We start from the raw sequence: 111,952 nt of genomic DNA on the forward strand, positions 1-111,952 counted from the left end.
AATCCCGACCACATCCCCGATGTCGAGCAGACGGGCGCCCAGGCGCTGGTCGCCGATGTCGAACAGCTCGACACGGATGCGCTGACCGAGATCATCCGCGGGCACGACGCGGTCGTCTGGTCGGCCGGGGCGGGCGGCGGTTCAGCCGACCGCACGTATGCGGTCGACCGTGACGCTGCGATCCGCACGATGGATGCCGCAGGCGCCGCCGGCGTGAGGCGATACGTCATGGTCTCGTGGATCGGCTCGAAGGCCGACCACGGCGTGCCGGAGGACGACGGCTTCTTCGCCTACGCGGACGCGAAGTGGGCAGCGGACGAGCACCTGCGCGGCACCGGGCTCGACGGCACGATCCTGGGGCCCGGCACCCTCACCTTCGAGGAGCCCTCGGGACTCATCGCACTCGAGCCGGAGGGACACGGCGAGGTCGCCCGTGCGGATGTCGCCGCCGTGATCGCCGAGACCATCGGCAATCCGTCGACATTCGGACGTACGATCCGCTTCGGCAACGGCACGGCCGACACGGCGGTGCCGATCGTCGACGCGCTCAGCGCCTGAGCCGATGCTGCGTCCGCGACGTGCGCTGGCGGTCGCAGCTGCGGCGATCGTCGGACTCTCGGCCGTGACCGTCTCAGTGACGGCGTCGGCCGAGTCGTCGGCGGTCGCCGCTACGGCGAGGTCGCCCCAGGCCTGGGCCGGCTCGGCTCACGCCGGCATCGGCGACCCTCGGGACCGGGCGGCGGAGATGGTCTCCGAGATGTCGACGGCCGAGCAGGCCGCGAGCATCGTGATGGGGCACATCCCGAGCACGGATGCTTCGGCCCTGCACGCGTATATGGCGCAGGGGCTCGGCGGGTTCATCCTCATGGGCGCCAACATCCCCGCCGACGAGGCCGCCCTGCCGGACGTCACGGCTGCCTTGACGGTCGACCCCGAGCTGCCCCCGCTCGTCGCGATCGATCAGGAGGGCGGAATCGTCTCCCGCCTCGCGAACGACACGTATCCCGCATCCACCACGCTCAAGGATCGCCCGGTCGCCGACACGTCGGCGGCGTTCGCGGCCCGCGCTGCTCTGGTGGCCAAAGCTGGGGTCACCGTGAACTTCGGAACCGTCGCCGACGTGACCTCTGATCCGGCATCGTTCATCCACGGCAGGGCGCTGGGGACCGATCCTCGGTCATCCGGCGATCGCGTCGCAGCGGCCACGGACGCGCAGGAGCAGGTCGTCGCGTCGACGCTCAAGCACTTCCCCGGCCACGGTGCAGCTCCTGGAGACTCCCACCACGCGATCCCGACGACCGCGGAGAGCCTCGCGGACTGGCGGGCGAGGGATGCCGTGCCCTTCGTCGAGGGCATCGACGCCGGGGCGTCGCTGCTGATGTTCGGTCATCTGGCCTACACGGCCGTCGATGCGGCACCTGCCTCCCTGTCACCCCGCTGGCATGAGATCGCCCGCGACGAGCTCGGCTTCGACGGCGTGATCGTCACGGACGACCTCGGGATGCTGCAGTCCTCCGGCATCCCCGAATACGCCGATCCGGTGGCGAATGCGGTCAGCGCAGTCATCGCCGGCAGTGACCTGGTGCTCATGATCGCAGGATCGACACCGGACACCGCCGGCGACATCGTCGCCGGGATCACGGCGGCTGTCGACGCAGGGGCCTTGCCGGCAGACCGGCTGGCCGATGCCGCGACGCGGGTGATGGCACTCCGCCTCGAGTCGGCATCCGCCGATGTCGGGTGGCTGCCCTGCCCGGACTGCGCACCGGTCGAGTGAGGCGTCAGGCGCGGACGGTCTCCGCGGCGACCGCTGTGGGTCGCGATTCGCCGAGCCACGCGTCCAGCAGCGCACCGCGCAGGTGTGCCCCGCGCTCCGCGAACCCGCGCTGCTGACGCACATACTCGGCCTTGCCGTCCGCGGTCTCGATCGGGACCGGCACGACGCCCCAGTCGGCGAGATCGTAGGGCGCTGCCTGCATGTCGAGCAGCCGGATGTCGCGGGCGAGTTCGAAAGCATCCAGCAGCAGCTCACCCGGGACCAGCGGTCCGAGTTTGACCGCCCACTTGTACAGATCCATGCCCGCATGCAGGCAGCCCGGCTGCTCGAAGAGCGACTGCTCGTCCCGCGTCAGTGCCGTACGGTTGCGGGGCACGGCGTCAGGGGTGAAGAACCGGAAGGCGTCGAAGTGGGTGCACCGCAGGTCGTGACTCTCGACCACCTCGTCGGTCCCAGCCTGTCCGAGGCGCAGCGGCACGGGGTGGCGGTGCTCGTCGGCGCGGTAGACCATCGCCCATTCGTGCAGCCCGAAGCAGCCGAACTGGCCCGGCCGGGAGGCGGTGCGGCGCAGCATCCGCTCGATCAGGCCGGCGAGGTCTGACTTCTCGCGCGTGAATGCCGCGGCGTCGGGCACTGCTCCGTCGGCGGTGGTGCCGGGGGAGTACCACCGCCAGCTTCGCCGCTCCGGCGCATCCGACAGCTCCACGCCCGCCCCGGGGTGCCAGCGGCGCAGCTGAGCGGGCTTGTAGCTGTAGTACGTGAACAGGAAGTCCCAGACCGGATGCTTCTCGCCGCGCGCGGCTCGATCCCGATGGGCGGCGGTGAGGGAATCCGCCCGCTCCTGGTGTGTTCGTTCGCGCTCCAGCCAGGTGGCCCGGGGCAGGGGGCTGTCCATGTCAGTGCAGGATGCCGGCTTCGCCGAGCAGGTCGCGGAGCCCAGCGCCGTCTTCCGCGCTCACCCACGGCGCGACGTCCTCGGAGTGCGGCTCATGACCGGCACGTCCACCGGCGAGGACGGCCTCGGCGGGGAGCAGGCGACGGATCGCCACACCGGCGACGGAGGTGGGGTGCTCGTCCATGAACTCGGAGTAGATCGCCTCGTCGTGCTGCCCGTCGTCACCGATGAGCAGCCACTTGACGTGCGGGAACTCGGTGGCCAGTCGACGGAGGTTGGTGAGCTTGTGCTCACGGCCGCTGCGGAACCAGCGGTCGTGAGTGGGACCCCAGTCGGTGAGCAGCATGGACCCGGCGGGGAAAAGGTGGCGTCCGAGGAAACGGCGCAGCGTCGGGGCGACGTTCCACGCACCAGTGGACAGGTAGATCATCGGGGCGCCAGGGTACTCGCGGAGCACCTGATCGAGGAGCACGGCCATTCCTGGCACCGGGATGCGCGCGTGCTCGTCGACCACGAACGAGTTCCACGCGGCGATGAACGGGCGGGGGAGAGCGGTCACCATCACGGTGTCGTCGACATCGGAGACCACGCCGAAGTGGGTGGAGCCCGAGACGATGAAGGCCGTGGCCTCGACGGGCTCCTGACCTTCGACCGAGAACGTGAAGGTCTGCCACCCGGGCTCCAGCTCGACGTGGATCACGGAGTCGATGACGCCACCCCGGTCGGCCACGACATGGTGCAGCGAGTCGCCGATCTGCACGGACACCTTGGCGAAGCTCACCGGGATGCCGACGAAGCTGCGCCATCCTCGGACGCTGGCAGGTTCGCCGTCCTTCGTACTGCGCGCCGGAGGGACGATCAGTACGCGTCCGACGACGCGGACCCAGCCGGGACCGCCGTATCCGGGGAAGGGCAGGATGGTCGCGGTACGACCGCGACGGCGCGCTCGTCCTTCACGCCACACGTGGAGGCGGTGTTCGAGACGCGCGAACCAGTGGATCCGGGGCGCCGGGGGTGACGAAGCCATTGCTTCAGTCTTTCACGTCGGTCGCGTCCTTCGCGTCCGAGATGTCGAGGTGACGGGCTTCGAGGCGGGAGATGACCTTCTTGCCGACGAAGACGGCGATCAGGAACAGCGCGATGATGCCGACGAAGATGTAGCCCGCATAGTGCACGCGGTCCGCGAGCTCGTCGAAGCTGCCGGCTGCGAGCGAGGTGATGCTCACGTAGGCGGTGGCCCAGAGCAGGCAGGCGGGTGCGGTCCAGGCGAGGAAGCGACGGTAGGAGTAGTGGCTCATGCCCACAGTGAGGGGGACGAGCGAGTGCAGCACCGGCAGGAAGCGGGAGAGGAAGATCGCTATACCGCCGCGACGGGCCAGATAGCGTTCGGCACGGACCCAGTTGTCCTCACCGACGCGGCGCCCCACCCACGACGTGCGGATGTGCGGACCGATCCAGCGCCCGAGCCAGAATCCGATGCTCTCGCCGATCAGCGCGCCGATCACGACGGTCACGACCATGGCCACGGCCTGCGGGATGCTGGTGATGCCGATCGAGGCGACGAGCACCACGGTGTCGCCGGGGAAGACGAGCCCGATCAGGACGCTGGTCTCGAGCATGACCGCGAGTCCTGCGATGAGCGTCCGGGCGACCGGATCGATGGACCGCATGAAGTCGATCAGCCACGGCACCAAGTCGTCCACCCCTTGAGAATACGGGAGACGGCGCGGCCTAGGCTGAGAACGTGCCCGAACGTCTGAGCGCCCGCGTCCTCTCGGGCGGCGTCGACCCCGAAGCGGTGTTCCTCGCGCTCGAACAAGAGTGCTCGGACGTGTTCTGGCTCGACGCGGGTGACGACGCGCAGCAGGGCTGGAGCTTCGTGGGTACAGGGGAGCCGTCGACCGTCCCCTCGGGCGTGCGACTCGACGCCGCCGTGGTGGCCGATCCCGCTCATCCTCCGCTTCGAGACGGCTGGGTCGGCTGGTACGACTACGAGACCGGGGCGCGCGCCGCGGGAGCACCGGTGTCGGATGCCGCGGATGCTCCGGGCGGCGCCTGGCTGCAGGTCACGCGATTCGCGGCCTTCGATCATGCGACAGGCACCGTGTGGGTGTCGGCCGCGGAGACGAAGCTCGACGGTTGGGCGTCGTTCGTGGTGCAGCACGGCGAGCACGCCGAGCCGGTGGGGGACGCCGGGGTGGCACCTGCTGTGGAGGCGAGGCATACGCCGGACGAGTACGCCGCGCTCATCGAACGCTGCCGAGACCTGATCCGCGCCGGGATCGCGTACCAGCTGTGCCTCACCACGCGCTTCACCGTCCTGGGTGCGCATGACGCGGTGTCGGCCTATCGGCGGCTGCGGTCGGCGACGCCCGCCCATCACGGGGGGTTTCTGCGGATCGGCGATCGCTCGCTGCTGAGCGCCAGCCCCGAGCAGTTCCTCCACGCCGAAGGCGGAATCATCCGCACCCGCCCGATCAAGGGCACAAGACCGCGCGGTCGGGATGCGGGTGACGACGCCGCGCTCGCCGCGGAGCTCGCCGCAGACGTCAAGGAGCGCGCCGAAAACGTCATGATCGTCGACCTCATGCGCAACGACCTCTCGAGAGTCTGCGACCCCGGAACCGTCCGCGTGGAGGCGCTGTGGGCGGTCGAGACATATCCGGCCGTGCATCAGCTCGTCAGCACCGTCAGCGGCACGGCGGCTGCCGGCATCACGGTCGGGGCGCTCCTGGACGCATCCTTCCCGGCCGGCAGCATGACCGGTGCCCCGAAGCTGTCGGCGATGACACGGCTGCACGAGCTGGAGGGCGGCCCGCGCGGCATCTATGCCGGCTGTTTCGGATACATCGATGCGGAAGGGGCGCTCGACCTGGCGATGGTGATCCGCAGCATCGTCGTCGAGCACGACCAGGCGATCGTCGGAGCCGGGGGCGGGATCACCTGGCGATCGGTCGCTGCAGCCGAGATCGCGGAGGTGGCGACGAAGGCGCGGGCGCCCCTGGCAGCGCTGGGCGCGGAAACGCCCGCGGCCTGGGCTTCCGATATCCTGAACTGATCCCTGTTTCCCTCCAGATTGGTCGTGCGTTCGTTGTCTGAGAACCTGTCCACCTCTCCCGTCGACGAGGAGTCCTCCTCGGCGCACGCTATCCAGGCCAAGTGGCAGAAGTACTGGGCGGAGAATGAGACGTTCCTCACCGGCGGCGACGACGACAAGCGGCCCCGCCGCTACGTGCTGGCGATGTTCCCTTACCCCTCGGGCGACCTGCACATGGGGCACGCGGAGAACTACCTCTACTCCGACATCGTGGCGCGTTTCTGGCGTCACCGCGGTCACAACGTCCTGAACCCGATCGGCTGGGACTCCTTCGGTCTGCCCGCCGAGAACGCGGCGATCCGTCAGGGCGCGGACCCGCGTGAGTGGACGTACCAGAACATCGCGCAGCAGAAGCAGGCCTTCCAGAACTACGGCGTCTCGTTCGACTGGTCGCGCGTGCTGCACACGTCCGACCCCGAGTACTACCGCTGGAATCAGTGGCTGTTCCTGAAGCTGCACGAGCGTGGTCTGGCGTATCGCAAGAAGAGCGCTGTCAACTGGTGCCCGAACGATCAGACGGTGCTCGCGAACGAGCAGGTCGTCGATGGACGGTGCGACCGTTGCGGTGCCGAGGTCGTGAAGAAGAAGCTCACCCAGTGGTACTTCAAGATCACCGACTACGCCGACCGCCTGCTCGACGACCTGAACCAGCTCGAGGGCTTCTGGCCGCACAAGGTGCTGCAGATGCAGCGCAACTGGATCGGCCGTTCGATCGGTGCCGACGTGGACTTCCGCATCGAGGGACGCGAGGAGCCGGTGACGGTGTTCTCGACGCGTCCCGACACGCTGCACGGCGCCACCTTCTTCGTCGTCGCACCGGATTCCGATCTGGCGGCCGAACTGGCGGCGGATGCTCCGACCGAGGTACGTGAGCGCTTCCTGTTGTACCTGGCGGACGTGCAGAAGACGACCGACGTCGACCGTCAGTCGACCGATCGCCCCAAGACCGGCGTGTTCCTGGAGCGGTATGCGGTCAACCCGGTGAACGGCGAGAAGTTGCCGGTCTGGGCGGCGGACTACGTGCTGGCCGACTACGGACACGGCGCGGTCATGGCCGTGCCCGCACACGACCAGCGCGACCTGGACTTCGCCCGCGCGTTCGACCTGCCCGTCAAGGTCGTCGTCGACACGACGGCGCCCATCACGGGTGCGATGCCCGTCATCGAGGTCGACGACGAAGGTGTGCCGATCGACACCGGCGCCGCGCTCGACGAGCAGAACCCCGCCTCGACCGGAGTCGCTCTGACCGGTGAGGGGCGGATGATCAACTCCGGTCCGCTGAACGGCCTGTCCAAGCGCAACGCGATCGCCCGCGCGATCGAGCAGCTGGAGGCATCCGGCACCGGTCGGGCGGCGAAGAACTACCGCCTCCGCGACTGGCTGATCTCGCGCCAGCGGTTCTGGGGCACGCCGATCCCGATGCTGCATGCCGAGGACGGGCGCATCATCCCGGTGCCGGAGGACCAACTGCCGGTGAAGCTGCCGAGCGTCGAGGGTCTCGACCTGAAGCCGAAGGGATCGTCGCCGCTGGGCGCGGCCGAGAGCTGGGTGCGCACCGTCGACGCCGCGACCGGTGACCCGGTGCTGCGCGACCCCGACACCATGGACACGTTCGTGGACAGCTCCTGGTACTTCCTGCGCTTCCTGTCGCCGAACAGCGACACCGTCGCGTTCGACCCGACGCTGGCCTCCCGCTGGGCGCCGGTCGACTCGTACATCGGTGGCGTCGAGCACGCCATCCTGCACCTGCTCTACGCGCGCTTCATCACGAAGGTCCTGTTCGACATGGGGCTGATCGACTTCACCGAGCCGTTCTCGAACCTGATCAACCAGGGCATGGTGCTGCTCGACGGCGCGAAGATGTCGAAGAGCAAGGGCAACCTCGTCCTCTTCGAGGAGGAGCTCGACGCCTACGGAGCCGATGCTCTGCGCGTCGGCCTCGCCTTCGCCGGACCCGTGGAGGACGACAAGGACTGGGCCGACGTCTCGACGACCGGTGCGCAGAAGTTCCTCGCCCGCGCGCTGCGCATCGCCCACGAGGTGTCCTCTCCCGTCGACGTCGTGTTCGCCGGAGGAGATGCGGCGCTGCGCCGTGCGACCCACAAGCTGCTGGCGGATGCCCCAGGGCTCGTCGAGCAGACGAAGTTCAATGTCCTGGTCGCGCGTCTGATGGAACTGGTCAACGTCACCCGCAAGACGATCGACGGTGCCGCCGGCCCGGCGGACCCCGCGGTGCGCGAGGCAGCCGAGACCGTCGCCGTGATGCTCGACCTCATCGCCCCGCACACTGCGGAGGAGATGTGGGAGATCCTCGGTCACGAGCCTTCGGTCGGACTCGTCACCTGGCGCTCCGCCGACCCGGCTCTGCTCGTCGAGGACACCGTGACCGCCGTCGTGCAGGTGGGCGGCAAGGTCCGCGCTCAGCTCGAGGTGCCCGCACGTATCGGCGAGGCGGAGCTCGAAGCGCTCGCCCGCGCCGATGAGCGGGTGATCCGCTCGATCGGCGACCGCGAGATCATCAAGGTCGTCGTGCGCGCTCCGAAGATCGTCAGCATCGTCGTCAAGGGCTGAGCGCACGGCCCAGCCTGCGTACCTGCTCTGCACATCCGGCCGTCCGCGGGTTTCCTCCCCGCAGGGCGGCCGGATGTCTGTCCGGCGTCCCGGTCCGCAGCTAGCGTGGCGGGATGCCCGACGCCCTGACCGAAGCGCCGAGGCCACGCCGCTTCCGGCTCGGCCTCGGCGCGGCGATCGTGCTCGCGCTGGTGGTGCTGTCGGCCGCCGTCGGGCTCGGGTTGCTGCGGGGGCAGGCTCCGCCGAGCGATTCCGTGCCGCTCCCGACGGCTGGTTCCGCATCCGCGGGCGCGGCGGGCGAGCTGTACGTGCATGTCCTCGGTGCGGTGGAGCACCCAGGGCTCTATGTCCTTGACCTCGACTCCCGGCTCGTCGACGCCGTGGCGGCGGCCGGTGGGACCACGGCGGATGCCGACCTGTCGGCCATCAACCTCGCCCGCGTCCTCGCCGACGGCGAACAGATCCTCGTACCCGTGGTCGGCGTCGCCGCTGAGGAGGGGGCGCCCCAGCCTGCGGACGATCTGATCGATCTGAACTCCGCCGATCAGGCGGCGCTGGAGACCCTGCCGCGGATCGGTCCGGCGCTGGCAGAGCGCATAATCGCGTGGCGGGAGGAGAACGGCCGGTTCCAGTCCGTCGACGATCTGCTCGGCGTGCCAGGGATCGGCGAGAAGATGCTCGCCGGGATCCGCGACGGCGTGAGGGTATGAGGCTGGCTCGGGCGAGGAGGAGACGGCGGATATTCTGACCTGCATGGAAGATTCCCCGGACATCCCGCCATCCACGCCCATGGACGCGTGGCTCGAGGCGCTCGGGCAGCCGCAGGGCTCTCCCGGAGGTGGAGCGGCATCAGGCGTGATGCTCGGCCTCGGAGCGTCGTTGCTGCGCATGGTCGCGGGGTATACGCCGGATGATTCCCGCGCGGCGGAGTGCGCCGCGCGCGTGGCGGCGTTGCGCGGGGAGGCACTGCAGGCTGTCGAAGCCGACGGCGTCGTGTCCGCGCGCTTCGGCGAGGCTCTGGCGCTGTCGAACGACGATGAGGACCGTGAGCCTCGGGTGAGGGACGCCGCGGTCGAGGCCGCCGAGTCCACGGCCGCTCTCGGCAGGATCGGTCTCGCCTTCATACCGGAGGCACGGCTCCTCGCAGAGGTCGGCAATCGTCACCTCGACATGGATCTGGCCGTCGGGCTGGAGGCGCTGGAGGCCGGGCTGTCGGGGGTGTCGTTGACTCTCAGGGCCAACCTGCAGATCGCACGCACCCATGAGGCGCCGTCGTCGCGGCTGGCGGATCTCATCGCGCTGGTCGGGGAGCTGGCTGGCGCCCGGCGAATCGTGGGGGAGATCATCGCAGAGCTCTCCTCGCACCTGGACTGACGTCGGGGTCATCGCGCGAACTGGTACACGCCCCACAGGATCAGTGCGGCTGCGGTGACCAGCACGACCCAGCCCGGCCAGCTCCGGCGTGGTGGTCGTCCAAGTGCGGCCGGAAGTCCGAGCTGCTTCCGGATCTCGTCAGCCTCGCCCTCGAGCTCCTCGGACCGTTCCTGCAGATGCAGAGGCGCTCCCTGCGGCCAACGAAGACGATCCCGAGAGAGGTCCTCGAGCTGTCGGTGAAGCTCGCCCAGCCGTTGCTCGAGGTCTGCTCGGTGCGCATTCGACGGCGGGTCACCGGCATCCTCGCGCTCGCCCTTGCTCACCCGAGACACGTTAGCGGGCTGGCGCGGAGGTGTGAAGGCACCGATGCTCGGGCCGGGAAGGATACGCGCATTCCCGCGTTCGAGCAAGCGTCTTCGACGGCTGCGGGCCGGGGACCTAGCTTCATCGCATGACCACTCCGCACAGCACCCCGGATGACTCCCGCCGCGCAGACGACGCCTCTCGGCCCGTCCCTGCTTCGGATCCTGCGTACGTGCCGGCATCGGCGGACACCGTGCGCACCGATCATGTGGTCGAGACCGCCCCGCCCCGTTCGGCCCCGGAGTCGGCCAGGGCCGCGGCCGAAGTGGACGCGCGTACCCTCCGCGACGACGTCCATCGGCGCGAGAAGGACGAGTTCGGCGGCATGAAGTTCGGCACCGCCTTCTTCGGGTGGCTGACCGCCATGGGCACGACCGTCCTCCTCACGGCTCTCGCCGCGGCGATCGGCGCGGCTATCGGGCTCAACTCCGGCACGTCGGTCGACGAGGCAGCGGACCAGGCTTTCGGCGCTGGGGGCATCGTCGCCATCATCGTGATCGGGCTGGTGCTGCTGGTCTCGTACTTCGCCGGTGGATACGTCGCCGGCCGCATGGCTCGTTTCAGCGGAGCAAAGCAGGGGATCGCCGTCTGGATCTGGGCGATCGCCGTCGCCATCATCCTCGCGATCGTCACCGCCATCGCCGGTTCCCAGTGGGACATCCTGGGAAACCTGCAGGGCTTCCCGCGCATCCCGGTCACTCCTGAGACTGCGACGGTCACCGGCATCCTGACGGCCGTCGGCGCGGCGATCGTGACCCTCGTCGGCGCGATCCTCGGTGGCCTCGCGGGAATGCGCTACCACCGCAAGGTCGACCGCGTCGGCCTCGGACAGTGAGTGCGCCGGACCGTCGCCAGTGAGCGGGCGCCTCGTCAGGATCGCGGTAGCGCTCAGCTCGCAGTGCGGATGCGTCGAAGAACCGCGGCCGCCGATTCCTCCGAGGTGAGGTTCGACGCGTCGATCCAGTGGCCCAATGCCTGAAGCTCTCAGGCATCGTCGACTCGAGGACGTCGTAGCCGTCGAATTCCCACCGGTCATCGGTGTCGCGCGTTGCGTTCGACCTTTTTCACAGGGCCAGACATTGAAATGAAACGCCCTCGGCTCTCAAGCCCGTGGCACTCTACGACGAGGCGGCGCAGCACTGGCCGATATGATTCGGCTCATGAGTGAGAACCTCGGAGCGACTGCTCCTGCGCCTGGTGGCCATCGCAAGCGCAACGTGATCGTCGGGGCAGTCTTGGCCGTGATCTTGGTCGCTGGAGGCATCGCGACGTCGGTAGCCGTCGCGGATGCTAACGCTCGCGCCGAGGAACAGGCGGCGGCTGACGCTGCCGCCGAAGCTGCGCGCCAAGAAGGCAAGGCGGAGCACGCGACAGCACTGCGTGAAGCTGAGACCGCGCTGCTCCAGGGCTGGAGGAGATACGACGAATCAGAAGTCTACGGCGACCCGGAAAAGCGTGAGGAGCTGAAGGCCGAGCTGGACGCCCTCGAGTTTGTGCTCGGCTCGATGGGGTACACGACACGTCAGTTGAAGGACGCGAAGACCTCGGTCGATGTGGCGATGCTGCTTGTCGGTTCGGAGGAGCAGCGCGAAGAGGAGCTGGCGTCTGCGGCTGACAAGGAGCTCGATGAGAAGTACCTCGCGCTGGCAAAGCCTGAGGGCACGAATGAGATGTATTCGTCTGCCAGAGGTCGTGATTACTGCGAGGAGCTGAAGTCGACGACCACTCCGGATGCCGTCATCGCGTCGCGGTGGAACTCAGCGAGTGCGATCGAGCAGATCAACGGTCCCGCCGTGCGCGTGTATTGCACAGAATTCGCTCCGCAGCTGGATATGGTCCTCAGCGGCTTCTTCGACGGCGACCATGTGGTCGGACAGACGGTCAAGGCGGGCACCTACCGCACGGTGGGCGCTGTCTCTGACTGCTACTGGGAGCGTAACGATGGCACCGGCGACATCCTCGACAATAACTTCGTGACCTCGGCGCACAAGGGCGTGACTGTGACGCTCAACGCTGGCGAGGGGTTCTCGTCCAGCCGCTGTGGGCTTTGGGTTCCCGCGAGATGAAGTCTTGACCGACCAGATGCAAGAGACGAGCGTCTTGCTGGAGTTTCTGCGAGAGGGGCGCCGCAGTTAGATCTGACTGCGAGCTAACGCGTCCGTCTAGTCCTGCACACCCAGCCGGCTTTCACTTGTTCTCCACGCGCGTCGGCATGCTGGTGCTTATCGATTCTCGCCAGTCAATACGGTGTGCTGATGTGCGTGTCTACCGGGGCGAACGATCTGGGCGGAACCGTGATCTTCCAGATCCGCGACGGCGTGCGCGCGTGAGGCGGGATCTGCGCCTTCTTCCCGTCGCCGGGGGAGTGTGGGCCGTTGCGCTCCTGTGCGTGTTCGTGCCGGCCGCGGCGGGGTGGTGTGCGCTCGCGGCGGCGGGTGGAGCGGCCTTCGTATGCGAGCTCGTGCTGCGACGCGCGGATCGGGCGGCCTCCCGTGCCGCACTCGTGCTCGTCGTGCTCTCAGCGATGGCCGCGGTATCGATCTCGGCCTTGGCCTCATTGTCCGCCCGCGAAAGCGTGGCCTCGTGGGATGGCCGCGTGGTCGAGGCTACGGGTGACGTCACCTCATCGGCGTCGGTCGGGCGCGACGGACGGCTGTGGATGGAGGTGCAGCTCACCGGGATCGGTTCGCCAGGGGATGTCGCTCCGGCATCGGCGCCCGTGCGGATCGGCATCGCCCCCGCAGACGGCTTCGATCTCGGCTCACACGTGAGGGTCACAGGCGAAGCCTCGGCGACGGATCCGGGGGAGAGGTCGGCACTGGTCGTGTACGCGAGTGCGGCGGCGGTCGAGGCTCCTGCGTCCGGGGTGTTCGCGGTGGCCGCCGATCTCCGCGCCGGGTTCGTGGAGCGGTCATCGATGCTTCCCGACCCCGGGGCGGGTCTGCTCCCCGGCCTTGCCGTCGGGGACACCCGAGCGGTGTCGATGGAACTCAACGACGACATGCGCACCAGTGGGCTCAGCCACCTCACCGCGGTATCAGGGGCGAACTGCGCGATCGTCGTCGGCGCGGTGTTCTGGCTCGCCGCGTGGTGCGGGGCGGGGCGTGCGGTCCGAGTGATCAGTGCCGCCGTCGGGCTGGCCGGGTTCGTCATCCTGGTCACCCCCGAGCCCAGCGTGATCCGAGCGGCCGTCATGGCCGGCGTCGCGATGATGTCCGTCCTGATCGGACGCCCGCGCGCGGGAGTGGGGATGCTCGCCCTCAGCGTCGTCGCGATCCTCATCGCGGACCCATGGCTCGCCTCGACTCCCGGGTTCGCGCTGTCTGCGGTGGCATCAGGGGCGCTGATCCTGCTCGCGCCACCGCTCGCGAAGGAACTCCGTCGATGGATGCCGGGACCGCTCGCACTGGCCATCGCCGTGCCTGCAGCGGCCCAGCTCGCGTGCGGCCCGATCATCGCGCTGTTCGCGGAGCAGCAATCGCTCGTGGGGCTCGTCGCGAACCTGCTCGCCGCGCCCGCGGCTCCACTCGCGACGGTCATCGGTTTGCTCGCCTGCCTCACCGCACCCGTGCCGGTCATGGCGGACCTTTTCACGGCATCAGCGTGGCTCCCTGCCGCCTGGATCTCCGAGACCGCGCATCTGACGGCCGCGCTCCCGTTCGCTCAGGTGCTCGTCGTTCCGGGTCTGCTGAGCGCCGCGGTGGTCGGGATCGTGAGCCTGGCCGCTGGCATCGTCCTCGCGGACGGTCTGCGAGCGATCCCTGCCGCTCGGGTCGCCTCCGGTGCGATCCTCACCGTCGTGCTGGCGCTCGGCTGCGCGCAGGTCGTACTGCGCGGTCCTCTGGCCGCCATGACCAACCCCGACGGCTGGGCCGTGGCGGCCTGCGATGTCGGCCAGGGCGATGCCTTCGTCATCCGTTCACAGGGGAGCATCGCGGTGATCGACACCGGACCGGACCCGGCACCACTCGCCGACTGCCTCCGAGGCCTCGGAGTGACTCGCATCGATCTGCTCGTCCTCACTCATTTCGACCTCGATCACGTCGGTGGCGTCGATGCCGTCCAGGGCATGGCCGACGTCGTTCTGCACGGACCGCCGGGCGATGTCGGAGATCAAGCGATCCTCCAACGCCTCGCGGACGGGGGAGCCACGGTGACCACGGCCTACGCGGGTCTGCGGGGTGAGCTCGGCGGAGCCTCCTGGCGGGTCCTCTGGCCCACCCGGGATCTGCGAGCGTTCCCGCCGGGCAACGACTCGAGCGTCGTGGTCGAGGTCGGCGGAGCCGAGGTGCCGCGCTCCCTGTTCCTGGGAGACCTGTCGGCGGAGGCGCAGCGAATGCTGGCGCGCACCGCTCCGCTCTCCGGTGGCTACGCCGTGGTCAAGGTGGCCCATCATGGCAGCGCCGATCAGGACGCGCAGCTGTACGCCGATCTGCGACCGACGGTGGCGCTGTTCAGCGCCGGGGCGGGAAATGACTACGGCCATCCGCGGATCGAGACACTCGACCTGCTCGGTGCGACCGGTGCGTCCGTGTTGCGCACCGATCAGCAGGGCCGGCTGCTGGTCGGGCTGCGGGAGGGCGACCTGCAGCTCTGGACCGAGAACCGGCCCCCGTGAGGCGGAGGTGGCGTCCGGGCGCACGACGAGGAGCGACGTCTGCCGCCCCCGGTAGGCTGAGTACATGGCCGCATCTCGTCCCCCCGCTCGTGGAGGTGCCAAGGCGGCGAAGATCCCGCAGGTGTCCTGGCGCGATCCGCGCCCTGCTCCGGTGGTCCTCGTTTTCGGGCCCGAAGAGGTCTGCGCCGAGCGAGCGATCGCCGGAGTCCGCGACTATCTGCGCGCCGAAGACCCGGCGCTCGAAGTCACCGACGTCCGCGCCGACGACTATGCGCCGGGCACGCTCCTCTCGCTCACCTCCCCGTCGCTCTTCGGCGAACCGCGTCTGGTGCGCGTCTCGGGAGTCGAGAAGTGCTCGGATGCCTTCCTGCAGGAGGCGGTGTCGTACCTCGAGCACCCTCAGGAGGGTGCGACGGTCATCCTCCGCCATACCGGTGCGAGTGTCCGAGGCAAGAAACTGCTCGACGCTCTGCGCGGAGGCGCCGGCGACGGCATCGAGATCCCGTGCGCCGCGATCAAGCGCGACAGCGATCGCGTCGACTTCGCGGCGGGGGAGTTCACGGCGGCGAAGAAGCGCATCGCCCCGCCCGCGCTCCGCGCTCTCGTCTCGGCATTCGCCGATGATCTGACCGAGCTCGCCGCCGCATGCCAGCAGCTCATCGGCGACGTCGAGGGAGACGTCACTGAAGACGTCGTCACCAAGTACTACGGCGGTCGAGTCGAGGTCTCGGCGTTCGTCGTCGCCGACACGGCGATCGCCGGTCGCTACGGTGAAGCGCTCGTCGCACTGCGGCACGCCCTCGCCTCCGGCGCGGACCCCGTGCCGATGGTCGCCGCCTTCGCGATGAAGCTGCGCACCATGGCCAGGGTCGCCGGCAACCGTGAGCCCAGCAGACAGCTCGCCCAGAGACTCGGCATGAAGGACTGGCAGGTCGATCGCGCTCGGCGCGACCTCGCCGGCTGGAACGAGCGCTCGCTCGGCATGGCGATCCAGGCGACGGCTCGAGCGGATGCGGAGGTCAAGGGCGCGGCCCGTGACCCGATCTTCGCGCTCGAGCGCATGCTGACCGTCATCGCCACCCGTCAGCCCTTCGGCGAGTAGCCCCGCCAGAGTCGGCCCGAGGCGTCGCGTCATCCCGATGGTCCGACGCACGTGCCCGATGCACGCGCGCGACGCACCATCGCGGCAGGTCGGGCCTCAGGCTCATGGCGCACGAAAGAGCCCGCCCCGCGAACGGGACGGGCTCTTCACACCTCAGGCGAGTCGGCTCAGAGAGCGGACACCTGCTTGGCGAGGGACGACTTGCGGTTCGCAGCCTGGTTCTGGTGGATGACACCCTTGCTGACGGCCTTGTCGAGCTTGCGGGAAGCGGCCTTCAGTGCAGCCTCGGCTGCAGCCTTGTCACCGGTGACGACAGCTGCGCGCGCAGCGCGGATGTGCGTCTTCAGCTCGCTCTTCACGGCCTTGTTGCGCTCGTGAGCCTTGTCGTTGGTCTTGTTGCGCTTGATCTGCGACTTGATGTTTGCCACGTGTGGACGCTTTCTGTACGGAGTTGTTAGGAATGCCGGCAGAAGAAGAGGGCTTCCACTCGGCGGTCGTGAGGGAAGAACCCACACGCAAGCCAAGAACCAACTCTACCAGCACTCGGGCCGATCACCCTAAACGTCGCGCTCGTGCGGCCCCGGGGTGCACAATCATCAGTATCCCGACATCATCGTCGCGACACCGACGTCAAGGAGCGACATGCGCCCTGCCCTCCCGTCTGCTCCGTCCGGGTCCACCGTGAGGCGAGTGGGTGCCCGGTGGATGACCGTGTTCACGCTGGCGTGGCTGGCGATCTGGACGGTGCAGCTCACACCGATCCAGCTGCTTCTCCCTCTTCAGCTCAACACCGCCGACGAGGACTGGATCTCGGGAGTCGTGTCTTCCGGGCTCGTGCTCGGGATCGGCGGACTCGCCGGAATCGCCGCAGGACCCGTTGCCGGTGCTCTCTCGGACCGCGCCGGCGTCGGACGTCACCGCCGCCGTCCGTGGGCGATCGGGGGAGCGCTGTTCACGGCCGCCTTCCTCGTGCTCACCGGGTTCAGCGAGGGTCCCTGGGCTGTCGGCGCCTCCTGGGTCGGGGTGATGATCGGAGCCGCCGTCTCGGCTGCCGCCTTCACCGCGCTGATCGCCGATCAGCTCCCGGTATCGCAGCGGGGCGCGGCATCGGCTGCCGTCGGCTCCGGTCAGGCCGTCGGGATCGTCCTCGGCGTCGGACTCGTGGTGCTCCTCGGCCTGGGCATCCGCGAGGGATACCTGCTGCTCGCCGCGGTCATCGCCGTCGTCGGAACAGCTGCGGCACTGGTCCTCCCCGACCCTGCGGCCTCCGAAGCGGCAACACCACAGAAAAGTCCGCGCGATCGTCACCTGCTCGCCTCGCTCCGCGACAGGGACTTCGCGTGGATGCTCTCCGGCCGCTTGGTGACCAACATCGGCAACGCTCTCGGCACCGCCCTCTTCCTCTTCTTCCTCTTGCATGGACTGCACCAGGAGCAGGTGGATGCCGAGGGCAACCTGCTGCTCCTGATCGTGGTCTATACGGTGTTCGTGGTCATCGCGTCCGTGGTCACCGGCATCCTCTCGGATCGCACCGGCAACCGGCGCACGCTGACCATCGCCGCCACCGTCGTCCAGGCGGCGTCGGGCGTCGTGATCGCCGTGGTGCCGACCTTCGAGGCGACGATGGTCGCCGCAGCGCTCATGGGACTCGGCTACGGCGCGTTCTCGACGGTCGGGCTCGCGTTCGCCGCCGACCTGCTGCCGGACGAGAAGGACCACGCCAGAGATCTCGGCATCGTCTCGGTGACCGCGGCTCTCGGTCAGCTCATCGGTCCCGTGCTCGGGGCGGGGCTGGTGGCTCTCGTAGGCGGGTTCTGGCTGGTTTTCGCTGCGGCCGCGGTGCTGTCACTCGTCGGGGGCGCGCTCACTGCTCTCGCGAAGCAACCCGCTCGAGCTCCGCTGCCGCGTCCATGACCGCCGCGTCCGTGACCGCCGCATCCGACCCGCTCTCGATCATCGCGACGGCGAGGCGCAGCACGGCGTTGAAGATCTGCGGCCGCATCGCGGTCACGAGGTGCGTCGTCCGCGGGACGATGATGAGCTCCGAATGCGGAGCCAGCCGCTGGAACAGCGCTTCGTTCACGCGCAGCTGATCCCACTGCCCGTTGACGAACCAGAGCGGGACCCTGATCCTCGCCACCGCGGTCGCGAGGTCGAGTGTCGAGAGGCTGCGGAGCGCCGTGTCCTGGGTGTCGAGCGCGTAGCCTCCGGCTGCGAAGTCGAAGCGCGTCTCTTCGGGGATGGTCGCCGCGAGGATCCGCTTCGTGATCCACATCCCTCGGTCAGGCAGACGATCGACCGCCCGGGCGATCGCCCGATAAGCCGAGAGACCGGCGCCGCGGGGGAGCGACGTGCAGGAGGCGGCGACGAGCCCGGCGACCTGAGGCGTGTCGGCACCGCCGACGTAGGCGAGTGAGAGAAGCCCGCCCATCGAATGGCCGACCAGCAGCACCGGGCCCCGCGTCGCCGCGTCGCGCACGGCGACGTCGATCGTGTGCAGGGCCTCGTGGAGGGTGAAGTCCTCGAACATCCGGCTGCCGTGCCCTGGGAGATCGACCGCGGTGGCCGCTATGCCCTGCTCCTCGAGGAAGGCGAGCTGCGACCTCCACATCGTCGCAGACGTGCGGATGCCGTGCACGAGGACGATCTGGACGCTCACGCGTTCAGCATAGAGAAAGCGGGGCCGGTGGATGAACCACCGACCCCGCCCGTGAAGCTCTGACGAGTCAGGCTTCGAGTGGATTACTTCTCGTATCCCACGTTCTCCACCGGCGTGATGCCGAAGAGGTCGAGTCCGGAGTACGGCTCGGGGGTGAGGTTGGCGAGACCCTCCTTGACGGTCCAGATCTCCGGGCCGTTGAGGACCGGGATGATGCCCCAGGTCTCGGCGAAGATCTGGGACTCCATCTCCATGGCCTTCTTGGTCTGCTCTTCCGGGTCGGAGATCGTCTCCAGCTCCTCGTGGATCATCTTGTCGATCTCCGGCGTGCCGGTGCCCGACAGGTTCAGGCCGCTGTCCGAGCAGTACAGCTGGCAGAACCAGGCAGCACCGAACGGGTCGGACGACGTGAAGGAGAGGAAGAAGATGTCACCGTTCTGCGTGGTGTAGTCCTCGGCGAAGTCGGCGGACGGACGGGTGTCGATCGTCACCTCGACGCCGACCTCCTTCAGCTGCGCCTGCACGGCGAGCGAACGAGCGCGAGCCGTCTCGGTGTCGGAGTGGTTCGGGAAGACGAGCGACAGGCGCTCACCGTCCTTCTCGCGGATGCCGTCGTCGCCGACGACCCAGCCGGCCTCATCGAGGAGCTTGTTGGCACCGTCGACGTCGCCGTCCTTGCGGCCGGCCTCTTCCAGAGCGTTGACGTAGTTCGGCTGGAACGAGAACAGCGTGAGAGACCCTGCGGGCTCCTCGGTGTAGTTCAGCCCGTTGAAGACGATCTCCTTGACCTGCTCGATGCTGATCGCCTCGAAGATCGCCTTGCGGACGTTGAGGTCGGCCAGCACGGGGTTGGCCGAGTTCAGCGTGAAGATCGCGTTTCCGGTCGCCTGGCCCTTGTAGGTCTCGACGCCCTCGAGGCCCTCGACCTGCGCGAGCAGCTCGGCGCTGCCCGTCTCGGCCATGTCGACCTCGCCGTTGCGCAGCGCGTTGACGGCGGCGGTCGGCTCCATCTGGATGAAGCTCACCTTGTCGAGCAGGGGAGCGTTGCCCCACCACTTCTCGTTCGGGACGAGAGTCACGACGCCACCGGTCTTGTCGTACTCGTCGACCGTGTAGGGACCGGCTGCCCACTCCGGGTGCCAGTCGCCGAGGAACGCGGTGTTGAAGAGCTCGGGCGTGTTGACGTCCGGGTGCAGCAGCTGCGAGTAGACCATCTCGGGCCAGGCGAACTCGCCCTTGAAGGTCACGATGACGTCGCGGTCGTTCTCGCCGGCCTCGACGGACTCGATCTCCTTCCAGCCGTCGGTGGCGTTGGGCTGGTACTCCTCGTTCTCGCCGCTGTTCGCTTCCCAGGTGGCCTTGAACGCGGTGACGTCGATGGGGGTTCCGTCGTTCCAGACGGCCTTCTCGTTGACCTTGAAGTGCAGGACGGTCTTGCCGTCCTCGATGCCGAACGAGTAGTCGTCGAGGTACGCGTCGTTCTTCTTGACGGTGCCGTCGGGATCCATGAGGAGGATCTGCGGGCGGAACCACGTCGCGATCTGGGTGACGCGCGCGTCACCGTCGCTGTGGAAGTAGTTCAGCTGCTCGGCGATGTTCGAGACGGGGATGCGGAGCTCGCCACCCTCTGCGAGGTTCTCGCGGGGCTGCGGGTTGTAGTCCGCACCCTCGACCGTCTGGGCTTCGCCTTCGCCGTTGTCGCCGCCGCCGTTGCCTGCCGGTGCGCACCCGCTCATGACGAGTGCGAAGGCGGCGCCGAGAGCAGCGATGCCCATCAGCTTCTGATGCCGTTTCATGGTACTCCTTAGTGCCTGTCGGCCTTACTTGGGATAGGGGCAGACTAACCCCGCTACTCGCGGGCGAAACCCCTGGGACACGGAACCGTTATCGGACCGTGCACAACGGTGCGGGTCAGCTCGCGGCGACTGCCTCGGCGTCGAATCCTTCGACGGGGAGGATGATCCGCTCGCGCGTGCGCTCGAGGTCGGGATCCGGGATCGGGATCGCTGACAGCAGCGCCTTGGTGTACGGATGCTGCGGATCGTCGAAGACCTGATCGACGTCACCGTGCTCCACGAAGGCGCCCTTGTACATCACGGCGACGCGGTCGGCGATGTGCCTGACGACCGCGAGATCGTGCGCCACGAAGAGGTACGAGAGGCCGAGCTTCGCCTTCAGCTCGTCGAGCAGGTTGATCACGCCGGCCTGGATCGAGACGTCGAGCGCCGAGACAGGCTCGTCCAGGACGACGATCTTCGGGTTCGTCGACAGCGCGCGGGCGATGCCGATGCGCTGTCGCTGGCCTCCCGAGAACGCCTGCGGGAAGCGGTCGCTGTGCGCAGGGTCGAGGCCCACGAGGCCCATGAGCTCTTCGACGCGGTCGAACACGTCATCCTTGCTCATCCCGATCGCGAACATCGGCTCCGCGATGATGTCCCAGACCGTCATACGCGGGTCGAGCGCGCCCATCGGATCCTGGAACACGATCTGCAGATCCCGCCGGAGCTTGCGTTCCTCGGCTCTGTTCTTGATGTCGGCGACGCTGGTACCGCCGATCCTGATGTCGCCGTTCTCCTGGGCCACGAGGTCCATGATCTGCAGCAGGGTGGTGGTCTTCCCGCTGCCGGACTCGCCGACGATCGCCAGGGTCTCGCCCTGGCGGATGTCGAAGCTGATGCCCTTGACCGCGTGAACCTCGCCGACCTTTCGCTTGAACAGCGCACCCTTCATCAGCGGGAAGGTCTTGTTGAGATTGACGGCCTCAAGGGTGATCGGTCGGTCCTCGCGCGGCACCTTGGCGAGTCCGCTCTCGGGGATCTCGGGGATCGGGAACACCGGCAGTCCGCCGATCCGCCCCTCGTCGTCGATGTCGTCCGCGCGGATGCACGCCACCGAGTGGTCGGTGTGGCCGCCGGTGGTGACGGGGAGCAGGTCGGGCTCGCGCTGCACGCATGCCTCGATCGCGATGGGGCACCGCGCAGCAAACGGGCAGGCGTCCGGGAGATTGATCAACAGCGGCGGATTGCCCTTGATCGGGATCAGCGGCACCTTCTCGGTCTTGTCGACCCGAGGGATGGCTCCGAGGAGTCCGATCGAGTACGGCATCCGGGTCCGGTAGAAGAGCTCGCGCACCGGCGCCTGCTCGACGGGCTTGCCGGCGTACATCACCAGCACGTCATCGGCGGTCTTCGCGACCACGCCCATGTCGTGCGTGATGATGATCATGGCGGCGCCGGTCTCCTCCTGGGCCTTCTCCATGAGCTCGAGGATCTGGGCCTGGATGGTGACGTCGAGTGCAGTCGTCGGCTCGTCGGCGATGATCAGCTTCGGGTTGTTGGCCATCGCGATCGCGATCACGACACGCTGACGCATCCCGCCGGAGAACTCGTGCGGGAAGGATTTCATGCGGCGTTCCGCTTCCGGGATGCCCACGAGGTTCAGAAGCTCGACGGAGCGATCCCACGCGTCCTTCTTCGACAGGCGACGGTGCACGGTGAGCGCCTCGATCAGCTGATCGCCGATCGTGAAGACAGGGGTGAGCGAGGTGAGCGGGTCCTGGAAGACCATCGCCATGCCGTTGCCGCGGATCACCGACAGCTGCTTGTCGGACTTGCCGAGCAGCTCCTGTCCGTCGTAGATGATGGAGCCGCTGATCTTGGCGTTGTCGTCGAGGAGTCCCATGATCGCCAGCGACGTCACGGACTTGCCCGAGCCGGATTCGCCGACGATGCCGAGGGTCCTGCCCTCTTCGAGGTCGAACGAGACACCTCGCACAGCGTCGACACGGCCCGCCTCGGACGGGAAGCTGACCCTGAGGTCACGGACGGACAGGACAGTACTCATGCGCGACCTCCAGCCGCCGAGGTCGGATCGAGGGCGTCGCGCAGACCGTCGGCGATGAGGGCCATCGAGACGGTGAGCAGCGTGAGCGCCGCCGCGGGGAAGTAGAACAGCCACGGCGCACTGACGAGCGTGCTCGAGCCGTACCCGATGAGTGCGCCGAGAGACACGTCGGGGAGCTTCACGCCGAACCCGAGGAATGACAGGGCCGTCTCGGTGAGGACGGCCGAGACCACTCCGAGTGTGAAGTTGATCACGAGCAGTGAGCCGATGTTCGGCAGCATGTGGCGGAGCACGATGCGCATGCCCGAGAGGCCCGCGTATCGGGCTGCGTGCACGTACTCGCGCTCGCGGATCGACAATGACAGGGTCCAGATGATCCGGGCGGGGAAGAACCAGCCGACGACGAAGATCATGACGAGCGAGATGACGAGCCAGTTGCCGCCGGCGTCGTTGGAGATCATCGCGAGGATCAGGAAGTTGGGGATCACCATCATGAAGTGGATGATCGCCAGCATGACCTTTTCGTAGCGACCGCCGAAGTAGGCGGCTGTCGCGCCGACGATCGCCGAGACGACCGTCGTTCCGATCGCGACGAGCGCCGCGATCATCATGGAGCGCTGGAGTCCGACGGCGACCTGGGCGAAGTTGTCGTTGCCCGACCCGTTCGTCCCGAACCAGTGCTCGGCCGACGGTCCCTTGCGCAGCGCCAGGAAGTCGAGGTCGGTATGCGAATACGGGGAGAGCAGCGGTCCGAGGATCGCGAAGAGCACCAGCAGCGCCAGGATGACGATGCCGATCAGTGCGCCGCGGTTGCGCAGGAAGCGACGCGTGTACAGCGTCAGCATCGAGGTGCGCTTGCGGTTCCTCGGCCTCTCGGGCTCGGCGATCTCGGGGGAGACCCCGATCGATTCCAGGGACATCAGCTCACCCGCACTCTCGGATCGAGGACCACGACGGCCACGTCGGCGAGGATCGCGCCGATCGCCGTCATCAGGGCGCCGAAGGCCGCGACTGCGACCACGCCGTGAATGTCGTTGTTGTTGAGGGTCTGGATGAAGTAGCGACCCATCCCGTTCCAGTTGAAGATCGTCTCAGTCAGCACTGCGCCGGTGAACACGGCGGGGATCGTGAACGCGACCTGAGTCGTGACCGGGATGAGCGACGTCCGCAGCGCGTGCTTGCGGATGGCCTGCTGCTTGGTCAGCCCCTTGGCCCGCGCGGTGCGGACGTAGTCGGCCTTGATGTTGTCGAGCAGCAGTGAGCGCTGCAGGAAGTGGATCGAGGCGTATCCGGTGAGCACGAGACCGAGGGTGGGCAACGTCAGATGCTGCAGCACATCTATGAGCACCGGGAAGAACCCCTCCACCCCCTGGCTCGAGGAACCCGTCACATAGAACACGGTCGTTCCGACCGCCGAGTTGAAGTTGATCGCGAGGAGCACCAGGGCGAAGCCCGCGACCACGGTCGGGATGTTCATCGTGATGATGCTCGAGCCCTGGCCGATGCGGTCTGCGAGCTTGTACTGGCGCGAGGCCGTGTAGACGCCCAGCGCGATGCCGAGGATGGTCGTGATGATGGTCGCGCCGAGGACCAGCTCCGCACTGATCCAGACCCGATAGGCGACCTGCTCGTTGACGGACTCCCCGGTCGGGCCGACGCCCCAGTCCCACCGGAAGAGGATGCTGGAGAACCAGGTCCACCAGCGCTCGATGAGCGGAACGGACTCGCTGAGATTGCGCGGAACGAGGAGCGCGTCGATCTGCTCCGGTGAGAGCGGTGGTCGGCGTCCGACGTAGTTGTTCTCAGGATCGAGATACAGCCACGCGAGGAAGTACGTGATGTTCGTCGCGAGGACGATCATCAGCACCCACCCCAGCAGGCGGCGCAACAGATACTTGATCAAGGTGTTGATTCTTTCTCTTCAACAGGCGCGCACGGGATCTGCCGACGCAACGCTGAGCCGGGAAGACAGTCAATCACCATCTGCCGATCTGCGCGACACGACGCCTGCACGTGGTCTGTGACGGAGTCTCATCGCTTGCGGGATCCGGTGTCACGGATAGCTCCCGGGCAACCCCGGCAGAATATCACCGGGTTCGGCGAATCGAGCATTAGGGGCGCCTCACCGTAGAATCGACAGGACATGTCACCACGCGCCCTCACTCCGCTTCAGCCTGCCGCGACGCCTTCGGCGCAGATCCGCAACTTCTGCATCATCGCGCATATCGACCACGGCAAGTCGACGCTCGCCGACCGCATGCTCCAGATCACCGGCGTGGTCTCGGATCGCGACATGCGCGCCCAGTACCTGGACCGCATGGACATCGAGCGCGAGCGTGGCATCACGATCAAGAGCCAGGCGGTGCGGATGCCGTGGGAGATCGACGGCGAGACCTTCGCGCTCAACATGATCGACACGCCGGGCCACGTCGACTTCACCTACGAGGTGTCGCGGTCCCTTGCCGCCTGTGAGGGCGCGATCCTGCTGGTCGACGCGGCTCAGGGCATCGAGGCCCAGACGCTGGCGAACCTCTACCTCGCTCTCGAGAACGACCTGCACATCATCCCGGTGCTCAACAAGATCGATCTGCCGGCCGCTGACCCCGACAAGTACGCGAAGGAGCTGGCGTCCCTGATCGGCGGCAAGCCGGAAGACGTCCTGCGCGTCTCGGGAAAGACCGGCGTGGGGGTCGAGGAGCTGCTCGACCGCCTGGTCAAGGAGATCCCGGCACCCGTCGGCGACGCCGACGCGCCTGCCCGAGCGATGATCTTCGACTCCGTCTACGACGCCTACCGCGGTGTCGTCACCTACGTCCGCATGATCGACGGCAGCCTGTCGCCCCGCGAGCGCATCCAGATGATGTCCACGGGCGCTACCCACGAGGCGCTCGAGGTCGGCGTGTCGAGTCCCGAGCCGGTGCCCACCAAGGGTCTGGGTGTCGGCGAGGTCGGCTACCTCATCACCGGCGTGAAGGACGTGCGTCTCTCCAAGGTCGGCGACACCGTCACGACGGCGCGCAGGCCCGCAACCGAGGCCCTCGCCGGCTACACCGATCCCAAGCCGATGGTGTTCTCGGGGGTCTACCCGATCGACGGCAGCGACTACGCGGAGCTGCGCGAGGCGCTCGACAAGCTCAAGCTCTCCGACGCCTCACTGCAGTACGAGCCGGAGACCTCGGTCGCCCTCGGCTTCGGGTTCCGCTGCGGATTCCTCGGTCTCCTGCACCTCGAGATCATCACCGAGCGCCTCGAGCGCGAGTTCGGCCTCGATCTCATCACCACGGCGCCCAGCGTCATCTACGAGGTGCTCACGAGCGACACGGGGGAGACGGTCACCGTCACGAACCCGAGCGAGTACCCGGACGGACGCATCGGATCTGTCTCCGAGCCGATGGTGAAGACGGCGATCCTGCTGCCGAAGGACTACGTGGGCACGGTCATGGAGCTCTGCCAGTCGCGTCGCGGAGCACTGCTGGGCATGGAGTACTTCTCCGAGGAGCGCGTGGAGCTCCGCTACATGATGCCGCTCGGTGAGATCGTCTTCGACTTCTTCGACCAGCTCAAGTCCAAGACCCAGGGCTATGCCTCGCTCGACTACGAGCCCGCCGGACAGCAGGAGGCGGACCTGGTCAAGGTCGACATCCTGTTGCAGGGCGACAAGGTCGACGCGTTCAGCTCGATCGTGCACCGCGACAAGGCCTACGCCTACGGCACGCTGATGACGGAGCGACTGCGCAAGCTGATCCCTCGCCAGAACTTCGAGGTGCCGATCCAGGCCGCCATCGGCGCCAGGATCATCGCCCGCGAGACGATCAGGGCGCTGCGCAAGGACGTGCTCGCCAAGTGCTACGGCGGTGACATCAGTCGCAAGCGCAAGCTCCTCGAGAAGCAGAAGGAGGGCAAGAAGCGCATGAAGATGGTCGGTCGCGTCGAGGTGCCGCAGGAGGCGTTCATCGCCGCCCTCTCCGGTGACGTCGAGGGCAAGGACAAGAAGTAGGACCCCGCGAGTCGGGGCTGTCCGGCGCGTGGGGGTGATCGTCCAGGTGACGGGAAGTAGGCTGGTTCTCATGCGGCGCGGGACTTTCCGAGACGACACGGTGGACTATGCGGCCGTGGGTGCTACCCACGCCCCCGATCTGATGCAGTACCCGCCGGAGCGCAGCATCCCGGCGGAGAATTCCTGGCGCATCGGCAGCGGCGCGGAGCGATTCCAGACCGCCGGCGATGCACTCCTGACCTGGACCGCCCAGCGGGCCGCTGGTCTCAGCATCGACGATGTGCGGCCGGCTCCCGGTCCCGCATATGCAGGCGTCAGCTTCGATGCCGAGGGCACGCCGATCGCTCCGAGCAAGAACGACGTCGAGCAGCGTTTCGATGCCGAGGGCACCCCTTTCGCAGGCCCTGGCATGACGCTGCGGCTGCACGGCAGGGTGAGCGGCATGCGAGCGGATGCCGAACTTCGTGTGATCTCCGTGACGGAGGAGAAGCGCCGAATCGGATTCGTCCTGGGTACCGTCGGCGGATCCGTGGTGCGCGGCGAGGAGTCCTTCGACATCGACTGGCGTGAGGACAACGACGAGGTGTGGTTCTCCGTCCGTGCCTTCGACGCCCCCAACTCCCTGCTCTATCGCCTCGTGCCCGCTCTTGTGAAGCGGCGGCGGCGCGAGCTGTTCGCCCGCTACCTGAGGGCGATCTCCCCGCTCTACGCGACCCCCGTCTGATGGCCGTACACCTCTGATGGCCGGTCCTCTCCCTCTCGGAGATCCGGCACCGGCCGACGGCAGTCTCCCGTCCGACCTCTCGGTCGATCCCGCCGTGCCGTTCTCGGCCTACCTCCACGTCCCGTTCTGCCGGGTGCGCTGCGGGTACTGCGACTTCAACACCTACACGTCGGGTGAGCTGCGCGGAGCGAAGCAGGAGGACTACGCCTCGACCCTGATCACGGAGATCGACCTCGCTGCACGCGTGCTCGCGGACGCCGGTCGCCTGCGTCCGATGGACACGGTCTTCTTCGGCGGAGGCACACCCACCCTGCTGCCGGCGGGCGACCTCGCACGGATGCTGGATGCCGCCACCGATGCATTCGGCCTGGCTGACGGTGCCGAGGTGACGGTCGAGGCGAACCCCGACACCGTGACGCCCGAGGTGGTGCGCACGCTCGCCGACGCCGGCGTCACGCGCCTCTCCATCGGGATGCAGTCGGCGGTGCCCCATGTGCTGGCAGCGCTCGACCGCACCCACCGCCCCGAGAACGTGACGACCGCCGTCGCAGCAGCCAAAGACGCCGGGCTCGCGGTCAGCGTCGACCTCATCTACGGAGCGCCCGGTGAGACGCTCGCCGATTGGGAGTCGTCGCTCGACGCGGCGCTGGCGCTCGAGTCCGATCACATCTCGGCGTATGCGCTGATCATCGAGGACGGCACCAAGCTCGCCAGGCAGATCCGGCGTGGCGAGGTGCCCATGCCGGACGACGACCTGCAGGCCGACATGTACGAGCTCGCGGACGCCCGTCTCGGGGCAGCCGGGTTCGAGTGGTACGAGATCAGCAACTGGGCCCGCTCCGAGGGGGAGCGCTCGCGCCACAATCTGGCCTACTGGCGCGGGCACGACTGGTGGGGATTCGGGCCGGGTGCACACAGCCACGTCGCGGGCCTGCGCTGGTGGAATGTCAAGCACCCGGCCGCGTACGCCCAGCGCCTGGCCGCAGGGGAGTCCCCGGCAGCGGGTACCGAACGGCCCGACCTGGAATCGGCGACGCTGGAGCGCGTGCTGCTGCTGAGCCGGATCAGGGAGGGCATCGCGGTGGCGGATCTCGCGCCCGCGAAGCGCACGAGAGTCGCCGGTCTCATCGCCGACGGGCTCGTCGACCCCGCCGCGGCCGTGCGCGGACGCGTGCAGCTCACACTGCGCGGGCGCCTTCTCGCCGACGCGGTCGTGCGCGAACTCACCGACTGAGCCGACTGCCATGGCCGCGGATCACCGATACGCGCGCATCGGCGGGTAGAATTGGCACTCGAAGCCAGTGAGTGCCAAGGGGAGGGAGTTGCGATGGTCAGTGAAAGAGGCCTCCAGGTTCTTCGCGCGATCGTGCAGGACTACGTCGAGACGCACGAACCCGTCGGCAGCCGATCCATCGTCGACCGCTACTCCTTCGGGGTGTCGGCCGCGACGATCCGCAACGACATGGCCCTGCTCGAAGACGAAGAGCTGATCACCGCACCGCACACGTCGTCGGGACGCGTCCCCACAGACAAGGGATACCGCGTCTTCGTCGACCACCTCGCTCAGCTGCGCCCCCTTTCGGTCGCGCAGCGCACGGCGATCGAGTCGTTCCTCACCGCACCGTCGGACCTGGACGACCTGATGGTCCGCACGGTCCGCGTGCTGACGCAGCTGACGGGTCAGGTCGCGCTCGCGCAGTACCCGTCCTTCGCGCGTGCCCACCTGACGCATCTCGAGCTCGTGGCGCTCGCCCCCAACCGCCTGCTCATCGTGCTCGTCACCGACGCGGGCGGGGTCTCGCAGCGCATCGCGCCGCTGCCGGTCGACGTCGACGAGGCGGACATGGGTCTGCTGCGGGCGCGGCTGTCGGCACTCATCACCGGTCGCGCGGTCAGCGACGCGGCCGAGCGACTGCAGGCGCTTCTCGCTGGGGACGCGCACGCCCAGGATGTGGTCCTTCGCGCTCTGGCGACCATCGTCATCGACGAGCTCGGCGCCTTCCGTCAGGAGCGCCTGGTGATGGCCGGAGCAGCGACTCTGGCTCGACGCGAGCAGGACTTCCGCGGCAGCATCCACCCGCTGCTCGAGGCGATCGAGGAGCAGGTGACGCTGCTGCGCCTGATGAGCGAGATGGAGGCGGACGCGCACGGTCTCGCCGCGAGCATCGGCACCGAGAACGCCTCGTTCGGGCTCGGCGAGGCATCGATCGTCGCCAGCAACTACGCCGCACCCAGCGGCACGGCGCGCGTCGGCGTCATGGGGCCGACGCGCATGGACTACCCGAGCAATCTCGCGGCCGCGCGGGCTGTGGCCCGCTACCTCTCGCGGATGCTCGACGAAGACGAGGCGTCCCGCTGACGCGGCCGCCCAGAGACAGCACACGCAGAAGGGCCATTGTGGCAGATCACTACGAGGTACTCGGCGTCTCCCGCGACGCCTCCACCGACGAGATCAAGAAGGCGTATCGCCGCCTCGCACGTCAGCTCCACCCGGATGTGAACCCGGGAGAGGATGCGGCCGAGCAGTTCAAGCTCGTCACCCACGCCTACGACGTCCTCAGCGACGACGACTCCCGTCGTCGCTACGACATGGGCGGCGGAGACGGCGCGGCCGGCAACTTCCAGGGCTTCGGCGGCTTCGGCGACATCTTCGAGACTTTCTTCGGCGCCGGTCAGGGAGGGGGTCGCGGCGCGCGTCCCCGGTCACGGCGGGAGCGCGGTCAGGATGCCCTGGTGCGGGTCACCCTCGACCTCGGCGACGTGGTCTTCGGTGCGCACCGCGACATCGAGGTCGACACCGCCGTCCTCTGCGAGACCTGCAATGGCTCGTGCTGTCAGGAAGGCACCTCGCCCGTCACCTGCGACATCTGCGGCGGCACGGGACACGTCCAGCGCCAGGTGCGCAGTCTGCTCGGCAACGTCGTCACCTCCCAGCCCTGCGGCACCTGCGAGGGATACGGCACGACGATCCCGTACCCCTGCGGCACCTGCGGAGGCCAGGGCCGAGTGCGGTCCCGCCGCACCGTCTCGCTCGACATCCCCGCCGGCGTCGAGACCGGTCTGCGTCTGCAGCTCCCCGGCTCCGGCGAGGTCGGCAAGGCGGGCGGTCCGAACGGTGACCTGTACGTCGAGGTGACCGTGAACCCGCATCCGTCCTTCAGCCGCGATGGCGACGACCTGCTCGCGACGCTCGAGGTCTCGATGCCCGATGCGATCCTCGGCACCGAGACGACGATCCAGGGGCTCGACGGCGAGGTCGACCTCGAGATCCGCTCCGGAGTGCAGTCGGGCGATGTCCTGACCATCAAGGGCCGAGGTATCACGCCGCTGCGGGGCACCCAGCGCGGAGACCTCCGCGTCGGCGTGCAGGTCGTGACCCCGACCAAGCTCGATTCCGCGCAGCGCGCCCTCATCGAGGACTTCGCCAAGAAGACCAAGGCTCCGGGTCCGCAGCTGGCGCAGTTCCAGCAGGGGCTGTTCTCGAAGCTGCGCGACCGCTTCCGCTCGCACTGATCGGGCACCGGCATGGCACTGCACTTCCTCGTCGAGACATCGTCGGATGCCGCGGTCGGCGACCTCGTCTCCCTCACCGGCGCCGAGGCCAAGCACGCGGCGGTCGTGCGCCGTCTTCGCGTCGGCGAGACCGTGACGGTCGGCGACGGCGCGGGCGTATGGCTCGCCGGCGTCGCCGAGGAGGTGTCGCCGTCCCGGGTCGACGTCCGCGTGTCCGAGCGGTCGACGCAGGAGGCCCCGAGTCCGCGGATCGTCCTCGTGCAGGCTCTGGCCAAGGGTGATCGTGACGAGCTCGCGGTGCAGGCCGCCTGTGAGCTCGGAGTGGACGAGATCGTGCCGTGGCAGGCGAGTCGCAGCATCTCCCGCTGGGACGGCCCGAAGGCGGTCAAGGGACGTGAGCGCTGGGCGACGATCGTCCGCGAGGCGGCCAAGCAGGCCCATCGGCGGTGGGTGCCGGAGGTCGCGGTGCCCGCGTCGACATCCGATCTCGCCGCCCGCGTCTCGACTCAGCGGGTCCTGCTGCTCGATCCCGGTGCGCCCGCCCGGCTCTCGGAGCTCGAACCGGACGGACGCGACGTCGTGCTGGTCGTCGGTCCGGAGGGCGGCATCTCGGACGACGAGATCGCGAAGCTGGTCGCCGCCGGCGCGGAGCGCGTGCTGCTCGGCGACACGGTCCTGCGCACCTCCACGGCAGGTCCCGCGGCGATCGCCGTGCTCTCGGTCGCGCTCGGCCGGTGGTGAGAAGGCTTCGGTCCGCGCCGCATGGCGGTCAGTAGACTGGAAGCATGTCCGAGCCCTCGATCTTCACGCGCATCCTGAACGGCGACATCCCGGGTGAGATCCTGCTGGACACCGGCCGGGTCTTCGCGATCCGCGACATCGACCCGCAGGCGCCGCTGCACGCGCTGGTGATCCCGAAGACCGAGGACTACCGCGACGTCACCGAACTCGCCGCCGGCGACCCCGGTCTGCTGGCCGAGATGGTCGCCGCCGCGAAGCAGCTCGCCTCCGAGCATGCGAACGGCGAGTACCGCCTCATCTTCAACAACGGCGCGAGCGCCGCCCAGTCCGTCTTCCACGTGCACGCCCATGTGCTCGGCAACATCGAGGAGAACAAGCTCGTTGGCTTCTGACGAAAACGACCCCGTGACCGCATCCGACACCGCCGTCGAGAAGATCTATGCCGACGGTGTCGCCATGGTGCAGCTGCTCGGCCCGCAGGACCGCCTGCTCCGGATGCTCGAGAAGGAGCACCGGGACGTGCAGGTGCTCGTGCGCGGCAACGAGATCACGCTGTCGGGCGCACCCGACGCCGTGGCGAAGGCGAAGTCCCTCGTGGACGAGCTGATGACGATGACGAAGGCCGGACACGACCTCGCACCGAGCGATGTCGCGAGCTCCGCCCGCATGCTCCGCACCGACGGCGGCCCGCGGCCGAGCGAGGTGCTCGGCGAGGCGATCCTCTCGACCAGGGGCAAGGTGATCCGTCCGAAGACCCTCGGTCAGAAGGAGTATGTCGACGCGATCGAGGAGAACACGATCGTCTTCGGGATCGGGCCCGCGGGAACCGGCAAGACCTACCTCGCGATGGCGAAGGCCGTCCAGGCGCTGCAGCGCAAGGAGGTCACGCGGATCATCCTGACGCGTCCGGCCGTCGAGGCAGGGGAGCGACTGGGCTTCCTGCCCGGCACCCTCACCGACAAGATCGACCCGTACCTGCGGCCGCTCTACGACGCTCTGAACGAGATGATGGACCCCGAGATCGTCCCGCGCCTGATGGCGACGGGAACCATCGAGGTCGCACCTCTCGCCTACATGCGCGGACGCACGCTCAACGACTCGTTCGTGGTGCTCGACGAGGCGCAGAACACCACGCCGGAGCAGATGAAGATGTTCCTCACCCGTCTCGGCTTCGGGTCGAAGATGGTCGTCACCGGTGACATCACGCAGGTGGACCTGCCCCAGGGATCGTCCGGGCTGCGCCTCGTGACCCGAGTGCTGGACGGCATCGACGACATCCACTTCGCCCGACTGACGAGCGACGATGTCGTGCGTCACTCGCTGGTCGGACAGATCGTCGACGCGTACAGCCAGTATGACGAGCGTCGCACGGCGCAGCGCTACGAGCGCGAGCAGGCGGCCGAGTTCGCCAACCGCGCCGACCGCCGAGGCGCACAGCGACCAGGACCCCGGGACCGGATGCCGAAACGCGGCCTCTCCTGATGAAACGAGCACAGTCATGATCGAGATCAACAACGAGTCGGCGATCGACGTCGACGAGCCCGTGCTGCAGCGGCTGACCGACTTCAACCTCGCCCAGATGCATGTCAGCCCCGATGCCGAGGTCGCGATCGTCCTCGTCGACGAGGCTGCGATGGAGGCGCTGCACGTGCAGTGGATGGACGAGCCGGGACCGACGGATGTGCTCAGCTTCCCGATGGACGAGCTGCGCCCCGGCACGGAGGACCGCCCGACCGCGCCCGGCCTGCTCGGCGACATCGTGCTCTGCCCGCAGGTCGCCGAGGCGCAGGCGCAGGCCGCCGGTCACACGCTGATGGACGAGCTGATCCTCCTCACCACCCACGGACTGCTGCACCTGCTCGGGTTCGATCACGCCGAGCCCGACGAGGAGCGCGAGATGTTCGGGCTGCAGAAGGAGCTCATCCAGGGCTTCGCCGCGGCTGAACGTCGACGATGACCGCGGCTTTCCTGCTCGCGGGCGCCGTCCTGCTCGTCGCCTTCGGCGGACTCATGGCCGCGATCGACGCGGCCTTCGGTGTCACGTCGCGCTCCGACATCGCGGAGATGGGCACGGAGGGACGCAACGCCGCGCAGCTGACCCGCATCGCCGCCGACACCGACGCCCACGTCAACGCGGTCGCGTTCATCCGAGTGCTGACCGAGACTGCGGCTGCTGTGCTCGTCACGGTCGCCTTCAGCATCCTGTTCGACAACATCTGGTGGGCGATGCTCGCCGCCGCCCTGCTCATGACCGGAATCAGCTTCGTGCTCGTCGGAGCGAGCCCTCGGTCGTTCGGACGCCACCACGCCGAGGGGATGCTCCGGGTCAACGCGCCGGTCGTCCGTGGCCTGCGCATCATCCTCGGCCCCCTCGCGCAGGGACTCGTGGTGCTCGGGAATCGTGTCACCCCTGGACGGGGGCGCAGCTCGTTCACCTCAGAGGAGCAGCTGCTGAGCATGGTCGACGAGGCCGCGTCGAACGACCTCATCGAGGCCGACGACCGCGATCTCATCCACTCGGTCTTCGACTTCACGGATCAGTTCGTGCGTGCCGTGATGGTGCCCCGCACCGAGATGGTCACGGTCGACGCCACAGCTACGACCAGCGAGGCGATGGCGCTGTTCCTCCAGCGCGGCGTCTCGCGCATGCCGGTCGTGGACGACGACGCCGACGATGTCGTCGGCGTCCTGTATCTCAAGGATCTGGTGCTCTTCGCGTTCCGTGACGAGAACGCCTGGCGGGCCGCATCCATCCGCCCCATCTCCCGACCCGCCACGTTCGTTCCTGAGTCGATGCGCGCCGAGACGCTGCTGCAGCAGATGAAGCGCGACGCCGTGCACGTGTGCCTGGTGATCGACGAGCACGGCGGCATCTCGGGTCTCGTGACCCTCGAGGACCTCATCGAGGAGCTCGTCGGGGAGATCTCCGACGAGTACGATCAGGTGTCGGCGGAAGTCGTCGAACTCGGCGACGGACGGTACCGGGTCAGCTCCCGCCTCTCGCTGGAGGACGTCGGGGACCTGTTCGGCCTCGAGCTCGAGGATGAGGACGTCGACTCGATCGGCGGCCTGCTCGGCAAGGCGCTGGGGCAGGTTCCGCAACCAGGGTCCACCGCGACGGTGGAGGGGCTCACGCTCACCGGCGGAGCTTCCAGAGGACGCGGACGCGGAATCGCGACCGTGTTCGTGGAACGGTCGGCACACGACGCGGGAGACTCCGCAGATGAGAGAGATGCACACGATGACTGAGCAGACGCGAAGCGGGTTCGTCACGTTCGTGGGGCGCCCCAACGTCGGCAAGTCCACCCTCACGAACGCCCTGGTCGGCGAGAAGATCGCGATCACGAGTGAGAAGCCGCAGACCACCCGGCGGGCGATCCGCGGGATCGTGAACCGTCCGGAGGGGCAGCTCGTGATCGTCGACACCCCGGGCATCCACAAGCCGCGCACGCTGCTCGGCGAGCGGCTGAACGATCTGGTCGAGCAGGTGCTCGGAGACGTCGACGTGATCGGCTTCTGCGTGCCGGCGACCGAGAAGGTCGGTCCCGGCGACCGTCGGATCGCCGCCTCGCTCGACGGGTACCGACGCGCGAAGAAGATCGCGATCGTGACGAAGACGGATGCCGCCGGACGTGACGACATCACCGAGCGGCTGATGGAGGTCGACGCGCTCCGGGAGGACTGGGCCGCCGTGATCCCGCTGTCGGCCCTGACCCGCGATCAGCTCGACGTGCTCGCGGACGAGGTGCTCTCCCTGATGCCCGAGGGCCCTGCGCTCTACGGTGAGGGCGTCACGACCGACGAGTCCGAGGAGGACCGCATCGCCGAGATGATCCGCGAGGCGGCGCTCGACGGCGTCCGTGACGAGCTCCCGCACTCGATCGCCGTCGTGATCGATGACATCGCACCGCGTGAAGGCAGCGACCTCACCGATGTCCACGCGTCGATCGTCGTCGAGCGCGACAGTCAGAAGGCCATCATCATCGGGCACAAGGGCAAGCGACTCGCCGATGTGGGACGCCGTGCGCGGGTGGGCATCGAGGCGCTGCTCGGCACGAGGGTCTTCCTCGGCCTGCACGTCAAGGTCGCGAAGGAATGGCAGCGCGACCCGAAGCAGCTCGGTCGCCTCGGGTTCTGAGATGGTTCACCGAGACGCGATGCGGATCGGGTCCTTCAGCGGTCGGCAGGGATGAGCGCCCGCGGACGCGACCGCGAGACCCAGAGGGACGAGGCATTCACTGCGCTCTTCGACGAGAACTGGGCAGCGGTCAGGCATCATGTCGAGGGGGTCGTCGAGGACGACGCCGAGGTGACGGAGATCGTCGCCGAGATCTTCCTGAGGGCGTGGTCACGACTGATCCCGAGCAGGCCGATGACGCGCGTGTGGCTGATCCGCACCGCCGATCGCATCCTCGCCTCCCGATCAGGGCGGACGACGATGCGCTGGCTTGCTCTGGACGCCCTTCACGAGGGCGTTGCGGGGGAGAACTCGGCCAGCGACCTCACGATGCGCGCGCGGGTGGTGCGCGCTCTGGGGGTCCTCAGCAGGACCGAGCGGCGTATCATCATGCTCACGTACTGGGATGGGCTCGCAGTGGGGGAGATCGCGGAGGTGCTGCGCAGCCCGCGCGTTCGGGTGCGGAAGGTGCTGGCGCGCGCGCGGCGCACGCTGCGCGAGGAACTGGGATTGCAGGGAACGGAGGGCGACGATGAGTGAGAACGGACTGCTCGATCGCCTGCTCGCCCAGGCGGATCCGGCGCAGACGCCTCAGGACGCGAAACCGGATGCGGCCGCGTTGCAGGTTCGCGAGCGCATCATCCGGAGCGCGCCCCGACCGCATCCGCGTCGACGGAGGATCGTGGGATGGGCCTCGGGGCTCGCGGTCGCCGCGGCTGCCGTGGTCGTCGCCGTCGCCGTCCTGCTCCCGCAGGGTATGGCAGTCGCCGAGTCACCTGCTCCGCTCGATTTCTCCGCTGAGCGCAGCACGACCGAGACGCTGCGTGCCGCGCAGACGGCCCTGGCCGAGACGAGTGGGCCCGCCGTGCCGGAGCGTCTCGTGCGATCGGCGACCTGGGGACTCGACATCAACGGAGGCACCGGCGAGACCGAGGTCGTGCCCCAGCTGAACACCCTGCGGTGGGAGCCCGACCTCTCGGGGCGGATGGTCTCGATCAGGGGAGTGCCGTACGACCCCACGGATGCGTCGGCCAACGTCGGGGCGGAGATCAGCAGCTCGGGGGAGGTGAGCGTCGACCTGGCGATCGAGCCGGGGGAGTTCGCCACTCCGGTTCCCGATGCCTTCGGCGATTCCCGTGCGGACGTCGAGGGTGCCCTGATGTCATTCGGGATGCCCGACGAGCCCACGGGATCGGAGGTCGTCCTGGCGACGACCGCGGTGCTCGAGCAGTGGACGCTCACGAACGCGCAGGAGTCCCAGATCATCGGCATCCTCGCGGAGGCGGATGGCGTGGAAGCGCTCGGCGCCACGACGGATCGCCTGGGCAGACCGGTCGCCGGGCTGCGTGTCGTCACGGGGGACGGTGCCGCCAGTGACATCGTGCTCCTCTCCCTCGAGACCGGTCGGATCGTCGGTGTGGAGCGGACCAACATCGTCGAGGACGAGCTGATCGCCGCAGGCGCGATCCTGTCCTACACGATGTGGGACGTGGACGAGCGCCTGGTGGAATGAGGCGGGTAGGGTCTCGATATGACTCTCGCCACACGTTGGATCGCGACCACCTGGGGCAGCCCGGACACCTGGGAGCTCGTCGAACACGACGTCCGTCCGCCGGTCGTCGGCGAGGTGACCGTCAGGGTGCGCGCGGCCGGAATCAATCCGGCGGATGCGAAGCACGTCGCCGCCGCGAGGCCCGGCGTCGATCTGCCGGTGGCGATCGGGTACGAGATCTCGGGCGAGATCACAGCCGTCGGGCCTGACACCCGGATCGGCTCGGGTGCGGTGGCGGTGGGCGACGAGGTGGTCGCCTTCCGCGTGTCCGGCGGCTATGCCACCGAACTGACGATCCCTGCCGAGAAGGCCTTCACGAAACCGACGACGCTCACGCATCCCGAGGCCGCGAACCTGCTGCTCGCAGGAACGACCGCGGCCGAGATGCTCTGGGTCACCGGGGCGGCACCCGGCGAGACGATCCTGCTCCACGGCGCATCCGGAGCGGTCGGGGTCAGTGTGCTGCAGCAGGCGGCGCTGCGCGGCATCCGCGTCGTCGGCACCGCGTCGGCATCGAGGTTCGACGTCGTCCGCCGCTTCGGCGGCATCCCGGTCGAGTACGGACCCGGTCTCGCCGATCGGGCGAGACACGCGGCCGGCACTCCCATCGCGGCCTCACTCGATGCGGTCGGCACCGATGAGGCAGTCGACGTGTCGCTCGAGCTCACCGCCGATCGGAAGAGGATCGTGACGATCGCCGCGATGCGACGTGCGGCGACGGACGGCTTCCTCGTGATCGCCGGCTCCATGCCGGCCAGTGCCCGGTTCCGCGACGAGGTCAGAGGCGAGCTGGTCGCTCTGGCACAGAACGGGGACCTCGAGGTCCCCGTCGCCCGCACCTTCTCCCTGGAGGACGCGTCGGCCGCCCTCGCCCTGCTCGCAGAGGGCCATCCCGGGGGCAAGCTCGCGCTGATCCCGACCGCCTAGTCGATCTCGCGCAGCGCCGAGGTCACGATCACGACCCCGTCGCCGTGCTCCTCGTCGACCGCGTCCTGCAGGGAGCCGTCGTCCCAGGCGACCTGCACCCAGACGTAGCCGCGCTCGGTCCACACGGTGAGGGCGTCCTGACCCAGCGCGGCGGAGACCTCGTCCTGCACGGAGGTGAGATCGGCCTCGGACGTCGCGCCGTCGACACCGCCGGTGGGATCTTCCGGACGGATGGGGTCGTAGAGGGCGAGCATGATCGGCGGGTCGGTGACGGTGAGGGTGGTGCCGTCGTAAGTGGCGTACACGGCGTAGGTGCCCCAGGTCGTGTCTCCGCTGGTCTCGCTGCCGTCGACGCCGTCCCAGCTCCAGCCCTCGAGGGGGATCCCCGTGCACTGCGGCGGGTACGACTCCGCGACGGCGCCGAGGCACAGCTGCGCGTCGCCGGCCGCGTCGAGCACCGTGCCGGTGCCGATGACGCGTCCCTCCGGTGGGCGTACGTCGCTCGCGTGCCACTCGGGGGCCCCTGTGCTCGTCGGTGCAGGGGAGGAGGCGGGGCGGGTGGAGCACGCGGAGAGCGCGACCACCCCCAGGACGGATGCGGCGGCGAGAAGCATGCGGCTGTGCGATGTGCTCATGTGGGGAAGTGTCGCAGACGCGACGATCGTCTCATCCGTCGCTGAGGTCATCCGATGATCCTGCTACCATGGCCGCATGCCTTTCGGCGGTCTGCTTCTTCTTAGCTGCCGCGACGAGTCCTAAAGCCAGGGCCTTCCTCGTCGCGGCGCTTGTGATGGCCCGTCCATATTTCTGACGAAGAGAAGAAGCCCCATCATGCAGAACACTCAGCGCCCGTCCGCGATGCCGATCCACAAGTACCGGCCGTACCACGAGCAGATCACCGTCGACCTGGCTGACCGCACCTGGCCGGATGCCCGGATCACCGAAGCGCCCCGTTGGTGCGCGGTCGATCTCCGCGACGGCAACCAAGCGCTCATCGACCCGATGTCCCCCGAGCGCAAGCGCGTGATGTTCGAGCTCCTCGTGAGCATGGGATACAAGGAGATCGAGGTCGGCTTCCCGTCGGCGAGCCAGACCGACTTCGACTTCGTGCGTCAGCTGATCGAGGAGAACCTGATCCCCGACGACGTCACCATTCAGGTGCTGACCCAGGCGCGCGAGCACCTGATCGCCCGCACCTACGAGTCGATCGCCGGGGCGAAGCAGGCCATCGTCCACTTGTACAACTCCACCAGCGTGCTGCAGCGCGAGGTCGTCTTCCGCACCGACGAGCAGGGCATCATCGACATCGCGCTCGAGGGCGCGCGTCTGTGCCGCCGGTACGAGAAGACGATCCCCGACACGAAGGTCTACTACGAGTACTCGCCCGAGAGCTACACCGGCACGGAGCTCGAGTTCGCCGTCGACGTGTGCAACCAGGTGATCGAGGTCTTCGAGCCCACCCCCGACCGCAAGGTCATCATCAACCTGCCGGCCACCGTCGAGATGGCCTCGCCCAACGTCTACGCCGACTCGATCGAGTGGATGAGCCGTCACCTCGCGCACCGCGAGAACGTCATCCTGTCGCTGCACCCGCACAACGACCGAGGCACCGCGATCGCGGCCGCCGAGCTCGGCTACATGGCAGGCGCCGACCGTATCGAGGGCTGCCTGTTCGGCAACGGCGAGCGCACCGGCAACGTCGACATCGTCGCTCTCGGCATCAACCTGTTCACCCAGGGCATCGACCCGCAGATCGACTTCAGCGACATCGATCAGGTCAAGCGCACGGTCGAGTACTGCAACCAGCTGCCGGTGCCGGAGCGCTCCCCGTGGGCGGGCGACCTGGTCTTCACCGCGTTCAGCGGATCGCACCAGGACGCGATCAAGAAGGGCTTCGAGGCGATGGCCGCCAGGGCCGAGGCCGAGGGCGTCACCGTCGACGAGATCGAATGGGCGGTGCCGTACCTGCCCGTGGACCCGAAGGACCTCGGTCGTTCGTACGAGGCCGTCATCCGGGTGAACTCGCAGTCCGGCAAGGGCGGAGTCGCGTACCTGCTGAAGGCGGATCACGCGATCGATCTGCCCCGCAAGCTCCAGATCGAGTTCTCGGGCGTGGTGCAGGCGAAGACCGATGCAGAGGGCGGCGAGGTGACGAGCGAGCAGATCTGGTCGATCTTCAACGACGAGTACCTGCCGGCCGCCGACGAGTCCGCCAAATGGGGACGCTTCGAGCTGCTCGCCACCCAGACCCGCAGCGACATGTCGGGCGACGTGGTGCTCGACGTCGTGCTGCGCGACGACGACCAGCAGGTCGCCGTCGCCGGCAACGGCAACGGGCCGGTCGCGGCGTTCGTCGAGGTGCTGCGCGGTCAGGGCTTCGACATCACCGTCTACGACTACGTCGAGCACGCTCTCAGCGCCGGTGGCGACGCGCAGGCAGCTGCCTACGTCGAACTGCAGGTGGGGGACCAGCGGCTGTGGGGCGTCGGCATCGACGGCGACATCTCGACGGCATCGCTCAAGGCGATCGTCTCGGGCGTGAACCGCTCGATCCGCACGCGCGAGCAGGAGCTGGCCGCGGTCTGAGTCGCTGCACCGAACGCCCCTCGGCCCGTCGCCGAGGGGCGTTCGACATCTTCAGATCAGACCCACTGGACGAGCTGCCAGACGATGCCGTTGGGATCGGCGAACTGGCAGTACCGCTCGCCCCACGGCTCGGTCTCGGGTTCCGTCACGACGCGCGCGCCGCTGAGCGAGATGCGCTCGTACTCGGCGTCGAGGTCGTCGACGACGAAGACCACGAGCAGGCCCTGACCCGCAGATCCCGCGATCTCGGCGGGGCGGAAGGTGCCGAGGCCCGTGGCGAGGAAGATGATGTGGGTCGCGGCAGTCGGATGCTCGAGCGAGACGAACCCGTCTGCGGCCATCGCCTCGCGGAAGCCGAAATGGCTCTTCGCGAACTCGGCAGAGGCGTGGACGTCGGGAACGTTGAGCGAGATGGCGGTCTGGATGATGTTCATGCGGCTCCTTCGACTAAACTATGTACAGCGTACAAGGTAACGCGATCGCACGAGAGGATATTCCGAGATGGCTCGAGATCTGCTCGACCTCCTGTGGAGGGACGACCCTCGTGCGACCGCGGTGGGACGCCGGGGCCCGCGCTCGCGCCACTCCACGGGCGAGGTGGTGGAGCAGGCGATCGCTCTCGCGGATGAGCGGGGGCTGGCCGCCGTGACGATCCGATCCCTCGCCGATTCCCTCGGGATGACGACGATGTCGGTGTACACGCATGTCAACAGCCGTGACGATCTGCTCGTGCTGATGGTCGACCTGGTCAACGCCCGCATGCCCGAGCCCGTCGATCGTTCCCACGGCTGGCGTGCCGCCGTCGTGGACCTCGCCGAGAGCAACCTCTCGCTGCTGCGGACGCATCCGTGGGTGCTCGACGTCGACGACCCGCGGACGGCGATCGGACCCGGCACGATCGCCAAGTACGATCGCGAGCTGCACACGTTCGACGGAACGGGTCTGGATGACGTCAACCGTGACGCCGCCCTGACCTTCGTGATCGGTTTCGCGAGGCAGGCGGCCGCGCGCCAGGTCGAGCACCGGCGGAGCGCGGAGTTCGGCGCCGATTGGGAGCAGGTCGCCGGCCGGCTCGCGGGGTACCTGGGGGACGCGCACCCGCTCGCGCAGACGGTCGGTCGGGCGGCGGGAGAGGCATCCGGCTCGCCCTACGACGCGGATGCCGCCTGGGAGTTCGGCCTCGCCAGGGTCGTCGCTGGCCTCGCCGATGAGATCGAGAACGGCCAGGAGCGTCCTGCGGGATGAGGCGCGTTCAGGGCTTGATGATGGGGATCACGCCCGTCTCGGCCGCCACCTTGCGGCGGTAGATCCGGCGCTGCTCGGGGAGCGAGACGTCGAAGGTGACGGCGAGGATGCGGATGACGGTCGTGACCGCGATGCCGGCGACCGCCGCGATCGTGATCGGCATGCCCAGGGCCACGGCGATCACGATGAACGTGCATCCCGCTCCCGCAGCCACCGCGTACAGCGAGCCGACGTGCATGATCGCGGTCGGGAGTCCCATCAGCATGTCGCGGAGCACGCTGCCTCCGACAGCCGCGCACACGCCGATGAAGACGGCAGGCACCTCGGGGATGCCGAAGGCGAGCGCCTTGCTCGTGCCGAACGCGCCGAACATGCCGATGACGACGGCGTCGAGCACGACGATCGCGGTGTTGAGGCGGGTGAAGAGGCCAGCGAGCAGCATGCCGAGCAGCGCCGCGCCGCCTGCCGTGACCAGGTACCACTGGTTCTGCAGCGTGGCCGGCGTCTGACCGAGCAGGATGTCGCGGATCAGACCGCCGCCCATCCCGATCATGATGCCGATGATCGAGACCCCGAGCCAGTCGAGTCGGCGCTGCCCTTGGAATCCGGACGCGAACATCGCGCCCTGGACACCGCCCAGGCCGACGCCGAGCAGATCCGCCCAGAGCGGAATGGTGAAGAGCGGTTCGGTCACGCCTCTATTCTCGCGCACGGAGGATAATCGAACGGTGCCCACCTACCGAGACGAAGCGGTGATCCTGCGCACCCACAAGCTGGGTGAGGCGGATCGCATCGTCACCATGCTGTCTCGGCGGCACGGCAAGATCCGCGCGGTCGCCAAGGGAGTGCGGCGGACGTCGTCGAAGTTCGGCTCCCGGCTCGAGCCGTTCATGGTCGCCGATGTGCAGCTGTATCAGGGTCGCTCGCTCGACATCGTGCAGCAGGCCGAGTCGCTCGGCTCCTACGGATCCGACATCGCCGCGCACTACGACAGGTTCACCGCAGCCAACGCGATGGTGGAGACGGCCGACCGGCTGAGCGATTCCGAGGCCACTCCCGAGCAGTACCTGCTGCTGGTCGGCGGTCTGCGCGCCCTGTCGCGGGGCGAGCACTCACCCCGCAGCATCCTCGACTCGTATCTGCTGCGCGTGATGGCGCTGTCGGGGTGGGCGCCCTCGCTCGGCGACTGCGCGCGCTGTGCGGCCCCGGGACCCCACGTGCATTTCGTCGGACAGCTCGGTGGAGCGGTCTGCTCGAACTGCGCGCCGGCGGGAAGCCCGCGAGTCGCCGAGAAGACCCTGTCGCTGCTGCGCTCGCTCATGTCGGGCGAGTGGGACGTGATCGACGCCGCGCCTCAGGCCGACACGGCGGCGGCGTCCGGCCTCGTGGCCGCCTATGCGCAGTGGCACCTGGAGCGCGGCATCCGCTCGCTCGCACACCTCGTGGCCGACATCCCTCGAGAAGGAGCACGGTGAGCCCCAAGCCCTACACGCACAAGGATGCCGTGGCCTACCGCCCGCTGGACTGGACGGGGGTCTATCCGCCGGCGTTCCCCGCGGTGCCCGAGCACGTCGCGATCGTCATGGACGGCAACGGCCGCTGGGCGAACCGCCGCGGTCTGAACCGCATCGAAGGGCACAAGGCGGGCGAGGAGGTGCTGCTCGACGTCGTGGCCGGGGCGATCCAGGCCGGCGTGAAGCACCTGTCGGTCTACGCGTTCTCGACCGAGAACTGGGCGCGGTCTCCGGAGGAGGTCCGCTTCCTCATGGGATACAACCGCGATGTGCTGCACCGCCGACGCGACCAGCTCAACGAGTGGGGCGTTCGGGTCCGATGGGCCGGCCGCAAGCCGCGGCTGTGGGGGAGCGTCATCAAGGAGCTGCAGTATGCCGAGCAGCTCACCCGCGGCAACGACGTGCTCACCCTGACCATGTGCGTGAACTACGGCGGCCGGATCGAGATCGTCGACGCGATGCGCGCGATCGCGACCGATGTCGCAGCGGGTCGGGTCAAGCCCAACGCGATCTCGGAGAAGTTGATCCGTCGCAACCTCTACGTGCCGGACATGCCTGACGTCGACCTGTTCCTGCGCAGTTCGGGGGAGCAGCGCACCTCGAACTTCCTGCTGTGGCAGGCGGCATACGCGGAGATGGTGTTCCTCGACACACTGTGGCCCGACTTCTCCCGCGAGGAGCTGTGGCGGGCGATCGGCGTCTACCTGTCGCGCGATCGCCGTTTCGGCGGGGCGGTCGACACCCCGGACGCCTCCGCCTGAGCCCGCAGCCACCTCTCCGTCTCTCGCGGGTGGCGCAGCCGCACGATCACGAGATGCGGGTGCTCGCTCGCGACCCCGGGCATCCGCTCCGACCACTTGTGCAGAGTTCTCGTCTGCCAGGCGATGATGTTCTCTTCGGGATCTCCCGAGAACATCCGCCAGATCGGCTTCTCGACGTTGTCGTTGTAGATGCGGGTGCGCAGGATGCTGCGACCGAGCGTGCGCCGCAGAAGTCGCGAGCGGACCACCCGGTAGGGGTAGTCGAGCCAGATCACGAGCTGCGCGCGCGGAGCGAGGATCTCGTCGGTGCCCTTGCTCGTGTACTGCCATTCGGTGACCCAACGGTCCTCCGCGGCGAAGGCGCGGACGTCGTCGAGGAACGCGGGACGAGGGATCCAGTTCTCGCCGTGGTACAGCGCGTCGATCTCGACGTGCCTGAGACCCCAGAGTTCGGCCACTCGCCGTGCGAGTGTGGTCTTTCCCGATCCGGTCACCCCGGCGATGAGGACGCGCTCCGGCTGGAACGGCAGCGGATCGGCGGCGGAGGGCATCCGAGAATCCTACTCACGGAATAGCTCATAGCCGCATGCGGTTGGATGGGAGTGTGACTGAAGCCATCTCGATCGACATCTGGTCCGACATCGCCTGCCCGTGGTGCTACATCGGCAAGCGCAACCTCGAGAAGGGGCTCGAAGCGGTCTCCGCCGACGAGGACGCCCCGCAGGTGAACATCACCTTCCACTCGTTCGAGCTCTCGCCCGACACTCCGGTCGACTTCGACGGCGATGAAGTCGACTTCCTCTCCGGACACAAGGGGATGCCGCGCGACCAGGTCGAGCAGATGCTCACGCACGTGACCGGTGTCGCCGAGAACGCCGGACTCGAGTACCGGTTCGACCTCCTGCAGCACACGAACACGGTCAAGGCTCACGAGCTCCTGCACTTCGCGAAGCAGCAGGGCGTGCAGCACGAGATGGAGGAGCGGCTCATGTCCGCCTACTTCACCGAGGGCAAGCACGTCGGACGCATCGACGACCTGGTGGAGCTGGCCGCCGAGGTCGGGCTCAACCCGGACGACACCCGTGACGCGCTCGTGTCCTCCCGCCACCTGGCCGATGTGCGCCAGGACCAGGCGCAGGCGCAGGCCTACGGCATCCAGGGCGTCCCTTTCTTCGTGATCGACGGGCAGTACGGCATCAGCGGAGCCCAGCCGCCCACAGCATTCGAGAACGTGCTCCGCGACCTCTGGTCGAAGCGCGGCGAGACCGGCGCCGAGGCGGCGCCGGAGGAAGCAACCGCCTAGCGGGTCAGCGCGGCTTCGATGGCCCCGACGATCTCGGGGTCGTTCGGCTTCTGCTTCGGGCGGAACCGGACGACCTCGCCGTCCGGCAGCACCAGGAACTTCTCGAAGTTCCACTCCACCTTGCCGGCCTTGCCGGCAGCATCCGGGGTCTCCCTCAGCGTCTTATAGAGGTCGGTGGCGTTGCGGCCGTTGACCTTGACCTTGTCGTTGATGGGGAAGGTGACGCCGTAGGTCGTGGAGCAGAACTCGAGGATCTGATCGACGGAACCCGGCTCCTGACCGAAGAACTGGTTGCACGGGAAGCCCACGACGCTGAAGCCGCGATCACCGTACAGACGCTGCAGCTCCTCGAGCTGCTCGTACTGCGGGGTCAGTCCGCACTTCGATGCGACGTTGACGACGAGCACCACATCTGCGCCCAGATCGTCGAGTGTCTTCTCGTTGCCTTCGGCGTCGGTGAAGGGGATGGAGCGGACGGAAGGATCGGTCATATGCACAGCTTAGGTCGATGCGCCGAGACCGGCTCCGTGTCTGGGAGAATGGAGGGGACATGACTCTCGCCACCGCCTCTGCACGCTCCCTCACCATCGGCCCGATCGCTCTCGACGTGCCGGTCGTCCTCGCACCCATGGCGGGCATCACCAACACCGCATTCCGCAGGCTTTGCCGCGAGTACGGCGCAGGACTCTACGTGAGCGAGATGATCACCTCTCGCGCGCTGGTCGAGCGCAACGAGACGACGATGCGGCTCATCCGCCACCACGAGTCGGAGACGCCTCGGTCCATCCAGCTCTACGGCGTCGACCCGTACACGATCTCCGAGGCCGTCCGCATCATCGTCGCCGAGGACCACGCCGATCACATCGACCTGAACTTCGGCTGCCCGGTGCCCAAGGTCACCCGCAAGGGCGGGGGAGCGGCCCTGCCGTGGAAGAGCTCGCTGTTCTCGCAGATCGTGACGCAGGCCGTCAAGGCCGCAGGCGACGTGCCGCTCACCGTGAAGATGCGCAAGGGCATCGACCCCGATCACCTCACATTCCTCGACGCGGGTCGCGCTGCCGAGGACGCCGGGGTCTCGGCGATCGCGCTGCACGCCCGCACGGCGAGCGAGTTCTACTCGGGCTTCGCCGACTGGGACGCCATCGGCGAGCTCAAGCAGGCGGTCACGAGCGTGCCCGTGCTCGGGAACGGCGACATCTGGTCCGCCGACGACGCCGTCCGCATGATGCAGCAGACCGACTGCGACGGCGTCGTGGTCGGGCGAGGCTGCCTCGGCCGTCCCTGGCTGTTCGGCGAGCTCGCCGCGGCGTTCGGTGCGGAAGCGCACCCTGTCGATGCGACGCTCGGTTTCGTCGCGAACGCCTTCCGCCGCCACGCAGAGCTCCTGGTCGAGTTCTTCGAGGACGAGGATCGCGGATGCCGCGACGTCCGCAAGCACGTCGCCTGGTACTTCAAGGGCTACCCCGTCGGCGGTGACATCCGCACGGGCCTCGCCACGGCATCCAGCCTCGCGGAGATCGACGACCTGCTCGGCCAGCTCGACCACAGCGCTCCGTACCCCGGTGCGGACGCCGAGGGCCAGCGCGGTCGCTCTGGCCGTCCGAAGCGTCCGGCGCTGCCGGACAAGTGGCTGGAGTCGCGCGAGCTCGCGGCGTCGGCATCCGAGATGATGCGAGGGGCGGAGATCGAGAACAGTGGCGGTTGATCCCCAGGTGCACTCGGCGCGCGGGCGCTCGGACGGATACCACCCGCGCGACGCCGAACGATTCTTCGCCGAGACCCATCGATCCGAACGCGACGACTTCGCTCGTGACCGCGCGCGCGTCCTCCACTCCGCCGCGCTGCGACGGCTGGCCGCCAAGACGCAGGTGCTCAGCCCGGCGAGCACGGCCGACTTCGCCCGCAACCGACTGACGCACTCGCTCGAGGTCGCTCAGGTCGGACGCGAGCTCGCCACGGCGCTCGGCGTCTCGGCCGACGTGGTCGACACAGCCTGCCTCAGCCACGACCTCGGCCACCCGCCGTTCGGGCACAACGGCGAGCGGGCGCTCAACGAGTGGGCGGAGCCCATCGGCGGGTTCGAGGGCAACGCGCAGTCGCTGCGCATTCTGACGCGTCTCGAAGCCAAGGCGATCGACGACGACGGGCAGTCGGTCGGGCTCAACCTGACCAGGGCGAGCCTGGACGCGACCTGCAAGTACCCCTGGACCGTCGACAGCCCGGTGCCCGATCCGGGAGGCCGCCTGAAGTTCGGCGTCTACCCGGAGGACGAGGCCGTGTTCCGGTGGATGCGTGAGGGAGCACCGGGCCGACTGCGGTGCATCGAGGCCGAGATCATGGACCTCTCCGACGACATCGGCTACTCCGTGCACGACTTCGAGGACGCGATCGTCAACGGCTACGTCGACGTCGCAGGACTCTCGGATCCCCGCGAGCACGACGCTCTCATCGACCGCATCCAGCAGTGGGTCGGCTACGACTTCACCCGTGACGAGCTGGCCGACGCGCTGTACCGGCTCGCCTCGCAGCCGATGTGGCTGCAGTCGTTCGATCGCTCCCGGCACGACCTCGCACGGCTCAAGAACCTGACGAGCGACTTCATCGGTCGCTTCGCCCGCGCGGCGGTGTCGGCGACGCGCGAGGCGTATGCGGGGTCCGCCCTCGTCCGCTATAACGCGCACGTCGTCGTGCCGCGTGTGGTCGAAGCCGAGATCGCAGTGCTCAAGGGCATCATGGGCCAGGCCATCGTGACCATCGACGCGCGCAAGGGCGTCTACAAGGAGCAGCGGCGCGTCCTGAAGCGGCTCGCCGAGGCTCTCTGGTCCACCGATGCGCTGTGGTCGGCGGGTGCTGATGTGCTGGAGCCCGCGTTCTCGGCGGACTTCGTCGCGGCGACCACCGACGCCGAGCGCGCTCGCGTCATCGTCGACCAGATCGCCAGCCTGACCGATCAGAGCGCGATCGACTGGCACAACCGCCTCGTCGGTGAGATCGACCCGGCCGAGGTCGGGATCTGGACCCCACGGCACGCGCGGCCCGGTGCTCGCCAGCACACGCCGCGGCAGGCGGTCGTCGAAGGAGCCGGCTGATGCCTCGCATCCGCCAGGCCGACGTCGACGAGGTCAAGGCCCGCACGAACATCGCCGACATCGTCGGAGAGCGCGTCGCGCTCAAGTCCGCGGGAGTCGGGTCGCTCAAGGGCCTGTGCCCCTTCCACGACGAGAAGAGTCCGAGCTTCCACGTCCGGCCGCAGGTCGGCTACTACCACTGCTTCGGATGCGGGGAGTCCGGCGACGTCTACTCGTTCCTGCGTGAGATGGACCACGTCAGCTTCACCGAGGCGGTCGAGCGGCTCGCCGGCCGCATCGGCTACTCGCTGCACTACGAAGACGGCGGCTCCGCTCCTGAGACGAGCGGCCGCAGCCGTCTGTATGCGGCGAACACGGCGGCCGCGGAGTACTTCCGCGCACAGCTGCTGACGGCGGATGCCGAGGCAGGGCGGCGCTTCCTCGGCGAACGCGGCTTCGACGCCGGCGCCGCCGCTCACTTCGGGGTCGGCTTCGCTCCGCGCGGCTGGGACAAGATGCTCAAGGCTCTCACCGCGCAGGGCTTCACCCGCGACGAGCTGAGCGCTGCCGGTCTCGTCTCGACCGGTCAACGCGGAGTCTACGACCGGTTCCGCGGCCGGCTGGTGTGGCCGATCCGCGACGTGTCCGGCCAGACGATCGGCTTCGGCGCGCGCAAGCTCTTCGACGACGACCAGGGGCCGAAGTACCTGAACACCCCCGAGACGCCGATCTACAAGAAGGCGCAGGTGCTCTACGGACTCGACCTCGCCAAACGCGACATCTCGCGCGGCGACCCTCGTCGGGTCGTGGTGGTCGAGGGGTACACCGACGTGATGGCCTGCCACCTGGCGGGGCTCACGACCGCGATCGCCACGTGCGGCACGGCGTTCGGGACCGACCACATCAAGGTACTGCGCCGCGTCATGGGCGACGACAACGCCTCAGGCGAGGTCGTCTTCACGTTCGATGGCGATGAGGCCGGTCAGAAGGCCGCGCTGCGGGCGTTCACCGAGGACGACCGCTTCAATGCGCAGACCTTCGTGGCGGTCGCCCCTGACGGCCTCGACCCGTGCGACCTCCGGCTGCAGCGCGGCGATGCGGCGGTGCGTTCGCTCATGGAGACGAAGCAGCCGATGTTCGAGTTCGCCATCGACCGCCGACTCGGAGGCTTCGACCTGTCGACGGTCGAAGGACGCGTGGGGGCGTTGCGCGCCGCCGCGCCGATCGTGGCGGAGATCCGCGACAGACTGCTGCGGCCCGGCTACGAGCGGGTGCTCGCGCGGCGACTCGGCATGGATCCGACCGAGGTGCACGGCGAGGTCGAGCGTGCCGCCCGTCAGGGCGGTCAGCAGTCGCGCCAGGAGACGAGTCGGCACGAGTCCGCCGCGGCCGACACCGCCGGCGGCGTACCGGGGGTCGCTCCCGTGACGCTGGCGAGCCTGCCACGTACGGGCGATATGGCCGTCGAGCGCGACGCGCTGATGGGTGCCCTGCAGTACGGGCATCAGATCGATCAGACGTTGCTGACCCGGGCGCTCAGCGCTCCTTTCCGCACCCCGGGTCTGGATGCCGTGCGCGAGGCCGTGGCATCCGCATCCGATCGCACCAGGGCCGGGTGGGTCACGGATGCCGTGAACTCGGTCCGCGAGCCTTACCGCTCGCTCGCCGGCGAGCTGCTGATGACGCCCTTCCCGGCGCGCAACGAGGAGGGGGCGGTCGCCTCCACCACCGACCTCGCCCGCCGACTGATCCTGCGCAGCCTCGAGCACGAGAAGCAGGAGCTCCTGGGCGCGGTCCAGCGAGTGCCGGCCGACTCCGACGGCGGACGCGCACTCCGGATGCGTCTGCGCGACATCGATGTGGAGCGTCAGCGGTTCACCGAGTCGTAACGGCGGCAGCCGGACGCGGCAGGGCAGGATGGAGGAATGTTCTCCCGGCCCGAATCGACCAACGCGATCGACAGCTCCGACCTGGTCATCGACCGGATCGGGCACAGCGGACCGACCCGCGCCATCGACGGCGTGAGCTTCACCCTCGCGCCCGGTGGGCTGATCTGCGTCGCCGGTCCTACGGGGTCGGGCAAGTCCACGCTGGTCGCCGCCCTCGCAGGATCCACCGATCCGTCGGTGCGCGTGGTGGGCGGCACCGCACAGGTCTGCGGTGTCGACATCCGGCGGCCAGGACGCAAGCACCGCCTGCTGACCTATCGCACCGGCTTCGTCCCCCAGGGAGCGGGCGCCGATCTGCCGCCCCAGCTCACCGTGAACGAGGTCATCGCGGAGCCCATCCTCATCCGCGAGAAGCGGGTCAACACGAAGGCCCTCTCGATCAGGGTCGCGACCCTTCTCGACGAGCTGCACCTGCCGCTGGGCACGGCCGCCAAGTTCCCGTACGAGCTGAGCGCGGGGATGCGACAGCGGGTGGCGATCGCCCGGTCGTTCGTGCTCGAACCTCGCGTCCTCATCGCCGACGAGATCCTCGCCAACCTCGATCTCGAGGTCAGGCCCGTCGTCTTCGACGCCATCACCCGCCGCCGCAAGGAGCAGGGGATGGGGGCGCTGCTGGTGACGAACGACGCCGACTTCATCCGCGAGCTGAACGCCGAGACGCTCATGCTGCGGGGCGGCCATGTGGTGGCGCGCGGGGTCGGCAAGGACCTGCTCTGGGTGCCGAACGCAGAGGCCGATTCACAGCACTGAGCGCTCGTTCTGGCGACACGCCCGATGTGCGCCCCGTGTCACGAGCACGCGCGGGAGTTTGCTAGGATTGACGAGTTGCCCGCGCAGCGGAGCACATTCCTCGGTAGCTCAATTGGCAGAGCAGCCGGCTGTTAACCGGCAGGTTCTTGGTTCGAGTCCAAGCCGGGGAGCCAATACCCCCGGCCTTCTTCGGAAGGCCGGGGGTTTTCCCTTTTCGGCACTTTTCGCCCCGGATACGAAGAAGGCCCCGCCGGTCGGCGAGGCCTTCTTCGATGCAGACTCAGATCACTTGGCTGCGCCCTTGAGCGAGCCGGTCGTCTGGCCGGCCGGGTCGAAGATGATGCACTGGATGACGCGGTCGTTCAGACCTTCCCAGGTGTCCTTCGTGGGGGCGATCGTGGTGACGTTCAGCGTGGACGCGTCGTAGGCCACTCCGACGAACGAGGTGTACGCATCGCCGATGCACTCCTGCGACGCCGCGTCGACGTCTTCTTCGGAGAAGTCTCCATCGTCCATCGTGATCTCGTAGTACACCTCCTGGTCGTGCGCCTCGGCACACGGGACCACGTCGATGTCCTCGAGCAGGCCGGTCGCGCTCTCCATGATGCAGTCGCCGAGCTTGAGCGAGAAGATGTCGATGTTCGCGCTCTCCGTCACCTCGCCGGTCTCCTCATCGCGGTCGGCGTCTCCCGAGCCACCGCCCAGAATGCCGTTCAGCGCGCTACAACCGGTCAATGCGACCGACAGCGCCACAGCAGAACCTGCCAGCGCCAGTGCGCGTCGCGTGCGCAGCTTCATCATGATCGTCCCCTCCCAGAGCCTCTTGGTGCGAGATATCGATATCCCGCCTCGAGAACGCTATCCGTCGCGGAGTCTGTGACGCAACTCGGAGAACACTGTGATCGCGCTGGGAGTGTCAGCCCTCGAGGTCGTCGACCCCGGGCAGCCAGCTCGCACCGGGCTTGCCCCAGCCGCGCTTCTTCGCGATCTTCTGCACGGTCTTCCAGTCGCGGTCCGACAGCCGGTCGATGTAGAGGATGCCGTCGAGGTGGTCGAACTCGTGCTGCATGATCCGCGCGCGCCAGCCGTCGACCGCGATCTCGACGGGCTTCCCCTCGAGATCGATCCCGGCCACCCGGACGCGCTCCGAGCGGCGCAGCGGGAACCGCTCGCCCGGGAACGAGAGGCACCCCTCGGACTCGAGGTCGTCGTCGGGCTCGCCCGGCTCCAGCGGCACCATCCAGAGCTCGGGGTTGATGATCACGCCTCGCCACGGCTGGTCGTCGTCGTCGACATACGCGTAGGTGTAGATGCGCAGCGGGACACCGACCTGTGGTGCGGCGAGCCCCACCCCCGGCGCGGTGTCCATGGTCTCGAACATGTCGGAGACGAGGGTGCGGATGTCGTCGGAGATGTCCTCGACGAGGGAAGCGGGGGAGTGCAGGACGGGGTCGCCCATGATGCGAATAGGAAGAACAGCCACGCCATAACCCTACTCGGCGCGTATCGCCGGGTAGGGTCGTAGGGTGAGCATCTCCGTATGGATGACTGGGGCGGAAGACGTCACCGACCAGCTGGTAGGCGCGTTCCAGAACCCGGGACTGCTCCTCGGCATCCCCCTCGCCCTGGCCGGCGCCGTCTTCATGTCGCTCGGTGCGCAGTATCAGCACCGCGGCGTCGAGAAGATGGAGCGACTGAGCGGTGCAGACGGAGCGTCCGGACTCTCGATGGCACAGGTCAGAGGGCTGCTCACTCGCCCCTCGTGGCTGATCGGCACCCTGATGCTCGCGCTCGCGGTCGTCTGCCAGCTCGCCGCGCTCACTGTCGCGCCGCTGATCGTGGTCCAGCCTCTCGGCGCGATCGCCCTGGTCATGACGACTCTCCTCAATGCGCGCATCTCGGGACACTCCCCGACGAAGCAGTCGATCACGGCGATCGTCTGTTGCGTGGGCGGCATCTTCCTCTTCGTGTTCTTCGCGGCGATCTTCGCGACGGAGAAGGACGTGACCGATACCGAGCTCTTCACGATCCTCGCGGTCCTGCTGGTCGTGATCATCATCTTGGGCGCCTGCTGGCTGATCCTCCGCCACCGCATGCGTGCGCTGTTCTACGTCGTCGGGGCAGGCATCCTCTACGGCTTCGTCGCCACGCTCGCGAAGGTCGTCATCAAGCGCGTGCAGGCGGGCAACTTCGAGTGGATCACGATCGTCTGCGTCCTCGCCCTCGTCGCAGCGGCCGCGGTCGGGGCCTACTTCGTGCAGACGGCCTACAGCTCAGGTCCCCCCGACCTCGTGATCGCTGGACTGACGGTGGTGGATCCGCTGATCGCCGTGCTGATCGGCATGGTCGTGCTCGGCGAGGCCGCCGCTGCCCCGCCGTGGGTGCTCGTGATCTTCGGCATCGCCGGAGCGATCGCCGTCTGGGGCGTGATCGGTCTCGCGCGCTACCACCCGCAGGTGCTCAGCGACAGCCAGGACCTCGGCATCGTGCGGGGCAGCGACGGCGAGCGCAAGGCCCCCGAAGCCTGAGGCTCGCGGTCAGTACGCCGGATCGATGAGATCCGGTGAGACCTCCGAGGCAGCTGCCTCGTCGACGAAGAACACGGTGCGCTTGCGCCCCTTCGCGCCCGCAGCGGGGACGTTGGCGTAGCTCGCGCCCGCGAGGGCGAGTCCGAGCGCAGAAGCCTTGTCCGCACCGGTGAGCACGAGCCAGACCCGCTTGGACGCGTTGAGCACCGGACGCGTGAGCGTCACGCGCTCCGGAGGCGGTTTGGGGGAGTCCCGCACCGCGAGAGCTGCCGCATCCGTGACCGTGACCTCCGGGCGATCGGGGAAGAGCGAGGCGATGTGCCCGTCCGGGCCCACGCCGAGGAAGCACACGGCGAAGGACGGCCACGGATGCTCGTCGCTGCCGAACCGCGCGAGCTCTGCGGCGTACGCGGTGGCCGCCTCGTCGAGGGTCACCCCTTCGCCCGCCGCCGCCACCTCGTGGATGTTCTCATCCGGCACCGGGATGTGGTCGAGCAGCGCAGCACGGGACTGCAGGGCGTTGCGATCCGCATCGTCGCGGGCGACGAACCGCTCGTCACCCCACCAGAAGTGGACGAGCGACCAGTCGATGTCTGCCGAGCGCGGGTGCTCGCGCGTCGCACGCAGCACCGCGCCGCCCATCGAGCCGCCGGTCAGGGCGACATGGGCGATGCGGCCGTTGCGCGTACGCGCACGGAGGCGTGTGAGGAATCTGTCGGCCACTCGCAGTGCGAGCTTCTCGGGAGTGGCTTCGACCACGACCCGCTTCTCTGCGGACGCTGTCTGCGACGACATCATTCTCCTGTCTCGGGCGGACCCAGCTTCTCCCAGCCCTCGGTGATCACTCGACCGTACAGGACGTCGGGGTCGAGGCGACGCAGCTCCTCGGCGAGGCACTCGCGGAGGGTGCGGCGCGGGAGGTGCAGGTCGTGGTCGGGCTGATCCGGCTGGGTGAGGACGGCGACGCCGGGCGTCGGACGCTCGAGCAGGATGTCGCCCGACGCGCGGTGCAGGCGCACGGATTTGATGCCCTCCTGCCAGTGCTCGGGGTTCTCGTACGACCACTTCACCGGGATGTCGAGCGCCATCTGGAGCCAGGCCGCCAGGAGCGCGGTGGACGGCGAGGCGGAGCCGCCGCGCACCTCGACAGCGGTGACCTCTTCGAACGGAGGCTGATCGAGCACGGCGGCGAGCTGCTCGCGCCAGTGCGTGAGACGCGTCCAGGCGAGGTCCGTGTCGCCAGGAGCATGCGTCTCGCCGAGCCGTGCGAGGCGATCGCGCACGTCGGGTGCTGTGGCCGCATCCGTGATGCGACGCTGGGCGATCTTGCCCAGCGGGGAGTGAGCGGGTGAGGCGGGTGCCTCCTCCGGCCACCAGGCCACCACAGGAGCGTCGGGCAGCAGGAGGCCGGTGACCAGGCTCTCCTCGTTGCTCGCGGCATCGCCGTACGCCCGCAGGACGACGACCTCACTCGCGCCGGCGTCACCACCGACACGGATCTGCGCGTCGAGGCGGGCGTCTCCGTCGCCGGTGGTGAGCACGATGACACGCATCGGGTGCTCGCGGGAGGCATCGTTTGCGGCGTCGATCGCGGCTTCGGCCACACCGTTGCGGGCCGAGATGATGAGGGTGAGCACGCGACCGAGGGCCACGGCGCCACCCTCCTCGCGCACCTTGACGAGCTGCTTCGCGACCTGGCTGACGGTCGTGTCGGGAAGGTCGATGATCATGGGCGTCTCCAGACTCGTCCATCGCGGGCAAGGAGGTCGTCGGCGGAGGCCGGACCCCATGAGCCGGGTGCGTACTGATCGACCGGGCCGCCTTCGGCAGCCCAGTACTTCTCCACCGGGTCGAGGATCTTCCAGGACAGCTCGACCTCCTCGTGCCGCGGGAACAGCGGCGGGTCGCCCAGGAGGACGTCGAGGATCAGGCGCTCGTATGCCTCGGGGCTCGCCTCGGTGAAGGCGTGTCCGTAGCCGAAGTCCATCGTGACGTCGCGGACGTTGGTGCCGTTGCCAGGGACCTTCGAGCCGAAGCGGATCGTCACGCCCTCGTCGGGCTGCACGCGGATCACGAGTGCGTTCTGGCCGAGCTCCGCGGTGTTCGCGCGACCGAAGAGGTGCTCGGGGGCCTTCTTGAAGACCACGGCGACCTCGGTCACGCGACGGCCGAGCCGCTTTCCGGTACGGAGGTAGAACGGCACGCCCGACCAGCGACGGGTGTCGATCTCGAGCTTGATCGCCGCGTACGTCTCGGTCGAGGACTGCGGGTTCATGCCGTCCTCGTCGAGGAAGCCGGTGACCTGCTCCCCGCCCTGCCATCCGCCGGCGTACTGTCCGCGAGCGGTGGCGAGCGAGAGGTCCTCCGGCACGTGCACGGCGGCCAGCACCTTCTCCTTCTCGGCGCGCAGGTGCTCGGCGGAGAGGCTGATCGGCTCTTCCATCGCGGTCAGCGCCAGCAGCTGGAGGAGGTGGTTCTGGATGACGTCGCGCGCGGCGCCGACACCGTCGTAGTAGCCGGCGCGGCCGCCCACTCCGATGTCCTCGGCCATGGTGATCTGCACGTGATCGACGTAGTTGCGGTTCCAGATCGGCTCGTAGAGCTCGTTCGCGAAGCGCAGCGCCAGGATGTTCTGGACCGTCTCCTTGCCGAGGTAGTGGTCGATGCGGAAGATCGAGTCGGCCGAGAAGGCCACCTCGAGCGCGGCGTTCAGCTCCCTGGCCGACTCGAGGTCGTGACCGAACGGCTTCTCGATCACGACGCGGCGCCAGCGCTCGTCGTCATCGTCATCCGCGCCGACGAGACCGGAGTCCTTCAGCTGCTTGGCGACGAGCGGGAAGTCCTTCGGCGGGATCGAAAGGTAGAACGCGTGGTTGCCCATGGTGCCGCGTTCCACATCGAGCTGGTCCACCGTCTCGCGGAGCTTGCGGAACGAGTCGGGGTTGTCGAACTCACCCGAGACGAATCGGATGCCCTGCAGCAGCTGCGCCCACGTCTCCTCGCGGAAGGGCGTGCGAGCGTGCTGCTTCACCGCGTCGTAGACGACCTGGGCGAAGTCCTGGTCCTCCCAGTCGCGGCGGGCGAAGCCGACCAGGGCGAACCCAGGAGGCAGGAGCCCGCGGTTGGCGAGGTCGTAGACCGCGGGCATGAGCTTCTTGCGTGACAGGTCACCGGTCACTCCGAAGATCACGAGGGCACTGGGCCCCGCGATCCGGTTGAGACGACGGTCATCAGGGTCACGCAGCGGGTTGTGCCCGCGCGAGATGGGAACAGACATCGGTGGGGGATTCTCCTGGCTGTTACTTCTGTGCGGCTTCGAAGAGGGTGAGGACGTCGGCCGACGAATCGGTGATCGTCAGGGAGACGACCGGACGGCCGTGCTCGGCGAGGACACCGGCGTCGCCGGCGGCCTGGGCCTGGATCAGCTGTCCGAACGTGAACGGACGCTCAGGGATCTCGAGGTCGACCTCTGTGCTCTCCAGGATCTGCAGGAACACACCCTGCGCAGGACCGCCCTTGTGGTACTGACCCGTGGAGTGCAGGAAGCGGGGTCCCCAGCCGAAGGTCGTCGGACGACCGGAATCGGCGGCGACGAGCTCACGGAGGCCCTGGAGCTGCGGGACATCGAGACGGTTCACGTATGCCTGGATCGAGACGTAGCCGTCGGCGGGGAGCTGAGCCCAGAGAGCATCCAGCACGCCCTCGACCGTTCCCGAGACCGCGAGGGCCGGGTCTGAGACACGGACCTCGACGCCACTCTCCACGAACGCGGGAGCGGTCGGAGCCGGGCGGTCGTCGAGCAGGCCGCGTGCGGCGACCTTGGCCGATTCGACGTCGGGCTGGTCGAAGGGGTTGATCCCCAGCAGATGACCGGCGATCGCCGTCGCGTACTCCCAGACGATGAACTGCGCGCCCAGCGAACCGCTGACGAGGATCTCGCCCTCGTGACGTTCGCGCAGGTGGAACTCGTTGGCATCGTCGACCAGCCGCACGACCTGCAGGTCGTCGGGTCGCGAGTCGAGTTCGGGGGAGACGGGCAGCAGGACGACCGGGAGGATGCCGGTGCCTTCCTTGCCGGTGGACTCCGCGATCAGCTGCTCGATCCAGTCGGGCAGGCCGTTGATGTGAGTGCCGTCGGTGACCAGTCCGAGCTTGTCGCGCCGAGGGGCCGTGGCCGAGATCGCGGCGGCGAGACGCAGCGCGGGGTTGTCGGCCGAATCGATCGCGACCTCCAGCAGAGACGCCTCCGCCTCGTCGAGCAGCTCGTCGATGTCGACACCGGCGAGGCCGGACGGGACCAGGCCGAAGGCGGTGAGGGCGGAGTAGCGGCCGCCGACGTTCGGGTCCGCGGTGAAGACGCGGTATCCCGCCTCACGGGCCGACACGTCGAGCGGAGAACCGGGGTCGGTCACCACGACGATCCGCTCGACGGGGTCGATGCCCACGTCGCGGAAGGCCGCTTCGAACGTGCGCCGCTGCGAGTCGGTCTCCACCGTCGATCCGGACTTCGAGGAGACGACCAGCACGGTCTCCTGGAGGCCCTCGTCGAGCGCGGCGAGCACCTGGCCCGGTGCTGTCGAGTCGAGGATGGTGAGCGGCATACCGGCGGTCTGGGCGATGACCTCGGGCGCGAGGGACGAGCCGCCCATGCCGGCGAGCACGACGCGCGTGACGCCCTTCGCGACCAGATCCGAGCGCAGGGCCTCGATCTCGGCGACGAGCGGTCGGGAGATCGAGACGGCTTCGACCCAGCCGAGCCTGATCGATGCCTCGGACTCGGCGGCCGCGCCCCACAGACCGGCGTCGCCGCCGGTGATCCGAGAGGCGACGAGGTCGCGGACGAGAGCGGGGACCGTCTCGTCTATCGCGACCCGAGCCGCGCCAGAGGCGTGGATGGCGAATGTCATCGCTGCGCCTCGAGGCCCGCTGCCACCTGCGTCAGCAGATCGTGCCACGAGTCGATGAACTTGGCGACGCCCTCGTCCTCGAGCACCTGGGTGACGTCGGTGAAGTCGATGCCCAGATCGGCGAGGCCGGCGAACACCGCGCGGGCGTCCTCGTAGCCACCCGTGATGGTGTCTCCGGTGACGACGCCGTGGTCGAACGTCGCCTCGAGGGTCTTCTCGGGCATCGTGTTGACGACGTCCTTGGCGACGAGCTCCGTCACGTACAGGGTGTCAGGCAGTGCAGGGTCCTTGACGCCGGTGGACGCCCACAGCGGACGCTGTGCATTCGCGCCGAGCGCGATGAGGTCCTGCGCGCGCTTCTCGGCGAACTTCTGCTCGAAGAGCTCGTAGGCGAGACGCGCGTTGGCGAGTCCGGCCTTGCTCTTGAGCGCGTCTGCCTCGGGGGTGCCGATCGCGGAGAGGCGCTTGTCGGTCTCGGTGTCGACCCGCGACACGAAGAACGAGGCGACCGAGTGGATGCTCGACAGGTCGAAGTCGGCGCTGTGCGCCCGCTCGAGTCCGGTCAGGTAGGCGTCGATGACCTCGGCGTAGCGCTCCAGGCTGAAGATCAGCGTCACGTTGACGCTGATGCCCGACGCGATCGCCTCGGTGATGGCGGGAAGTCCGGCCTTGGTCGCCGGGATCTTCACGAGAAGGTTGGGGCGATCGACCTTGGCCCACAGCTGCTTGGCCTGAGCGACCGTGCCCTCGGTGTCGTGCGCGAGGTCGGGGGAGACCTCGATCGAGACGCGTCCGTCGACGTGACCGGATGCCTCCCAGACCGGACGGAAGACGTCGAGTGCTGCGGCGACGTCCTGCGTCGTCGCGGCGAAGACAGCCTCCTCGGCCGTGGCGCCGGAAGCGGCGAGCTCGGTGACCTGGGCGTCGTACGACGTGTTGTTCTTGTCGGTGATCGCGTTCGCGAAGATCGTCGGGTTCGTGGTGACGCCCACGACGTTGCGGGTCTCGATCAGCTCGGCCAGGTTGCCGGAGGAGATGCGGGTGCGCGACAGGTCGTCGAGCCAGATGCTGACACCGGCTGCTGCGAGGTCTGCGGTGGGGGTGCTCATGCGTTCTCCTTGATGGTCTCGCGTGCGGCCGCGATGACGGCCTCGGTGGTGATGCCGAACTTCTCGAACAGGGTCTTGTAGTCGGCGGAGGCGCCGAAGTGGTCGATGCCGACGGAACGGCCGCGGTCGCCCACGATGCCGCGCCAGCTGAGGACGGAGCCCGCCTCGACCGAGACGCGGGCGGTGACGGACTTGGGGAGCACCGACTCGCGGTACGCCTCGTCCTGCTCGTCGAACCATTCCAGCGAGGGAGCGGAGACGACGCGGACGTTGACACCCTCCTCGGCCAGGGCCGCGCGAGCGTCGACCGCCAGCTGGACCTCGGAGCCGGTGGCGATGATGATCACGTCGGGGGTGCCGTTCGGGGCCTCGGCGAGCACGTACGCGCCCTTCGAGACGCCGTCGGTGGACGCGAAGACGTCGCCGTCGGCTGCGCCCTCGCCGCGCTCGAACACCGGGATGTTCTGACGGGTCAGGGCGATGCCGGCGGGCCCTTCGTGGCGGCGGAGGATCTCGAGCCAGGCGGCCGAGGTCTCGTTGGCGTCTGCGGGGCGCACCAGGGTGAAGTTCGGGATCGCGCGGAGCGTGGCGATCTGCTCGACCGGCTGGTGGGTCGGGCCGTCTTCTCCGAGGGCGACGGAGTCGTGGGTCCAGACGAAGATGCTCGGCACGTTCATCAGAGCGGCCAGACGCACCGGCGGGCGCATGTAGTCGCTGAAGATGAGGAACGTGCCGCCGAACGCACGCGTCGGGCCGTGCAGCACGATGCCGTTGACGATCGCACCCATGGCGTGCTCGCGGATGCCGAAGTGCAGCACACGTCCGTAGGGGTCGCCCGACCACTCGTGGGTCGACCACTCGGCGGGGATGAAGGACTTCGAGTCCTTGATCGTGGTGAGGTTCGACTCGGCGAGGTCGGCCGAGCCGCCCCAGAGCTCGGGGAGCTCGGCGGCGAGGGCGTTGATGACCTGGCCGGAAGCCGCACGCGTCGAGACGTCCTTGCCGCCCTCGAAGACCGGGAGCGCGGAGGTGATGTCCGCCGGGAGCTCCTTCGCCTCGAGGCGGTCGAGCAGGGCCTTGCGCTCGGGGTTGGCCGCAGCCCACGCGTCGAACGAGGTCTGCCATGCGGCGCGGGTCTCGGCGGCGCGGTCGGCGAGTGCACGGGTGTGGGCGATCACGTCGTCGGCGATCGCGAAGTGCTCTTCGGGGTCGAAGCCGAGGACCTTCTTGGTCGCGGCGAGCTCGTCGCCACCGAGCGCCGAACCGTGGATCTTGCCGGAGTTCTGCTTGCCGGGCGACGGCCAGCCGATGATCGTCTTGAGGATGATGAGCGACGGCTTGGAGGTCTCGCCCTTCGCTGCCTCGATCGCGGCGTGCAGCTCGGCGACGTCTTCGACGTACTCGCCGGTCTTCTTCCAGTCGACGACCTGGACCTGCCAGCCGTAGGCCTCGTAGCGCTTCGCGACGTCTTCGGTGAAGGCGACGTTCGTGTCGTCTTCGATCGAGATCTGGTTGGAGTCGTAGATGGCGATGAGGTTGCCGAGCTCCTGGTGGCCCGCCAGCGAGGAGGCCTCGCTGGTGACGCCCTCCTGCAGGTCGCCGTCACCGGCGATCACGTAGACGAAGTGATCGAAGGGACTCGTGCCCGCCTCGGCCTCGGGGTCGAACAGGCCGCGCTCGTAGCGGGCGGCGTACGCGAAGCCGACAGCAGACGCGAGTCCCTGGCCGAGGGGGCCGGTGGTGATCTCGACACCCTTGGTGTGGCCGTACTCCGGGTGGCCAGGGGTCAGCGAGCCCCAGGTGCGGAGCGCCTTGAGGTCGTCGAGCTCGAGGCCGAAGCCGCCGAGGTAGAGCTGCACGTACTGGGTGAGGGAGGAGTGTCCGACCGAGAGGATGAAGCGGTCGCGACCGAGCCAGTCGGTGTCCGTCGGATCGTGGCGGAGAACCCGCTGGTAGAGGAGATACGCCGCAGGCGCCAGGCTCATCGCGGTACCGGGGTGGCCGTTGCCGACCTTCTCCACGGCATCCGCAGCCAGAAGGCGCGCGGTGTCCACCGCACGCCGGTCGATCTCATCCCACTGCAATTCCGACACTGTGAAGCCCTTCTGCAACTGTTCGAGAGCGCCCGGAGTGCATGATCGCAGTCCGCAACGGTACGGAGGGGTCTGTGCGCCGGGCGCGCGAGTCATTTCAGCATAGCGCCGAGGTCTGACCCGTTACCCCTCTTTACAACGCCTCCGTCGTCAGGTAATTCCACGGTCGCGCACCTGATTTCGCAGGGTGGCGGGACTGCGGATCTGACCCGCTGGAACTCGGTTCCGCGACGCCCGGGCGCGTCGCGGATGGCTGGCCGAGTGCGGCGAGCGGTTCGAGGCGGGCAAGCCGGTCGTCGCCGGTGCCTTAGAATGGAAAAGCTGTCGTGACGCGTGTGGAGGAGGGGATCGAGATCTCGACGATGTCTGATCAGACCGTTGTGAAGAAGTCCATCGGTCGTACCGTGAAGGCGTACGTCGCCCTCACCAAGCCGCGCGTCCTCGAACTCCTGCTGGTGTCGACCGTCCCGGTGATGTTCCTCGCACAGGGCGGTCTTCCCGACCTGTGGCTCGTGCTGGCCACCGTGATCGGCGGCTCGCTGAGCGCCGGGTCCGCCGCCGCGTTCAACATGTACCTGGATCGGGACATCGACGCGCACATGCACCGCACCGAGAACCGTCCACTCGTGACGGGTGAGATCACCCCGCGGGGCGCGTTGATCTTCTCGTGGACTCTCGCGGTGCTGTCCACGGTGTGGCTGTGGTTCACGACGAACTGGCTCGCGGCGACGCTGTCGGCATCCGCCATCTTCTTCTACGTCGTGATCTACACGATGATCCTCAAGCGCCGCACCGAGCAGAACATCATCTGGGGCGGCATCGCGGGATGCTTCCCCGTGCTGATCGGCTGGGCTGCTGTCACCGAATCGCTCGACTGGCCCGCCTTCATCCTCTTCGCGCTGATCTTCCTGTGGACGCCGCCGCACTACTGGCCGCTGTCGATGAAGTACAAGGACGACTACGACGACGTCGACGTGCCCATGCTCGGCGTGACGCGCAACGCCTCGCAGGTCGGGCTCCAGGTCATCCTGTACGCCTGGGCGACCGTCGCCTGCTCGCTGCTGCTGATCCCGATCGCGAACATGGGCCTCGTCTACGGCGTCTCCGCCGCGGTGTTCGGCGGATGGTTCATCTACGAGTCGCACCGTCTGTACAACCAGGCGGTGCGGGGGAACGAGGCGCGGCCCATGCGGGTCTTCCACGCCTCGATCACCTACTTGACGTTGATCTTCGTCGCCGTCGCGATCGACCCGCTGCTCCCGTTCTGAGCCTCGTCATCGTCGGCATCCGTCGTCTGGACGGACGTATCGACGGTCGGCGCCGCAGCATCCGCCGCGATCGCGCTCTCGTCCGAATCGGATGACTCGGCCGTCCAGTCGATCGGCTCGACCACGACCGGCGTGGGTGCCGGGACCAGTGCCTGCACTGCGCTCAGCGCGATCGCGATCAGGATGCCGATGACTCCGGCACCCAGGAGAGCGGCGCCGACCACCACGAGCGACTGCCCGACGTAGACCTCGATGCCGGTGGCCGTGCCGTCCAGCAGCGTGCTCGTCATCGTGCCGAGCTGGCCGGCGATGATCCATCCTCCGACGCCCGCCGAAGCGAGCGAGAGGACGAGGAGGAGCCAGAAGCCGATGCTGCGTGTGAGTGACTTGTTCATGTCCGCCACGCTGCACGACGAACTGATGCGCTTCTGATGTCCCGCCTATGCATCCACTGTGTCGGTCGGGTCCCGTACGTGGGCGAGCGGTGTCCCGAACCGCACACGGCGCCCCGATCTGCGGACTGTTCGTCCGGATTCCTGTGCAGCCCGGGGCGAGGTGTGCAGACCGGGACCGGTTCCGGAACGGTCAGACCTCGGAATCGACCGGCTTCTTCAGGTGCAGCACCACGACGGTGTAGGCGGCGGCGGACAGCGAGGCGAGCACCATGTGGATGCCGACGAGCAGCGGTGGCAGCCCCTCGCGGGCCTGCCACACGCCGACGCCCACCTGCACGAGGATCGCGAGCACGAGAACCAGCAGCCAGCGGCGCGGCTCGAGGCGCAGCACCCAGGCGGAGATGGTCAGCGCCGCGACCAGGGCGGCGAGTATGTAGCCGGGCCACGAGTGCACGTGCGCGAGGATCGTGGCATCGAACCCGTGTCGGAGGACGTCGGCGTCACCGGAGTGCGGGCCGGAGCCGGTGGTCAGTACGCCGAACACGATGGTCACCGCCAGCGCGAGCCCCGTCACGTGACTGAGGATCGCGAACCACTTCGGGACGGCGCTGACGCGCGGGCCGGATGTCGCATACAGCCGCACCAGGAACGCCGCCGTCACGCATACCAGCAGCAGGGACGACACGTAGTGGAACCCCACGATGAACGGATTGAGGCCCGTGAGCACAGTGATCCCCCCGACGAGCGCCTGCGCGACGACTCCGAGCAGGACGATCCAGGCGAGGACCACGAGGTCGCGGCGATCGGGGGTCAGCCGGATCGAGCGGACCATGGCGGCGATCACCGCGATCAGGAGCGCGCCCATGGCGAACGGCGTGGCGGGCAGATCGAGCAGCGACACGACGACGAAGACGACCACGGCGGCCGCGATGCCCGACAGCGCGAACCACAGTGCGGAGAATACGGACCGCCGCCCACCGGTCCTCGACAGCACGAGCAGCAGCACGGCGAGGGCGATCACACCGACGACGCCCGTCATCACGCGGTTGCCGAACTCGATGATTCCGTGGATTCCCTGATCGGCATAGATCGGCACAAGCGACTCTGGTGTGCAGAGCGGCCACTCCGAGCATCCGAGTCCCGACCCGGTCAGACGCACCGCTCCGCCGGTGCCGATGATGATCGTCTGGGCAAGGAAGGAGAGCCAGGCGAAGACCCGCAGCGCGCGTCCCCACAGGGCCGCGTGCGTTCCCGCCGCGGGTGCTGACGTTGGGGAGGAGATCGTGGTGTCGGGCATAAGTCTCTCCGAACCGCGCCAGACACGGCGAGCGGCCCTGTCTTCAGGCGGAACCTGTAGAATCGGATTGTTGTGATGAGCGCTGACCGCGCTGAAGCATCGCTAACAGTTTAGGCGCGATGGATGCGCCGGTGATGAGGGCCCACCAACGGCACCCGCTCCCGCAGACTCGACGGGGATCAGGTGTGTCGGGGCGGATGACACCGTTTGGGACCTGTGAGGAGAGTGTGTGATGTCGGATGTGCTGATCGACCGCCCGGAGCTTGACGGCCTGGGGGTGTATGAATTCGGATGGCACGACGAGGACGCCGCCGGAGCCATCGCCAAACGCGGTATCTCTGAAGAGGTGGTCCGGGGTATCTCGGCCCTCAAGCACGAACCCGAGTGGATGCTGAAGACCCGTCTCAAGGGATATCAGCTCTTCGGACGCAAGCCGATGCCGACCTGGGGCGCCGACCTCAGCGAGATCGACTTCGACAACATCAAGTACTTCGTGCGCTCGACGGAGAAGCAGGCCCAGTCCTGGGAGGACCTTCCTGCGGAGATCCGCGAGACCTACGAGCGCCTCGGCATCCCCGAGGCCGAGCGTCAGCGCCTCGTGGCCGGCGTCGCCGCGCAGTACGAGTCCGAGGTCGTCTACCACCAGATCCGCGAGGACCTGGAGCAGCAGGGCGTCATCTTCATGGACACCGACACGGCCCTCCGCGAGCACCCCGAGTTCTTCGAGGAGTACTTCGGCACCGTGATCCCTGCGGGCGACAACAAGTTCGCAGCCCTCAACACGGCCGTGTGGTCGGGCGGATCGTTCGTCTACGTCCCCAAGGGCGTGCACGTCGAGATCCCGCTGCAGGCGTACTTCCGCATCAACACCGAGAACATGGGCCAGTTCGAGCGGACCCTGATCATCGCCGACGAGGACAGCTACGTCCACTACATCGAGGGCTGCACCGCCCCGATCTACAAGTCGGACTCGCTGCACTCGGCCGTCGTCGAGATCATCGTGAAGAAGAACGCCCGCGTGCGCTACACGACGATCCAGAACTGGTCGAACAACGTCTACAACCTCGTCACCAAGCGCGCCGTCGCCCACGAGGGCGCGACGATGGAGTGGGTCGACGGCAACATCGGCTCCAAGGTGACGATGAAGTACCCGTCGATCTACCTGATGGGCGAGCACGCCAAGGGCGAGACCCTCTCGGTCGCCTTCGCCGGTCCCGGTCAGCACCAGGACGCCGGCGCGAAGATGATCCACATGGCTCCGTACACGCAGTCGTCGATCGTCTCGAAGTCGATCGCCCGCGGCGGCGGACGCGCGGGATACCGCGGTGAGGTCAGGGTCGATGCGAACGCGCACCACTCCGCCAACACCGTGCGCTGCGATGCCCTGCTGGTCGACACGAAGTCGCGCTCCGACACATACCCGGCGATCGACATCCGCGTCGACGACGTGCAGCTCGGCCACGAGGCCACGGTCTCGAAGGTCAGCGAGGAGCAGCTCTTCTACCTGCAGTCCCGCGGCATGCCGGAGGACGAGGCGATGGCGATGATCGTGCGTGGGTTCATCGAGCCGATCGCGCGCGAGCTGCCGATGGAGTACGCGATGGAGTTGAACAAGCTCATCGAGATGGGCATGGAAGGATCGGTCGGCTGAGATGACGTCCCAGACGACGGCGCCGACGGCGCCGCAGCATTCGAGCGCGCACGTGGACCCCGCCGCACAGGTCGCGGATGCCGGGTTCGTCCCGGTCCAGACCCGTTCGGAGCGGCCGCACTCGTTCGAGCCCGCAGACTTCGGAACCCCGACGGGCCGCGAGGTGAACTGGAAGCACACGCCGGTGGCGAAGCTGTCCGGCCTCTTCGAGGTCGCGGGCTCCGCCGAGGGCGTCCGCTACTCGTTCGGCGCCGGTGAGAAGTACGTGGCAGAACCCCTGGTCGCAGGCGCGGCACCCCGCGGCGAGGTCTTCCTCGCCGAGGACGTCACTGCCGCCGTCGCATGGCAGGGTGCCGCCGAGGCGCTGCACATCCGCATCCCGCGCGAGGAAGAGGTCGCAGAGCCGATCCTCGTCTCGATCGACGGACTCGGCGCCGACCTGCGCGCCGACGCCCACATCGTGATCGAAGCGCTCCCGCACAGTGTCGCCACCGTCGTGCTCCAGCACACGGGCGCGGCGCAGTACTCGCAGAACGTCGAGATCATCGTGCGTGACGGTGCGAAGCTCACCGTGATCAGCCTGCAGCAGTGGCAGGACGCTGCGGTGCACACGTCCGCGCACCAGGCGCGGGTCGACGCGGATGCCACGCTCAAGCACTTCGTGATCAGCTTCGGCGGCGGTGTCGTGCGCGTGAACCCGAGCGTCGAACTCGCGGGCGCAGGTTCGGAGGGCTACCTGTACGGCCTGTCCTACGCCGACGCCGGCCAGCACCTCGAGAGCCAGGTGTACCTGCACCACAAGGGCCCGCACACCAAGGGCGACGTGCTCTACAAGGGTGCGCTGCAGGGCGAGGGCGCGCACAGCGTCTGGATCGGCGACGTCCTGATCGGCGCCGACGCGACGGGCACCGACTCGTACGAGGCCAACCGCAACCTGGTCCTCACCGAGGGCGCTCGCGCCGACTCGATCCCGAACCTCGAGATCGAGACGGGTGACATCCTCGGAGCGGGCCATGCCAGCGCGACCGGACGCTTCGACGACGAGCAGCTGTTCTACCTGCAGGCTCGCGGCATCAGTGAGGAAGAGGCGCGTCGGCTCGTCGTGCTCGGGTTCCTCACCGACATCGTCCAGCGACTGGGCATCCCGGCGCTGGAGACCGAACTGCTCGATGCGATCGAGACGGAGCTCGCAGAGGTGAACGCATGACCGCCGAGCGCGTGTGCGGCGTCGCCGAACTCGAGCAGGACATGCCGATCCGCGTCGAGCCGAGCGGTGTGCCGATCACCGTCATCAAGGACTCCGAGGGCGTCATCCACGCCATCGGTGACACCTGCACCCACGGCGACATCTCGCTCGCCGAGGGCTTCGTCGAGGGCGACACGGTGGAATGCTGGGCCCACGGCTCCGCGTTCTCGCTGCTCACCGGCAAGCCCCAGAACCTCCCTGCTTATGAGCCCGTTCCGGTCTACGTCGTCGAGATCGACGGCGACGACGTGCTCATCGACCCGACTGTGACGAAGGAAGTCTGACATGTCTGTTCTCGAAATCCGCGACCTGCACGTGACGGTCGAGACCGAGGCGGGGACCACCCCGATCCTCAACGGAATCACCCTCACCATGAACACCGGTGAGACCCACGCCATCATGGGGCCGAACGGCTCCGGCAAGTCGACGCTCGCCTACACGATCGCCGGCCACCCCAAGTACACCGTCACCTCCGGGTCGATCACGTTCGACGGCCAGGACGTCCTCGCGATGAGCGTCGACGAGCGCGCCCGCGCGGGACTCTTCCTCGCGATGCAGTACCCGGTCGAGATCCCGGGCGTCACGGTGACCAACTTCCTGCGCACCGCCAAGACCGCTCTCGACGGCGAAGCGCCCTCGATCCGCGGCTGGACCAAGGACGTCAAGGCGGCCATGGCGAACCTGCGCATGGACCCCAAGTTCGCGCAGCGCAACGTCAACGAGGGCTTCTCCGGTGGCGAGAAGAAGCGTCACGAGATCCTCCAGCTCGAGGTGCTCAAGCCGCAGTTCGCGATCCTCGACGAGACAGACTCCGGCCTCGACGTCGACGCTCTCAAGATCGTCTCCGAGGGCGTCAACCGCGCCAAGGAGTCCACCGGTCTCGGCGTCCTGCTGATCACGCACTACACGCGCATCCTCCGCTACATCCGCCCCGATTTCGTGCACGTGGTCGTCGCCGGCAAGATCGTGGAAGAGGGCGGCCCCGAGCTCGCCGACCGGCTCGAGGAAGAGGGATACGACCGTTTCCTCGACCCCGCAGCCCCCATCGAGGCGTAGGCTGATTCGCATGACAGCCACTCTCACCGACGCGAAGTACGACGAGGTCACCGAGGCTCTCAAAGACGTCATGGACCCCGAGCTCGGGATCAACGTCGTCGACCTCGGCCTGATCTACGATCTCGCGTGGGATGACGAGAACGATGCTCTCGTCATCCACATGACGCTGACCAGTGCCGGCTGCCCCCTGACCGACGTGCTCGAGGACCAGACCGCACAGGCTCTGGACAGCGTGGTCGATCGCTTCCGCATCAACTGGGTGTGGATGCCGCCGTGGGGCCCGGAGAAGATCACCGACGACGGCCGCGACATGATGCGCGCCCTCGGCTTCGCGATCTGAGGATGCTCGAGGTCACAGCTCTGCCCCTGGCGGAGCTTCGCCGGCGCAGCAGCGAGAAGTGGCGGGAGTACCCCGCCGACGTCCTCCCGCTCTTCGTGGCGGAGACGGACTTCGCGCTGGCGCCGGAGATCGAGGCGGCGCTGCGTCGCGCGATCGACATCGGTGACACCGGGTACGTGGCGTCGCGGACGCCTCTGCCGCAGACCTATGCCGAGTTCGCGCGGCGCCGGTTCGGCTGGGAGGCCGACCCCGCGCGGATGCGCAGCACCGCCGACGTCAGCATGGGGATCGTGGAGATCCTCCGACGGGTGACGCAGCCGGGTGAACGGGTCATCGTCACGCCTCCGGTCTATCCGCCCTTCTACGAGCTCGTCGCCGAAGCCGGCGCGGAGGTCGAACGCGTCCCGCTGCGGGACACCGGGACGGGCTGGGAGCTCGATCTCGACGGCATCCGCGCGGCGTTCGCCGACGGCGCGACAGCGATGCTGCTCTGCAATCCGCACAATCCGACCGGCACGGTGCACAGCCGCGACTCGCTCGCGGCCCTCGCGGAGATCGCCGACGAGTACGGCGCGGCCATCGTCTCCGACGAGATCCACGCCCCGTTGGCGCAGCCGAGTGCGGGCTTCACGCCTTTCCTCGACACCGGCGACGCGGCCGAGCGCGTCGGCTACGCCGTCGTCAGCGCCAGCAAGGCCTTCAATCTCGCCGGTCTCAAGTGCGCACTCATGGTCACGGCGACGGATGCGACCAGCAGCGTGGTGCGCGGTCTCCCCGTCGAAGTCGAGTGGCGCACCGGCCAGTTCGGGCTGCTCGCCGCGGTGGCAGCGTTCTCGGAGGAGAGCGACCCCTGGCTCGACGGACTCCTGCGCACCCTCGACCACAACCGGGTCCTGCTGGAGGACCTGCTCGCGGCGAAGCTGCCGGAGGCGCGCTATCGGATCCCGGACGCCGGCTACCTGGCGTGGATCGATCTCTCGGCTCTCGGCTGGGGCGACAACCCCGCACGTCGCATCCTGAAGGAGGCGAAGGTGGCGCTGCACTTCGGTCCCGCCTTCGGCGACGAAGGGCGTGGCCATGTGCGTCTGAACTTCGGCACGAGCACGGAGATCCTCACCGAGGCCGTCGAGCGCATCGCGGCGCTCGTGGGTCGATGACCGACGGGATTGCAGCGGCGTCGATCTGGGACAGGGAGCGGCTCTGGGTCTCGGTCGGTGCTGTCGCGCTGATCTTCCTGGCGGCGATCGAGGCGCTGGCCGTGACGACGGTGATGCCGATCGTGAGCGAGGCCCTGGACGGCCGCGAGCTCTATGCGGTCGCCTTCGCAGGAACCCTGGCCACCAGCGTGATCGGCATGGTGGCGGCGGGTGCGTGGGCGGATGCCCGGGGTCCGCGTGGGGCCCTGTACGTCGCGGTGACCCTCTTCATCGCCGGACTGCTGCTCTCGGGCTTCGCCGTCAGCATGGAGCAGTTCCTGATCGGTCGACTGGTCCAGGGCCTCGGCGCGGGAGGGCAGACCGTCGCGTTGTACGTCGTCGTCGCGCGTCTCTACCCCGCGCATCTGCACGGGAGGGTGTTCGCCGCCTTCGCGGCGGCGTGGGTGGTGCCGTCGATGGTCGGTCCGTTCCTCGCGGGAGCTGTCGCCGAGTATCTCGACTGGCGCTGGGCGTTCCTCGGCGTCGCCGTGCTGACGACGATCGCCTTCCTCCTGATCGCGGTGCGCCTGCGCGGCGTCGATCTCGGTCACGGTGAGCCGCAGGACCGCCGTGCGCTCGTCATCCGCCTTCTCCTCGCCGTGGTCGTGGCCACGTTCGCTGTGCTGATCGGGTTCACGGCCGAGCTGGCGGTGCAGGTCGGGTGGCCGCTCGCCCTGGCATCCGTCGCCGTGATCGCGGTCGCTGTGCTGCCCCTGCTGCCCCGGAGGACGCTCCGTGCGGGCTTCGGGCTGCCGAGCGTCGTGCTCATGCGGGGGATCGCCGCAGGAGCGTTCTTCGCGGCGGAGGCGTACATCCCCTACCTGCTGATCGAGCGATTCGGATTCACCGCGACGTGGGCGGGCGTCGCACTCATGCTGGCCGCGTTCGCCTGGGCGGGCGCCTCTCAGCTGCAGGGCCGCGTCGGCGAGCGCCTCGGCAACACGCGCATCACGGTGATCAGCCTCTCCCTGATGCTGCTCGCGCTGGCGTGCGTGCTGGTGGCCGCGCTGTGGGCCGTGTCGCCGGCGCTGGTCGTGGTGGGCTGGGCCTTCGCGGGCGGCGGCATGGGCCTCCTGTACCCGCGACTGACCGTTCTGACCTTGGCGTACTCGAATCCCGGCAATCAGGGATTCAACTCGTCCGCGCTGTCGATCTCGGACTCGACGGGATCAGCCGTGGCGATCGCGCTGGCGGGCCTGGCCGTCGCGGGCCTCGGCGGCGAGGCGACGGCGTTCTCCGTCGTGTTCGCGTTCTGCCTCGGTCTCGTGCTGCTCGGGTTCGTCCCCGGACTCAGGCTCGGTCACGCCGCAGAGTCGGCGCGGCGCTGAGGGGTTCGCCGGAGTCGGCCAAGGCGCGGATGCCGAGGTCGAACACCCGGTCGAGGCCCGCGGTGACGTCGAGCGTCCCGCCGTTCTCCATCGCGCCGTGACTGTCGGCGTGCATGCGCTGCTGCACGAGCGTCGCGTGGCCCAGGATGAAGTGCAGCAGGGCGACCGCGCGCTGCGCGGGATCCGCCGCGCCCGAGCGGCGGAGGGCGTCTTCGAGGGCGGCCTGGGCGGTCGCGGACCCGAGACCCAGCGCGTACGTGCTGAGCACGAGCTCCGCACCGTCGCGGTGCGTGAAGAGGGCGTCGCGGATGCTCCGCGCCACCGTCGGCACGTCCGCATCCGCACGGGGGATCGACGCGGTGATGCGGTCGGCGAGGTCGGCGAGCAGCTCCTGCTTGCTCGAGAAGTGCCAGTAGAGGGCGCTGGGCTGCACATCGAGACGGCCGGCGATGCGGCGCATGGAGAGGTCGGCGAGCCCCACCTCGTCGAGCAGGGCGAGAGCGGCTCGAGCGACGCCCTCGCGGTCGTGCCGCGTCGAGTTGTACTCAGGGGTCATCCACTCAGTATAGTGAACGCTGTTCAGGTGAACGGTGTTCAGGAAGGACATGACAATGGCGGAGCAGAGCGGCGACCTCGGTCGCGACATTGCCAGGGTGGCGGTCTTCGCCGCGCTCATCGTGGTGCTCGGCACCGTGACGATCCCGATGCCAGGGGGAGTCCCGGTGACGGCGCAGACGCTGGGAGTGATGCTCGCGGGAGCGGTGCTCGGCCCGCGGCTCGCCCCGCTGTCGGTCCTGCTCGTGCTGCTTCTGGCTGCCGTGGGACTGCCGGTCCTCTCGGGAGGACGAGGGGGTCTCGGCGTCTTCCTCGGTCCGACCGCGGGCTATCTGATCGGGTGGATCGCCGGAGCGATCGTCGTCGGACTCATCGCCCGCAGCGCGCGTCCGAGCTGGTGGCGAGTGGGACTCGGGGCTCTCGTGGGGGGCATCCTGGTCGTCTATCTCTTCGGAATCCCCGTGCAGGCGCTCGTGCTCGGCGTCGATCTCGGCCCCACCGCTGTGTCGAGCCTCGTGTTCCTGCCCGGAGATCTGCTCAAGGTCGTCGCCGCGACGGTGCTCACGGTCACGTTGCGACGCGCGTACCCTCGGGCGTTCGGAACCCGCGGCAGCGCGGCCACTCGTGCCTCCGTCCGTGCGGCCTGAGACGGCGGTCGACACGATCTCGGTCGATCACGTCTCCGTGGTGCGCGACGACCGGACGATCCTCCGGGATGTCAGCGTGCAGCTCACGGCGCCGCGGATCGCGGTGATCGGCGCGAACGGGTCGGGCAAGTCGACATTCGCGCGTCTCCTCAATGCGCTGGTGCGCCCGTCGAGCGGACGCGTGAGCGTGCACGGTCTCGATGGGGAACGGGACACCGCGGCGCTGCGTCGTCGAGTCGGCTTCGTCTTCACCGACCCCCAGGCCCAGCTCCTGATGCCGACCCCGGCGGAGGATCTGGCCCTGTCGCTGAGGGGCGAGCCCCGCACCGAGATCGAGCGGCAGGTCGCCGAGACCCTCACGGCACACGGACTCGCCGCGCACGCCGACGTGCCGGCGTCCGAGCTCTCGGGCGGTCAGAAGCAGATGCTGGCGCTCGCCTCCGTCCTGATCGCGGGGCCGCGCCTGATCGTCGCCGATGAGCCGACCACCCTCCTCGACCTGCGCAATGCGCGCCGCATCTCGGAACTGCTGCTGACGCTCCCCATGCAGGTCGTGATCGTGACCCATGACCTCGAGCTCGCCGCCCGATGCGACCAGGTGCTGCTCTTCGACGAGGGGCGCCTGGTCGCCTCGGGTGAGCCCGCGCCGGTCATCGCGGCATATCGCGCTCTCTGCGAATGATCCAGACCTACATCCCCGGCCGCAGCGTCGTGCATCGGATGCCGGCGACGGCCAAGCTCGCGCTCTTCGCGCTGCTCGCGCTGGCGGTGACGGCGTACCCCCACGACGCGGCGAGCATCGGGATGGCTCTCGCGGGCGTCTGCGCGCTGTACCTGGTCTCCGGGATCCCGTTCGCCACCCTGATCGTCGAGGTGTGGCGGTTGCGGTGGCTGATCCTGGTGCTGGGCGTCGGGCTGTGGGTGTTCGTGTCGCCGCTCACCGCCTGGATCAGCACCGCCCGCGTCGTGGCGCTCGTCCTGCTGGCTACGCTGCTCACCCTCACGACGCGCATGGAGAGCCTGCTGCGGGTCCTGCACCGTCTGCTGACGCCCCTCGGCAGGTTCGGCATCGATCCACGGACCGTGTCGATGACGATCGCCCTGGCGCTCACGATGGTGCCGACGGTGGCGCGGTTCTCGACGGAGGTCAGGGATGCCGCATCGGCACGCGGCATCCGACTCCGCATCCGGTGGATCGTGCCGCTCCTCGTGCGCACGCTACGCCACGCGGATGACGTGGGTGATGCCCTCGCCGCCCGTGGACTGGTGTGAGCGCCGGGCGAGGCGGAGAGCCAGCAGCATCGCGATCACGGCGACGCCCGCGGTCGCGACCGTCGTGCCCAGCACGAGGAGGAGGACCACTCCGGCGATGCCCACCGAGACGGCGGCGGCGACACGGCGAGGCGATTCCTCCGCGCGCACCGACGGCCCCGTCTCGACGCGCGTGACGGCGAGAGCGACGAGCGCGGTGAGCGCGAGCGCTGTGGCGAGCCAGAGCGGCCGCGTCAGCCACCACTCGAGCGTGCTGGGAGCCGGCAGCGCGACGCCCGTGGTCATGGCGCTCATCGCCGAGACGCCGGCCATGCCGAGCAGCACCGGCATGTGCCAGAGGTAGATGCTCATCGTGCGACGGTTCACGAATGCCGCGAGTGCTGCGGGGATACCTCGACGACTGAACCCGTCGAGGCGGTCGCGCAGCAGCGAGACCAGGCTGAGGTGCACGACGCCGACGAGCAGCAGTGCGGCCGTGGGAGGGTTGATGTTGGCGATGAGGTCGGGGGAGTAGACGCCGCTCACGAAGGTGCCGATGAGCGAGAGCAGCGCGGCCCCGCCACCGAGGACGCGAGTGCGCCTGCTGAGCGCGTCGATCGTGCCGTCGGCGAGGAAGAACCCCAGCTGCTGGAGCGCGAGCCAGACGAAGGCGAGATTCACGAAGCCGAGGCCCTCGAGCCCCGTATGCGCACGGACGGCGTCCACGGCGACCGCGGACGCCACGAGCATCAGCAGCGTCACGCGGGGCGCCCGGGAGTGCAGGCCTGCCAGCGCGGGCAGGAGCGCCTGGCACAGGAGGAACACGGCGAGGAACCACAGCGGCTGGCCGTAGCGGAACCCGGCGACGGCGACGATCTCCGGTGGCACGCCCGCGACGAGGAGGGCGGCGAGCGCCACGCCGACGATCCCGATCGCGAAGACGGCGGGTCGGAGGAGCCGGTGCACCCTGCCGGCGATGAACTGCGACCCGGTTCCGCCACGCGCCTGCATCCGGCGGAAGGCGACGAGGCCCGCGAAGCCGCCGATGATGAAGAACAGCGGCATGACCTGCAGCATCCAGCTGAGCGGGACGATCCACCACGCGCCGTCGCTGGCGTTGGCGAAGACCGGGCCGCCGTCGACGACGGTGACCCCGACCATGATCCCGTGCAGCAGCACGACGCCCACCACGCACGCGGCGCGCAGGAGGTCGATGACCGTGTCCCGCCCCGCGGGAAGCGGAGCTCGGTGGGCGGTGAGCGGGGGTGCGTCGACGATGGCCATGGTGTCCTCCTCGGTGGGTGTCCGAGGAGCGTATGAACGGGATGCCTCGCAGGGGATCACCCCCTGGGGTCGTTCGCACCCCTACCGAGGTGTGAACCTGCCCCGTCGCGCCTACGAGGCGGGCTCGACCAGGCCCGCGTCGTACGCGAGGATCACCGCGTGCACCCGGTCGCGCAGACCGAGCTTCGCGAGCACCTTGCCCACGTGGGTCTTGACCGTCTGCTCGGCGATGAAGAGGTCGGAGGCGATCTCGCCGTTCGATCTACCTCTGCCGATCAGCACGAGCACCTCTCGCTCGCGATCGGTGAGGTCGGCGAGAGCTGAGGCGGCTCGGGGAGTGCGGGGCCGGTGACCGGCGAACTGCTCGATCATGCGCCTGGTCACGCTGGGGGCGAGCAGCGCGTCCCCGGCCGCGACCACGCGCACGGCATGCACCAGCTCCTCCGGCAGGGCGTCCTTGAGGAGGAACCCGCTGGCACCCGCCTCGAGGGCGTCGTAGACGTAGTCGTCGATGTCGAAGGTCGTGAGCATGAGGATGCGCGGCACGTGCGCTGCGGGGTAGCCGGGACCGAGGATGCGTCGGGTCGCCTCGATGCCGTCCACACCAGGCATGCGCACATCCATCAGGATGACGTCGGGGTCGAGCCGGGCGGCAAGGGTCACGGCCTCGGCGCCGTCCGACGCCTGTCCTGCGACCCTGATGCCCTCATGTGCGTCGAGGAGCGCGGCGAATCCTGCCCTGACCATGGCCTGGTCGTCGGCGATGAGGACGCTGATCGTCACGGGGTCTCCTGGGGATGAACGGGTCGGGTCTCGGTCGGGGGAGCGGCGTCCGCGGTGGCCTCGTCCGTCGCGGGCTCGTGCACCGGGAGGACGGCGGTGACCTCCCAGCCGCCGTCGCTCGTGGGTGCGGCGGCGAAGGAGCCGCCCAGCAGCTCGACGCGCTCACGCATGCCACGGAGGCCGTATCCACCGCCGGTGGGCACCGTCGAGGAGGCGGAGCGCCCATTGCGCACGCGGATGCCGACGGTCGAGGCGTCCGTCTGGATGCGGACCGTCACTGAGGCGCCGGATGCATGCCGGACGGCATTGCTCAGCGCCTCCTGGGCGATGCGGAAGGCGGCGATCTGGACGGCCGGAGGGGCGTCGGTCGCGGAGCCGGTGATCTCCAGGCCCACCGTGACACCCGCCCGACGCAGGGTGTCGACCAGAGAGGGGATGTCGTCGATCCCCTGCACCGGCGCGAGCTCGGCGGTCTGGTCCTCCGTGCGCAGTACCCCGAGCATCCGACGCATCTCGGTGAGCGAGCTGCGGGCAGTGGCGGCGATGCTGTCGAACTCCGCCGCGGCGTCGTCGCCGACATCGGGCAGCCGGTACCGCGCGGTCGATGCCTGCACCTGGATCAGCGACATGCTGTGCGCGATGACGTCGTGGAGCTCCCTGGCGATCCGCGTGCGCTCCTCGACCAGCGCACGCCGGGATTCCTCCAGGGCCGCGTGCTCGCGCTCCTTCACGAGCTCGGCGGAGACTCGGACGCGTCCGGCGACGAGGGTCGCCACGAGGAACATCGCCGCGGCGACGGAGGTGGTCACGATGAGATCGGCGGTGGCACTGCCGGCGGTCGGACGAGTGGAGACCACCTCGGGGCGCAGCAGCGGAGCCGTGAGCGAGAGCAGTGTGCCGACGATGAGGGGCAGCACGCCGACACGCGCGCCGTGCACGAAGGTGACGACGCCGACGAAGAGCACGAAGGTCAGCAGTGCGGGAACCGACCACGGCCAGGGGGACTCTGTCGCCAGCGCGGGATCGACGATCAGGGGCAGTGTGAACGCGGCTGCGGAGAACAGCGCGATCGCGGAACGAGGGCGGCTCAGGGAGAGATACGGTGCACCGCACAGCGCCGCGGCCAGGATGAACGACAGCGGCAGCAGCGTGCCGTACAGAGCGGTCTGGATGGGCACGAGTACGGCGAACAGCACGAAACTCGCACCGCCGAGCACCGCCAAGGCGGCGGTGCGACGGCTGATGCGGGGAGCGCGGGGGATGCGCGGCCGACGACGTGCCATGTCCGTCATCCTGCCAGGTTCAGGGCCGGTGCGCGGCGACGGCGGGCGGCGGCGACGCGGTCGATGACCAGCCCGATCACGAGGGCGATGGCGATGCCGATGGCCGCGCTGAGGAGCGGCTGGTCCTTGATCCAGGACCCCGCAGCGAGGCCGATGACCAGGCTCAGAGCGCTCCAGCTGATGCCGGCGACGATGCTGAGCGGCAGGAATCGGCGCCAGGGCAGACCGACGGCCCCTGCCGTCATGTTGACGGCGACACGGCCCACCGGAATGTAGCGCGCGCCGAGGATCAGGGCGGCACTGCGCTGCGTCAGGGCCTGCTCCGCGGTGGTGAATGCCGCAGCGACCCGCGGGCGTCGCATCCAGGCCCACCGGGTGGTGCCCAGACGCCGACCGAGGGCGAACGCGATGTTGTCGCCGATCGTGGCACCCACGGCGGCGACGAGCCCGAGGGGGACGAGACCCCAGAGATCGCCGGTGGAGGCGAGCACCGCCGCCGCCGCCACCAGGACGGTCTCGCTCGGGATGGGCGGGAAGAAGCCGTCGATCACCGTCACCGCGAACAGCACGGCGAAGAGCCAGGGTGAGGCGACGGTCTGCAGGATGAGCTCGTTGATGACGTCCACTCCAGAAGGCTAGGAACGGGGTGCGCCTCCCGGCATCACTCTGAGGTATCGACCGCATCCCCCCGGAGAGGTAGATCCGGGCACTCAGCCAGGCGATCTATACTGGGAGTTTGGCCCCTCGGCCTGAATCCCCTTGAACGAACGGACATCCCGCTGTGCTTGCCGTGCACGAACTCGAGATCCGCGTGGGCGCACGCCTCCTGATGGAGAACGTGTCGTTCCGTGTGAGCGACGGAGACAAGATCGGTCTCGTCGGCCGCAACGGCGCGGGCAAGACCACCCTCACCAAGGTGCTCGCCGGCGATGTCCTCCCCTCCGGCGGCAGCGTGACGCGTTCGGGTGAGCTCGGCTACCTGCCGCAGGACCCCCGCTCCGGCAACCCAGAGGACCTCGCGCGCACGCGGATCCTCGACGCCCGCGGGCTCGGTCAGCTCAACCTCGGCATGACCGAGGCCTCGCTTGCGATGGGGTCGGAGGACCCCGCGGTGGCCGACAAGGCGATGAAGCGCTATGCCCGCCTGACCGAGCAGTTCGAGGCCCAGGGAGGGTATGCGGCCGAGGCCGAGGCCGCCTCCATCGCCAACAACCTCTCGCTGCCGGATCGGATCCTCGACCAGCCGCTGTCGACTCTCTCCGGTGGCCAGCGCCGTCGCATCGAGCTCGCACGCATCCTGTTCTCGGACGCCGAGACGATGATCCTCGATGAGCCGACCAACCACCTCGACGCGGACAGCGTGGTGTGGCTGCGCGAGTTCCTGAAGAACTACAAGGGCGGGCTGATCGTGATCAGCCACGACGTCGAGCTCGTGGGCGAGACCGTGAACCGTGTCTTCTACCTCGACGCGAACCGTCAGGTCATCGACACGTACAACATGAACTGGAAGAACTACCTGCGCCAGCGGGTCGCCGACGAGGAGCGTCGCAAGAAGGAGCGCGCGAACGCCGAGAAGAAGGCCACCACACTGCAGCAGCAGGCCGCTCGATTCGGTGCGAAGGCCTCGAAGGCGGCCGCCGCACACCAGATGATCGCTCGCGCCGAGAAGCTGCTCGCGGGTCTCGACGACGTGCGCCAGGAAGACCGGGTCGCGAAGCTCCGCTTCCCCAAGCCCGCACCCTGCGGCAAGACGCCGATGATGGCGACCGGCCTGTCGAAGTCGTACGGATCCCTGGAGATCTTCACGGACGTCGACCTCGCCATCGACCGTGGGTCGAAGGTGGTCGTGCTCGGCCTCAACGGCGCGGGCAAGACGACGCTGCTGCGGATGCTCGCGGGCGTCGACAAGCCGGACACCGGACAGCTCGAGCCCGGCCACGGACTGAAGGTCGGCTACTACGCGCAGGAGCACGAGAACCTCGACGTCAACCGGTCGGTGCTGGAGAACATGGTGTCGGCGGCGCCGCACATCACCGAGATGGAAGCACGCAAGGTGCTCGGCTCGTTCCTCTTCACCGGCGATGACGTGCTGAAGCCGGCCGGGGTCCTCTCCGGTGGGGAGAAGACCCGCCTGTCGCTCGCGACGCTGGTGGTGTCATCCGCGAACCTGCTGCTCCTCGACGAGCCGACCAACAACCTCGATCCCGCCTCCCGTGAGGAGATCCTGGGTGCGCTCGCGCATTACGAGGGCGCAGTGGTGCTCGTCTCCCACGACCCCGGCGCGGTGCAGTCGCTCAACCCCGAGCGCGTGCTGATCCTCCCCGACGGCGTCGAGGACATCTGGAGCCAGGACTACCAGGACCTCATCGAGCTCGCGTAGCGCGCGTGCGAAGTGTGCCACGTCCGACGGGAGTGGCATAGTCGACAGGGTGACCCATGACGACTCGGATCTCGGCCTCGCTCAGCTCAACGACTGGCTGAGAGGCCGCCACGCTCTCACGGGCGTCGCCCCGGACTGGGATGTCCGTGACCTGCCGGAGGATCCTGCGATCCTCTTCGCCGACTGGGTGCGTGCGGCCGCGGCAGCAGGGGTGGCGGAGCCGCACACCGTCACTCTGGCGACGGTCGACGCAGAGGGGATCCCCGACGCGCGCACGCTCATCCTGAAACGGATCGACGAACGAGGGTGGGGCTTCGCCAGCACGAGGTCGTCGCGCAAGGGCGCGCAGCTCGATGCGGTGCCGGCTGCGGCGCTGAGCTTCTGGTGGCAGCCGCAGGTCCGAGCGGTGCGAGTACGCGGACGCGTGGAGGAGGCGGCGCCGGAGGAGAGCGCCGCCGACCTCGCCGCCCGCTCGGCGGCCGCGCAGGCCGGCATCGCCGACGGCGACTGGGTGCTCTGGCGGGTCGTCCCGAGGCGTATCGAGTTCTGGCAGGGGGACACCGATCGGCGCCACACCCGCCTCGTGTACGAGGCAGCCGCTGACGGCTGGAGTCGGACGCTCTCGGGCAGAGCGGCCGACCGGATCGAGGAGGAGACTCGCGCATGAGCGGGTACCAGACCGCGAACGCCCTCACCGGCTGAACGATGGACCAGATCCTCCCGCCTTCGCCGTCGGAGGCTCCGACCTTCGCGGACGACTTCTCGACCGGGCTCGACGGCGAGAAGTGGATCGCCCACTACCTCCCGCAGTGGACGGTTCCCGAGAGATCCGCGGCGCGATACGAGATCGTCGAGACGGGGCTGCAGCTGCGTATCGAGAGCGATCAGCTCGATTGGCGGACGGAGGATGCCCCGCTCCGCGTGTCCAATGTGCAGACCGCGATGTTCTCAGGACCGCTCGGTTCGGCGCGCGGCACACACCGACATCGTTCGGACGGTCTCGAGGTGCGAACCGAGACACCACTCCGCCTGCTGTTCGCTCCTACCAGCGGACGGATCGATGTGACGGTCGCTGCGAGCACCGACGACGGGTGCATGCTCGCCGCCTGGCTCGTCGGTATCGAACACCTCTCGGAGCTGGATGCCGGCGAGATCTGCATCTTCGAGATCGACGCCGATGCCGTATCGACGACGACACGAGCGCGGACCGGCATCAAGGCTCACGGTGATCCGCGGTTGGAGACGGACATGGCCGAAGTGGTGCTGCCGTTCGATGCGAGCGGGTCGCACACCTGGACCGTGATCTGGGGGGACGGCGAGACGGTGATCGGCTGCGAAGGGATCGTCTTGCGCCGGATTCCGCAGTGCCCGGTCTATCCGGTGATGCTCCTGATCGACCTCTTCGAGATCGGCACGCCCTCGGGCGCATACCCGAAGACCGCCGTCGTCTCCGACGTGCGGGCCTGGGGCTGACGCGTCGGCGCGCGTCGTCCAGCGACGTCTCGGATCCCAGACAGCGGATGCCGTCGACCCGACATGAGCCGATCCGTGCGCGCTGCAATGGGAGCAGCCTGATTCTCGGCGACCCGCGACCAGCAGTTCCGGATGCAGGGCGAGGGGCTGTGATCGATCATGCGGACGCTCACCCGAGACCGAGCGGCGGCACTCCGACAAGCGACGATGGGGACGCGACGATGACATATTCCGATACACCCGGCACTGCCGAGGCGGCGGGAGGCGCGACGGCTCTCAGCCGCGGCCTCACGGCCAGACACATCCGATTCATGGCGCTGGGCTCGGCGATCGGCACGGGGCTCTTCTACGGCTCAGCCGCCGCGATCGAGAAAGCCGGTCCCAGCGTCCTGCTCGCCTATCTCATCGCCGGAGCAGCCGTCTTCATCGTGATGAGGGCGCTGGGGGAGATGACCGTCCGACATCCCATCTCCGGATCCTTCGGACAGTTCGCCAACCGGTACCTCGGCGCGCGATGGGGATTCATCACAGGCTGGACCTACGCGTTCGAGATGATCATCGTCGCCCTTGCCGACGTCACCGCGTTCGGCGTGTACATGGGGTTCTGGTACCCCGACGTGCCGCGCTGGATCTGGGTGCTCGCGGTGATCTTCTTCATCGCGGCGATCAACCTGCTCGGTGTGCGCGTGTTCGGCGAGCTGGAGTTCTGGCTCGCCCTGGTGAAGGTCTCCGCGGTGATCGCCATGATCGTCGGCGGCATCGCCATCATCGTCTTCGGGTTCCAGAACCAGTCGCCCGATGCATCGGGGATCGGGGCCCTCTTCGATCCGGCCACCGGCGGTTTCTTCCCGCACGGCGCCGAGGGATTCGTCGCCTGCTTCGCGATCGTGGTCTTCGCCTTCGGCGGGATCGAGATCATCGGCATCACGGCGGGCGAGGCGCAGAATCCGAAGAAGGTCATCCCGCAGGCCATCAACAGCGTTCCGGCGCGCGTGCTGCTCTTCTACGTCGGCGCCCTCGCGGTGATCATGATGGTGCGCCCGTGGAACACGATCGGTGCGGAAGGCAGCCCGTTCGTGACCATCTTCGACGGCCTCGGCATCCCTGCCGCTCCGCACGTGCTGAACTTCGTGGTCATCTCTGCGGCGCTGTCGGCGATCAACTCGGACGTCTTCGGCGCCGGCCGCATGATCTACGGTCTCGCGCAACAGCATCAGGCGCCGGCGGCGTTCACCCGAATCTCCAAGTCAGGGGTCCCGTGGATGACCGTCGTGGTGATGATGTGCGCGCTGGGGGTCGGGGTGATCCTGAATGCGGTGATCCCGGAGGACGTCTTCGTCATCATCGCGTCCATCGCGACCTTCGCGACCGTCTGGGTGTGGCTGATGATCGTCGCATCCCATCTCTCGATGAAGCGGACCATCCGCCGGGAAGGCCTGCTGCCATCGGAGTTCCCGGTGCCGCTGTGGCCCGTCGCCTCCTGGCTCACCGTGGGGTTCCTGGTGTTCGTGGTGGGTCTGCTGTGCTGGTTCGAGGACACGCGGGTGGCCATCGTGGTGGGAGTCATCTGGCTCGCAGTGCTGACCGCGGCGTATCAGTTCGCCGTGGGCCGATCAGGCAAGGATCGTGCCGAACTGCAGGATGAGACAGCGCCCATCCGGATCATCCCGGTGGGCGACACTCCGCCTCACGCGCGGTAGCGGGACGCGACGTCCGTTCCGGAGCAGTGCTCACCCGGAACGGGCGTCAGCGCGCGTCGAGCAGCTCGTCCTCGATGTCGGCATCCCTGTCGCGTCGACGGGACGGCTTGACCGGTGCGACGACGCCCTCCACCTCTTCGCGGTGCTTCACGATCTCGGTACGGATGATGTAACCGATGAAGATGAAGCCCATCAGGGCGAACAGGATCCACTGGATCGCGTAGGACAGGTGCGGGCCTGGATCGTCGGTGGGGGAGTCGAAGCCGCCGAGCGTGCCCTCTCCCACAGGATCCTCGCTGACGACCTGGCCGTAGGCGCTCGTGATCACGTCCGCATCGACGAGCTGGTCGATCGCGGGGAGATGGATCGTCGGCACCTGGCCCTCGGGCGCTCCGCGGCCGGATGCCGGCAGCTGCTCGCTCGGGCGGAGGCGGACGACGACCTCGACCTCACCGCTCGGGGCGGCGGGGACGGAGTCGGGGGAGTCGCCCTCGCCGGGCGGCACCCATCCGCGGTCGACGAGGAACACGCGGCCGTCGACGTCGCGGAACGGGACCAGCACCTCGTAGGCGCTCGTGCCACCGTGCGGACGGTTGCGTACGAGCAGCTGCTCGTCGCTCAGGTACTCGCCGTTCAGTACCACCGGGTGCCACACGTCTCCGGGGTCGAGGGCGCCGTCCGCTCCGATCAGCTCGGCGAGCGGCACGGGATCCGCGTCGTAGTTCTTCTCGACCAGCGCGATCTGCTCGGCGCGGTTCTCGTTCCGCTCGAACTGCCAGTTCGACAGGAAGGCGCAGGCGACCGCGAAGCCGATCGCGACCAGCACGTAGACGGTCCATCGACCCATCCGGGCGCTCATGAAGGCACACCATCTCTCACGGTCACGGGGAAGCCTCTGGCTGCCAGATAGTCGCGGAGGAACCCGACGTGCTCATCGCACGCGAGCCACACCTTCTCGCGGTCGGCGGCATGGATACGAGGGTTGCGCCACACCACCTGCATGGTCGCCGCGTTCCGGCATCCGGCGCGCGAGCACTCCAATTCACTCACTCGCGGTCCTGGCGGCTTTCGCGGATGGTGAAGATGTCGGGGCCCGGAGTCTCCTCGACTCGTTCGGTGACGGTCGGCGCCGGGGCTTCGAGCTGCTGCACGGGCGATTCGGCGACCGTCTCGGTGCTGTCGCTGCCCGCGTTGGCGAAGACCACGGCGATGTACGGCAGCACGGCCGCCGCGAGCGCGAACACCCACGTGTACCAGCCGTAGGGCTGGATGAACATCATCAGCCCGAAGCACACGATGCGGATGGTCATCGTGAGCGCGTATCGACGCACGCGGTGGTCCGCCTCCGCCTGCGGATTCTGCGGCAGGGAGGTGACAGCAGGGACCAGGTGCTTGCTCTTCACGATGCCTCCAGCCTACGCCGCCGGAGGGCAGGCGGCGCGCGGAATGCGAGCGTCAGGTCGAGAAGATGAACGGCAGGGTGAAGGCGCCGACGAAGACGAAGCTCACGATGGTCATGATGATCCCGATCGCCAGGAGGCCGATCATGACGTACCCCATGATCAGTCCGGCGATGGCCATCCCCCTACCGCCGAGCGCCGGGTTCGCCTTCGTCTGACGCAGCGCCATGTGGCCGGTGATCACCGCGACGATCGAGGCGATCAGGGGAATCACCGCCCAGAACAGCACGACGCCCGCGATACCGCAGATGAGCGACGTGGTGGCGAGCCCGCTGGTCGGGCGCGGAGCGGCGTACGACGGAGCGGCGTAGGCCGGGTAGGTCGGGTAAGCGCCGCCTTGCTGCGGCGCGGCCGGGTAGCTCGCCGCGTAGCCGGGCGAGGTCGCACCGTACGGCTGAGGTGCGGCGCTCCCGTACGGCTGCACAGCCGAGCCGCTGTACGGCTGCGGCGCGGACGGGTATGCGGGCGCTGCGCCCGGGTAGGCCTGGGTCGGCTGTGCAGAGAGCGAGTCCGCCTGCTGCGGCGGTGCCGGAGGAGCAGGCGCGAAGGGCGCTGCCGGAGCGGGCGGCGGTTGATACGCGGCCGGGGAGGTCGGGATGCTGCTGTCGCTCACGGTGATGCCTTTCGTCGCGTTCAGCGTCGCAGTCGGTGCGTGCGCTGTCAAACGTGCGACCGGACCCGAACGCCCATCATCGATAGGATCGATGTCGACCAGGCCCATCCCCCGCGGCCGGATCAGGAGTGGAAATGAGTTCTCGTGTCGTGCTCGTCACCGGCGGCAACCGCGGAATCGGCCGTGCGATCGCCGAACGATTCGTCCGCGACGGGTTCAGGGTGGCCGTCACCGCGCGCAGTGGTGAAGGACCCGAAGGCACCCTGACGGTGCGCGCCGACGTGACGGATGCCGCAGCGCTCGACGCCGCATTCACCGAGGTCGAGCAGCAGCTCGGTCCGGTCGAGATCGTCGTCGCCAACGCCGGCATCACCAAGGACACCCTCCTGCTGCGCATGAGCGAGGACGACTTCGACAGCGTCGTGGCCACCAACCTCGGCGGCACGTTCCGCGTGGTCAAGCGGGCATCGAAGGGGATGCTGCGCGCTCGCTTCGGTCGTGTCATCCTGATCTCCAGCGTCGTCGGCCTCTACGGGTCGGCCGGTCAGGTGAACTACTCGGCGTCCAAGGCGGCGCTCGTCGGGTTCGCCCGTTCGCTCACGCGTGAGCTGGGTGGCCGCGGCATCACGGCCAACGTCGTCGCACCGGGCTTCATCGAGACCGACATGACCGCCGAGCTGCCCGAAGAGACGCAGAAGCAGTACAAGGCGAACATCCCCGCCGGCCGCTTCGCGACGCCCGACGAGGTCGCGGGTGTGGTCACCTGGCTCGCCGGGGACGACGCGGGCTACATCTCCGGTGCCGTCATCCCGGTGGATGGCGGACTCGGCATGGGGCACTGACCCCGCCCGGGATCCGGCTGCCGCGCGCGCTCAGCTCCGCGTGACCGCCGCGTCGATCAGCGTCGCCAGGCGATCCGGCACCGAGAACTGCGGCCAATGACCTGAGCCGATCCGCACGACCTCGACGTCGTCGATGGCCCGGAACTCCTCGGCGTACGGGCCCCATTGATCGAGCTCCGACTCGAGGGTCTCCTGATCCATGCCGCCCATCAGCAGCGTGACGGGCACCCCGAAGCGGGCGTCCGAGCGCAGTTCGATCGGGTCCGTCGGGACACGGGCGGGAACGCTCCGGGTGAGACCCGCCGTCCGCGTGCGCGTCGCCTCATCGAGATCGTCGACGTCTTCAGCGGGGAAGTGATCCCAGCCGGGGAACGGGACGACGCCGTCGATCACCTCGAACTCGCTGATGCCGAAGCCGGAGGGCGGTGGGACGGTGTCGACGAACACGGTCCGTGCGACGGCCGCCGGGCGCGCGTCGGTGACACCCCAGGCGACGTTGCCGCCGCCGCTGTGCCCGACCACCACGACCGGAGCGCCCACCCGGTCGACGGCGGCCGCCGCGGCGTCGACCCAGTCGGACATGCCGATCTCGGACGAGTCGGCGGCGCTCGCACCGACACCCGGCATGGTCAGGGGATGCACGGTGTGACCGGCGCGCTCGAGATGCGCGGCGACCTCGGTCCAGCTGGAGGCGTCGAGCCAGAGGCCCGGGATGAGGATGATGTCCATGCGCCCGACGATAGACCGGGCCTCGGACAGACCGCTACGGGAGCAGTGCGATGACCTCCGAGAGGTCCTGCGGGCCGATCACCAGACTCGCGGCCTCGCGCACGGCCGGCTTCGCGTTGAACGCGAGACCGAGCCCGGCGGCGGCCATCATCTGCAGGTCGTTGGCGCCGTCGCCGATGGCGATGGTCGCGTGACGGGGGACGCCGAGCTCGTCCGCCCACCGACGCAGAGACTGGGCCTTCACCGCGGCATCCACGATGTCGCCCTCGACGCGTCCGGCGAGCGCGCCGTCGACGACCTCGAGGCGATTCGCGCGCCAGCGGTCGACGCCGAGCCCTGGAGCGACATCGTCGAGGATCTCGTGGAATCCCCCCGAGACGACGCCGACGACGCCGCCGCGCTCGTGCACGGCGGTGGTCAGCTCGCGCACGCCGGGGGTCGGCTCGATGCGGGCGAGCACGCGGGCGAACCTCGACACCGGCACGCCCTCGAGCGCCGCGACGCGAGAGCGCAGGCTCGTCGCGAAGTCGATCTCGCCGCGCATCGCGGCCTCGGTCGCCGCCTGCACCTCGGCACCTCGACCCGCCTCGTCGGCGATCAGCTCGATCACCTCGTTGCGGATGAGGGTGGAATCGGCATCGAGGACGACGAGGAAGCGCGCAGAGGTCACGCCTTCGAGCCTAGCGAGCGCGAACCGGCCACTCGTCCACGGCGTCGCCGCGGGTCGCGATCAGCGTTCGATGACGAGGTCAGCGCTCGATGAAGAGACCCTTGCCGACCACGGTGATCCCGGACTCCGTGACGGTGAAGCCGCGGGCGAGGTCGCGTTCGCGGTCGACGCCGACGGTGGCCCCGTCGGCCAGCACCACATTCTTGTCGAGGATGGCGCGGTGCACGCGAGAGCCGGCTCCCACCCGCACGCCGTCGAACACCACGGAGTCCGTGATCGTCGAGCCTCCGCCGGCGAGCGTCCACGGACCGACGACACTGCGTTCGAGATGCGTGCCCGAGAGCACGGATCCGAGCGAGACGATCGAGTCGATGGCATTGCCGATGCGTCCGACCGAGTCGCGGACGAACTTCGCGGGCGGCGAGTTCACGGCCTGCGAATGGATCGGCCACTCCATGTTGTACAGGTTGAAGATGGGCAGCGTGGAGATGAGGTCCATGTGCGCATCGAAGAAGGAATCGATCGTACCGACGTCACGCCAGTACGAGCGGTCGCGAGGAGAGGAGCCCGGCACGTCGTTCTGCTTCATGTCGTAATACCCCGCCTCGCCGCGATCGACGAAGTAGGGCACGATGTCGCCACCCATGTCGTGACCGGAGGTGGGGGACTCGCCATCCGCCTCGACCGCGGCGATGAGTGCATCCGCGTCGAAGATGTAGTTGCCCATCGAGGCCAGCACCTCGTGCGGCGAATCCTCGAGCCCCTCGATGTCGGTCGGCTTCTCGAGGAACTGCTTGATACGACCGGTCTCGGTGTCGGCGTCGATCACGCCGAACTGCGACGCCATGGCGAGAGGCTGGCGGATGCCGGCGACGGTGGCCTTCGCGCCGGACTCGATGTGGGCGTCGAGCATCTGCCGGAAGTCCATCCGGTACACATGGTCCGCACCGATCACGACCACGATGTCGGGCTTCTCGTCGTTGATGAGGTTGAGGCTCTGCAGGATCGCATCGGCGGAGCCGGAGAACCAGCGCTTGCCGAGCCGCTGCTGCGCGGGCACGGAGGCGACGTAGGAGTCGAGGAGCGCGGACATGCGCCAGGTCTGCGAGATGTGGCGGTCGAGGCTGTGGGACTTGTACTGGGTGAGCACGACGATCTGGCGAAGACCCGAGTTGATGAGGTTCGAGATCGCGAAATCGATCAATCGGTACTGTCCGCCGAAGGGCACCGCAGGTTTCGCGCGGTCGGCCGTGAGGGGCATGAGACGCTTTCCCTCGCCGCCGGCGAGGATGATGCCGAAGATCTTCTTTGGTGCGGACATGCACCAACCATAGATGCGATTCGGCTCGGCGAACTAGCATCTGGACAAGTGAGTCACTACCGTCTAGACATGCGCGTCGAGATGATCACGAAGGAATACCCGCCGGAGATCTACGGAGGTGCCGGCGTGCACGTCGCCGAGCTCGTCGCCGCCCTGCGGCAGAGCATGGACGTGCAGGTCAGAGCGTTCGGAGCGCCCAGAGACGAGGCGGGAACGGTCGCGTACCGGACGCCCGCCGAGCTGGCATCCGCCAACGGCGCTCTGCAGACCCTCGGCACCGACCTCGAGATCGTCGCGGCGATCACCGAGGCCGATGTCGTGCACAGCCACACCTGGTACGCGAACTTCGCCGGCCATCTGGCGTCTCAGCTGCACGGCATCCCACACGTCCTCACCGCGCACAGCCTCGAGCCGCTGCGCCCGTGGAAGGCCGAGCAGCTGGGCGGCGGCTACGCCGTCTCGAGTGGCATCGAGAAGCTGGCGTACGAGAACGCCGCCGCGGTGATCGCGGTGAGCGCCGGTATGCGCAACGACATCCTGCGGAGCTACCCGTCGGTGGATCCGACCAGGGTGCGGGTGATCCACAACGGCATCGACGTCGAGCGCTGGCGTCCGGTGCAGGACCCCGCCTTCCTGGAGTCGGTCGGCATGGACCCCTCGCGCCCGTCCGTCGTCTTCGTGGGGCGGATCACGCGCCAGAAGGGCCTTCCGTACCTGCTGCAGGCGGCGCGGCTGCTGCCGCCGGACGTGCAGCTCATCCTCTGCGCCGGCGCGCCGGACACCCCCGAGATCATGGCCGAGGTGCAGGAGGGCGTGCGACTCCTGCAGCAGACCAGGGAGGGCGTGGTGTGGATCGATCGGATGCTGCCGCGCGACGAGCTCTCGGCGATCCTCACGGCGGCGACGACCTTCGTGTGCCCGTCGGTGTACGAGCCGCTCGGCATCGTGAACCTCGAGGCCATGGCCTGCGGGGCTGCGGTCGTCGGCACGGCCACCGGCGGCATCCCCGAGGTCGTCGACGACGGCGTCACGGGGCGACTCGTGCCGATCGAGCAGCTGCAGGACGGCACCGGCACCCCGGTCGACCCCGAGCGGTACATCGCGGATCTCGCGAGCGTGCTGACCGAGGTGACGTCGGATCCCGAGCGTGCCCGCGCCTACGGCGAGGCCGGTCGAGAACGGGCGCGCGACGAGTTCAGCTGGGGCGCGATCGCCGACACCACGCGCGCGCTGTACGCGGAGCTGACCGCCTGAGCCGATAGGCTGGAGGCATGTCGAGCGCTCTGGAATTCACCGACGTCGTCGTGCGCCGCGAGGGGCGCAACATCATCGATCACGTGACCTGGCAGGTCGACGATGATCAGCGGTGGGTGATCCTCGGACCCAACGGCGCGGGCAAGACGACGCTGCTCCAGCTGGCAGACACGCTCATGCACCCGACCTCGGGGACCGTGACGGTGCTGGGGGAGACCCTCGGTCGCACAGACGTCTTCGAGGTGCGTCCGCGGATCGGCTTCGCGTCCTCGGCGATGGCGAAGCGCGTCCCCCGCGAGGAGACGGTGCTCAACACCGTGCTCACCGCCGCGTACTCGGTGCTCGGCCGCTGGAACGAGAGCTACGAGGACATCGACGAGCGCCGCGCCCTGCGGGTGCTGGGCGACTGGCGTCTCGAGCACCTCGCGGATCGCACCTTCGGCACGCTGAGCGACGGCGAGCAGAAGCGCGTCCAGATCGCTCGCGCCGTGATGACCGACCCGGAGCTGCTGCTGCTGGACGAGCCGACCGCCTCGCTCGACCTGGGGTCGCGGGAAGAGCTGCTGGCCCTGCTCAGCGGATACGCGTCGGCCCCGTCGACACCGGCGATGCTGATGGTCACGCATCACGTCGAGGAGATCCCGGTCGGGTTCACCCATGTGCTGCTGATGCGCGAGGGGCGCATCGTCGCGGCGGGCCCTGTCGCCGAGACTCTGACCGCCGACGCGCTGAGCGAGACCTTCGGGATGCCCATCGCTCTCACGAGCGAAGACGGCCGGTACGCCGCGCGCGCGGCGTCCTGACGTCCATCTGATAGAATCGACCCTTGGTGCTCTCTGCACCGCAGACTTCCCTCGTCCCTGGCACAATCCAGGGCAGCAACTAAGGAATCCCATGAAGACTGACATTCACCCCGACTACAAGGCAGTCGTGTTCCGCGACCTCGGCTCGGGCGAGACGTTCCTCACCCGCTCCACCGTTACGGGCGACAAGACGATCGAGCTCGACGGCGTCGAGTACCCCGTCATCGACGTCGAGATCTCGTCGGCTTCGCACCCGTTCTACACGGGTAAGCAGCGCATCATGGACTCCGCCGGTCGCGTCGAGAAGTTCAACCAGCGCTTCAAGGGCTTCGGCGGCTCGACCAAGTAACGACGTCGCCTACGAAGGCCGTCGCCTGCGACGGTCGTCGCCTACGAAGGCCCCGTACTCTCCGGAGTGCGGGGCTTTCGTCGTATGCCTCGCGATCGCAGTCAGACCTCGATGACGATGCGCTCGTCGTCGATCCTGCCCAACGGGTCGCCCGGTGCCGGCGCGGGGGCGGTGCGCTGCGTCTGGCGGTCCCGCTCCGAGCCGGCCTCATGCGCAGACGGCATCCACACTGCGTCGAACGACCCGCCGAGTCCGCCGCCCGCGCTCTCGTACTTCCTCTCGAGCGGCGTGCGGGCGTACACCGCCACGATCACCACCACGATCGCGGTCGCGATCACGAGAAGGATCGCGATCGTGAGCAGGGTCCCGAGGATGTCGGCCATGCCTCCAGGCTATGCCGGGCCTGTCCGCACCGGCATCCCTCTACGGGAGGATCTTCAGCGGATGCGACGACCGTGCGCGAGATCGATGAGACGCGAGAGCACCGGGCCCGATCGCAGACCGTTGTGCTCATGCTCGCTCGTGATCCAGAGCTCGACGCCCGGCAGCAGCCGCGCGGTCTCGAGCGAGAACTCCAGAGGAACGTAGACGTCGTTCGCGTAGACCGCCGCAGCGCCGGTGGCACCGGATGCTCCGATCGCCGGCGCGTCGTAGATGCGGGGCCACTCGTGCTCCGCCAGAGCGAGCGCCACCTCGCGCCAGGGCTGGAACGCCGGCACCGTCTCGGTCCACTCGCGCCGGATGTGCTCTCCGGTGAAGAGCGTGACGTCGTCTCGGAAGTCGTCCGGCTCGGTGCGCTCGGCCGACCACCGGGTGACGTGGCCGTTCGCATAGCTCGACTCGTGGAAGGCGAAGTACAGCGGATTGCGCCCGCTGTACGGCATCGCGTGCATGAGGTCGTGGCGGAACGCGTTCGAGGCGGGGTCGCGCTCGAGCAGCGACCACACCGTCTGCCATCCGTCGTCGGTGCCCAGGGCGGAGCCCACCGAACGCAGACGGGATCGCGACACGACCTCGCCGTCGGGGAGCACGATCTCGCCGGCGTCCGCTCGATCGGCCAGACGCCGCATGGCGTCGCGGTGTTCAGGGAAGCGGCGGTAGTAGCGCTCGGATGCGGTGCGCATCTTGTCGTAGCAGAGGGCGTACACCTCGTCCGGATGCCGATCGACCGTGCTCAGGCCCCGGTGATGAAGACGTCCGCCAACGAGTTCGCATCCGTCGACAGGTAGGCGAGCGTCGTGAAGCCGCCGAACGACTGGCCGAGGACGCTCCATAACTCTGCTCCGAGGTGCTCGCGCATGGCCTCGCAGTCCCGCACGATCGCGTCGGCCCGGAGGTGCGTGAGGTACTCGGCGACCGCAGCGGAGCCCCGCTCGAGGTCGCCGTCGCCCACCGGGGACGAGAGTCCGGTTCCGCGCTGGTCGAGCATGACCACCCGGTAGTGTGTGAGCGCCTCATCGAGCCAGGCGGGCGAAGTGGACGAGTGGAAGGGGCGCGGTGCCTCGTGACCGGGGCCGCCCTGCAGGAACACCAGGTGGGGCAGCGTCTCGCCGCCCTCTCGGGAGATCACTCTCGCGAAGATCTCGATGGTGCGGGTGTCTCCAGGGTCACCCCAGACGAGCGGCACGGTCAGCGTGTGGTCCTCGACGGTCAGATCGAGCAGGCGGCGGATGGTGGTCGTCATGTCACATCACATTCCCGATGTAGGAGTACTTGACGAAGACCTCCGAGGCGATGCCCGCCTCGTGGAGCACGCCCTGTACCGCGTTCATCATGTAGTTCGAATCCCACCCCATGTAGAGGTGGTGCGAGTCGTCGAGCTGGTCCCACTGACCCTTCCAGGCCCTGTCATCGTAGATCGGACCGCCGTGCGTGCGGCAGTAGGCGACCGCTGCCTCTCGGGTGTCGGTCCAGGCACGACGGAAGACGCGGTTGAAGAGATGCCTGACGTCATAGACCTCCCAGCGCTCGCCCCGGTACTCGACGTACTCGAACTCGCGCTCCCACCCGGCGGGCCACCCTCGGCGCCGCACCGCGTCGAGGATCGGCGTGAGCCCGTCGTCGTCGATCTCCGGGAGTGCAGGGCGCGCCCAGATCCGCAGCAGGTCGGCGGTGAGGCGCACCGTGCGCTCCGAGATGGCGGCGGTACCCCACACGGGCGACGACTGGAGAGCCTTCGTCTCGGGAACCGAACTGCGCGCGTACGCGGTGTCGCGCTTCACGGCATAGGACTCCCCGAACACACGCTCAGCGAGCCCCTGCTCGAGCAGGGTCAGGTTGCCGAGCGTGGGAGCGAGGGCGCGGTGCGCGTTGCGCTCGTCGTCGGAGTACTCGATCCACGGACGCAGGCCATCGCCGGACCAGCTGTCGCTCGGCACCGTCGGCACGATGTGCTCGACGTCGAAGTCGTCCGGATCGTCGACCCCCTCGATGCGACCAAGCACATAGGCGGGATGCGGGAGCTCGCTGTACTTCAGCACGGCGCTCACGCGCTCGTCCGACGGGGTGATCCGCGCGAAGGCGCGAGCCAGCGCGTCCCGGCCGTTCGCCCTGGCTCGACAGAGACGCGCGACCAGGCGCTCGTTCGGGAGGTTCACGAGCGTGCGGCGCAGATACATCGCCTGGATCCACTCGAGGGTCTCGAGGAGCTCGTCCCGCCCGATGAGTCCATGGGCATGATCGCTGTACACGCTCAGCACGAGCGGATAGGCCGCGCGCCCGAAGGTGTTGACATGGCGCAGCTGCCGGGCGATCTCGGGATCCTGTTCGAGGGACGGGTCGAGCAGCACGCCGTAGATCTCGGCGTAGTGACGCCAGACCTCGGCATCCGCCTGCAGGTGCTCGACGTCGACGCGGGGGAAGGACTGCCGGAACGCGCTGTACACGCCGTGCTCGCCGTTGGCGGCAACCTCGCGCCCGGTGGTCATCACGAGGTAGTGGCGCCAGAACGCGCCGATCGTCTCGCCGGTGTGGCGTTCGATCGGAAGCCAGAAGCGCGCCTCCACGTCGAGCTGCTCGGCGTGCGTGAGTCCCATCAGGATGTAGTTGTGGATCAGCTCGTGATCGCGCAGCGGCTCGCCCGTGGAGTTGAGGCTCTCGAAGATCTGCTGTGCGTTCGCCTCGGCCTCGAGGGTGATGGAGACGTGCTCGAGCCGTCGGAGTCCGCTCCAGATCAGCGGGGCCTCATCGGCGTGCACCTGGCTGCGGAAGAAGGCGTAGTTATCGTCGAACCGGGACTCGCGGTCGGCGTGATCGCCGCGCTCGAGCACGACGGACTCGTACAGCTCGGCCCACGCGGCGTGCGGCCGGAGCTTGGTGCGCGACCTGTCGTCCGGCCGCACGAGCACCCGGTCGAGTTCGGCGGCCAGTTCGGGGGAGGAGTCCTGCACCGCGTGGCGGAGCGCCGCGACCAGGAGCATGAGGGTGGTGATGCGCTGCTGGCCGTCGATCAGCACGAGGTCGGTGTCGGCGTCGGAGTCGTCGGCGGCCGACAGGATCGAGCCGATGAAGTGGCGATGCGAGGCATCCTGTCGCGCGACCGCCCTGACATCCGCCAGCAGCTGCTCGCAGCCGCCGATGTCCCAGCGGTACTGACGCTGATACACCGGGACGACGATGGTCGTGGAGTCCTGTGCGAGCCACTCGATCGTGTTGACAGCTGTCGCCTCGACGTTGGTCGCAGTGCTCATGCTGGTGTCTCGTCCTCCCGTAACGCCCGGCGCCGAGGAGTCGCCAGGCGCCCGGATCAGTCTATTCGCTTATTCACGGCGGCCCTCGGCGGCGCTCCAGAGGCGCACTGTTAGGCTTGCCTTATCAGGGCCTGTTAAAACGTGCTGGCCCCCGATGAAAGGATCTGGTTCAGATCATGGGATACATCAAGTCCAAAGCCCTCGAAGACAAGGGTTTCGTCGTCCTCGACAGCTATGACCAGGAGCTCGACCCCAAGGAGTGGCTCGACATCGAGTACAACGACTGGAAGTCCTCGGGCGACACCCGCTTCGCGCCGCTCGCGAGCGCCAAGGGCGAGATCGAGTGCAACGGCTTCTGGAACCACAAGCCGCCGCGCACCGACAAGGACGGCGTCTGGATCGACTCGCAGACCGCGAAGGCTCCGAACCTGACGCGTCGCGCGCAGGAGCCCGGTGCCAACGTCGGTCGCTGCCGCGTCATCGAGCTGCAGCCGACCCCGTACGGCGAGTGCCTGTACAACCTGCACCAGGACGACAACAACCGTCTGAACCCCGACGGCACCGGCTGGGTCGTGCGCGGGTTCTTCAACCTCAGCGACGACAAGGACAGCTTCTTCGTCCTGCGTGAGAACCGCACGGACCCCAGCATCGAGTACCGCATCGCGCTGCCGGCCGGTGCGCAGCTGATCGTCGACACGCAGCGTCTCTGGCACGCGGCGACGCACGTGGGCACCGAGCCGCGCTACTGCCTCATCACCTCGTGGACCTCGGGCCCCGAGCTCGACGCCTACATCGAGAAGTACCACGGCACCCAGGACGTGCCCAACGTCGAGGTGCCGCAGGACGTCCTCGAGGCGGGTTACGCGGAGCAGGCTCGTCGCGATGCCGCTCGCGCCGCGTACTACGCCGCCAAGGGCCAGCAGGTCAAGCAGGCCATGAGCGAGGCATGATCCTCGTCTGAATCGGGACCGGTGACGGTCCGAAGGCCCCGGTCCCGCAGACCGGGGCCTTCGTCGTCGAATCACATGCTTGTGATTTCGCCTGGTCTGGGCGAGAATGGGCGCATAACCGCATATTCTCGCCAGTTCTCGTGGTTCAGGTCGTTGGGGAAGACGCACCTGATGAAACGGAGAGATCATGGCGACGGCTTACGCACGCGGAGTGGTGTTCATCCACTCTGCCCCTCGCGCGCTCTGCCCGCACCTGGAATGGGCGGTCGGACGCGCTATCGGTCGTGCGGTGAACTTCGACTGGAGCGACCAGCCCGTGCTCGACGGTGCACGCCGAGCCGAGTTCTACTGGGACGGCCCGGTCGGCACGGGTGCCGTTCTCGCGACCGCGATCCGCGGCTGGGAGCACCTGCGTTTCGAGGTGACCGAGGACCCGACGCCGCGCAGCGACGGCGGTCGCTGGCTGCATACACCTGACCTCGGCATCCACTACGCCCAGACGGATGCGGCCGGCAACATCGTGATCGGCGAGGACCGCATCCGCTACGCCATGGAGATCGCGGCCGGCAGCGCGACCGAGCTGCAGCGTGAGCTCGACATCGCCCTCGGCTCCGCCTGGGACGAGGAGCTCGAGCCGTTCCGGCATGCGAGCGACGACGCACGGGTGGTGTGGCTCCACAAGGTGGGGTAGCCCGGCACAGAGACCTGGAGCGGGAAGGCGCGAGTATCGGATGCCGGTGAGTGATCCCGGACGCTGAGAAGGCGAATACCTGCTCCACATGACGAGGACCCCGTCCCTGATCTCAGGGGGGCGGGGTCCTCGTCATGTCGGATCAGATGACCGCCGAGCGCGGCATCTCCTCGCGGATCGACGAGGCACCGGACATGACGTCGTCCCAGGCGAGCCGAAGGCGGTCCATCGCCTCGGCCGTCCGCTCCGGGGTCAGGGTGATCGGGAGCCGCAGTCGTCGCTCGAGCACGCCGCCCGTCGAGAAGCGGGGACCTGGCGGAAGGATGAGCCCGCGGTCGCGCGCAGCCAACGACAGTGCGGTCGAGACGGGCGCGCCGAGGTCGAGCCAGGTCGAGAGGCCGCCGCTGGTCAGGGGGAGGGGGATGCCGGTGCCGATGCTCGCGAGTCCGGTGGCGACAGCCGCACGCCCTGCCCGCAGACGCTCGGCGACGTGCGACGTGAGTGCCGGCATCTCCTGCAGGAGCTCTGCGGCGATGCACTGCTCCAGCAGGGCCGTCCCGAGCTCGAACGACGGACGGGTGGCGAGCAGACGCGCGATGAGCGACCGCTCCGCGCGGATCCATCCGATCCGCAGACCTCCCCACGCGATCTTCGACATCGAGCCGACGGTGATCACCGCCGGACTGAAGGCGGCCATCGGCTGCGGCGACCACCCGCGGTCGATGTCGAGCTCCGCGGTCGTCTCGTCCACGATCAGGTGCGTCCCGGCATGGCGGGCCGAGGTGGCGATGCGCGACCTCGCTGCGTCCGACAGCGTCGCCCCGGTGGGATTGTGGAAGTCGGGGATCAGGTATGCGACGTGCGGACGCTCGCGCAGCAGGGTGTCGGTGAGATGCCGCTCGTCCCAGCCATCGACGTCGACGGGGGTCGGGAGCATCCGATAGCCGTGCCGATGCAGTGCCTCGAGCGCATGCGGAAACGTGGGCTGCTCGACCAGCGCCCGCTCGCCCCGTCTGCCGACGGTGGCCAGCACGAGATGGAACGCGTTGAGGGCCCCGGAGGTGATGATGATCTCATCGGCGTCGGTCTCGACGCCCCGCTCGGTGAAGCGCCGCGCGACGGCCTCGCGCAGCTCGGGGAGTCCCCGCAGCGAGTATCCGCTGGTGCCACGCAGTGCCGCGAGACGGGGGAGGGAGCGCACGGTCGCGTCGTACAGCCCTGGTGTGGAGTCCATCGACGCGATCGAGAGATCGATCGCGGAGTCGTCGTCCGCTGCGGGAGCGGAGACGGTGGTGTGCGGCAGCGCGACGCGCGTGCCGCCGCCGTGCAGGCGCGACACGTAGCCGTCCTGCTCCAACAGGCCGTAAGCGCGTGTCACGGTGGAGCGCGAGCGCCGGAGCTCGAGGGCGAGCGCTCTCTCGCTGGGGAGGCGCTCTCCGACGGTCAGGCGACCATCGAGGACCAGCGCCCTGATCTGGCCGGCCAATGCCGTGGCGGTCGCTCCCGCGGTGTTGTGCGCGCCGAGCTGCTGGACGAGTCGAGAGGCCATGGTTCCAGCATGCCGCAAAGTGGACCGAAGAAAGCAGGCCACTTTCCGCCGAGTGGTATCGCGGGGCAGGTGTCGGGTGGGGCCACGATGGAGGGATGCGCTTCACCTCCGTCTTCCTCCCGATCCGAGCCACGAGTCCGCGCGATCTCGTCGAGCGCGTCGTGCAGCTGCTCGTCGGACTCTTCCTGTACGGCGTCGCCCTCGGGCTGATGGTGCGCGGAGGCATCGGAGTGGCTCCGTGGGATGTCCTGGCCCTCGGCGTCGCCGGACAGGCAGGGATCGGCTACGGGGTCGTCACGGTGCTCGTCTCGCTGCTCGTGCTGGTGCTGTGGATCCCGCTGCGACAGCGCGTGGGGCTGGGAACCCTGCTCAATGCGCTGCTGGTGGGGCCGAGCGCCGACCTCGCCCTCGCCGTCCTTCCCGAGCCGTCGTCGCTCTGGGTGGGGGCTCCCATGTTCGTGGCTGGCCTCGTGCTGCTCGCGTTCGCGACCGGCCTCTACATCGCCGCGGACTTCGGCCCCGGCCCTCGCGACGGGCTCATGACCGGGCTCGTGCGGGTCACCGGCTGGCCGGTGTGGCTGGTGCGCACCCTCATCGAGGGCAGCGTGCTGCTCATCGGCTTCCTGCTCGGCGGACCCGTCGGCGTCGGCACGGTCCTGTTCGCGTTCGGCGTGGGGCCGTTGATCGGCTGGTTCCTGCCCTGGACGACGCGCCTGCGACAGGCGCGTTCCCTGGTTCTCGCTCGGACCCCCTGACCCGCGGCCCATCCTGAACGCAGCAGAGCGGCCCCCGGTTCCCCGGGGGCCGCTCTCATGGGTGTACTCGGTGCCTCAGTCGGCGCTGGCGAAGACCGCGACGGCGTTGTGACCGCCGAAGCCGAACGAGTTGCTGATCGCGATCTGCGGGCCGTCCCCCAGAGGGGTGGGCTCGCCGGAGAGCCGGAACGGCACGGCCGGGTCGGGCTCGGTCATGTTGATCGTCGGCGGGGCGACGCGGTCGCGGAGAGCGAGGAGCGAGAAGATCGCCTCGAGGGCGCCGGTGCCGCCGAGCAGGTGGCCGGTCGACGCCTTGGTCGCGGACACCGGGATCTCGTCGATCCGATCGCCGAAGACCTTCTTCAGCGCGACGTACTCGTTGGGATCGCCGACCGGGGTCGACGTCGCGTGAGCGTTGATGTGCGTGACCTGGTCGGCGGTGATGCCGGCCTCGTCGAGAGCCTGCGTGACGGCGCGCGCTGCACCGTTGCCCTCGGGGTCGTTGCCGGTGATGTGGTATGCGTCGGCGGTGACTCCGCCGCCGAGGACGTAGCCGTAGATCTTCGCTCCGCGCGCCTTGGCGTGCTCCTCGGTCTCGAGGATGAGCGCTGCCGCGCCTTCGCCCATGACGAAGCCGTCACGGTCGATCGCGCCGGGCCGGGAGGCGGTCGCGGGGTCGTCGTTGCGGCGCGACAGTGCCTGTGCAGACGCGAACGACGCCATCGTGATCGGGTGGATGGCGGACTCGGTGCCACCGGCGATCACGACGTCGGCGAGGCCGTCCTGCAGGTGGTGGAAGGCGTGGATGATCGACTCGGTGCTGGACGCGCAGGCGCTCACGACGGTCTGCGCGTAGGCGCGGGCCTCGAACTGGAGCGACAGGTTGCCGGCGGCCGCGTTCGGCATCAGCATCGGGACGGTCAGCGGCATCACCCGGCGGGGCCCCTTCTCACGCAGGGTGTCCCACGCGTCGAGGAGGGTCCAGAGGCCGCCGATGCCGGTGGCGAAGTCGACGCCGAGACGCTCGGGAGCGACCTCGGGGGATCCGGCGTCCGCCCAGGCCTCGCGGGCCGCGATGAGGGCGAACTGCGACGAGGGGTCGAGTCGCTTAGCCTCATGGCGTGGCAGGACCTCCTCGGGGCGGACGATGGCCTCTGCCGCGAAGGTGACGGGAAGCTCATACTGCTGCACCCAGTCGTGCTCGAGAGTGCGGGTACCGGACTTGCCTGCGAGCAGGTTGGCCCAGTTGTCGGGGGCGGTCCCGCCGATGGCGGACGTGGCGCCGATGCCGGTGACGACGATGCGCTTGGTCATGTGTGGTTCCTTGTCAGGCGGGTCGAGCAGAAGGCGGGCAGGGCGGAGGATGCCACGCCCCGCTGGCGCGGGGGTGGCATCCTGCGTGGATTACTCCTGGCCTGCGACGATGAAGTTGACCGCGTCGCCGACGGTCTTGAGGTTCTTGACCTCGTCGTCGGGGATGGTGACGCCGAACTTCTCCTCGGCGTTGACGACGATCGTCATCATCGAGATCGAGTCGATGTCGAGGTCGTCGGTGAACGACTTCTCGAGGGCGACCTCGGAGGCGTTGATGCCGGTCTCGTCGGTGATCAGCTCTGCGAGGCCTGCGAGGACCTCATCGTTGGTGAAAGCCATGTGGTCTTCCTCTTTCTTACGGGTTGTATTCGGAACCGTGGAACAGTCTAGGGAAAGTCGGCGCGTTCTCAGGGAAGGACGACGACCTGAGCGGCGAACACGAGACCGGCTCCGAAGCCGATCTGCAGTGCCAGGCCGCCGGACAGCTCGGGATGCTCGGCCATCAGCCGGTGGCTGGCGAGCGGGATCGAGGCGGCTGAGGTGTTGCCGGTGGTCTCGATGTCGCGGGCGATCACGGTCGTCTCGGGCAGTTTGAGCTGCTTGGCGAACTCGTCGATGATGCGCATGTTGGCCTGGTGCGGGATGAACGCGGCGATGTCGGTGGGCTCGACGCCCGCCCGATCGAGCGCCTCGCGGGCGACCTTCGCCATCTCCCACACCGCCCAGCGGAAGACCGTCTGGCCCTCCTGGCGGAGCGTCGGCCATGGCACCTCGCCGTCGCGGAACTCGGTCAGGGTGCCGTTCATGCCGACCGCGTCGGCCTTGGAACCGTCCGAGCCCCACACTGCGGGCGCGATACCCGGCGTGTCGCTTGGGCCGATCAGCGCGGCCCCGGCCCCGTCGCCGAGCAGGAACGAGATGCTGCGGTCGGCCGGGTCGACGATGTCGGAGAGCTTCTCGGTGCCGATCACGAGCGCGTACCGGGCGGCACCGGACTTGATCAGGGCATCCGCCTGGGTGACCGCGTAGGCGTAGCCGGCGCAGGCCGCGTTGATGTCGTAAGCGGCGGCCGGGTTCGCACCCACGCGGTCGGCGACGATCGCGGAGACCGACGGCGACTGCTTCGGGTTGCTGATCGTGGCGACGATCACGAGGTCGACCTGGTCGGCGGGGACGCCGGACTTCTCGATCGCCTCGGCCGCGGCGGTGGTGGCGAGGTCGATGGCATCCGTGCCCTTGTCGGCGCGGACCCTGGTCACGATGCCGGTGCGCTGGCGGATCCACTCGTCACTCGAGTCGATCGGGCCGATCAGGTCGTCGTTCGGCACGGCGTTCTCGCCCCTGGCGGCGCCGTACGAGTAGATGCGCGTGTAGGCGGGACCGGTGATCTGGTTCAGCGTGGCGCTCATGCGGCGTCTCCGTTCAGCAGCGCGACCGCCGCGTCGAGGTCTTCGGGGGTCTTCACGGCGACGGAGGGGACTCCGCGCAGGCCGCGCTTGGCGAGGCCGGTCAGGGCTCCGGCAGGGGCGAGCTCGATCAGCCCGGTGATGCCCCGATCGGCGAACGACGCCATGCAGAGGTCCCACCGCACCGGCGACGACACCTGGTCCACGAGGTAGCCGAGCGCCTGGGAGCCGTCGGTCACGACCGAGCCGTCACGGTTCGTCCAGAGCGTGATCTCCGGGTCCGAGGGCGTGACGGTCGAGACGGCGTCGCGGAGCGCTGCGACGGCGGACTCCATGAACGAGGTGTGGAAGGCACCGGCGACCTGCAGCGGGATCACCCTGGTGCCCTTCAGGGGCTCGGAGGCGAGGGCGTCGAGCCCCGCGAGCTCTCCGGCGACGACGAGCTGGCCGCCGCCGTTGTAGTTGGCGGGGGACAGGCCGAGCTCGGAGAGACGGGTGAGGACCGCGTCCTCGTCACCGCCGAGCACCGCGCTCATACCGGTGGGAGTCTGGGCTGCGGCATCGGCCATCGCACGCCCGCGGATGCCGACGAGGCGCATGCCCGTCTCCGCGTCGATGACACCGCTCTCGACGAGCGCGGCGATCTCGCCCACGGAGTGTCCGGCGACACCGTCGGCGCGACGGTTCGCGCGGGCGGAGAGAGCCCCCGCCGCGATCAGCGACGCGGCCACGATCAGAGGCTGCGCGATGCGCGTGTCTCGGATCGTGTCGGCATCCGACACTGTGCCGTGCTGCTGGAGGTCGACCTCAGCGGCCTCGGAGTACGCGGCGAGGCTTTCCGTCACGCCGTCCAGCTCGAGCCAGGGGGAGAGGAAACCGGGGGTCTGCGAGCCCTGTCCTGGGCATACGACGACAATCACATCCCCCAGTCTGCCAACGATCGGCCCGAAGTGGTGGATGATCCATCACAAGATTCTGAAGAACCCTTGTGTGTGGCGCACAGCTGGGGCTGTTCCGTAGCCGATCAGCGGCCGGGACGTCGCAGCGGAGTACGTCGGCGGACCTGCTCGGCTGCGCCAATCGACCCGAGGATGAGGGCGGTCTGCAGGATGAGCGCTTCGCGCGGACCCGTGGCATCCCATCCGATGACCTCGCTGACCCGCTTCAGGCGGTAGCGGACCGTGTTCGGATGCACGAACAGCTCGCGGGCGGTCGCCTCGAGCGAGCGTCCGTTGTCGAGGTAGCTCCACAGCGTCGTGACGAGGTCCGTCGAGTGCGCCTGCAACGGGCGATAGATGCGCTCGATCAGCGTCTGCTTGGCGAGAGGGTCGCCGGCGAGCGCGCGTTCGGGGAGGAGGTCGTCCGCCTCGACCGGCCGAGGCGCGCTGCGCCAGGCACGGGCGACGGCGAAGCCTGCCAGGGCCGCGCGTGCGCTCTGGCTCGCGTCGACGAGGGCGGCGACCGCCGGGCCGAGGACGACGTAGCCGGGGCCGAAGAAGGGCTCGAGGCGAGAGGCGATCTCCTCGAAGCCGAGCTCTTCCTCCTCGCCCTCCGGCACCTCCTGACCGGCGATGCGGGCGCGGCCGATCACGAGCACCAGGCGAGAGCCCTGCACGCCGATCAGGACGTCGACGGCGAGCTTGCGTGCCGTACGACGGACCAGGTCGACGTCGAACTGGGGAGGGGTCGTGCCGACCAAGACGGCGACCTCGCCATGACCGTGCCATCCGAGGGCGGCGATGCGGCTGGGCAGCTCTTCGTCTGCCTCCCCGGTGAGGATCGAGTCGACGACCAGCGCCTCGAGACGGGCGTCCCAGAGACCTCTGGCCTCGGCGGCCCGTGCGTACACGTCGGCCGCGGCGAAGGCCACGTCACGCGAGTACAGGAGGATCGCCTCACGCAGGTCGTCACCGCGGCCGGCGACCCGTTCCTCCGTGACCTCGACCGTCACGCGGATCAGCTGCAGCGTCTGCTGCAGGCTCACACTGCGCAGCAGCTCACGGGGAGCGGCGGCGAAGATGTCGGCCGCGATCCACGGCGTGGACGTGGGGTCCTCGTACCACTGGATGAACGAGGTGATGCCGGCCTGAGCCACCAGCCCGACCGCAGAGCGGCGGGCTGGTGGCATGTCGGCGTACCAGGAGAGGGTGTCCTCGAGTCGCTTGATCGTCACCGAGGCGATGTCGCCGGAGATCCGACGCAGCCAGGTGAGCGTCGCGGTCTTGTCCATACCGCGCGAAGAGGAACCCGTCACCGATGGCTCAGCTTTCGCCGCCCGCGTTGCCGCTGGTGCCGGCGTTCACGTCGTGCAGGCTGTACTTCTGGATGGCCTGCGCGGCGAGCGAGCGGTCGACGACCCCGTCCTCGGCGAGCGACTGCAGCGTGCGGACGACGATCGAGGGACCGTCGATCTTGAAGAAGCGACGGGCCGCGGCGCGCGTGTCCGAGAAGCCGAACCCATCGGCGCCGAGCGTCGCGAAACGCTGCGGGACCCACGGGCGGATCTGGTCCTGCACGGCGTGCATGAAGTCGCTCACTGCGACGACCGGACCCTCGACACCCTGCAGCTTCTGCGTGAGGTAGGCCGTGCGCGGCTCCTCTTCTGGGTGCAGGAAGTTGTGCTCGTCGGCGGCGAGGCCGTCGCGGCGCAGCTCGGTCCAGGAGGTCACCGACCACACGTCGGCGATCACGCCCCAGTCGTTCTTCAGCAGCTCCTGCGCCTCGAGGGCCCAGGGGAGTCCGACACCCGACGCGAAGAGCTGGGCGCGGGGGCCCTCGCCCTCGCCGACGGACACGCGGTGGATGCCCCGCACGATGCCCTCGACGTCGACATCCGTCGGCTCGGCGGGCTGCACGAGCGGCTCGTTGTAGACCGTGAGGTAGTACATCACGTTCGGGTCCTCGTGCGAGCCGCCGTACATGCGCTCCAGACCCGAGCGCATGATGTGTGCGATCTCGTAGCCGTAGGCCGGGTCGTACGACACCGTCGCCGGGTTCGTCGCCGCCAGCAGGTGCGAGTGGCCGTCGGCGTGCTGCAGACCTTCACCGGTGAGAGTGGTGCGGCCGGCGGTGGCGCCGATGATGAAGCCTCGTGCCATCTGGTCTCCGGCGGCCCACTGGGCATCGCCCGTGCGCTGGAAGCCGAACATCGAGTAGAAGAGGTAGATCGGGATCAGCGGCTCGCCGTGGGTGGCGTACGACGTGCCCGCAGCGGTGAACGCCGCGAGAGCGCCGGCCTCGTTGATGCCGACGTGCACGATCTGGCCCTGCGGGCTCTCCTTGTAGGCGAGGAGCAGCTCACGGTCGACCGAGGTGTAGTGCTGGCCGTTCGGGTTGTAGATCTTCGCCGTCGGGAAGTAGGCGTCCATGCCGAACGTGCGCGCCTCGTCCGGAATGATCGGGACGATGCGGTGCCCGAAGTCCTTCGAGCGCAGCAGGTCCTTCAGCAGACGCACGAACGCCATGGTCGTGGCGATCTCCTGCGTGCCGGAGCCCTTCTTGGGCAGCTGGTACGCCGAGTCGTCCGGCAGCGAGAGTCCGACGTGCGTGGAGCGACGCTCGGGCAGGAAGCCGCCCAGAGCCTTGCGGCGCTCGAGCATGTACTGGATCGTCTCGTCCTGGGGGCCGGGGTTGTAGTACGGCGGCAGGTACGGGTTCTCCTCGAGCTGCGCGTCCGTGACCGGGATGTGCATCGCGTCGCGGAACGTCTTGAGGTTGTCCAGCGTCATCTTCTTCATCTGGTGGGTCGCGTTGCGACCCTCGAACTGCGGACCCAGGCCGTAGCCCTTGACGGTCTTGGCGAGGATGACGGTGGGCTTGCCCTTGTGCTCGGTCGCGGCCTTGAACGCGGCGTAGACCTTGCGGTAGTCGTGGCCACCGCGCTTGAGGTTCCAGATGTCGTCGTCGGAGTAGTCCTTGACGAGTTCGAGCGTGCGCTCGTCGCGACCGAAGAAGTGCTCGCGGACGTACGCGCCGGACTCGGCCTTGTACGTCTGGTAGTCGCCGTCGGGGGTGACGTTCATCAGGTTGAGCAGCGCGCCCTCGGTGTCGCGGGCGAGCAGGTCGTCCCATTCGCGACCCCACACGACCTTGATGACGTTCCAGCCGGCACCGCGGAAGAACGACTCCAGCTCCTGGACGATCTTGCCGTTGCCTCGCACCGGGCCGTCGAGTCGCTGTAGGTTGCAGTTGACGATGAAGGTGAGGTTGTCGAGGCCCTCGTTAGCAGCGACCTGCAGCTGGCCGCGGCTCTCGACCTCGTCCATCTCGCCGTCGCCCAGGAAAGCCCAGACGTGCGAGGCGGAGGTGTCCTTGATGCCGCGGTTCTCGAGGTACTTGTTCGACATCGCCTGGTAGATGGCGTTGATCGGACCGAGGCCCATCGACACGGTCGGGAACTGCCAGTACTCCGGCATCAGACGCGGGTGCGGGTACGACGGGATGCCGTGCGGGGCGTGCGACTTCTCCTGACGGAAGCCGTCGAGCTGGTCTTCGCTCAGACGACCCTCGAGGTAGGAGCGCGCGTAGGTGCCGGGGGAGGCGTGGCCCTGGATGAAGATCTGGTCGCCGCCACCCGGGTGGTCTGCACCCTTGAAGAAGTGGTTGAAGCCGACCTCGTAGAGCGCGGCGGAGGACGCGTAGGTCGAGATGTGACCGCCGACGCCGATGCCGGGGCGCTGTGCGCGGTGCACCGTGATGGCGGCGTTCCAGCGGATCCACGCCCGGTAGCGGCGCTCGATCTCCTCGTCACCGGGGAACTCGGGCTCGTTCTCGGGAGCGATCGTGTTGATGTAGTCGGTGGTTGGGACCATCGGCACGCCCAGGTGCAGCTCCTTGGAGCGCTTGAGCAGGCTGAGCATGATCTCGCGGCCACGACCGTGACCCTTGGCGTCGACGAGCTCGTCGAGCGACTGCTGCCACTCGCCCGTCTCTTCCGGATCGCTGTCGAGGGGGCCCTGGGAGTACGGATCCTGGTCGTGCACAGTCACGGGGGAGCCTTTCGTCAAGCTGGCAGGTCATGCCATTGAAACGGGAAGCGACGCGGGCAGCCTTGTCGGCTGTGCACAACGCGTGCCGCCATCAGCCTATCCCCCTTCCACGACATCAGCGCGCATCCGCTCGTCTGTAGAATGAGGGCACCAGGGCCTTTAGCTCAGCTGGTAGAGCGCCACGTTTACACCGTGGATGTCGTCGGTTCGATCCCGGCAGGGCCCACCGTCACCCGCCCCTCGCGCAGAGCGCAGCTCGCCTACTGCGGCACCGCCGGCCACTGCAGGCGGGCGAGGCCGCCGATCGTGAGAGTCCAGCGCCCGTCGTCGCGCAGACAGGTGAGCAGCGTGTGGCCGCATCCGCGGCAGAGCAGGATCAGGCAGGCGTCGTCGAGCTCCGCGACGGCATCCGCCAGCTCCGCGTCGCGCTCGCAGTGAGCGCACGAGGCGCGGGCCGTGGTCATGTCGGTGCCGAAGAGCTCGAGCAGGAGTCCACCGGCGGCGTTGCCGTCGACCCTGTCGCGATGTCCGGTGTGATGCGTCGTGTGAGGAGTGTCCATCAGGCGCCTCCGAAGCGCTCGGTGCGGATGCGGTCGGGCGAGTGCCCCGCCGCGACGAGCAGGTCTGCGACGGCCTCCACGAACCCGGTCGGACCGCACACGTAGACCGCGGGGTTCTCGGACGGCGGGATCGTGGAGGCGAGGATCGTCGCCGCATCCACCCTTCCTGCAGGACGCGCGTAGCTCGGGGGAGCGGTGCGCGTGTACGCCCAGTCGAGCGCGAAGGAACCGCCCACGAGACCGTCGAGCTCGTCGGCGTAGAAGGCGTCGTCGGGGGAGTGGACCGAGTACAGCATCCTCATCGGTGCTGTGCTCGTGGACCCGGCGTGTACGCGGGCCATCGCCAGCAGCGGCACGATGCCGGATCCACCGGCGATCAGCTGCACCGGTTCCGGGCGGTCGGGGGTCCAGACGAAGTAGGCGCCGATGGGGCCGCGCACCTCGAGCTCATCGCCCGCGCGGACGTCCTCGACGAGATAGGGGGAGACCTCGCCGTCGGGGACCTCGTCGACGGCGAGCTCGAGGATGTCGGCGTCGCCGGACGACGCGAGCGAGTACGAGCGCACCGCCTGGTAGCCGTCCTCCGCGGTCAGGCGCACGTCGACGTGCTGGCCGGCGAGGTTGCCCGGCCACCCGTCCACCCGCAGTTCGAGGATGCGGCCGTGCGAGGTGGCGTCGCGGACGCCGACCACGCGCGCGACGAGCCAGGTCGACGCCGTCGTCACCAGTACCGCTCCTCTTTCCACGGATCGCCGTACATGTTGTAGCCGTTCTGCTCCCAGAATCCCGGCTCGTCCTTCTCCAGCAGATCCAGGCCGTGCACCCACTTCGCCGACTTCCAGAAGTAGAGGTGGGGCACCAGCAGCCGCGCAGGTCCGCCGTGTTCGGGGGCGAGAGGCTGACCGTCGAACTCGACGGCGATCCACGCCTTGCCGCCGGTGAGATCGGCCCGCGGCACGTTGGTCGTGTACCCGCCGTAGGAGAACACCCGGGTGAAGTCTCCGCCACCGGCATCCTGCAGCAGATGATCGAGGGACACGCCCCGCCAGTGGGTGCCGAGCTTCGACCACCGCGTCACGCAGTGGATGTCGGTCGTGATCGTGTCGACGGGCAGCGCGAGCAGCTCGTCCCACGACCAGGTGCGGCGGATGCCGTCGAGTCCGACGACCACGAACTCCCAGGTGTCGGTGTCGATCCTCGGGGTGGGACCTGCTGAGAGGACCGGGAAGTCCTCGGTCAGGTACTGCCCGGGAGGCAGGCGGTCGTCGGACTCGCGTCTGCGTGCTCCGAAGCCGCGGGAGATCACTGCCATGATCGCCTTCTTTCCTTGGGGGAGAGCACCGATTCTAGGGGGAGGAGAGCGGGTCGCGCAGGTGTCGCGGATGCGATCCGGGGACTGTCGTGTCGGCGTCAGAGACGCGAAGATGGTCGCATGACAGCGAACGGGGACATGATCCAGGTCGACAGCCCACCCAGCGGCACCGGATGCGTCGAATGCGAGGCCACGGGATCGTGGTGGGTGCACCTTCGCCGCTGTGCGGCGTGCGGGCACATCGGATGCTGCGACGACTCGCTCGGCACCCACGCCACGCACCACTGGAAGGAGAGCGGCCATGCCGTGATCCAGAGCTTCGAACCCGGCGAGGACTGGTTCTGGGACTACCGCGACGAGACGACGTTCGAGGGACCGGCGCTCGCCGAGCCGACGAGCCATCCGCTCTCCCAGACGGTCCCCGGTCCTGCGGACCGCCTCCCCGCCGACTGGCTCCAGATCCTGGAGAGCCGCGCTCGGTGACAGGCTTGCGTTCGCTGCCGTCCCGCGCAGGCAGAGAGGAGGGTGCAGTGCGTCACCGTGATCGACTCGACACCGCGCGGCGCCTCACGGTGCAGGGCCTCCACTTTCGGGTGATCGAGAGCCGACCGGACGACGGCGGCGAGACCCTTGTGCTGATCCACGGGATCGGCATGTCCCACCGCTACCTCGCTCGCCTGCACGAGGCGCTCGCCCGATCCACCAGGGTCGTCTCTCTCGACCTCCCCGGCTTCGGCGGCCTCCCCAAGCCGTCCGACGACGTCGACATCGTGCGGATGGCGAGAGCCGTGGTGCGGGTGCTGGCAGGGGTGTGCACGGGACCCGTGGTGATCGTCGGGCACTCGATGGGAGCGCAGTGGGCGATCGAGACGGTGCTGCAGGGTGCGGCACCGGTGACCGGGGTGGTGGTGATCGGTCCGGTCGTCGACGACGCGCACCGCTCACTCGGTGCCCAGGCGGTCGGGCTCGCCCGCGACACCCTCGGGGAGTCGCTGCCGACGAACTGGATCGTGTTCAGCGACTACGTGCGGAGCGGACCTCGGTGGTACCTGCGGCAGGTGCGGCATATGCTGCGTTACCCGACGGAGGACAGGATCCGCCACCTCGACGTGCCCGTCCTCGTGCTCCGCGGCGCGAAGGACCCCGTCGCGGGTCCGTCGTGGAGTCGGCGACTCGCGGCGAGCGCCCGCAGCGCACAGCTGGTGGAGATCTCCGGACGCCATCATGTCGTGCAGCGCTCCGCGCCGGCTGACGTGGCCGCGGTGATCCTGGAGCAGGCCGCGAGGTGGCGGACGCACCCGCACGGATAGCGTCGCACTCGCGACCGCGTCAAGACCCTGCGGCTCGGGCAGTGTCTCGACGCATCCTCGGCGCATGACCAGCGCACACGAGGAGCAGCGGGGCACGGACCCCGTCGCGGAGTACATCGACGAGCGGATGCCGGAGCTGATCGACCGCGATCGACCCTCAGGTCCACCTCAGCGCAGCACGCGCCGGACGGCGCTCACGAGGAGAGCGCCCGCCAACACCCACGGGCCGACCACGATGATGGGATCGAGCCACGCGTGTCGCAGGTCGAGGCGACCGCGGCCGAACCGCGAGGCGATCGGGCGATGATCCGCCTCGGCCATCACCCCGGTGAGGGTGATCGGATCATCCGGGCGTCGCGTGAGCAGCGACCGCGCATGCGCGGTCACCGCATCCACTCGGTCGCCGAGCACGAGGAGCAGCCAGCGCGCGTTCTTGGTCTCGCTGAACCGGTCGTACGCGATGCGGCGGATGGCGCCCGAGAGGCCGTGCAGCGGCTGCGCCGTGCCGAACACCGGAGGGAGCATCGAGTGCTCGATCGACTTCTCCCGATGCGGGTCCTCGTCCTGTCTCTCCGGGAACTCCCACCGCGCCCCCGTGTCCGGCAGGTCATCGCGCTGCTGCCAGGTCCGTCGATGCTCGGGGGCGAGGTCCGTGCCCCATCCGGGGATCCGGTCGCGGAGCTCCTCCTCGGAGGGTGCGAGCTGCGGTCCTTCCGCCTTGTACGGCATGGTCATTCCTCTCCGACGACGATGAGCGGCTTGATGCAGTCGTCCAACTTGGACGAGAACACGTGATAGGCCTCGGCGATGTGCTCCAGCGGGAAGCGATGGGTGAGCAGTTCGCCCGGACGCACGTGCCCCTCTCGGATGTGGTCGAGCAGGCGCGGCCACTGTCGCTTGACCGGAGCCTGGTTGGCTCTGACCGTCAGCCCCTTGTTCACGATGTCGCCCAGCCGCACCGCAGAGGGCAGCGGTCCGTAGGCGCCGATGAGGGAGACGGTGCCGCCCTTGCGCACGGAGTCGATGGCCCAGTTGACGGCGACGGGGGATCCGCCCTGCAGCTTGAGCTTGGCGCCGGTGAGGTGCTGCACGACGCTGCCGTCGGCCTCGGCACCCACCGCGTCGATCACGACGTCGGCGCCCAGATGGCCCGTCGCCTTCTTCAGCGCGACGACGATGTCTGCGACCTCGGCGAGGTGGATCGTCTCCGCGAACGCGAAGGTGCGCGCCTTCTCGAGCCGGTAGTCGATGTGGTCGACCACGATCACCCGGCCCGCCCCGAGGAACCAGGCAGACCGCGCGGCCGCGAGGCCGACCGGACCGGCCCCGAACACGACCACCGTGTCGCGAGGCGCGATGTCCGCGAGCTGGGCGCCGAAGTATCCGGTGGAGAACGCGTCCGTGAGCGTCAGAGCATCCTCGGAGCTCAACCACTCGGGGATGACCGATGGACCGACATCCGCGAACGGCACGCGCACGAACTCGGCCTGGCCGCCGTCGTACCCGCCGGTGCTGTGCGAGTACCCGTAGATGCCACCCACGGCCGTCGCGTTCGGGTTCACGTTGTGGCAGTTCGAGAACAGGCCGCGGCTGCAGAAGTAGCACGACCCGCAGTAGATGTTGAAGGGCACCATCACGCGGTCGCCGCGCTTCAGGGTCTGCACCGACGAGCCCACCTCCTCGACGATGCCCACGATCTCGTGACCGAAGGTATGGCCGATGCGGGTGTCCGGCATCATGCCGTGGAACAGGTGCAGGTCGGAGCCGCAGACCGCGGCCCTGGTCACCCGGACGATGGCATCGTTCGGATGCTGGATACGAGGCTCCGGCTTCTCCTCGACGCGGATCTTGTACGGTCCGCGGTACGCCATCGCCTTCATGCGCGCGCCCCCGTCCGTGGGTGGAACGTGGTCATCGTGATGCTCTCCTTCTCGTGGTCGACGGGTGCTGCCGCGTGACGCTCTGCCGGTCGGGGCCACCCCGCAGCGGCGGCCCCGACCGGACGTCGCGGTCTCACTCCTTGTGGGTCATGTCCTGCACGGCGCCGGCCACCTTCTCGACGACGTTCGGCAGCTCGGTGGTGCCGTAGAAGCGCGCATCCGGATGGGTGGGCGGCGGCATGGTCGCCGTCGTCGTGGGGCCTTCGTGGTAGCTGAACTCGCCGTGTCCGTCTGGCGTCGGACCGCTCGCCCAGGTGCCTTCGGCGGCGGCAGCACCATCGCTGAAGTTGAGGTACTGGTACGACACCTCGCGGTGCTCCTTCGATAGCGGGAAGTTGCTCGGCACGGGCAGCGTCTCCGCCCCCTCGGACTTGAGCTCCTCGACGGCCGCCAGCCACTGGTTCTGGTGCATCGTGTCGCGGGCGAGCAGGAAGCCGAGCATGTCCCGGACTCCGTGGTCGTCGGTCATGTGATAGAGCCGGGCCACCTGCACTCGGCCCTGCATCTCGGCGTTCGCGTTGGCCGTGAAGTCGGCCAGCAGATTGCCGCTCGACGTGATGTACGACCCCTG

The 111,952-nt window shown here is 68.5% G+C and carries 112 protein-coding genes and 2 tRNA genes (2 of these 114 cut by a window edge); 61 read left to right on the forward strand and 53 right to left on the reverse strand.

The features are described 5' to 3' along the window. On the forward strand, window positions 1-558 hold the 3' portion of the coding sequence (locus BLW44_RS08435; RefSeq protein WP_060926167.1) for an SDR family oxidoreductase. Its footprint begins 99 nt before the window's first position; 558 of the gene's 657 nt are visible here — the last part of the coding sequence; its start codon lies beyond the left edge, outside the window; the stop codon is at window positions 556-558. Between the two features lie 4 nt (window positions 559-562). Then, complete coding sequence (locus tag BLW44_RS08440; RefSeq protein ID WP_060926166.1) at window positions 563-1,777, forward strand: glycoside hydrolase family 3 N-terminal domain-containing protein; 1,215 nt, start codon at window positions 563-565, stop codon at window positions 1,775-1,777. A gap of 4 nt (window positions 1,778-1,781) precedes the next feature. Here BLW44_RS08440 and BLW44_RS08445 read toward each other — a convergent pair whose 3' ends face one another. Genes BLW44_RS08445 through BLW44_RS08455 form a run of 3 tightly spaced genes read right to left on the reverse strand, consistent with a single transcriptional unit; the run spans window position 1,782 to window position 4,375 of the window. Beyond that, complete coding sequence (locus BLW44_RS08445; protein ID WP_060926165.1) at window positions 1,782-2,672, reverse strand: hypothetical protein; 891 nt, start codon at window positions 2,670-2,672, stop codon at window positions 1,782-1,784. Between the two features lies 1 nt (window position 2,673). Continuing rightward, window positions 2,674-3,699 (reverse strand): App1 family protein, encoded by a 1,026-nt coding sequence (locus tag BLW44_RS08450; RefSeq protein ID WP_060926164.1) that lies wholly within the window; start codon window positions 3,697-3,699, stop codon window positions 2,674-2,676. Between the two features lie 4 nt (window positions 3,700-3,703). Further along, window positions 3,704-4,375 (reverse strand): DedA family protein, encoded by a 672-nt coding sequence (locus tag BLW44_RS08455; RefSeq protein WP_060926163.1) that lies wholly within the window; start codon window positions 4,373-4,375, stop codon window positions 3,704-3,706. A 41-nt stretch (window positions 4,376-4,416) separates the two neighbouring features. On the opposite strand from BLW44_RS08455, the gene BLW44_RS08460 reads away from it, so the two are divergent. The 4 genes from BLW44_RS08460 to BLW44_RS08475 all read left to right on the forward strand — a co-directional run bounded on the left by BLW44_RS08460 (window position 4,417) and on the right by BLW44_RS08475 (window position 9,714). After that, window positions 4,417-5,730: an anthranilate synthase component I family protein gene (locus BLW44_RS08460; RefSeq protein WP_060926162.1), complete on the forward strand. Its 1,314-nt coding sequence runs from the start codon at window positions 4,417-4,419 to the stop codon at window positions 5,728-5,730. 33 nt (window positions 5,731-5,763) lie between these two features. Beyond that, window positions 5,764-8,340 (forward strand): leucine--tRNA ligase, encoded by a 2,577-nt coding sequence (gene leuS / locus BLW44_RS08465; protein ID WP_060926161.1) that lies wholly within the window; start codon window positions 5,764-5,766, stop codon window positions 8,338-8,340. Between the two features lie 113 nt (window positions 8,341-8,453). Then, on the forward strand, window positions 8,454-9,050 hold the full coding sequence (locus BLW44_RS08470; RefSeq protein WP_060926160.1) for a ComEA family DNA-binding protein: 597 nt from the start codon (window positions 8,454-8,456) through the stop codon (window positions 9,048-9,050). Between the two features lie 43 nt (window positions 9,051-9,093). Continuing rightward, window positions 9,094-9,714, forward strand: a complete 621-nt coding sequence (locus tag BLW44_RS08475; protein WP_082724480.1) for a cyclodeaminase/cyclohydrolase family protein — start codon at window positions 9,094-9,096, stop codon at window positions 9,712-9,714. A gap of 8 nt (window positions 9,715-9,722) precedes the next feature. Here the strand turns inward: BLW44_RS08475 and BLW44_RS08480 are convergent, their stop codons facing one another. Then, window positions 9,723-10,037, reverse strand: coding sequence for a hypothetical protein (locus tag BLW44_RS08480; protein ID WP_060926158.1), 315 nt, complete (start codon window positions 10,035-10,037; stop codon window positions 9,723-9,725). Between the two features lie 128 nt (window positions 10,038-10,165). Here BLW44_RS08480 and BLW44_RS08485 point away from each other — a divergent pair, with 128 nt between their 5' ends. The 4 genes from BLW44_RS08485 (at window position 10,166) to holA (ending at window position 15,797) form a co-directional block, all read left to right on the forward strand. Then, on the forward strand, window positions 10,166-10,912 hold the full coding sequence (locus BLW44_RS08485) for a hypothetical protein (RefSeq protein WP_074731714.1): 747 nt from the start codon (window positions 10,166-10,168) through the stop codon (window positions 10,910-10,912). A 325-nt stretch (window positions 10,913-11,237) separates the two neighbouring features. Continuing rightward, window positions 11,238-12,143: a hypothetical protein gene (locus tag BLW44_RS08490; RefSeq protein ID WP_060926157.1), complete on the forward strand. Its 906-nt coding sequence runs from the start codon at window positions 11,238-11,240 to the stop codon at window positions 12,141-12,143. 260 nt (window positions 12,144-12,403) lie between these two features. After that, window positions 12,404-14,695, forward strand: coding sequence for a ComEC/Rec2 family competence protein (locus BLW44_RS08495; protein ID WP_245647359.1), 2,292 nt, complete (start codon window positions 12,404-12,406; stop codon window positions 14,693-14,695). A gap of 64 nt (window positions 14,696-14,759) precedes the next feature. Further along, window positions 14,760-15,797 carry a DNA polymerase III subunit delta gene (gene holA / locus BLW44_RS08500; protein ID WP_060926155.1) on the forward strand — a complete coding sequence of 346 codons (1,038 nt, stop codon included), beginning with the start codon at window positions 14,760-14,762 and terminating at the stop codon, window positions 15,795-15,797. Window positions 15,798-15,964: 167 nt separating this feature from the next. On the opposite strand, the gene rpsT is transcribed toward holA, so the two are convergent. After that, window positions 15,965-16,225, reverse strand: a complete 261-nt coding sequence (gene rpsT / locus BLW44_RS08505; protein ID WP_060926154.1) for a 30S ribosomal protein S20 — start codon at window positions 16,223-16,225, stop codon at window positions 15,965-15,967. 214 nt (window positions 16,226-16,439) lie between these two features. Between rpsT and BLW44_RS08510 the strand changes: the two genes are divergently transcribed. Then, the gene (locus BLW44_RS08510; protein ID WP_060926153.1) at window positions 16,440-17,711 is read left to right on the forward strand and encodes an MFS transporter; all 1,272 of its coding nucleotides are present in this window, start codon (window positions 16,440-16,442) and stop codon (window positions 17,709-17,711) included. Here BLW44_RS08510 and BLW44_RS08515 read toward each other — a convergent pair. The 5 genes from BLW44_RS08515 to BLW44_RS08535 all read right to left on the reverse strand — a co-directional run bounded on the left by BLW44_RS08515 (window position 17,662) and on the right by BLW44_RS08535 (window position 24,202). After that, window positions 17,662-18,456, reverse strand: a complete 795-nt coding sequence (locus tag BLW44_RS08515) for an alpha/beta fold hydrolase (protein ID WP_082724478.1) — start codon at window positions 18,454-18,456, stop codon at window positions 17,662-17,664. The two genes, BLW44_RS08510 and BLW44_RS08515, sit on opposite strands and share 50 nt — an antisense overlap. An 83-nt stretch (window positions 18,457-18,539) precedes the next feature. Continuing rightward, a complete protein-coding gene (locus BLW44_RS08520; RefSeq protein ID WP_060926152.1) occupies window positions 18,540-20,252 on the reverse strand; it encodes an ABC transporter family substrate-binding protein in 1,713 nt (570 codons plus the stop codon). Between the two features lie 115 nt (window positions 20,253-20,367). After that, a complete protein-coding gene (locus BLW44_RS08525; protein ID WP_060926151.1) occupies window positions 20,368-22,299 on the reverse strand; it encodes an ABC transporter ATP-binding protein in 1,932 nt (643 codons plus the stop codon). Further along, complete coding sequence (locus tag BLW44_RS08530; protein ID WP_060926150.1) at window positions 22,296-23,219, reverse strand: ABC transporter permease; 924 nt, start codon at window positions 23,217-23,219, stop codon at window positions 22,296-22,298. Before BLW44_RS08530 ends, BLW44_RS08525 begins: the two co-directional genes overlap by 4 nt. Further along, window positions 23,219-24,202 carry an ABC transporter permease gene (locus BLW44_RS08535; RefSeq protein ID WP_060926149.1) on the reverse strand — a complete coding sequence of 328 codons (984 nt, stop codon included), beginning with the start codon at window positions 24,200-24,202 and terminating at the stop codon, window positions 23,219-23,221. The genes BLW44_RS08530 and BLW44_RS08535 overlap by 1 nt, the downstream gene beginning before the upstream one ends. 240 nt (window positions 24,203-24,442) lie before the next feature. On the opposite strand from BLW44_RS08535, the gene lepA reads away from it, so the two are divergent. From lepA to BLW44_RS08605, 14 genes are all read left to right on the forward strand, one after another. Continuing rightward, window positions 24,443-26,296, forward strand: a complete 1,854-nt coding sequence (lepA, locus tag BLW44_RS08540; protein ID WP_060926148.1) for a translation elongation factor 4 — start codon at window positions 24,443-24,445, stop codon at window positions 26,294-26,296. 70 nt (window positions 26,297-26,366) lie between these two features. After that, window positions 26,367-27,020 carry a DUF1990 family protein gene (locus BLW44_RS08545; RefSeq protein ID WP_060926147.1) on the forward strand — a complete coding sequence of 218 codons (654 nt, stop codon included), beginning with the start codon at window positions 26,367-26,369 and terminating at the stop codon, window positions 27,018-27,020. A 16-nt stretch (window positions 27,021-27,036) separates the two neighbouring features. Next, window positions 27,037-28,254 carry a radical SAM family heme chaperone HemW gene (gene hemW, locus BLW44_RS08550; RefSeq protein ID WP_060926146.1) on the forward strand — a complete coding sequence of 406 codons (1,218 nt, stop codon included), beginning with the start codon at window positions 27,037-27,039 and terminating at the stop codon, window positions 28,252-28,254. A 93-nt stretch (window positions 28,255-28,347) separates the two neighbouring features. Beyond that, window positions 28,348-29,379 carry a heat-inducible transcriptional repressor HrcA gene (gene hrcA, locus BLW44_RS08555; RefSeq protein WP_060926145.1) on the forward strand — a complete coding sequence of 344 codons (1,032 nt, stop codon included), beginning with the start codon at window positions 28,348-28,350 and terminating at the stop codon, window positions 29,377-29,379. Between the two features lie 38 nt (window positions 29,380-29,417). Next, window positions 29,418-30,533 (forward strand): molecular chaperone DnaJ, encoded by a 1,116-nt coding sequence (gene dnaJ, locus BLW44_RS08560; protein ID WP_060926144.1) that lies wholly within the window; start codon window positions 29,418-29,420, stop codon window positions 30,531-30,533. A 12-nt stretch (window positions 30,534-30,545) separates the two neighbouring features. Beyond that, window positions 30,546-31,274 carry a 16S rRNA (uracil(1498)-N(3))-methyltransferase gene (locus tag BLW44_RS08565; RefSeq protein ID WP_060926143.1) on the forward strand — a complete coding sequence of 243 codons (729 nt, stop codon included), beginning with the start codon at window positions 30,546-30,548 and terminating at the stop codon, window positions 31,272-31,274. Between the two features lie 44 nt (window positions 31,275-31,318). Then, a complete protein-coding gene (locus BLW44_RS08570) occupies window positions 31,319-31,666 on the forward strand; it encodes an HIT domain-containing protein (RefSeq protein WP_060926142.1) in 348 nt (115 codons plus the stop codon). Window positions 31,667-31,730: 64 nt separating this feature from the next. Then, window positions 31,731-32,756, forward strand: a complete 1,026-nt coding sequence (locus tag BLW44_RS08575; protein ID WP_245647360.1) for a PhoH family protein — start codon at window positions 31,731-31,733, stop codon at window positions 32,754-32,756. A 16-nt stretch (window positions 32,757-32,772) separates the two neighbouring features. After that, the gene (gene ybeY / locus BLW44_RS08580; RefSeq protein ID WP_060926140.1) at window positions 32,773-33,231 is read left to right on the forward strand and encodes an rRNA maturation RNase YbeY; all 459 of its coding nucleotides are present in this window, start codon (window positions 32,773-32,775) and stop codon (window positions 33,229-33,231) included. Beyond that, the gene (locus tag BLW44_RS08585) at window positions 33,228-34,523 is read left to right on the forward strand and encodes a hemolysin family protein (protein ID WP_060926139.1); all 1,296 of its coding nucleotides are present in this window, start codon (window positions 33,228-33,230) and stop codon (window positions 34,521-34,523) included. Before ybeY ends, BLW44_RS08585 begins: the two co-directional genes overlap by 4 nt. Continuing rightward, a complete protein-coding gene (era, locus tag BLW44_RS08590) occupies window positions 34,516-35,412 on the forward strand; it encodes a GTPase Era (RefSeq protein ID WP_060926176.1) in 897 nt (298 codons plus the stop codon). Before BLW44_RS08585 ends, era begins: the two co-directional genes overlap by 8 nt. Window positions 35,413-35,463: 51 nt before the next feature. Then, the gene (locus tag BLW44_RS08595; protein WP_060926138.1) at window positions 35,464-35,991 is read left to right on the forward strand and encodes an RNA polymerase sigma factor; all 528 of its coding nucleotides are present in this window, start codon (window positions 35,464-35,466) and stop codon (window positions 35,989-35,991) included. Further along, the gene (locus BLW44_RS08600; RefSeq protein WP_060926137.1) at window positions 35,984-36,964 is read left to right on the forward strand and encodes a hypothetical protein; all 981 of its coding nucleotides are present in this window, start codon (window positions 35,984-35,986) and stop codon (window positions 36,962-36,964) included. Before BLW44_RS08595 ends, BLW44_RS08600 begins: the two co-directional genes overlap by 8 nt. Window positions 36,965-36,982: 18 nt before the next feature. After that, window positions 36,983-37,930, forward strand: a complete 948-nt coding sequence (locus BLW44_RS08605; RefSeq protein WP_060926136.1) for an NADP-dependent oxidoreductase — start codon at window positions 36,983-36,985, stop codon at window positions 37,928-37,930. Here the strand turns inward: BLW44_RS08605 and BLW44_RS08610 are convergent. Further along, complete coding sequence (locus BLW44_RS08610; protein WP_245647357.1) at window positions 37,927-38,565, reverse strand: hypothetical protein; 639 nt, start codon at window positions 38,563-38,565, stop codon at window positions 37,927-37,929. The genes BLW44_RS08605 and BLW44_RS08610 overlap by 4 nt on opposite strands. A gap of 196 nt (window positions 38,566-38,761) precedes the next feature. Between BLW44_RS08610 and leuA the strand changes: the two genes are divergently transcribed. Further along, complete coding sequence (leuA, locus tag BLW44_RS08615; RefSeq protein ID WP_060926135.1) at window positions 38,762-40,516, forward strand: 2-isopropylmalate synthase; 1,755 nt, start codon at window positions 38,762-38,764, stop codon at window positions 40,514-40,516. Between the two features lie 56 nt (window positions 40,517-40,572). Here the strand turns inward: leuA and BLW44_RS08620 are convergent, their stop codons facing one another. Next, on the reverse strand, window positions 40,573-40,950 hold the full coding sequence (locus tag BLW44_RS08620) for a VOC family protein (RefSeq protein WP_060926134.1): 378 nt from the start codon (window positions 40,948-40,950) through the stop codon (window positions 40,573-40,575). Window positions 40,951-41,017: 67 nt separating this feature from the next. Here BLW44_RS08620 and BLW44_RS08625 point away from each other — a divergent pair, with 67 nt between their 5' ends. Next, on the forward strand, window positions 41,018-41,761 hold the full coding sequence (locus BLW44_RS08625) for a TetR/AcrR family transcriptional regulator (RefSeq protein ID WP_060926133.1): 744 nt from the start codon (window positions 41,018-41,020) through the stop codon (window positions 41,759-41,761). Window positions 41,762-41,768: 7 nt separating this feature from the next. Here BLW44_RS08625 and BLW44_RS08630 read toward each other — a convergent pair whose 3' ends face one another. Further along, the gene (locus tag BLW44_RS08630) at window positions 41,769-42,455 is read right to left on the reverse strand and encodes a trimeric intracellular cation channel family protein (RefSeq protein WP_060926132.1); all 687 of its coding nucleotides are present in this window, start codon (window positions 42,453-42,455) and stop codon (window positions 41,769-41,771) included. Window positions 42,456-42,489: 34 nt separating this feature from the next. Between BLW44_RS08630 and recO the strand changes: the two genes are divergently transcribed. Further along, window positions 42,490-43,236: a DNA repair protein RecO gene (recO, locus tag BLW44_RS08635; RefSeq protein WP_060926131.1), complete on the forward strand. Its 747-nt coding sequence runs from the start codon at window positions 42,490-42,492 to the stop codon at window positions 43,234-43,236. Continuing rightward, entirely contained in the window at window positions 43,233-44,036 is an 804-nt protein-coding gene (locus BLW44_RS08640) for an isoprenyl transferase (RefSeq protein ID WP_060926130.1), read from the forward strand. The genes recO and BLW44_RS08640 overlap by 4 nt, the downstream gene beginning before the upstream one ends. On the opposite strand, the gene BLW44_RS08645 is transcribed toward BLW44_RS08640, so the two are convergent. Further along, the gene (locus tag BLW44_RS08645) at window positions 43,976-44,587 is read right to left on the reverse strand and encodes a P-loop NTPase family protein (RefSeq protein WP_060926129.1); all 612 of its coding nucleotides are present in this window, start codon (window positions 44,585-44,587) and stop codon (window positions 43,976-43,978) included. The two genes, BLW44_RS08640 and BLW44_RS08645, sit on opposite strands and share 61 nt — an antisense overlap. A 53-nt stretch (window positions 44,588-44,640) precedes the next feature. Here BLW44_RS08645 and BLW44_RS08650 point away from each other — a divergent pair, with 53 nt between their 5' ends. Next, window positions 44,641-45,339, forward strand: a complete 699-nt coding sequence (locus BLW44_RS08650; RefSeq protein ID WP_060926128.1) for a DsbA family oxidoreductase — start codon at window positions 44,641-44,643, stop codon at window positions 45,337-45,339. Here the strand turns inward: BLW44_RS08650 and BLW44_RS08655 are convergent. After that, complete coding sequence (locus BLW44_RS08655) at window positions 45,336-45,830, reverse strand: glutathione peroxidase (protein ID WP_060926127.1); 495 nt, start codon at window positions 45,828-45,830, stop codon at window positions 45,336-45,338. The genes BLW44_RS08650 and BLW44_RS08655 overlap by 4 nt on opposite strands. A gap of 59 nt (window positions 45,831-45,889) precedes the next feature. Between BLW44_RS08655 and dusB the strand changes: the two genes are divergently transcribed. The 5 genes from dusB (at window position 45,890) to BLW44_RS08680 (ending at window position 51,279) form a co-directional block, all read left to right on the forward strand. Continuing rightward, complete coding sequence (gene dusB, locus BLW44_RS08660) at window positions 45,890-47,044, forward strand: tRNA dihydrouridine synthase DusB (RefSeq protein WP_060926126.1); 1,155 nt, start codon at window positions 45,890-45,892, stop codon at window positions 47,042-47,044. Beyond that, complete coding sequence (locus BLW44_RS08665; protein ID WP_060926125.1) at window positions 47,034-48,428, forward strand: deoxyguanosinetriphosphate triphosphohydrolase; 1,395 nt, start codon at window positions 47,034-47,036, stop codon at window positions 48,426-48,428. Before dusB ends, BLW44_RS08665 begins: the two co-directional genes overlap by 11 nt. Further along, window positions 48,428-50,296 (forward strand): DNA primase, encoded by a 1,869-nt coding sequence (gene dnaG / locus BLW44_RS08670; protein ID WP_060926124.1) that lies wholly within the window; start codon window positions 48,428-48,430, stop codon window positions 50,294-50,296. Before BLW44_RS08665 ends, dnaG begins: the two co-directional genes overlap by 1 nt. 36 nt (window positions 50,297-50,332) lie before the next feature. Continuing rightward, window positions 50,333-51,106, forward strand: a complete 774-nt coding sequence (locus BLW44_RS08675) for an ATP-binding cassette domain-containing protein (RefSeq protein ID WP_060926123.1) — start codon at window positions 50,333-50,335, stop codon at window positions 51,104-51,106. A gap of 97 nt (window positions 51,107-51,203) precedes the next feature. Beyond that, window positions 51,204-51,279, forward strand: a tRNA-Asn gene (locus tag BLW44_RS08680). 112 nt (window positions 51,280-51,391) lie between these two features. On the opposite strand, the gene BLW44_RS08685 is transcribed toward BLW44_RS08680, so the two are convergent. Together BLW44_RS08685 and def are read right to left on the reverse strand one after the other, a co-directional pair. After that, window positions 51,392-51,907 (reverse strand): septum formation family protein, encoded by a 516-nt coding sequence (locus BLW44_RS08685; protein WP_060926122.1) that lies wholly within the window; start codon window positions 51,905-51,907, stop codon window positions 51,392-51,394. 115 nt (window positions 51,908-52,022) lie between these two features. After that, on the reverse strand, window positions 52,023-52,589 hold the full coding sequence (def, locus tag BLW44_RS08690) for a peptide deformylase (protein WP_074731718.1): 567 nt from the start codon (window positions 52,587-52,589) through the stop codon (window positions 52,023-52,025). 61 nt (window positions 52,590-52,650) lie between these two features. Here def and BLW44_RS08695 point away from each other — a divergent pair, with 61 nt between their 5' ends. Continuing rightward, a complete protein-coding gene (locus BLW44_RS08695) occupies window positions 52,651-53,634 on the forward strand; it encodes a DMT family transporter (RefSeq protein WP_060926120.1) in 984 nt (327 codons plus the stop codon). Between the two features lie 9 nt (window positions 53,635-53,643). Here BLW44_RS08695 and pgl read toward each other — a convergent pair whose 3' ends face one another. From pgl to tkt, 6 genes are read right to left on the reverse strand one after another with little or no spacing between them, the layout of a single operon-like run. Next, complete coding sequence (pgl, locus tag BLW44_RS08700) at window positions 53,644-54,429, reverse strand: 6-phosphogluconolactonase (RefSeq protein ID WP_167347451.1); 786 nt, start codon at window positions 54,427-54,429, stop codon at window positions 53,644-53,646. Continuing rightward, window positions 54,429-55,364, reverse strand: a complete 936-nt coding sequence (locus tag BLW44_RS08705; protein ID WP_060926118.1) for a glucose-6-phosphate dehydrogenase assembly protein OpcA — start codon at window positions 55,362-55,364, stop codon at window positions 54,429-54,431. The genes pgl and BLW44_RS08705 overlap by 1 nt, the downstream gene beginning before the upstream one ends. Beyond that, window positions 55,361-56,911: a glucose-6-phosphate dehydrogenase gene (zwf, locus tag BLW44_RS08710; protein ID WP_060926117.1), complete on the reverse strand. Its 1,551-nt coding sequence runs from the start codon at window positions 56,909-56,911 to the stop codon at window positions 55,361-55,363. Before zwf ends, BLW44_RS08705 begins: the two co-directional genes overlap by 4 nt. Before the next feature lie 22 nt (window positions 56,912-56,933). Further along, window positions 56,934-58,541 (reverse strand): glucose-6-phosphate isomerase, encoded by a 1,608-nt coding sequence (locus tag BLW44_RS08715; protein WP_060926116.1) that lies wholly within the window; start codon window positions 58,539-58,541, stop codon window positions 56,934-56,936. Beyond that, window positions 58,538-59,650 (reverse strand): transaldolase, encoded by a 1,113-nt coding sequence (tal, locus tag BLW44_RS08720; protein ID WP_060926115.1) that lies wholly within the window; start codon window positions 59,648-59,650, stop codon window positions 58,538-58,540. Before tal ends, BLW44_RS08715 begins: the two co-directional genes overlap by 4 nt. Continuing rightward, the gene (gene tkt, locus BLW44_RS08725; RefSeq protein WP_060926174.1) at window positions 59,647-61,743 is read right to left on the reverse strand and encodes a transketolase; all 2,097 of its coding nucleotides are present in this window, start codon (window positions 61,741-61,743) and stop codon (window positions 59,647-59,649) included. The genes tal and tkt overlap by 4 nt, the downstream gene beginning before the upstream one ends. Before the next feature lie 362 nt (window positions 61,744-62,105). On the opposite strand from tkt, the gene BLW44_RS08730 reads away from it, so the two are divergent. Next, window positions 62,106-63,011, forward strand: a complete 906-nt coding sequence (locus tag BLW44_RS08730; protein ID WP_060926173.1) for a heme o synthase — start codon at window positions 62,106-62,108, stop codon at window positions 63,009-63,011. Here BLW44_RS08730 and BLW44_RS08735 read toward each other — a convergent pair. Both BLW44_RS08735 and BLW44_RS08740 read right to left on the reverse strand, forming a co-directional pair. Then, entirely contained in the window at window positions 62,957-63,406 is a 450-nt protein-coding gene (locus tag BLW44_RS08735; RefSeq protein ID WP_060926114.1) for a hypothetical protein, read from the reverse strand. The two genes, BLW44_RS08730 and BLW44_RS08735, sit on opposite strands and share 55 nt — an antisense overlap. Before the next feature lie 190 nt (window positions 63,407-63,596). Next, on the reverse strand, window positions 63,597-64,703 hold the full coding sequence (locus tag BLW44_RS08740) for a COX15/CtaA family protein (RefSeq protein WP_060926113.1): 1,107 nt from the start codon (window positions 64,701-64,703) through the stop codon (window positions 63,597-63,599). Between the two features lie 232 nt (window positions 64,704-64,935). Between BLW44_RS08740 and sufB the strand changes: the two genes are divergently transcribed. The 7 genes from sufB to BLW44_RS08775 are packed head-to-tail and all read left to right on the forward strand — an operon-like array spanning window position 64,936 to window position 71,520. Beyond that, a complete protein-coding gene (gene sufB, locus BLW44_RS08745; protein WP_060926112.1) occupies window positions 64,936-66,354 on the forward strand; it encodes a Fe-S cluster assembly protein SufB in 1,419 nt (472 codons plus the stop codon). Window position 66,355: 1 nt separating this feature from the next. Next, window positions 66,356-67,561 (forward strand): Fe-S cluster assembly protein SufD, encoded by a 1,206-nt coding sequence (sufD, locus tag BLW44_RS08750; RefSeq protein ID WP_060926111.1) that lies wholly within the window; start codon window positions 66,356-66,358, stop codon window positions 67,559-67,561. After that, on the forward strand, window positions 67,558-67,884 hold the full coding sequence (locus BLW44_RS08755; RefSeq protein ID WP_060926110.1) for a non-heme iron oxygenase ferredoxin subunit: 327 nt from the start codon (window positions 67,558-67,560) through the stop codon (window positions 67,882-67,884). Before sufD ends, BLW44_RS08755 begins: the two co-directional genes overlap by 4 nt. A 1-nt stretch (window position 67,885) precedes the next feature. Next, complete coding sequence (gene sufC / locus BLW44_RS08760; protein ID WP_060926109.1) at window positions 67,886-68,656, forward strand: Fe-S cluster assembly ATPase SufC; 771 nt, start codon at window positions 67,886-67,888, stop codon at window positions 68,654-68,656. A gap of 10 nt (window positions 68,657-68,666) precedes the next feature. Then, window positions 68,667-68,996 carry a metal-sulfur cluster assembly factor gene (locus tag BLW44_RS08765; RefSeq protein ID WP_060926108.1) on the forward strand — a complete coding sequence of 110 codons (330 nt, stop codon included), beginning with the start codon at window positions 68,667-68,669 and terminating at the stop codon, window positions 68,994-68,996. A gap of 2 nt (window positions 68,997-68,998) precedes the next feature. Further along, entirely contained in the window at window positions 68,999-70,153 is a 1,155-nt protein-coding gene (locus BLW44_RS08770) for a MalY/PatB family protein (protein ID WP_060926107.1), read from the forward strand. After that, window positions 70,150-71,520: an MFS transporter gene (locus tag BLW44_RS08775; RefSeq protein ID WP_060926106.1), complete on the forward strand. Its 1,371-nt coding sequence runs from the start codon at window positions 70,150-70,152 to the stop codon at window positions 71,518-71,520. Before BLW44_RS08770 ends, BLW44_RS08775 begins: the two co-directional genes overlap by 4 nt. Here BLW44_RS08775 and BLW44_RS08780 read toward each other — a convergent pair. Next, the gene (locus BLW44_RS08780) at window positions 71,483-72,076 is read right to left on the reverse strand and encodes a TetR family transcriptional regulator (RefSeq protein WP_060926172.1); all 594 of its coding nucleotides are present in this window, start codon (window positions 72,074-72,076) and stop codon (window positions 71,483-71,485) included. The genes BLW44_RS08775 and BLW44_RS08780 overlap by 38 nt on opposite strands. A gap of 55 nt (window positions 72,077-72,131) precedes the next feature. Between BLW44_RS08780 and BLW44_RS08785 the strand changes: the two genes are divergently transcribed. From BLW44_RS08785 to BLW44_RS08795, 3 genes are read left to right on the forward strand one after another with little or no spacing between them, the layout of a single operon-like run. After that, on the forward strand, window positions 72,132-72,722 hold the full coding sequence (locus tag BLW44_RS08785) for a biotin transporter BioY (protein ID WP_174521340.1): 591 nt from the start codon (window positions 72,132-72,134) through the stop codon (window positions 72,720-72,722). Further along, entirely contained in the window at window positions 72,712-73,404 is a 693-nt protein-coding gene (locus tag BLW44_RS08790) for an energy-coupling factor ABC transporter ATP-binding protein (RefSeq protein WP_217632040.1), read from the forward strand. Before BLW44_RS08785 ends, BLW44_RS08790 begins: the two co-directional genes overlap by 11 nt. Continuing rightward, window positions 73,401-73,994: a CbiQ family ECF transporter T component gene (locus tag BLW44_RS08795; protein WP_060926104.1), complete on the forward strand. Its 594-nt coding sequence runs from the start codon at window positions 73,401-73,403 to the stop codon at window positions 73,992-73,994. The genes BLW44_RS08790 and BLW44_RS08795 overlap by 4 nt, the downstream gene beginning before the upstream one ends. Here BLW44_RS08795 and BLW44_RS08800 read toward each other — a convergent pair. The 4 genes from BLW44_RS08800 to BLW44_RS08815 form a co-directional block, all read right to left on the reverse strand. Beyond that, window positions 73,941-75,257 carry an acyltransferase family protein gene (locus BLW44_RS08800; protein WP_060926103.1) on the reverse strand — a complete coding sequence of 439 codons (1,317 nt, stop codon included), beginning with the start codon at window positions 75,255-75,257 and terminating at the stop codon, window positions 73,941-73,943. The two genes, BLW44_RS08795 and BLW44_RS08800, sit on opposite strands and share 54 nt — an antisense overlap. Before the next feature lie 111 nt (window positions 75,258-75,368). Continuing rightward, entirely contained in the window at window positions 75,369-76,040 is a 672-nt protein-coding gene (locus tag BLW44_RS08805; RefSeq protein ID WP_060926102.1) for a response regulator, read from the reverse strand. Next, window positions 76,037-77,323, reverse strand: coding sequence for a sensor histidine kinase (locus BLW44_RS08810; RefSeq protein WP_082724475.1), 1,287 nt, complete (start codon window positions 77,321-77,323; stop codon window positions 76,037-76,039). Before BLW44_RS08810 ends, BLW44_RS08805 begins: the two co-directional genes overlap by 4 nt. 5 nt (window positions 77,324-77,328) lie before the next feature. Further along, complete coding sequence (locus BLW44_RS08815) at window positions 77,329-77,949, reverse strand: DedA family protein (RefSeq protein ID WP_060926101.1); 621 nt, start codon at window positions 77,947-77,949, stop codon at window positions 77,329-77,331. A 155-nt stretch (window positions 77,950-78,104) separates the two neighbouring features. On the opposite strand from BLW44_RS08815, the gene BLW44_RS08820 reads away from it, so the two are divergent. The 4 genes from BLW44_RS08820 to BLW44_RS08835 all read left to right on the forward strand — a co-directional run bounded on the left by BLW44_RS08820 (window position 78,105) and on the right by BLW44_RS08835 (window position 82,876). After that, window positions 78,105-79,703: an ABC-F family ATP-binding cassette domain-containing protein gene (locus BLW44_RS08820; protein ID WP_060926100.1), complete on the forward strand. Its 1,599-nt coding sequence runs from the start codon at window positions 78,105-78,107 to the stop codon at window positions 79,701-79,703. A gap of 49 nt (window positions 79,704-79,752) precedes the next feature. Then, a complete protein-coding gene (locus tag BLW44_RS08825; RefSeq protein ID WP_060926099.1) occupies window positions 79,753-80,370 on the forward strand; it encodes a pyridoxamine 5'-phosphate oxidase family protein in 618 nt (205 codons plus the stop codon). Window positions 80,371-80,408: 38 nt separating this feature from the next. Then, window positions 80,409-81,176, forward strand: a complete 768-nt coding sequence (locus BLW44_RS08830) for a hypothetical protein (RefSeq protein ID WP_060926098.1) — start codon at window positions 80,409-80,411, stop codon at window positions 81,174-81,176. A 221-nt stretch (window positions 81,177-81,397) separates the two neighbouring features. After that, window positions 81,398-82,876 (forward strand): amino acid permease, encoded by a 1,479-nt coding sequence (locus BLW44_RS08835; RefSeq protein ID WP_060926097.1) that lies wholly within the window; start codon window positions 81,398-81,400, stop codon window positions 82,874-82,876. Between the two features lie 46 nt (window positions 82,877-82,922). Here the strand turns inward: BLW44_RS08835 and BLW44_RS08840 are convergent, their stop codons facing one another. From BLW44_RS08840 to BLW44_RS08855, 3 genes are all read right to left on the reverse strand, one after another. Then, a complete protein-coding gene (locus tag BLW44_RS08840) occupies window positions 82,923-83,735 on the reverse strand; it encodes an SURF1 family cytochrome oxidase biogenesis protein (RefSeq protein ID WP_060926096.1) in 813 nt (270 codons plus the stop codon). 187 nt (window positions 83,736-83,922) lie between these two features. Then, window positions 83,923-84,279 (reverse strand): DUF3099 domain-containing protein, encoded by a 357-nt coding sequence (locus BLW44_RS08850; RefSeq protein ID WP_060926094.1) that lies wholly within the window; start codon window positions 84,277-84,279, stop codon window positions 83,923-83,925. A gap of 52 nt (window positions 84,280-84,331) precedes the next feature. After that, window positions 84,332-84,949 (reverse strand): DUF4190 domain-containing protein, encoded by a 618-nt coding sequence (locus BLW44_RS08855; protein ID WP_074732071.1) that lies wholly within the window; start codon window positions 84,947-84,949, stop codon window positions 84,332-84,334. A 134-nt stretch (window positions 84,950-85,083) separates the two neighbouring features. Between BLW44_RS08855 and BLW44_RS08860 the strand changes: the two genes are divergently transcribed. Beyond that, entirely contained in the window at window positions 85,084-85,791 is a 708-nt protein-coding gene (locus BLW44_RS08860; RefSeq protein ID WP_060926092.1) for a beta-ketoacyl-ACP reductase, read from the forward strand. A 30-nt stretch (window positions 85,792-85,821) separates the two neighbouring features. On the opposite strand, the gene BLW44_RS08865 is transcribed toward BLW44_RS08860, so the two are convergent. From BLW44_RS08865 to glgC, 3 genes are all read right to left on the reverse strand, one after another. Further along, window positions 85,822-86,520 carry an alpha/beta fold hydrolase gene (locus BLW44_RS08865; RefSeq protein ID WP_060926091.1) on the reverse strand — a complete coding sequence of 233 codons (699 nt, stop codon included), beginning with the start codon at window positions 86,518-86,520 and terminating at the stop codon, window positions 85,822-85,824. A gap of 34 nt (window positions 86,521-86,554) precedes the next feature. Continuing rightward, window positions 86,555-87,190: a phosphoserine phosphatase SerB gene (gene serB / locus BLW44_RS08870; protein WP_060926090.1), complete on the reverse strand. Its 636-nt coding sequence runs from the start codon at window positions 87,188-87,190 to the stop codon at window positions 86,555-86,557. A gap of 79 nt (window positions 87,191-87,269) precedes the next feature. After that, window positions 87,270-88,511 carry a glucose-1-phosphate adenylyltransferase gene (gene glgC / locus BLW44_RS08875; RefSeq protein WP_060926089.1) on the reverse strand — a complete coding sequence of 414 codons (1,242 nt, stop codon included), beginning with the start codon at window positions 88,509-88,511 and terminating at the stop codon, window positions 87,270-87,272. 69 nt (window positions 88,512-88,580) lie between these two features. Here glgC and glgA point away from each other — a divergent pair, with 69 nt between their 5' ends. The 3 genes from glgA to BLW44_RS08890 all read left to right on the forward strand — a co-directional run bounded on the left by glgA (window position 88,581) and on the right by BLW44_RS08890 (window position 90,917). Beyond that, window positions 88,581-89,765 carry a glycogen synthase gene (glgA, locus tag BLW44_RS08880; protein WP_060926088.1) on the forward strand — a complete coding sequence of 395 codons (1,185 nt, stop codon included), beginning with the start codon at window positions 88,581-88,583 and terminating at the stop codon, window positions 89,763-89,765. Between the two features lie 17 nt (window positions 89,766-89,782). After that, the gene (locus tag BLW44_RS08885) at window positions 89,783-90,568 is read left to right on the forward strand and encodes an ABC transporter ATP-binding protein (RefSeq protein WP_060926087.1); all 786 of its coding nucleotides are present in this window, start codon (window positions 89,783-89,785) and stop codon (window positions 90,566-90,568) included. Window positions 90,569-90,659: 91 nt separating this feature from the next. Further along, complete coding sequence (locus BLW44_RS08890) at window positions 90,660-90,917, forward strand: type B 50S ribosomal protein L31 (RefSeq protein WP_060926086.1); 258 nt, start codon at window positions 90,660-90,662, stop codon at window positions 90,915-90,917. Between the two features lie 101 nt (window positions 90,918-91,018). Here the strand turns inward: BLW44_RS08890 and BLW44_RS08895 are convergent, their stop codons facing one another. From BLW44_RS08895 to BLW44_RS08905, 4 genes are read right to left on the reverse strand one after another with little or no spacing between them, the layout of a single operon-like run. After that, window positions 91,019-91,300 (reverse strand): hypothetical protein, encoded by a 282-nt coding sequence (locus tag BLW44_RS08895; protein WP_060926085.1) that lies wholly within the window; start codon window positions 91,298-91,300, stop codon window positions 91,019-91,021. A gap of 54 nt (window positions 91,301-91,354) precedes the next feature. Next, window positions 91,355-92,041 carry a hypothetical protein gene (locus tag BLW44_RS18225; protein ID WP_254775122.1) on the reverse strand — a complete coding sequence of 229 codons (687 nt, stop codon included), beginning with the start codon at window positions 92,039-92,041 and terminating at the stop codon, window positions 91,355-91,357. Between the two features lie 50 nt (window positions 92,042-92,091). Continuing rightward, window positions 92,092-92,601: an alpha/beta fold hydrolase gene (locus tag BLW44_RS18230; RefSeq protein ID WP_254775123.1), complete on the reverse strand. Its 510-nt coding sequence runs from the start codon at window positions 92,599-92,601 to the stop codon at window positions 92,092-92,094. A 1-nt stretch (window position 92,602) separates the two neighbouring features. Then, window positions 92,603-94,606 (reverse strand): DUF262 domain-containing protein, encoded by a 2,004-nt coding sequence (locus BLW44_RS08905; RefSeq protein ID WP_060926083.1) that lies wholly within the window; start codon window positions 94,604-94,606, stop codon window positions 92,603-92,605. A gap of 176 nt (window positions 94,607-94,782) precedes the next feature. On the opposite strand from BLW44_RS08905, the gene BLW44_RS08910 reads away from it, so the two are divergent. Next, on the forward strand, window positions 94,783-95,556 hold the full coding sequence (locus tag BLW44_RS08910; protein ID WP_060926082.1) for a hypothetical protein: 774 nt from the start codon (window positions 94,783-94,785) through the stop codon (window positions 95,554-95,556). Between the two features lie 187 nt (window positions 95,557-95,743). Further along, complete coding sequence (locus tag BLW44_RS08915) at window positions 95,744-96,247, forward strand: DUF3145 domain-containing protein (RefSeq protein WP_060926081.1); 504 nt, start codon at window positions 95,744-95,746, stop codon at window positions 96,245-96,247. 142 nt (window positions 96,248-96,389) lie between these two features. Here BLW44_RS08915 and yczR read toward each other — a convergent pair whose 3' ends face one another. Continuing rightward, complete coding sequence (yczR, locus tag BLW44_RS08920; protein WP_060926080.1) at window positions 96,390-97,796, reverse strand: MocR-like transcription factor YczR; 1,407 nt, start codon at window positions 97,794-97,796, stop codon at window positions 96,390-96,392. 95 nt (window positions 97,797-97,891) lie between these two features. On the opposite strand from yczR, the gene yczE reads away from it, so the two are divergent. Further along, the gene (gene yczE, locus BLW44_RS08925) at window positions 97,892-98,551 is read left to right on the forward strand and encodes a membrane protein YczE (protein WP_060926079.1); all 660 of its coding nucleotides are present in this window, start codon (window positions 97,892-97,894) and stop codon (window positions 98,549-98,551) included. 75 nt (window positions 98,552-98,626) lie between these two features. On the opposite strand, the gene BLW44_RS08930 is transcribed toward yczE, so the two are convergent. From BLW44_RS08930 to aceE, 6 genes are all read right to left on the reverse strand, one after another. After that, window positions 98,627-99,865, reverse strand: coding sequence for a beta-ketoacyl-[acyl-carrier-protein] synthase family protein (locus BLW44_RS08930; protein WP_060926078.1), 1,239 nt, complete (start codon window positions 99,863-99,865; stop codon window positions 98,627-98,629). Window positions 99,866-99,955: 90 nt separating this feature from the next. Next, window positions 99,956-100,204, reverse strand: coding sequence for an acyl carrier protein (locus BLW44_RS08935; protein ID WP_017202249.1), 249 nt, complete (start codon window positions 100,202-100,204; stop codon window positions 99,956-99,958). A 68-nt stretch (window positions 100,205-100,272) separates the two neighbouring features. Beyond that, entirely contained in the window at window positions 100,273-101,274 is a 1,002-nt protein-coding gene (locus tag BLW44_RS08940) for a beta-ketoacyl-ACP synthase III (RefSeq protein WP_060926077.1), read from the reverse strand. Next, the gene (locus BLW44_RS08945; RefSeq protein ID WP_060926076.1) at window positions 101,271-102,191 is read right to left on the reverse strand and encodes an ACP S-malonyltransferase; all 921 of its coding nucleotides are present in this window, start codon (window positions 102,189-102,191) and stop codon (window positions 101,271-101,273) included. The genes BLW44_RS08940 and BLW44_RS08945 overlap by 4 nt, the downstream gene beginning before the upstream one ends. Before the next feature lie 104 nt (window positions 102,192-102,295). Further along, the gene (locus tag BLW44_RS08950; protein ID WP_060926075.1) at window positions 102,296-103,501 is read right to left on the reverse strand and encodes a PucR family transcriptional regulator; all 1,206 of its coding nucleotides are present in this window, start codon (window positions 103,499-103,501) and stop codon (window positions 102,296-102,298) included. 31 nt (window positions 103,502-103,532) lie between these two features. Beyond that, entirely contained in the window at window positions 103,533-106,259 is a 2,727-nt protein-coding gene (gene aceE / locus BLW44_RS08955; RefSeq protein WP_060926074.1) for a pyruvate dehydrogenase (acetyl-transferring), homodimeric type, read from the reverse strand. Window positions 106,260-106,412: 153 nt separating this feature from the next. Between aceE and BLW44_RS08960 the strand changes: the two genes are divergently transcribed. After that, window positions 106,413-106,485, forward strand: a tRNA-Val gene (locus BLW44_RS08960). 34 nt (window positions 106,486-106,519) lie between these two features. Here BLW44_RS08960 and BLW44_RS08965 read toward each other — a convergent pair. The 3 genes from BLW44_RS08965 to BLW44_RS08975 are packed head-to-tail and all read right to left on the reverse strand — an operon-like array spanning window position 106,520 to window position 108,131. Continuing rightward, complete coding sequence (locus tag BLW44_RS08965; RefSeq protein WP_074731720.1) at window positions 106,520-106,819, reverse strand: DUF6510 family protein; 300 nt, start codon at window positions 106,817-106,819, stop codon at window positions 106,520-106,522. Beyond that, window positions 106,819-107,544, reverse strand: coding sequence for a ferredoxin reductase (locus BLW44_RS08970; protein ID WP_174521339.1), 726 nt, complete (start codon window positions 107,542-107,544; stop codon window positions 106,819-106,821). The genes BLW44_RS08965 and BLW44_RS08970 overlap by 1 nt, the downstream gene beginning before the upstream one ends. Further along, on the reverse strand, window positions 107,541-108,131 hold the full coding sequence (locus BLW44_RS08975; protein WP_060926072.1) for a sulfite oxidase-like oxidoreductase: 591 nt from the start codon (window positions 108,129-108,131) through the stop codon (window positions 107,541-107,543). The genes BLW44_RS08970 and BLW44_RS08975 overlap by 4 nt, the downstream gene beginning before the upstream one ends. A 120-nt stretch (window positions 108,132-108,251) precedes the next feature. Here BLW44_RS08975 and BLW44_RS08980 point away from each other — a divergent pair, with 120 nt between their 5' ends. Beyond that, complete coding sequence (locus BLW44_RS08980) at window positions 108,252-108,614, forward strand: UBP-type zinc finger domain-containing protein (RefSeq protein ID WP_060926071.1); 363 nt, start codon at window positions 108,252-108,254, stop codon at window positions 108,612-108,614. Between the two features lie 47 nt (window positions 108,615-108,661). After that, on the forward strand, window positions 108,662-109,441 hold the full coding sequence (locus BLW44_RS08985; protein ID WP_060926070.1) for an alpha/beta fold hydrolase: 780 nt from the start codon (window positions 108,662-108,664) through the stop codon (window positions 109,439-109,441). A gap of 168 nt (window positions 109,442-109,609) precedes the next feature. Here the strand turns inward: BLW44_RS08985 and BLW44_RS08990 are convergent, their stop codons facing one another. The 3 genes from BLW44_RS08990 to BLW44_RS09000 form a co-directional block, all read right to left on the reverse strand. After that, window positions 109,610-110,170: a hypothetical protein gene (locus tag BLW44_RS08990; RefSeq protein WP_060926069.1), complete on the reverse strand. Its 561-nt coding sequence runs from the start codon at window positions 110,168-110,170 to the stop codon at window positions 109,610-109,612. A gap of 2 nt (window positions 110,171-110,172) precedes the next feature. Next, entirely contained in the window at window positions 110,173-111,321 is a 1,149-nt protein-coding gene (locus BLW44_RS08995) for a zinc-dependent alcohol dehydrogenase (protein WP_060926068.1), read from the reverse strand. Window positions 111,322-111,454: 133 nt separating this feature from the next. After that, window positions 111,455-111,952, reverse strand: the 3' portion of a protein-coding gene (locus tag BLW44_RS09000; protein WP_060926067.1) for a manganese catalase. Its footprint extends 384 nt past the window's final position; 498 of the gene's 882 nt are visible here — the last part of the coding sequence; its start codon lies beyond the right edge, outside the window — the gene reads right to left on this strand; the stop codon is at window positions 111,455-111,457.

This window comes from Microbacterium hydrocarbonoxydans (assembly GCF_900105205.1).
GTDB classification, from domain to species: domain Bacteria; phylum Actinomycetota; class Actinomycetes; order Actinomycetales; family Microbacteriaceae; genus Microbacterium; species Microbacterium hydrocarbonoxydans.

Bases quoted from the DNA above. Each gene is read 5' to 3' on its own strand.
- BLW44_RS08525 (WP_060926151.1), bottom strand. From the start codon at position 22,299: ATGAGTACTGTCCTGTCCGTCCGTGACCTCAGGGTCAGCTTCCCGTCC.
- sufB (WP_060926112.1), top strand. From the start codon at position 64,936: ATGTCGGATGTGCTGATCGACCGCCCGGAGCTTGACGGCCTGGGGGTG.
- holA (WP_060926155.1), top strand. From the start codon at position 14,760: ATGGCCGCATCTCGTCCCCCCGCTCGTGGAGGTGCCAAGGCGGCGAAG.
- BLW44_RS08795 (WP_060926104.1), top strand. From the start codon at position 73,401: ATGATCCAGACCTACATCCCCGGCCGCAGCGTCGTGCATCGGATGCCG.
- BLW44_RS08685 (WP_060926122.1), bottom strand. From the start codon at position 51,907: ATGATGAAGCTGCGCACGCGACGCGCACTGGCGCTGGCAGGTTCTGCT.
- BLW44_RS08740 (WP_060926113.1), bottom strand. From the start codon at position 64,703: ATGCCCGACACCACGATCTCCTCCCCAACGTCAGCACCCGCGGCGGGA.
- yczR (WP_060926080.1), bottom strand. From the start codon at position 97,796: ATGGCCTCTCGACTCGTCCAGCAGCTCGGCGCGCACAACACCGCGGGA.
- BLW44_RS08490 (WP_060926157.1), top strand. From the start codon at position 11,238: ATGAGTGAGAACCTCGGAGCGACTGCTCCTGCGCCTGGTGGCCATCGC.
- BLW44_RS08860 (WP_060926092.1), top strand. From the start codon at position 85,084: ATGAGTTCTCGTGTCGTGCTCGTCACCGGCGGCAACCGCGGAATCGGC.
- hrcA (WP_060926145.1), top strand. From the start codon at position 28,348: ATGGTCAGTGAAAGAGGCCTCCAGGTTCTTCGCGCGATCGTGCAGGAC.
- BLW44_RS08775 (WP_060926106.1), top strand. From the start codon at position 70,150: ATGACCGACGGGATTGCAGCGGCGTCGATCTGGGACAGGGAGCGGCTC.
- BLW44_RS08835 (WP_060926097.1), top strand. From the start codon at position 81,398: ATGACATATTCCGATACACCCGGCACTGCCGAGGCGGCGGGAGGCGCG.
- BLW44_RS08995 (WP_060926068.1), bottom strand. From the start codon at position 111,321: ATGAAGGCGATGGCGTACCGCGGACCGTACAAGATCCGCGTCGAGGAG.
- BLW44_RS08980 (WP_060926071.1), top strand. From the start codon at position 108,252: ATGACAGCGAACGGGGACATGATCCAGGTCGACAGCCCACCCAGCGGC.
- BLW44_RS08655 (WP_060926127.1), bottom strand. From the start codon at position 45,830: ATGACCGATCCTTCCGTCCGCTCCATCCCCTTCACCGACGCCGAAGGC.
- BLW44_RS08975 (WP_060926072.1), bottom strand. From the start codon at position 108,131: ATGGCAGTGATCTCCCGCGGCTTCGGAGCACGCAGACGCGAGTCCGAC.
- BLW44_RS08730 (WP_060926173.1), top strand. From the start codon at position 62,106: ATGTCTGATCAGACCGTTGTGAAGAAGTCCATCGGTCGTACCGTGAAG.
- leuA (WP_060926135.1), top strand. From the start codon at position 38,762: ATGCAGAACACTCAGCGCCCGTCCGCGATGCCGATCCACAAGTACCGG.
- hemW (WP_060926146.1), top strand. From the start codon at position 27,037: ATGGCCGGTCCTCTCCCTCTCGGAGATCCGGCACCGGCCGACGGCAGT.
- BLW44_RS08890 (WP_060926086.1), top strand. From the start codon at position 90,660: ATGAAGACTGACATTCACCCCGACTACAAGGCAGTCGTGTTCCGCGAC.
- BLW44_RS08605 (WP_060926136.1), top strand. From the start codon at position 36,983: ATGACTCTCGCCACACGTTGGATCGCGACCACCTGGGGCAGCCCGGAC.
- BLW44_RS08510 (WP_060926153.1), top strand. From the start codon at position 16,440: ATGCGCCCTGCCCTCCCGTCTGCTCCGTCCGGGTCCACCGTGAGGCGA.
- BLW44_RS08450 (WP_060926164.1), bottom strand. From the start codon at position 3,699: ATGGCTTCGTCACCCCCGGCGCCCCGGATCCACTGGTTCGCGCGTCTC.
- BLW44_RS08675 (WP_060926123.1), top strand. From the start codon at position 50,333: ATGTTCTCCCGGCCCGAATCGACCAACGCGATCGACAGCTCCGACCTG.
- BLW44_RS08610 (WP_245647357.1), bottom strand. From the start codon at position 38,565: ATGAGCACATCGCACAGCCGCATGCTTCTCGCCGCCGCATCCGTCCTG.
- zwf (WP_060926117.1), bottom strand. From the start codon at position 56,911: ATGTCTGTTCCCATCTCGCGCGGGCACAACCCGCTGCGTGACCCTGAT.
- BLW44_RS08965 (WP_074731720.1), bottom strand. From the start codon at position 106,819: ATGGACACTCCTCACACGACGCATCACACCGGACATCGCGACAGGGTC.
- BLW44_RS08865 (WP_060926091.1), bottom strand. From the start codon at position 86,520: ATGGACATCATCCTCATCCCGGGCCTCTGGCTCGACGCCTCCAGCTGG.
- BLW44_RS08620 (WP_060926134.1), bottom strand. From the start codon at position 40,950: ATGAACATCATCCAGACCGCCATCTCGCTCAACGTTCCCGACGTCCAC.
- BLW44_RS08910 (WP_060926082.1), top strand. From the start codon at position 94,783: ATGGGATACATCAAGTCCAAAGCCCTCGAAGACAAGGGTTTCGTCGTC.
- BLW44_RS08445 (WP_060926165.1), bottom strand. From the start codon at position 2,672: ATGGACAGCCCCCTGCCCCGGGCCACCTGGCTGGAGCGCGAACGAACA.
- BLW44_RS08930 (WP_060926078.1), bottom strand. From the start codon at position 99,865: ATGACCAAGCGCATCGTCGTCACCGGCATCGGCGCCACGTCCGCCATC.
- BLW44_RS08715 (WP_060926116.1), bottom strand. From the start codon at position 58,541: ATGACATTCGCCATCCACGCCTCTGGCGCGGCTCGGGTCGCGATAGAC.
- BLW44_RS08785 (WP_174521340.1), top strand. From the start codon at position 72,132: ATGGCGGAGCAGAGCGGCGACCTCGGTCGCGACATTGCCAGGGTGGCG.
- BLW44_RS08575 (WP_245647360.1), top strand. From the start codon at position 31,731: ATGGTGCAGCTGCTCGGCCCGCAGGACCGCCTGCTCCGGATGCTCGAG.
- BLW44_RS08600 (WP_060926137.1), top strand. From the start codon at position 35,984: ATGAGTGAGAACGGACTGCTCGATCGCCTGCTCGCCCAGGCGGATCCG.
- BLW44_RS08475 (WP_082724480.1), top strand. From the start codon at position 9,094: ATGGAAGATTCCCCGGACATCCCGCCATCCACGCCCATGGACGCGTGG.
- BLW44_RS08595 (WP_060926138.1), top strand. From the start codon at position 35,464: ATGAGCGCCCGCGGACGCGACCGCGAGACCCAGAGGGACGAGGCATTC.
- BLW44_RS08470 (WP_060926160.1), top strand. From the start codon at position 8,454: ATGCCCGACGCCCTGACCGAAGCGCCGAGGCCACGCCGCTTCCGGCTC.
- BLW44_RS08585 (WP_060926139.1), top strand. From the start codon at position 33,228: ATGACCGCGGCTTTCCTGCTCGCGGGCGCCGTCCTGCTCGTCGCCTTC.
- BLW44_RS08570 (WP_060926142.1), top strand. From the start codon at position 31,319: ATGTCCGAGCCCTCGATCTTCACGCGCATCCTGAACGGCGACATCCCG.
- BLW44_RS08565 (WP_060926143.1), top strand. From the start codon at position 30,546: ATGGCACTGCACTTCCTCGTCGAGACATCGTCGGATGCCGCGGTCGGC.
- lepA (WP_060926148.1), top strand. From the start codon at position 24,443: ATGTCACCACGCGCCCTCACTCCGCTTCAGCCTGCCGCGACGCCTTCG.
- BLW44_RS08840 (WP_060926096.1), bottom strand. From the start codon at position 83,735: ATGAGCGCCCGGATGGGTCGATGGACCGTCTACGTGCTGGTCGCGATC.
- BLW44_RS08520 (WP_060926152.1), bottom strand. From the start codon at position 20,252: ATGAAACGGCATCAGAAGCTGATGGGCATCGCTGCTCTCGGCGCCGCC.
- BLW44_RS08895 (WP_060926085.1), bottom strand. From the start codon at position 91,300: ATGGCCGACATCCTCGGGACCCTGCTCACGATCGCGATCCTTCTCGTG.
- BLW44_RS08625 (WP_060926133.1), top strand. From the start codon at position 41,018: ATGGCTCGAGATCTGCTCGACCTCCTGTGGAGGGACGACCCTCGTGCG.
- BLW44_RS08940 (WP_060926077.1), bottom strand. From the start codon at position 101,274: ATGAGCGCCACGCTGAACCAGATCACCGGTCCCGCCTACACGCGCATC.
- BLW44_RS08935 (WP_017202249.1), bottom strand. From the start codon at position 100,204: ATGGCTTTCACCAACGATGAGGTCCTCGCAGGCCTCGCAGAGCTGATC.
- dusB (WP_060926126.1), top strand. From the start codon at position 45,890: ATGACTCTCGCCACCGCCTCTGCACGCTCCCTCACCATCGGCCCGATC.
- pgl (WP_167347451.1), bottom strand. From the start codon at position 54,429: ATGTCGTCGCAGACAGCGTCCGCAGAGAAGCGGGTCGTGGTCGAAGCC.
- sufC (WP_060926109.1), top strand. From the start codon at position 67,886: ATGTCTGTTCTCGAAATCCGCGACCTGCACGTGACGGTCGAGACCGAG.
- BLW44_RS08990 (WP_060926069.1), bottom strand. From the start codon at position 110,170: ATGCCGTACAAGGCGGAAGGACCGCAGCTCGCACCCTCCGAGGAGGAG.
- BLW44_RS18230 (WP_254775123.1), bottom strand. From the start codon at position 92,601: ATGACGACCACCATCCGCCGCCTGCTCGATCTGACCGTCGAGGACCAC.
- yczE (WP_060926079.1), top strand. From the start codon at position 97,892: ATGCGCTTCACCTCCGTCTTCCTCCCGATCCGAGCCACGAGTCCGCGC.
- BLW44_RS08485 (WP_074731714.1), top strand. From the start codon at position 10,166: ATGACCACTCCGCACAGCACCCCGGATGACTCCCGCCGCGCAGACGAC.
- tal (WP_060926115.1), bottom strand. From the start codon at position 59,650: ATGAGCACCCCCACCGCAGACCTCGCAGCAGCCGGTGTCAGCATCTGG.
- BLW44_RS08765 (WP_060926108.1), top strand. From the start codon at position 68,667: ATGACAGCCACTCTCACCGACGCGAAGTACGACGAGGTCACCGAGGCT.
- BLW44_RS08755 (WP_060926110.1), top strand. From the start codon at position 67,558: ATGACCGCCGAGCGCGTGTGCGGCGTCGCCGAACTCGAGCAGGACATG.
- BLW44_RS08770 (WP_060926107.1), top strand. From the start codon at position 68,999: ATGCTCGAGGTCACAGCTCTGCCCCTGGCGGAGCTTCGCCGGCGCAGC.
- BLW44_RS08830 (WP_060926098.1), top strand. From the start codon at position 80,409: ATGGACCAGATCCTCCCGCCTTCGCCGTCGGAGGCTCCGACCTTCGCG.
- BLW44_RS08800 (WP_060926103.1), bottom strand. From the start codon at position 75,257: ATGGCCATCGTCGACGCACCCCCGCTCACCGCCCACCGAGCTCCGCTT.
- glgC (WP_060926089.1), bottom strand. From the start codon at position 88,511: ATGTCCGCACCAAAGAAGATCTTCGGCATCATCCTCGCCGGCGGCGAG.
- era (WP_060926176.1), top strand. From the start codon at position 34,516: ATGACTGAGCAGACGCGAAGCGGGTTCGTCACGTTCGTGGGGCGCCCC.
- BLW44_RS08735 (WP_060926114.1), bottom strand. From the start codon at position 63,406: ATGAACAAGTCACTCACACGCAGCATCGGCTTCTGGCTCCTCCTCGTC.
- BLW44_RS08810 (WP_082724475.1), bottom strand. From the start codon at position 77,323: ATGGCACGTCGTCGGCCGCGCATCCCCCGCGCTCCCCGCATCAGCCGT.
- BLW44_RS08950 (WP_060926075.1), bottom strand. From the start codon at position 103,501: ATGGACAAGACCGCGACGCTCACCTGGCTGCGTCGGATCTCCGGCGAC.
- BLW44_RS18225 (WP_254775122.1), bottom strand. From the start codon at position 92,041: ATGCGCACCGCATCCGAGCGCTACTACCGCCGCTTCCCTGAACACCGC.
- BLW44_RS08905 (WP_060926083.1), bottom strand. From the start codon at position 94,606: ATGAGCACTGCGACCAACGTCGAGGCGACAGCTGTCAACACGATCGAG.
- sufD (WP_060926111.1), top strand. From the start codon at position 66,356: ATGACGTCCCAGACGACGGCGCCGACGGCGCCGCAGCATTCGAGCGCG.
- ybeY (WP_060926140.1), top strand. From the start codon at position 32,773: ATGATCGAGATCAACAACGAGTCGGCGATCGACGTCGACGAGCCCGTG.
- BLW44_RS08695 (WP_060926120.1), top strand. From the start codon at position 52,651: ATGACTGGGGCGGAAGACGTCACCGACCAGCTGGTAGGCGCGTTCCAG.
- glgA (WP_060926088.1), top strand. From the start codon at position 88,581: ATGCGCGTCGAGATGATCACGAAGGAATACCCGCCGGAGATCTACGGA.
- BLW44_RS08915 (WP_060926081.1), top strand. From the start codon at position 95,744: ATGGCGACGGCTTACGCACGCGGAGTGGTGTTCATCCACTCTGCCCCT.
- dnaG (WP_060926124.1), top strand. From the start codon at position 48,428: ATGCCTCGCATCCGCCAGGCCGACGTCGACGAGGTCAAGGCCCGCACG.
- BLW44_RS08530 (WP_060926150.1), bottom strand. From the start codon at position 23,219: ATGTCCCTGGAATCGATCGGGGTCTCCCCCGAGATCGCCGAGCCCGAG.
- BLW44_RS08885 (WP_060926087.1), top strand. From the start codon at position 89,783: ATGTCGAGCGCTCTGGAATTCACCGACGTCGTCGTGCGCCGCGAGGGG.
- BLW44_RS08545 (WP_060926147.1), top strand. From the start codon at position 26,367: ATGCGGCGCGGGACTTTCCGAGACGACACGGTGGACTATGCGGCCGTG.
- BLW44_RS08440 (WP_060926166.1), top strand. From the start codon at position 563: ATGCTGCGTCCGCGACGTGCGCTGGCGGTCGCAGCTGCGGCGATCGTC.
- BLW44_RS08705 (WP_060926118.1), bottom strand. From the start codon at position 55,364: ATGATCATCGACCTTCCCGACACGACCGTCAGCCAGGTCGCGAAGCAG.
- BLW44_RS08645 (WP_060926129.1), bottom strand. From the start codon at position 44,587: ATGCCCTCCGCCGCCGATCCGCTGCCGTTCCAGCCGGAGCGCGTCCTC.
- BLW44_RS08780 (WP_060926172.1), bottom strand. From the start codon at position 72,076: ATGACCCCTGAGTACAACTCGACGCGGCACGACCGCGAGGGCGTCGCT.